This window comes from Herbaspirillum robiniae, assembly GCF_002213415.1.
GTDB classification, from domain to species: Bacteria; Pseudomonadota; Gammaproteobacteria; order Burkholderiales; family Burkholderiaceae_D; genus Herbaspirillum; species Herbaspirillum robiniae.
Window position 1 is genome coordinate 115344 of record NZ_NJGU01000001.1, and the last position, 115343, is coordinate 230686.

At 63.5% G+C, this 115343-nt stretch carries 94 protein-coding genes and 1 pseudogene (2 of these 95 cut by a window edge); 56 read left to right on the forward strand and 39 right to left on the reverse strand.

Going from position 1 to position 115343, the window contains the following annotated elements; genetic code table 11:
• A protein-coding gene (locus CEJ42_RS00460; RefSeq protein ID WP_088749733.1) for a Tn3 family transposase crosses the window boundary here: on the reverse strand, nt 1-1835 show its 5' portion. The gene continues 1180 nt to the left of window position 1, outside the view; 1835 of the gene's 3015 nt are visible here — the first part of the coding sequence; its start codon is at nt 1833-1835; its stop codon lies beyond the left edge, outside the window.
• Between the two features lie 259 nt (nt 1836-2094).
• Between CEJ42_RS00460 and CEJ42_RS24355 the strand changes: the two genes are divergently transcribed.
• The 3 genes from CEJ42_RS24355 to CEJ42_RS00470 all read left to right on the forward strand — a co-directional run bounded on the left by CEJ42_RS24355 (nt 2095) and on the right by CEJ42_RS00470 (nt 3533).
• A complete protein-coding gene (locus CEJ42_RS24355; RefSeq protein WP_129587654.1) occupies nt 2095-2313 on the forward strand; it encodes a hypothetical protein in 219 nt (72 codons plus the stop codon).
• A gap of 132 nt (nt 2314-2445) precedes the next feature.
• Nucleotides 2446-3030, forward strand: a complete 585-nt coding sequence (locus CEJ42_RS00465) for a 3'-5' exonuclease (protein ID WP_061286760.1) — start codon at nt 2446-2448, stop codon at nt 3028-3030.
• Between the two features lie 11 nt (nt 3031-3041).
• Nucleotides 3042-3533 carry a 3'-5' exonuclease family protein gene (locus CEJ42_RS00470; RefSeq protein WP_088750179.1) on the forward strand — a complete coding sequence of 164 codons (492 nt, stop codon included), beginning with the start codon at nt 3042-3044 and terminating at the stop codon, nt 3531-3533.
• A 27-nt stretch (nt 3534-3560) separates the two neighbouring features.
• Here the strand turns inward: CEJ42_RS00470 and CEJ42_RS00475 are convergent, their stop codons facing one another.
• Both CEJ42_RS00475 and CEJ42_RS00480 read right to left on the reverse strand, forming a co-directional pair.
• On the reverse strand, nt 3561-4940 hold the full coding sequence (locus CEJ42_RS00475) for a heavy metal sensor histidine kinase (RefSeq protein ID WP_088749734.1): 1380 nt from the start codon (nt 4938-4940) through the stop codon (nt 3561-3563).
• Nucleotides 4937-5632 (reverse strand): heavy metal response regulator transcription factor, encoded by a 696-nt coding sequence (locus CEJ42_RS00480; RefSeq protein WP_088750180.1) that lies wholly within the window; start codon nt 5630-5632, stop codon nt 4937-4939. The genes CEJ42_RS00475 and CEJ42_RS00480 overlap by 4 nt, the downstream gene beginning before the upstream one ends.
• A 150-nt stretch (nt 5633-5782) precedes the next feature.
• Here CEJ42_RS00480 and CEJ42_RS00485 point away from each other — a divergent pair, with 150 nt between their 5' ends.
• The 6 genes from CEJ42_RS00485 (at nt 5783) to CEJ42_RS00510 (ending at nt 13015) form a co-directional block, all read left to right on the forward strand.
• Nucleotides 5783-7666, forward strand: coding sequence for a copper resistance system multicopper oxidase (locus CEJ42_RS00485; protein ID WP_061286755.1), 1884 nt, complete (start codon nt 5783-5785; stop codon nt 7664-7666).
• A 30-nt stretch (nt 7667-7696) separates the two neighbouring features.
• Nucleotides 7697-8704 carry a copper resistance protein B gene (locus tag CEJ42_RS00490; RefSeq protein WP_088749735.1) on the forward strand — a complete coding sequence of 336 codons (1008 nt, stop codon included), beginning with the start codon at nt 7697-7699 and terminating at the stop codon, nt 8702-8704.
• A 46-nt stretch (nt 8705-8750) separates the two neighbouring features.
• A complete protein-coding gene (gene copC, locus CEJ42_RS00495; protein ID WP_061286753.1) occupies nt 8751-9137 on the forward strand; it encodes a copper homeostasis periplasmic binding protein CopC in 387 nt (128 codons plus the stop codon).
• Between the two features lie 7 nt (nt 9138-9144).
• Nucleotides 9145-10068, forward strand: coding sequence for a copper homeostasis membrane protein CopD (gene copD / locus CEJ42_RS00500; RefSeq protein ID WP_061286752.1), 924 nt, complete (start codon nt 9145-9147; stop codon nt 10066-10068).
• Nucleotides 10069-10139: 71 nt separating this feature from the next.
• Nucleotides 10140-10556, forward strand: a complete 417-nt coding sequence (locus tag CEJ42_RS00505; RefSeq protein WP_050470630.1) for a DUF411 domain-containing protein — start codon at nt 10140-10142, stop codon at nt 10554-10556.
• A 116-nt stretch (nt 10557-10672) separates the two neighbouring features.
• Entirely contained in the window at nt 10673-13015 is a 2343-nt protein-coding gene (locus CEJ42_RS00510) for a heavy metal translocating P-type ATPase (RefSeq protein ID WP_165774361.1), read from the forward strand.
• Nucleotides 13016-13036: 21 nt separating this feature from the next.
• Here CEJ42_RS00510 and CEJ42_RS00515 read toward each other — a convergent pair whose 3' ends face one another.
• On the reverse strand, nt 13037-14083 hold the full coding sequence (locus CEJ42_RS00515; RefSeq protein ID WP_088749737.1) for a DNA-binding protein: 1047 nt from the start codon (nt 14081-14083) through the stop codon (nt 13037-13039).
• Between the two features lie 186 nt (nt 14084-14269).
• Here CEJ42_RS00515 and CEJ42_RS00520 point away from each other — a divergent pair, with 186 nt between their 5' ends.
• The 11 genes from CEJ42_RS00520 (at nt 14270) to CEJ42_RS00575 (ending at nt 26654) form a co-directional block, all read left to right on the forward strand.
• A complete protein-coding gene (locus CEJ42_RS00520) occupies nt 14270-15232 on the forward strand; it encodes a site-specific integrase (RefSeq protein ID WP_050470696.1) in 963 nt (320 codons plus the stop codon).
• A gap of 119 nt (nt 15233-15351) precedes the next feature.
• Nucleotides 15352-15687: an ArsR/SmtB family transcription factor gene (locus CEJ42_RS00525; RefSeq protein WP_050470697.1), complete on the forward strand. Its 336-nt coding sequence runs from the start codon at nt 15352-15354 to the stop codon at nt 15685-15687.
• 42 nt (nt 15688-15729) lie between these two features.
• On the forward strand, nt 15730-16239 hold the full coding sequence (locus tag CEJ42_RS00530; protein ID WP_008328786.1) for an arsenate reductase ArsC: 510 nt from the start codon (nt 15730-15732) through the stop codon (nt 16237-16239).
• Between the two features lie 65 nt (nt 16240-16304).
• Nucleotides 16305-17588 (forward strand): arsenic transporter, encoded by a 1284-nt coding sequence (locus CEJ42_RS00535; protein ID WP_050470660.1) that lies wholly within the window; start codon nt 16305-16307, stop codon nt 17586-17588.
• A 1-nt stretch (nt 17589) separates the two neighbouring features.
• The gene (locus CEJ42_RS00540) at nt 17590-18789 is read left to right on the forward strand and encodes an MFS transporter (protein ID WP_088749738.1); all 1200 of its coding nucleotides are present in this window, start codon (nt 17590-17592) and stop codon (nt 18787-18789) included.
• A 9-nt stretch (nt 18790-18798) separates the two neighbouring features.
• Complete coding sequence (gene arsC / locus CEJ42_RS00545) at nt 18799-19227, forward strand: arsenate reductase (glutaredoxin) (RefSeq protein WP_050470556.1); 429 nt, start codon at nt 18799-18801, stop codon at nt 19225-19227.
• Nucleotides 19193-19930 carry an arsenical resistance protein ArsH gene (gene arsH, locus CEJ42_RS00550; protein WP_154134776.1) on the forward strand — a complete coding sequence of 246 codons (738 nt, stop codon included), beginning with the start codon at nt 19193-19195 and terminating at the stop codon, nt 19928-19930. Before arsC ends, arsH begins: the two co-directional genes overlap by 35 nt.
• 494 nt (nt 19931-20424) lie before the next feature.
• Nucleotides 20425-21669 (forward strand): TolC family protein, encoded by a 1245-nt coding sequence (locus CEJ42_RS00560; RefSeq protein ID WP_050470557.1) that lies wholly within the window; start codon nt 20425-20427, stop codon nt 21667-21669.
• Nucleotides 21666-23150: an efflux RND transporter periplasmic adaptor subunit gene (locus CEJ42_RS00565; protein WP_050470558.1), complete on the forward strand. Its 1485-nt coding sequence runs from the start codon at nt 21666-21668 to the stop codon at nt 23148-23150. Before CEJ42_RS00560 ends, CEJ42_RS00565 begins: the two co-directional genes overlap by 4 nt.
• Nucleotides 23147-26287, forward strand: a complete 3141-nt coding sequence (locus CEJ42_RS00570) for an efflux RND transporter permease subunit (protein WP_050470559.1) — start codon at nt 23147-23149, stop codon at nt 26285-26287. Before CEJ42_RS00565 ends, CEJ42_RS00570 begins: the two co-directional genes overlap by 4 nt.
• A gap of 28 nt (nt 26288-26315) precedes the next feature.
• Complete coding sequence (locus CEJ42_RS00575; protein WP_008328976.1) at nt 26316-26654, forward strand: copper-binding protein; 339 nt, start codon at nt 26316-26318, stop codon at nt 26652-26654.
• Nucleotides 26655-26958: 304 nt separating this feature from the next.
• On the opposite strand, the gene CEJ42_RS00580 is transcribed toward CEJ42_RS00575, so the two are convergent.
• The 4 genes from CEJ42_RS00580 to CEJ42_RS00595 all read right to left on the reverse strand — a co-directional run bounded on the left by CEJ42_RS00580 (nt 26959) and on the right by CEJ42_RS00595 (nt 29618).
• Nucleotides 26959-27723 carry an anti-sigma factor family protein gene (locus CEJ42_RS00580; protein ID WP_088749739.1) on the reverse strand — a complete coding sequence of 255 codons (765 nt, stop codon included), beginning with the start codon at nt 27721-27723 and terminating at the stop codon, nt 26959-26961.
• Entirely contained in the window at nt 27720-28232 is a 513-nt protein-coding gene (locus CEJ42_RS00585; protein ID WP_088750182.1) for a sigma-70 family RNA polymerase sigma factor, read from the reverse strand. The genes CEJ42_RS00580 and CEJ42_RS00585 overlap by 4 nt, the downstream gene beginning before the upstream one ends.
• 177 nt (nt 28233-28409) lie before the next feature.
• Complete coding sequence (locus tag CEJ42_RS00590) at nt 28410-28616, reverse strand: hypothetical protein (protein ID WP_079214926.1); 207 nt, start codon at nt 28614-28616, stop codon at nt 28410-28412.
• A gap of 156 nt (nt 28617-28772) precedes the next feature.
• The gene (locus CEJ42_RS00595) at nt 28773-29618 is read right to left on the reverse strand and encodes a lysozyme inhibitor LprI family protein (protein ID WP_088749740.1); all 846 of its coding nucleotides are present in this window, start codon (nt 29616-29618) and stop codon (nt 28773-28775) included.
• A gap of 288 nt (nt 29619-29906) precedes the next feature.
• Here CEJ42_RS00595 and CEJ42_RS00600 point away from each other — a divergent pair, with 288 nt between their 5' ends.
• Nucleotides 29907-32318: a DNA polymerase II gene (locus CEJ42_RS00600; RefSeq protein WP_243397779.1), complete on the forward strand. Its 2412-nt coding sequence runs from the start codon at nt 29907-29909 to the stop codon at nt 32316-32318.
• A gap of 64 nt (nt 32319-32382) precedes the next feature.
• Nucleotides 32383-33072: an MBL fold metallo-hydrolase gene (locus CEJ42_RS00605; protein ID WP_088749742.1), complete on the forward strand. Its 690-nt coding sequence runs from the start codon at nt 32383-32385 to the stop codon at nt 33070-33072.
• A gap of 225 nt (nt 33073-33297) precedes the next feature.
• On the opposite strand, the gene CEJ42_RS00610 is transcribed toward CEJ42_RS00605, so the two are convergent.
• From CEJ42_RS00610 to CEJ42_RS00620, 3 genes are all read right to left on the reverse strand, one after another.
• Nucleotides 33298-33480, reverse strand: a complete 183-nt coding sequence (locus tag CEJ42_RS00610) for a hypothetical protein (protein ID WP_079214930.1) — start codon at nt 33478-33480, stop codon at nt 33298-33300.
• Nucleotides 33481-33811: 331 nt separating this feature from the next.
• The gene (locus CEJ42_RS00615) at nt 33812-35062 is read right to left on the reverse strand and encodes a multidrug effflux MFS transporter (RefSeq protein ID WP_079214931.1); all 1251 of its coding nucleotides are present in this window, start codon (nt 35060-35062) and stop codon (nt 33812-33814) included.
• A gap of 95 nt (nt 35063-35157) precedes the next feature.
• Nucleotides 35158-36150, reverse strand: coding sequence for an AraC family transcriptional regulator (locus tag CEJ42_RS00620; protein ID WP_202818602.1), 993 nt, complete (start codon nt 36148-36150; stop codon nt 35158-35160).
• Nucleotides 36151-36306: 156 nt separating this feature from the next.
• Between CEJ42_RS00620 and CEJ42_RS00625 the strand changes: the two genes are divergently transcribed.
• The 4 genes from CEJ42_RS00625 (at nt 36307) to CEJ42_RS00640 (ending at nt 41171) form a co-directional block, all read left to right on the forward strand.
• Nucleotides 36307-37524: an MFS transporter gene (locus tag CEJ42_RS00625; protein WP_088749743.1), complete on the forward strand. Its 1218-nt coding sequence runs from the start codon at nt 36307-36309 to the stop codon at nt 37522-37524.
• 26 nt (nt 37525-37550) lie between these two features.
• The gene (locus CEJ42_RS00630; protein ID WP_088749744.1) at nt 37551-38570 is read left to right on the forward strand and encodes an NADP-dependent oxidoreductase; all 1020 of its coding nucleotides are present in this window, start codon (nt 37551-37553) and stop codon (nt 38568-38570) included.
• 193 nt (nt 38571-38763) lie between these two features.
• Nucleotides 38764-40749: an AsmA family protein gene (locus CEJ42_RS00635; RefSeq protein WP_243397746.1), complete on the forward strand. Its 1986-nt coding sequence runs from the start codon at nt 38764-38766 to the stop codon at nt 40747-40749.
• Between the two features lie 107 nt (nt 40750-40856).
• Nucleotides 40857-41171 carry a hypothetical protein gene (locus CEJ42_RS00640; protein ID WP_088749745.1) on the forward strand — a complete coding sequence of 105 codons (315 nt, stop codon included), beginning with the start codon at nt 40857-40859 and terminating at the stop codon, nt 41169-41171.
• 33 nt (nt 41172-41204) lie between these two features.
• Here CEJ42_RS00640 and CEJ42_RS00645 read toward each other — a convergent pair whose 3' ends face one another.
• Nucleotides 41205-42962, reverse strand: a complete 1758-nt coding sequence (locus tag CEJ42_RS00645; protein ID WP_088749746.1) for a diguanylate cyclase domain-containing protein — start codon at nt 42960-42962, stop codon at nt 41205-41207.
• Between the two features lie 194 nt (nt 42963-43156).
• On the opposite strand from CEJ42_RS00645, the gene CEJ42_RS00650 reads away from it, so the two are divergent.
• On the forward strand, nt 43157-44194 hold the full coding sequence (locus CEJ42_RS00650) for a PQQ-dependent sugar dehydrogenase (RefSeq protein ID WP_207760371.1): 1038 nt from the start codon (nt 43157-43159) through the stop codon (nt 44192-44194).
• Nucleotides 44195-44200: 6 nt separating this feature from the next.
• On the opposite strand, the gene CEJ42_RS00655 is transcribed toward CEJ42_RS00650, so the two are convergent.
• From CEJ42_RS00655 to CEJ42_RS00665, 3 genes are all read right to left on the reverse strand, one after another.
• Entirely contained in the window at nt 44201-44962 is a 762-nt protein-coding gene (locus CEJ42_RS00655) for an amino acid ABC transporter permease (protein ID WP_165774362.1), read from the reverse strand.
• Nucleotides 44962-45708, reverse strand: a complete 747-nt coding sequence (locus CEJ42_RS00660) for an amino acid ABC transporter permease (RefSeq protein WP_088750186.1) — start codon at nt 45706-45708, stop codon at nt 44962-44964. Before CEJ42_RS00660 ends, CEJ42_RS00655 begins: the two co-directional genes overlap by 1 nt.
• 81 nt (nt 45709-45789) lie before the next feature.
• The gene (locus tag CEJ42_RS00665; protein WP_088749747.1) at nt 45790-46614 is read right to left on the reverse strand and encodes an ABC transporter substrate-binding protein; all 825 of its coding nucleotides are present in this window, start codon (nt 46612-46614) and stop codon (nt 45790-45792) included.
• A gap of 282 nt (nt 46615-46896) precedes the next feature.
• Between CEJ42_RS00665 and CEJ42_RS00670 the strand changes: the two genes are divergently transcribed.
• The gene (locus tag CEJ42_RS00670) at nt 46897-47511 is read left to right on the forward strand and encodes a pyridoxamine 5'-phosphate oxidase family protein (protein WP_079214937.1); all 615 of its coding nucleotides are present in this window, start codon (nt 46897-46899) and stop codon (nt 47509-47511) included.
• A gap of 16 nt (nt 47512-47527) precedes the next feature.
• Here CEJ42_RS00670 and CEJ42_RS00675 read toward each other — a convergent pair whose 3' ends face one another.
• Both CEJ42_RS00675 and CEJ42_RS00680 read right to left on the reverse strand, forming a co-directional pair.
• Nucleotides 47528-48868 carry an LLM class flavin-dependent oxidoreductase gene (locus CEJ42_RS00675; RefSeq protein WP_088749748.1) on the reverse strand — a complete coding sequence of 447 codons (1341 nt, stop codon included), beginning with the start codon at nt 48866-48868 and terminating at the stop codon, nt 47528-47530.
• A 49-nt stretch (nt 48869-48917) separates the two neighbouring features.
• The gene (locus CEJ42_RS00680) at nt 48918-50360 is read right to left on the reverse strand and encodes an FAD/NAD(P)-binding protein (protein ID WP_165774363.1); all 1443 of its coding nucleotides are present in this window, start codon (nt 50358-50360) and stop codon (nt 48918-48920) included.
• Nucleotides 50361-50571: 211 nt separating this feature from the next.
• On the opposite strand from CEJ42_RS00680, the gene CEJ42_RS00685 reads away from it, so the two are divergent.
• Nucleotides 50572-51138, forward strand: coding sequence for a DUF4865 family protein (locus CEJ42_RS00685; protein ID WP_088749750.1), 567 nt, complete (start codon nt 50572-50574; stop codon nt 51136-51138).
• A 63-nt stretch (nt 51139-51201) separates the two neighbouring features.
• Here CEJ42_RS00685 and CEJ42_RS00690 read toward each other — a convergent pair whose 3' ends face one another.
• The 9 genes from CEJ42_RS00690 to tssJ form a co-directional block, all read right to left on the reverse strand.
• On the reverse strand, nt 51202-52245 hold the full coding sequence (locus tag CEJ42_RS00690; protein WP_088749751.1) for an ABC transporter substrate-binding protein: 1044 nt from the start codon (nt 52243-52245) through the stop codon (nt 51202-51204).
• Nucleotides 52246-52434: 189 nt separating this feature from the next.
• The gene (locus CEJ42_RS00695; RefSeq protein WP_088749752.1) at nt 52435-53544 is read right to left on the reverse strand and encodes an S-(hydroxymethyl)glutathione dehydrogenase/class III alcohol dehydrogenase; all 1110 of its coding nucleotides are present in this window, start codon (nt 53542-53544) and stop codon (nt 52435-52437) included.
• Nucleotides 53545-53608: 64 nt separating this feature from the next.
• The gene (gene frmR, locus CEJ42_RS00700) at nt 53609-53884 is read right to left on the reverse strand and encodes a formaldehyde-responsive transcriptional repressor FrmR (protein ID WP_079214943.1); all 276 of its coding nucleotides are present in this window, start codon (nt 53882-53884) and stop codon (nt 53609-53611) included.
• Nucleotides 53885-54306: 422 nt separating this feature from the next.
• The gene (locus tag CEJ42_RS00705; RefSeq protein ID WP_088749753.1) at nt 54307-55197 is read right to left on the reverse strand and encodes a hypothetical protein; all 891 of its coding nucleotides are present in this window, start codon (nt 55195-55197) and stop codon (nt 54307-54309) included.
• A 21-nt stretch (nt 55198-55218) separates the two neighbouring features.
• A complete protein-coding gene (locus tag CEJ42_RS00710; RefSeq protein WP_088749754.1) occupies nt 55219-56220 on the reverse strand; it encodes a DUF2515 family protein in 1002 nt (333 codons plus the stop codon).
• Nucleotides 56221-56252: 32 nt separating this feature from the next.
• Nucleotides 56253-59147: a type VI secretion system Vgr family protein gene (locus CEJ42_RS00715; RefSeq protein ID WP_088749755.1), complete on the reverse strand. Its 2895-nt coding sequence runs from the start codon at nt 59145-59147 to the stop codon at nt 56253-56255.
• Nucleotides 59148-59183: 36 nt separating this feature from the next.
• A complete protein-coding gene (gene icmH, locus CEJ42_RS00720; protein WP_207760384.1) occupies nt 59184-59957 on the reverse strand; it encodes a type IVB secretion system protein IcmH/DotU in 774 nt (257 codons plus the stop codon).
• Nucleotides 59958-59959: 2 nt separating this feature from the next.
• Nucleotides 59960-61309 carry a type VI secretion system baseplate subunit TssK gene (gene tssK, locus CEJ42_RS00725; protein WP_079214948.1) on the reverse strand — a complete coding sequence of 450 codons (1350 nt, stop codon included), beginning with the start codon at nt 61307-61309 and terminating at the stop codon, nt 59960-59962.
• A 60-nt stretch (nt 61310-61369) separates the two neighbouring features.
• The gene (tssJ, locus tag CEJ42_RS00730) at nt 61370-61999 is read right to left on the reverse strand and encodes a type VI secretion system lipoprotein TssJ (RefSeq protein WP_079214949.1); all 630 of its coding nucleotides are present in this window, start codon (nt 61997-61999) and stop codon (nt 61370-61372) included.
• A 369-nt stretch (nt 62000-62368) separates the two neighbouring features.
• Here tssJ and CEJ42_RS00735 point away from each other — a divergent pair, with 369 nt between their 5' ends.
• The 15 genes and pseudogenes from CEJ42_RS00735 to tssA all read left to right on the forward strand — a co-directional run bounded on the left by CEJ42_RS00735 (nt 62369) and on the right by tssA (nt 82522).
• On the forward strand, nt 62369-62989 hold the full coding sequence (locus tag CEJ42_RS00735) for an outer membrane protein assembly factor BamD (protein ID WP_088749757.1): 621 nt from the start codon (nt 62369-62371) through the stop codon (nt 62987-62989).
• Between the two features lie 116 nt (nt 62990-63105).
• Complete coding sequence (gene tssB / locus CEJ42_RS00740; protein WP_079214951.1) at nt 63106-63606, forward strand: type VI secretion system contractile sheath small subunit; 501 nt, start codon at nt 63106-63108, stop codon at nt 63604-63606.
• An 11-nt stretch (nt 63607-63617) separates the two neighbouring features.
• Nucleotides 63618-65105 (forward strand): type VI secretion system contractile sheath large subunit, encoded by a 1488-nt coding sequence (gene tssC, locus CEJ42_RS00745; protein ID WP_088749758.1) that lies wholly within the window; start codon nt 63618-63620, stop codon nt 65103-65105.
• A 35-nt stretch (nt 65106-65140) separates the two neighbouring features.
• Nucleotides 65141-65632, forward strand: coding sequence for an Hcp family type VI secretion system effector (locus CEJ42_RS00750; protein ID WP_079214953.1), 492 nt, complete (start codon nt 65141-65143; stop codon nt 65630-65632).
• Nucleotides 65633-65753: 121 nt separating this feature from the next.
• The gene (gene tssE, locus CEJ42_RS00755; protein WP_079214954.1) at nt 65754-66242 is read left to right on the forward strand and encodes a type VI secretion system baseplate subunit TssE; all 489 of its coding nucleotides are present in this window, start codon (nt 65754-65756) and stop codon (nt 66240-66242) included.
• Nucleotides 66243-68087 carry a type VI secretion system baseplate subunit TssF gene (gene tssF / locus CEJ42_RS00760; RefSeq protein ID WP_088749759.1) on the forward strand — a complete coding sequence of 615 codons (1845 nt, stop codon included), beginning with the start codon at nt 66243-66245 and terminating at the stop codon, nt 68085-68087.
• Nucleotides 68051-69148, forward strand: coding sequence for a type VI secretion system baseplate subunit TssG (tssG, locus tag CEJ42_RS00765; RefSeq protein ID WP_088749760.1), 1098 nt, complete (start codon nt 68051-68053; stop codon nt 69146-69148). The genes tssF and tssG overlap by 37 nt, the downstream gene beginning before the upstream one ends.
• 68 nt (nt 69149-69216) lie before the next feature.
• Nucleotides 69217-71877 (forward strand): type VI secretion system ATPase TssH, encoded by a 2661-nt coding sequence (tssH, locus tag CEJ42_RS00770; protein ID WP_088749761.1) that lies wholly within the window; start codon nt 69217-69219, stop codon nt 71875-71877.
• Nucleotides 71878-71961: 84 nt separating this feature from the next.
• Nucleotides 71962-74790: a type VI secretion system Vgr family protein gene (locus CEJ42_RS00775; RefSeq protein ID WP_088749762.1), complete on the forward strand. Its 2829-nt coding sequence runs from the start codon at nt 71962-71964 to the stop codon at nt 74788-74790.
• 39 nt (nt 74791-74829) lie between these two features.
• Entirely contained in the window at nt 74830-75765 is a 936-nt protein-coding gene (locus CEJ42_RS00780) for a hypothetical protein (RefSeq protein ID WP_088749763.1), read from the forward strand.
• Between the two features lie 19 nt (nt 75766-75784).
• Entirely contained in the window at nt 75785-79012 is a 3228-nt protein-coding gene (locus CEJ42_RS00785) for a T6SS effector BTH_I2691 family protein (RefSeq protein ID WP_088749764.1), read from the forward strand.
• On the forward strand, nt 79012-79953 hold the full coding sequence (locus CEJ42_RS24920) for a DUF6708 domain-containing protein (protein WP_165774364.1): 942 nt from the start codon (nt 79012-79014) through the stop codon (nt 79951-79953). Before CEJ42_RS00785 ends, CEJ42_RS24920 begins: the two co-directional genes overlap by 1 nt.
• Nucleotides 79954-79996: 43 nt before the next feature.
• Nucleotides 79997-80209: pseudogene (locus CEJ42_RS25345) on the forward strand (type VI secretion system ImpA family N-terminal domain-containing protein); the annotation flags it as partial.
• Nucleotides 80210-80360: 151 nt separating this feature from the next.
• Nucleotides 80361-81179, forward strand: coding sequence for a DUF6708 domain-containing protein (locus CEJ42_RS25195; RefSeq protein ID WP_243397747.1), 819 nt, complete (start codon nt 80361-80363; stop codon nt 81177-81179).
• A 191-nt stretch (nt 81180-81370) separates the two neighbouring features.
• Entirely contained in the window at nt 81371-82522 is a 1152-nt protein-coding gene (gene tssA / locus CEJ42_RS00805) for a type VI secretion system protein TssA (RefSeq protein WP_088749765.1), read from the forward strand.
• A 237-nt stretch (nt 82523-82759) separates the two neighbouring features.
• Here the strand turns inward: tssA and CEJ42_RS00810 are convergent, their stop codons facing one another.
• From CEJ42_RS00810 to CEJ42_RS00835, 6 genes are all read right to left on the reverse strand, one after another.
• A complete protein-coding gene (locus CEJ42_RS00810; protein WP_165774383.1) occupies nt 82760-83545 on the reverse strand; it encodes an OmpA family protein in 786 nt (261 codons plus the stop codon).
• Between the two features lie 27 nt (nt 83546-83572).
• Nucleotides 83573-84559, reverse strand: coding sequence for a type VI secretion system-associated protein TagF (gene tagF / locus CEJ42_RS00815; protein ID WP_088749767.1), 987 nt, complete (start codon nt 84557-84559; stop codon nt 83573-83575).
• A complete protein-coding gene (tssM, locus tag CEJ42_RS00820) occupies nt 84556-88467 on the reverse strand; it encodes a type VI secretion system membrane subunit TssM (protein WP_088749768.1) in 3912 nt (1303 codons plus the stop codon). The genes tagF and tssM overlap by 4 nt, the downstream gene beginning before the upstream one ends.
• Before the next feature lie 30 nt (nt 88468-88497).
• Nucleotides 88498-90030: a hypothetical protein gene (locus tag CEJ42_RS00825; protein ID WP_088750189.1), complete on the reverse strand. Its 1533-nt coding sequence runs from the start codon at nt 90028-90030 to the stop codon at nt 88498-88500.
• A gap of 66 nt (nt 90031-90096) precedes the next feature.
• The gene (locus CEJ42_RS00830; RefSeq protein ID WP_079214966.1) at nt 90097-90354 is read right to left on the reverse strand and encodes a PAAR domain-containing protein; all 258 of its coding nucleotides are present in this window, start codon (nt 90352-90354) and stop codon (nt 90097-90099) included.
• Between the two features lie 82 nt (nt 90355-90436).
• The gene (locus CEJ42_RS00835) at nt 90437-91276 is read right to left on the reverse strand and encodes a M15 family metallopeptidase (RefSeq protein WP_088749769.1); all 840 of its coding nucleotides are present in this window, start codon (nt 91274-91276) and stop codon (nt 90437-90439) included.
• A 196-nt stretch (nt 91277-91472) separates the two neighbouring features.
• Between CEJ42_RS00835 and CEJ42_RS00840 the strand changes: the two genes are divergently transcribed.
• From CEJ42_RS00840 to CEJ42_RS00880, 9 genes are all read left to right on the forward strand, one after another.
• Nucleotides 91473-92315, forward strand: coding sequence for a hypothetical protein (locus CEJ42_RS00840; RefSeq protein WP_088749770.1), 843 nt, complete (start codon nt 91473-91475; stop codon nt 92313-92315).
• Nucleotides 92316-92379: 64 nt separating this feature from the next.
• Nucleotides 92380-95328, forward strand: a complete 2949-nt coding sequence (locus tag CEJ42_RS00845) for a type VI secretion system Vgr family protein (protein ID WP_088749771.1) — start codon at nt 92380-92382, stop codon at nt 95326-95328.
• Nucleotides 95325-96308, forward strand: a complete 984-nt coding sequence (locus CEJ42_RS00850) for a DUF4123 domain-containing protein (protein ID WP_165774366.1) — start codon at nt 95325-95327, stop codon at nt 96306-96308. The genes CEJ42_RS00845 and CEJ42_RS00850 overlap by 4 nt, the downstream gene beginning before the upstream one ends.
• A gap of 128 nt (nt 96309-96436) precedes the next feature.
• Nucleotides 96437-96817: a DUF3304 domain-containing protein gene (locus CEJ42_RS00855; protein ID WP_165774367.1), complete on the forward strand. Its 381-nt coding sequence runs from the start codon at nt 96437-96439 to the stop codon at nt 96815-96817.
• A 17-nt stretch (nt 96818-96834) separates the two neighbouring features.
• Nucleotides 96835-98991 (forward strand): T6SS phospholipase effector Tle1-like catalytic domain-containing protein, encoded by a 2157-nt coding sequence (locus CEJ42_RS00860; protein WP_088749773.1) that lies wholly within the window; start codon nt 96835-96837, stop codon nt 98989-98991.
• Between the two features lie 544 nt (nt 98992-99535).
• Entirely contained in the window at nt 99536-99994 is a 459-nt protein-coding gene (locus CEJ42_RS00865; protein WP_165774368.1) for a DUF3304 domain-containing protein, read from the forward strand.
• Nucleotides 99995-100010: 16 nt separating this feature from the next.
• Complete coding sequence (locus CEJ42_RS00870; protein WP_088749775.1) at nt 100011-100586, forward strand: hypothetical protein; 576 nt, start codon at nt 100011-100013, stop codon at nt 100584-100586.
• A 356-nt stretch (nt 100587-100942) separates the two neighbouring features.
• Nucleotides 100943-102031 carry a branched-chain amino acid aminotransferase gene (locus CEJ42_RS00875; RefSeq protein ID WP_079214987.1) on the forward strand — a complete coding sequence of 363 codons (1089 nt, stop codon included), beginning with the start codon at nt 100943-100945 and terminating at the stop codon, nt 102029-102031.
• Between the two features lie 300 nt (nt 102032-102331).
• The gene (locus CEJ42_RS00880) at nt 102332-103783 is read left to right on the forward strand and encodes an aminotransferase class V-fold PLP-dependent enzyme (RefSeq protein ID WP_088749776.1); all 1452 of its coding nucleotides are present in this window, start codon (nt 102332-102334) and stop codon (nt 103781-103783) included.
• Between the two features lie 77 nt (nt 103784-103860).
• Here the strand turns inward: CEJ42_RS00880 and CEJ42_RS00885 are convergent, their stop codons facing one another.
• A complete protein-coding gene (locus tag CEJ42_RS00885; RefSeq protein WP_088749777.1) occupies nt 103861-105933 on the reverse strand; it encodes a hybrid sensor histidine kinase/response regulator in 2073 nt (690 codons plus the stop codon).
• A gap of 232 nt (nt 105934-106165) precedes the next feature.
• Here CEJ42_RS00885 and CEJ42_RS00890 point away from each other — a divergent pair, with 232 nt between their 5' ends.
• Together CEJ42_RS00890 and CEJ42_RS00895 are read left to right on the forward strand one after the other, a co-directional pair.
• Nucleotides 106166-106972, forward strand: a complete 807-nt coding sequence (locus CEJ42_RS00890; RefSeq protein ID WP_088749778.1) for a VOC family protein — start codon at nt 106166-106168, stop codon at nt 106970-106972.
• Nucleotides 106973-107063: 91 nt separating this feature from the next.
• Nucleotides 107064-108542 carry an MDR family MFS transporter gene (locus tag CEJ42_RS00895; RefSeq protein WP_243397748.1) on the forward strand — a complete coding sequence of 493 codons (1479 nt, stop codon included), beginning with the start codon at nt 107064-107066 and terminating at the stop codon, nt 108540-108542.
• Between the two features lie 78 nt (nt 108543-108620).
• On the opposite strand, the gene CEJ42_RS00900 is transcribed toward CEJ42_RS00895, so the two are convergent.
• Nucleotides 108621-110315 (reverse strand): methyl-accepting chemotaxis protein, encoded by a 1695-nt coding sequence (locus tag CEJ42_RS00900; RefSeq protein WP_088749779.1) that lies wholly within the window; start codon nt 110313-110315, stop codon nt 108621-108623.
• Here CEJ42_RS00900 and CEJ42_RS24360 point away from each other — a divergent pair.
• On the forward strand, nt 110299-110559 hold the full coding sequence (locus CEJ42_RS24360; protein ID WP_129587655.1) for a hypothetical protein: 261 nt from the start codon (nt 110299-110301) through the stop codon (nt 110557-110559). The two genes, CEJ42_RS00900 and CEJ42_RS24360, sit on opposite strands and share 17 nt — an antisense overlap.
• 1 nt (nt 110560) lies before the next feature.
• On the opposite strand, the gene rbsD is transcribed toward CEJ42_RS24360, so the two are convergent.
• The 5 genes in view from rbsD to CEJ42_RS00925 are tightly spaced (at most 39 nt apart) and all read right to left on the reverse strand, a layout consistent with a single transcriptional unit that may run on beyond the window.
• Complete coding sequence (rbsD, locus tag CEJ42_RS00905; protein WP_088749780.1) at nt 110561-110953, reverse strand: D-ribose pyranase; 393 nt, start codon at nt 110951-110953, stop codon at nt 110561-110563.
• Nucleotides 110954-110966: 13 nt separating this feature from the next.
• Entirely contained in the window at nt 110967-111866 is a 900-nt protein-coding gene (rbsK, locus tag CEJ42_RS00910; RefSeq protein ID WP_079214993.1) for a ribokinase, read from the reverse strand.
• Nucleotide 111867: 1 nt separating this feature from the next.
• Nucleotides 111868-112875: a LacI family DNA-binding transcriptional regulator gene (locus tag CEJ42_RS00915; RefSeq protein ID WP_088749781.1), complete on the reverse strand. Its 1008-nt coding sequence runs from the start codon at nt 112873-112875 to the stop codon at nt 111868-111870.
• A 22-nt stretch (nt 112876-112897) separates the two neighbouring features.
• Nucleotides 112898-113872 (reverse strand): ABC transporter permease, encoded by a 975-nt coding sequence (locus CEJ42_RS00920; protein ID WP_088749782.1) that lies wholly within the window; start codon nt 113870-113872, stop codon nt 112898-112900.
• A 39-nt stretch (nt 113873-113911) separates the two neighbouring features.
• Nucleotides 113912-115343, reverse strand: the 3' portion of a protein-coding gene (locus CEJ42_RS00925) for a sugar ABC transporter ATP-binding protein (RefSeq protein ID WP_088749783.1). It continues 137 nt past the right edge of the window; 1432 of the gene's 1569 nt are visible here — the last part of the coding sequence; its start codon lies off the right edge, out of view; its stop codon occupies nt 113912-113914.

The following is a 115343-nucleotide window of genomic DNA, read 5'->3' on the forward strand; positions in this document are numbered from 1 at the left end:
TCGCGAGCATTGCGTAATTTGGGATCGTCACCGGACTGCGGCCCGAAATTACGCGTGAACCCTGTCCAATGCTCAATGTTGGCGAGGATGTCGAGCAGATTGCGAGGCACGAGTCGGCTGTCTATCGCAGCTTGCAGCGCAATGGCTGAGGCAGGAATCTCGCGGGCGGTGACGCGCCTCAAAGTCGGTTCCCCATTGGCACCGATCGATACGTCGCCGGCGTGCTGAGGAAATTCGCTATCCACCTGCGCAGCCGTGTCCGCCAACATGCTTTTGAGGTTTTCGACGAAGGCTTGAGGATTGGCCGAGATACCAATCCGGTCGCAATAATCTGGGAGTAGTGCCTCGCACTCCTTCCAGGAAAGAAGCTGGCCACGGTAATCTGCAAATGTACCAGCACCTTCGATACACACATCGCCACTACGCAGATCACTGGCCAGATGGGAGAAGACGCAGACTTCTAAGTAACGGCGATTAGTTGGGTTTCCAAGGCCGTGAGAACGGCGGACAAGTTTATGCCATCGTTCTGAAGCAAACGATAGATCCACCTCATCGGCGATCCATTCTGCTTTCCGGTGTTCGTTCTCCATTACGATATCCAAAGCTTTGAGAAGAGCCTTGTCCTGCGTTGCGGGATGAAAAGCCAGCACCTTCGCCATCTGGAACATGGCAGCGCGCCAAGATTTGAAAGGCTTCCATAGCAACGGAAGATGATTTCCTCCGCTCCAGACTCGGATTGCCTCACAATCGCCCTGTAGCCGTTCCAAGCTGCCATGTGGGGCCAAGAGGTCGCGGATACGCCTTCCTGTCGGAGCATCTTCCATACCTTCGGCGAGAATCTCCACAACCTGTTCTAAGGTTGCGACAAGCTCTTCACTGAGCTCCCGCTGCCGCGCCTGCAGAATCTGCAATTCTTCTCGCGCGCTTTTATGAATGGCGCTGATGCGTCGAATGAACATCTCGGCAATGTCATCTCGGGCACCGATCCGCATGTGATGAATGAGGGCAAGAATAAGCGTTTGTCTTTTCCCTGGGTTGTAATCTTTCATTTCGGCCGCATCGAGGACGGCTGCACGGTCGGAGAGATGTCGCAATTTGTTGGCCGGAACATCTTCCAACAGCGTTCCGGGATCAGGCAATGACTCCAGCCAATTTAGCTGGTCCAACACTAAATCGAGATGCTTTCGAGAAGCCTTCTTAGCAGAGCGTTTGATCTGGTGATAAAGGGATCGGCGCTGTGGTAGTTCCGTATCTAGAAGACCATCAAGCCATTGCCTTTGGGCAGAGGACAATCGTTGGGAGATCTTTTTGTAGAGAGCAGATTCCACTGCTGCGTGAGCCTTTTCGGCAATAGTGTCCAGGGTGCTGAACGCAGGAAGTTCGTACCCTAACCGTACCAATTCCTCTACCGTGATATTGATGATGTCTACGCGAGTATCAACGATGGCGGCGGCGCGTTGCGAGATCTCGACAGTGATGGGCCTGGTCTTAACATGCTCATATGGCGTTACCCCAAGTAGCGTGCGAATTGCCTTGTGATGGCGATAAGGGGATATGTTCGAGTCGGGGTATGAAATTGCGTGGACAGGCTGCATACCGAGACTCGCAGAAATATGCTCCACGACTTCCTGGGGAATAGCATCAATGGCAGGAAAGTAGCGCAAAAACTGGAAGCATTTCAGATTCACCAGTAATGCCAGGCGCCGAGGCGCGGAGCGGGCGAAACCGGCTGCCCATTCCATTTCTTCAGGCCGCGGTGTGAAGGTTGCATGAAGATCTTTAAGTGTCAGCGTACGTGGAAATCTAGGATACGCAGTCCGTTCGATACTGGCCATGGTAAGGGGGATCCTTGGCAGGGTCGTTCAAAGGCGAAATCGTTGATAATTCGAGGTGACATCAACTGGCTTCCCGGACATTGCATCAGCCGCAGCTTCGTTGTCAATGGCAAGTTTTCACACTCTCAGATATCCTTTGCTGGTTGAGCAGACTCAAGTCACGACATGAATAAATTGTGACCACGAGATGCTATAAACTGTGGGACGAAATGCCCCAAAACATGATCGTTTCTGATCAAAACTGCACAATCGAGCTTGTATGAAAAAACGTCAAACCTACTCGACCATCCTCGAACGCGGCGGCAAAGTCTCGTGGCCGAAGGCATTGACGGACTGGAAGATAGGTCAACGTGTTTTCCTATCCATTAAGGACGGTGCCATTGCAGTGACTACCCGGCCGACGCGCTCAATGGACGGCCGAATATTTTCCACTCGCGTCAGCCGCAAATACAGCAGCAAACATTTCTCAGCTAGCTGATAGCTACCAGCTAGTTCAAAATTGAGCCGGCTCAAGTTGCGAAAGCAACTACCCCTTTAGTCACTAAAGGCGGGAAATTTCGCATGCGAAATTGTTCTCCACGCCGGACCATAGCCATCATCAGAGGATAACGTGGCAAGAATTCTCGTAGTCGACCTGGAAGCGACCTGTTCGGACGACGGCAGCATCCCGCCGGAAGAGATGGAAATCATTGAAATCGGTGCCTGCTGGGCCACCGAAGGTGGCTTGGTGCTTGAGCGGTTTCAGCACTTGGTCAGGCCGCTGGCGCAACCGATACTCACACCATTTTGCAAGCAGTTGATCGGCATCACGCAAGAAGAAGTGGATCAGGCGCCACTGTTTCCTGTTGCCGCGCAGGCGCTTCGGGCCTTCGTCAACGACGTGGTGTCGACCGATACTGTCTGGATGAGCTGGGGAAACTACGATTGCAAGCAACTGACCAGGGACGCCCAGCGCCACGGGATCGCGATGCCTTTGGTCATGCCCCACCAGAATGCTAAGCGACTGTTTGCGAAGGCTCAACGCATTGGCAAGGAAGTTGGCATGGTTCGAGCATGCGCGCTGACCGGGATCAGCCTAGAGGGGCAGCATCATCGCGGGTTGGATGATGCAATCAATATCGCCAAGCTGATGCCATGGGTATTGGGACATGCCACGCTTGCGGACCAGCATCAAGCCAGTGCGGTTGTTTCGTAAGGGACCAGATGATGCCATTCAACGTATTCATCGACACCGAGTTCACCGATTTTCTCGATCCGCAGTTGATCAGCATCGGTCTGGTCGCACAAAGCGGCGAGGAGTTTTACGCCGAGCTCCCCTACGAGGTTCGGGAATGCAGCGAGTTCGTCAAGGCTGCGGTCCTTCCGCTCTTGGGATACGCACCACATGCGGAAATGACCAAAGATGAGCTTCGCCTTCAGATGACCAATTGGCTCAGGCTGGTACGGCCGAAGGACCAAGAAGTCTTCATTTGCTACGACTACCAGACGGATTGGGATCTCTTCTACGATGTATTGGATGGACGGGTGCCGCCATGGTGTCGCCGCCGGCTTGTTGCTGACCGTATCAATGAGCTATTGCGGTACGAGTTCCACAAGCAGAATGAGCTGCCCGAGCACCACGCCCTCAATGACGCCAGGGCAAATTGCTACGCTTTTCGTGAACTGCCTCCGGCCTCTGCAGGCGAAACCATCGCTTAGATCGTCGGGACAGCACTGGAGACGCTGCTAGAACGTCATATTAGGGAATCGCAGAGTGAAGCGCGTTTTTCCCTGTGACGAGTGTACGGTGACGTCCCCTTGGTGGGCCCGCATAATAGCCTGCGTGATGGATAAGCCTAATCCAGCGGAATCGGTATCAAGCTTGGTGCGGGACTTGTCTGCTCGGTAGAACCGATCAAACAAGTGAGGAAGATGCTCCGCCGGGATCTCCGGGCCGTCATTCTCGACGGCTACCAGCACGTCGCCGTCAGACCTCGCTATCGACACTGCGATGCTTCCGGCCGCTGGCGTGTAGCGCATGGCATTGGAGATCAGGTTGCTCAACGCGCGGCGGACCATCAGACGATCTCCCCTGACGATGGCATCGCCCGTCAACTGCAGATTCACGCCTTTTTCCTCTGCCAAGGCATCATAGAAGTCTAAAAGCTCGGTAATTTCCTCCTGGAGCTTGAGCGGCTCATGGCTCGGCAGGCTGATACCGTTTTCCGTCTGGGCCAGGAACAGCATGTCGGAAATGGTTCTGGCCAGCCGCTGCAGTTCCTCGGCGTTCGAGGAAAGTGTGTCCCGGTAGGCCTCATTGGTGCGCTGCTGGGTCAAGACCACATCCGTTTGCGTGAGCAAGTTGGTGATTGGCGTGCGCAGCTCGTGGGCGATATCGGTCGAAAAGTTGGTGATGCGATGGAAGTCTTGCTGGAGACGTTCCAGCATGGCATTCAGCTTGGCCGCCAGGTCGGCGATTTCAACCGGCAACGTCTCGATGGGCATGCGTTCGCCAAAGTTATGCGAAGAAACGGCTTGCACTTTATCCGACATCGCTCGTAGCGGGGCTAACCCACGCCGAGCGGCCCACCAGCTGAGCAAGACCACAATCACTGCGGATCCCGCCACATACAAAATCAACGTCGTCTGGAAATTGCGCATGAAGTGGTCATGGATTTCCGTATCGACCGCAACAATGACTTCCAGCTGCTCGCCGCTTTTGTCGTCCTTCAAGTAGGCTTTGATCGCCTGAAATTCCTGATTCTGGCCTGCATCGACGGAGAACGAATGACTGCTGGCTACACGTTTGGCTGCCGCCAGGATTGGCTGGGTCGCGTCGGCAAGGGTCGAATACATGGGCCGGCCATCGATCGAACTGATGTGAACGAAAAAGCCCGGGTGATTGTGCAATGCTTCGCCGAACGTGCTGGTAATGGCACCGGCACCGCGCTCGTTGACCACCATGCGGATGAGCTCAAGCTCCTTTTCAAGCAGCTGTTCGTCCTGATCGGTGAAGTGCTTGGCCACGGTGGACATGATGAGCAGCCCAAGCCCCACCAGCACAACCGTAGATGCCAGGGCAAACAGCGCAGTGAGGCGAACGGTCAGGGACCGTTGGCGAATCACGCGGCGCTCCCGGGCGTGTCAGCATCATCCAGAATGTATCCCACTCCACGTACTGTCAAAATCAGCTTGTGCTCGAAACCGTCATCTACCTTGGCTCGCAGGCGTCGGATGGCCACATCGATGACGTTGGAGTCACTATTGAAATTGATGTCCCAGATCTGGGATGCGATCAGTGAACGAGGCAGCACCTCACCACGGCGCCGTGCCAAGAATTCCAGTAACGCGAACTCCTTGCTCGTGAGTACCAACTTTCGGCCACCTCTGCTGGCGGAGCGTCGCGGGAGATCGAGCACCAGGTCAGCGACCGTCAAACGATCTTGCAGCACCACGTTGCTACCCCGGCGCAGCAAGGTGCGTACCCTGGCAAGCAGCTCAGAGAAGGCAAATGGTTTGACGAGATAGTCGTCTGCGCCCATTTCTAGGCCCTTGACTCTGTCGGAGACACTATCCCGCGCCGTCAGGAACAAGACCGGCACAGTCTTTTTGGCGTCACGAAGCGACTGGACGATACGCCAGCCATCCACATCGGGCAGCATGACGTCCAGGACGATCAAATCATAAGCTTCTGTCATGGCCAGGTGGTAGCCGTCCAGGCCATTCTTTGCCAAATCGACAACAAATCCAGCTTCGCTAAGTCCGCGCTGAATGTATTCGCCCGTTTTGGGCTCATCTTCGACCACAAGAAGTTTCATTTTGAGAACACATAAGAAGATAGACACATGGTACGTCCAGTTCGCAAAGATGACGCGATCATTACAGGAATGTAATGCGCGGGTAATCCGACTGATCGCCAACTCTACTTATCATCAGCGCCATATCCCCATTTCGGAGAGATTCATCCTATGTCGAACTCATCGTCCCCTTTGAACTCCCGCCGCCGTTTTGTCAAAGGGTTGGCCGCTGGAGGTGTCCTTTTGGGACTGTCGTCGCGCGCCATGCAATCGATGGCGCAGGTGGCTGAAAACCCAGCGAGCCCTTCGGCGGCGCCCATTCTCACAGGTAATGTATTTGACCTGGTGATCGCAGAATCGCCAGTCAATTTCACGGGCAAACAGACCGTCGCTACGACGATCAACGGCTCCCTGCCGGGACCTACGTTGCGCTGGAAAGAAGGCGAAATGGTCACCATCAACGTCACCAATAAGCTGCGGGAACACACCTCCATCCACTGGCACGGCATTATTTTGCCGTTCCAGATGGATGGCGTGCCAGGCATCAGCTTTGCTGGCATCGCTCCTGGCGAGACCTTCACGTACAAATTCAAGGTCAAGCAAAGCGGCACCTACTGGTATCACTCCCACTCGGGGATGCAAGAACAAACCGGGATGTACGGCGCTATCGTCATCGATCCGGCGGATGCCGGTAAGAAGCTGGCAGATCGGGAGCATGTGATTCTGTTCTCTGACTGGATGGATGAAAATCCGATGTCGGTGCTCTCCAAGCTCAAGAAGCAAGGCGATTTCTACAATCTAAATCGCCTGACGGCCGGCGATTTTGTCCGCGACGCCCGCAAAGCTGGCGTGAAGGCAGCTATGGACAATCGTGCGATGTGGAATGAGATGCGCATGAACCCCACTGACCTGGGCGATTTGTCTGCGGCTGCCTTGACCTACCTAGCTAATGGCGTCACGCCGGCAGGCAACTGGACCGCATTGTTCAAGCCCGGTGAGAAAGTCCGCCTGCGCTGTATCAATGGATCTGGCAACACCTTCTATGACGTACGAATTCCCGGATTGAAGTTGAAGGTGGTTCAGGTCGACGGCGTGGATATCGAGCCGGTGAGCGTGGACGAATTCCGCTTCGGCCCGGGCGAAACCTGTGACGTGGTAGTCGAGCCCAAGGACGACGCATACACCGTGTTTGCCCAGTCCATGGAGCGTACTGGCTACGCTCGTGGCACGCTGGCAACTCGCGCCGGACTGACGGCACCGGTGCCCGCAGTCGACAAGCCGGAGTGGCTCAGCATGGGCGACATGATGGGCGACATGTCCTCGATGTCCGGTATGGATCATGGGGCTATGGGCCACATGAATCACGGTGCGATGGCGGGGATGTCCTCCATGAGCGGCATGGACTCGATGTCGAGCATGGATAGCATGGACAGTATGGAGTCCATGGACGGCAAAACTGGGGTGCAACCGATGCAGGGGATGGATCATAGCCAGCACCAGATGGCTCCGGCCAATCCTCTGAAGGTGCCCAGCAAGAAAGCTCGCCATGCCAAGACAGAATATGGTCCCAGCACCGACGCCCGGGTCGATAGTGCTCGTACCAATCTGGATGATCCAGGGGTTGGCTTACGTAACAATGGCCGCCGCGTACTGACCTTGGCCGACATGCACACGATTGGCGGCCCGCTCGACAACCGTGGCGCCGAGCGTGAAGTCGAACTGCATCTGACCGGCAATATGGAGCGTTACGCCTGGTCGCTTGATGGCTTGGAGTTCGGCAAGTCCACGCCCATTCATTTCCGCTATGGCGAACGCCTGCGTGTCATCCTGCATAACGACTCCATGATGACGCACCCTATGCACTTGCACGGGCTGTGGAGCGAGCTGGAGACGCCCAACGGGGATTTCCTCGCTCGACGTCACACCATTCCGGTACAGCCTGCCCAGCGTATCAGTTTCCTGGTCACAGCGGATGCTCTAGGCCGTTGGGCCTGGCATTGCCACCTCATGTACCACATGGATATGGGCATGTTCCGTGAAGTCGTCGTCAGCTAACCAGGACCTGCACCGAAAGGCATATTTAGAATGACTCTTACCCGCTATTCAACTCAGATTCTCCTACTGGCCCTTGCATCCGCGAGCATGAACGCAGCATTGGCCCAGTCTCACGAAGGCCATGCCGCGCCTGCGGCTGGCTCTACCTCCCAGCCGGCAGTTACTACTATGGATAGCATGGACTCCATGGACGGCGCCACTGCCAAAACGGCGGGATCAGTGGATCATGGGGCGATGAACCATGCCGGCATGAACCATGGTGGTATGGACATGGGTGGCATGGATATGGGCTCCAGCTCGACAGCGCCCGCGGATGCCCGTGATCCACATGGCTATTCCAATGGCTACACTCTCAATACGGGTCCCTATGCCCAGAAGGACACCAGCGCATTGATGATGTCGGACATGCATTCCTTCGGTTCCTTCCTGGTCGACCGCCTGGAGCGTGTTCATACTCGCAATGGGAACTCTGTGGCCTACGATACACAAGGCTGGGTCGGTAATTCGTACGACAAGTTCTACGTCAAAGCCGAAGGTGATATCGAACAAGGCCGCGTGGGCGATTCCCGTACCGAGTTGCTGTGGAGTCATGCGATTACGCCGTATTGGGACAGCCAGCTAGGACTGCGCGTCGACGTCGGCAGCAATAGACCAGGCCGCAATTGGCTCGCTTTCGGCGTTCACGGATTGGCCCCGTACTGGTTTGAAGTGGAAGCAACTGGCTACGTTGGAGAACAAGGGCGTACCGCCTTGCGCCTGGCCGCCGAATATGAAGTATTGCTGAACCAGCGCTGGGTACTTCAACCCCGCATCGAAGCCAACTTGTACGGAAAAGAAGATCCAGAGCTTGGCATCGGGCGTGGCCTGTCCAGTGCCGCCTTTGGTGTTCGACTGCGGTATGAACTTTCGCGTCAGTTCGCCCCTTACGTCGGCATCGAACGTACCCAGAGTTTTGGCCGTACAGCCAGTTTCGTACGTGGTGCCGGCGGCTATGTCGGTGAAACCAGGCTTGTGGCCGGCGTACGCATTTTGTTCTGAGTCTCCACTTTTATAACTCTCCACAACATCTCCAAGGAGTATCGCCATGTCTTACCAGTCTCTCTTCGCCAAAACAGCCGTCACAATCGCTGCATTCGCTTTCGCTACCGCTGCTTTCGCTCACCCGAAGCTGCTCGGCTCGACTCCCGAAGACAACTCGACAGTGAGTGCGCCGGAAAAGATCGAGCTGCACTTCTCGGAAAATCTCTCCAAGCAGTTCTCCGGCGCCAGCCTCTTGATGACCAGCATGCCCGGGATGAACCATGGATCGCCAATGAAGATGGCGTCCAAAGTGTCGGGTTCGGATGATCCCAAGACCATGGTAATCACACCGAACCAACCACTGATGCCGGGCGTGTACAGCATCGAATGGCGCGCGGTCTCGTCGGACACCCATCCGATCACCGGCAAGATCACTTTCACGGTGAAGTGAGCAGATAATGGACGGGATGACCGTTTTGGTGCGCTTTGCGCTGTATTTGGACTTAATGCTTGTTTTTGGCCTGCCGCTGTTTCAGCTGCATGCACTGCGCCAGCCTGAGCGTTCATCCCCCTTGGGTAAGAAGTTCTCCATATTGACGGCCAGCGCGGCCGTCATCGGCTTAGCGCTGTCGGTGGTGAGCATGCTTCTCATGACCAAGGCCATGACCGGCGCTGCCGACATCAGCTCGATTGAACAGCACATGTTCGAGATGATGTTGACGGACACTTCCTTTGGCATGGCGTGGTGCCTTCGGATGGCGATGTTGCTCGTGGTCATCATGGCTGCGCTAATGTCGAGTGCACGGCCGACCGCGAGCGCAGTTCTGATGAGCGCAGCGGGGGGGACGGCCTTGGCCACACTGTCCTGGGCTGGTCACGGCGCCATGGACGAAGGTGTCCGCGGACAGGTTCACCTGATTGCCGACATCATCCATCTGCTCGCCGCTGGCGGCTGGGTAGGTGCGCTGGCAGCGTTCATCCTGATGTTGGTTCTGCGTTATGGCAACGACCCGGCAGATGTTTCCCTGCTCAGCCGAACGCTCAATGGCTTTGCACTGATGGGTACACTGATCGTTGGATCTTTAGTGATCACAGGTGCGCTCAACTACTGGCTGATTGTCGGCCCCACCGTTACAGGGCTTCTCTCTTCTCCCTACGGGCAACTATTGATCGCCAAGCTCGTCCTGTTCGGCATGATGCTGGCTCTGGCTGCCGCAAATCGCTACCGCTTGAGTCCGTTGCTGGAACGAGTCCATGTTTCGGGAGAACACGCCACGGCGATTGCGGCTCTACGCAGAAGCCTTTTCGTCGAAACCTGCTGCGCTTTCCTGATTCTGGCGCTGGTCGCCTGGCTCGGCACCTTGGGGCCGATGACTGAATAAGTTCACCCCTAGGGCGAGACAGAGTTGCATGATGGGGGAAGATTGAGGCCCCATATCGTAAAAGGAAAAAGATGAAAAAGTTCGTCCTAGCGAGCCTGCTCGCTCTGACCTCTGTTGCTGCGCACGCGGCTGGGGAGGCTATCACGGTGTATAAAGACCCGGATTGCGGCTGCTGCACGGCTTGGGTAGAACACATGAACCAGGCCGGCTACAAGCTCAATGTCATTGACCGCAAAGAGATGCCGGCGATCAAAAAGCGCCTGGGCGTACCTGAATCACTTCAGTCCTGCCATACCGCCGTTGTTGAAGCAACGGGCCAGGTGATCGAAGGCCATGTTCCGGCCCCAGCGGTGGCCAAACTCATCGCATCCCGATCGACAAAAGGTGTCGCGGTACCAGGTATGCCCCTCAACTCACCCGGGATGGGAAAGATGGATGGGAAGTTGGTCACGGTCGACCTTGCCGGCAATGAATTCTCACGAAATTAATCGTTAACCGTACTCTGGGATCCGTTTCGTCTGGAGCAGGCTGGCCAGTGTTTTCATATAGCCTTGACTTGCATCACTGGACCTCAAAGGTATGTCTGACCCGGGAGAGCATTACTATGGATGAACACCATCATCACACCGCAACAACTCCAGGCGTTGAAGCGGGCTCGCCGCCGGGAAAAAGCCAGACTGATCCGGTTTGCCACATGAAGGTGGCTCCCGACCCATACAGGAGGATTGAATACGGTGGAATAAAATTTTACTTCTGCAGTGACAAATGCATGGGGCAATTCCGTGCCAATCCGGCCGCATTTGTCGGAGAGTCAACAAAGCCAGAGGCAAGCACTCAGCCGCCTGATGGAACTATCTATACCTGCCCCATGCACCCGCAAGTCAGGCAGGCCTCTCCGGGAAATTGCCCCATCTGTGGGATGAGCCTGGAGCCGCTGCTACCGTCGGAGCAAGAAGAGGAGAACCCTGAACTGAGGGACTTCCAAAGGCGATTCTGGCTCACGTTACCCTTGACGGTGCTTGTCACGTTGCTGGCCATGGCTGGCGGCCGCATATTTCCACATGGCCTGACCGGTCAAAGCTGGATCGAGCTCGCGCTCGGTACGCCCGTGGTCCTGTATGCTGGCTGGCCGTTCTTGACCCGCGGTGTCGACTCGATCGTTCGCCGCAGTCCCAATATGTGGACCCTGATCAGCACCGGTGTGGTAGCCGCCTACGGCTATAGTGTTGTCGCAACCGTCTTCCCCGAACTATTCCCCAAGGCCTTCATAGAGCACGGGCGGATTGGTGTCTACTTCGAAGCCGCAGCCGTCATCATCTCACTGACCCTGCTGGGACAGATCCTGGAACTGCGGGCGCGCTCGCAGACCTCTGCCGCCATTAAATCACTGCTCGGCTTGGCACCTAAAACAGCTAGACGGATCGCTGCAGATGGTACGGAAGAAGATATTCCCTTGAGCAACGTTCATATTGGCGACCTGCTACGGGTCCGGCCAGGCGAAAAAGTCGCTACTGACGGGGTGGTCGTTGAGGGCGAGAGTGCCATTGACGAGTCGATGTTGACTGGCGAGCCGGTACCCGTTACCAAGCGGCCAGGTGACAAGGTTATCGGAGCAACGATCAATGCCAGCGGAAGCCTGATCATCCGCTCCGAGAAGGTCGGGTCGCAGACCATGCTCTCGCAGATCGTTCAGATGGTTGCCCAAGCTCAGCGCTCGCGCGCCCCCATGCAACGGTTGGCGGACGTCGTCGCCGGCTACTTTGTCGTGATCGTGGTGGGCATTGCTGTTCTGACGCTGCTAGGCTGGGGATTCTTGGGGCCACAACCCAGCTGGGTCTATGGCTTTGTCAATGCTGTAGCGGTCCTGATTATCGCTTGTCCGTGTGCTCTAGGACTGGCCACCCCCATGTCCATCATGGCCGCCACTGGCCGGGCCGCAACCCAGGGCATCCTGTTCCGAGACGCAGCGGCCATCGAAAGCATGAAAAAGCTCGATACGCTCATCGTCGACAAGACTGGCACCCTGACGGAAGGAAAACCTGCTTTCGATCGAATAATCGCCGCACCGGATATCCAGGAGGCTGAGGTGTTGCAGCTGGCTGCAAGCCTCGATCAAGGAAGTGAGCACCCACTAGCGCACGCTATCGTTGCCGAGGCACGTCGGCGCCAGCTTCCCTTATCGACGCCCAGCAGCTTTGAATCTTCCAGTGGGATAGGTGTTCGAGGGGTAGTCCATGGCGAGCGGCTAGCGTTGGGCAATACCAATCTGATGGACTCGGAAGGCGTCTCCTCGGAATCTCTGCTGTCGGCAGCAGAAGCTTTGCGTGTTGAAGGTGCCAGCGTGATGTATTTGGCGAGGAACGGCGTGCTTTTAGGGCTGCTGGCGGTCTCTGATCCCGTGAAGGAAACAACAAGAGAGGCGCTGGCCAGTCTAAAGGAAGCCGGGCTCATGGTGGTCATGGCCACGGGTGATGGCACAACCACGGCGAGAGCTGTTGCCGGCAAGCTCGGCATTGCCGAAATCTACGGTGAGGTTAAGCCTCAAGACAAGCTTGCACTCGTGGAACGTTTCCAAGCAGAAGGCAAGATCGTCGGGATGGCGGGCGATGGGATCAACGACGCTCCGGCGCTGGCCAAGGCAGATGTTGGGATCGCCATGGGAACCGGCACCGACGTAGCGATCAATAGCGCACATGTCACCTTAGTGAAGGGCGACTTGCGAGCCATCGCGCGTGCGAGAGGATTGTCGGTGGAAACCGTGCGAAACATGCGTCAGAACTTGGGCTTTGCTTTTCTCTACAACGCCCTGGGCATCCCCTTGGCCGCTGGCGTGCTTTACCCGCTTACCGGACAACTGCTCTCACCCATGTTGGCGGCGCTGGCAATGAGCCTGAGCTCGGTATCGGTGATCGCGAATGCGCTGCGCCTGCGCGGAACGCGAGGCTAAACGTTAGCTGGAGAAGACTTGTTAAGACTCGGATTGCCTATTTTTTCGAGGCGAGGGCTCGGTGTCCCGCAGATGAGCGCGCAATTCGGCACTGATGCTTTCATGGGCCTCCAGCTTTGCCTGTAGTGCTGCACGTTCGATCTCTACTTTCTGCAGCATCTGGGCTGCGGTCGCATTTTCTTGTTCCGCACGGGCTAAGCTGGCCTGCAGCTGCTCGTTGACAGCGCTCCTGTCAACCAACTGGGACTCAAGCATCTGATTTCGATTGGCCAGCTCCTGTAACGTGTCCAGCTTTTGCTGGAGTCGCGCTGCCACACTGCGTTGTTCGTAGAGAGCCTGCTGTGAATGCGACAACTCCGCGACTAGTCGCACGCCTTCTTGGTTAACGCGAGTCACTTCCTCTTGTTTGACGATGGCCTCCTGCCTGAGCTGGCGCAACTCGGCCTGCAAAGTCTGAATCTGCTGCTCATGGCGTCGCAGATCCTGTTCTCTCTGTTCCTTGGTTGCCGTTCGGTAGTGCTCAAGGGCCTCCCGGGCATGTTGATGCTTTTCTTCCAAAGAATTGCGGTGCTGCTCATTTTCCGCAAGGCGCTCGTTAAGGGCGCGTACTTGCAACTCAAGCGCGCGACTTGCGGCCGTCTGCTCCTGCAACTGAGTACGAGTTTGCTCGTGAGCTTGGGCCTCATGCAGTCTGGCACCGTCAGTCTTTGCCAATCGGGCTGACAAGTCGGCCGCCGTCATACGCAAGGCCTCCATTTCGGTCTGTAGGCGGCTAGTGGTCGAATCGGCCTCAGATCTTGCCGAGAGCACCTGCGCGTCCGCTTCGGCCTGGAGCTGCGCTGCAAGCCGTTCCACGAGGTCCTGCAAGGCCTCGCTGAGGGTACGCGACGGCACCGCCGCTCCTCCGTCTTCTTCCTCCAATTCCTTGAGATACTTGTGAATCGTGGTCTTGGATCCGGTATTGCCCAACTCGATGCGAACAGCATCCACAGAGGGGCGTCGCCCCATGGCCAGCAAGGTGTCACGTGCCTTCTTTACCTCGGATTTGTATAAGCCTGTGCGCGCCATAGTAATCCCTGTTTTTGATAATGCATTACATAATACGTATTTACATACTAAATTAGAAGGGACTTGTAGGTTAAAGTGGCATCAATTACAGACTAAATATTGACTAGTTATCTCTCCTGATGGGCTAAAATCAACCTCACTCAGCCCCGGCCACCTGTAATGCCGCCTTTTTGAACTTCAAGCACCATGATCCAGATTGACGACTACTTGCGCGCCGCCACCCGGGATAACACCCGCAAAAGCTACCGCGCCGCAGTGAACCATTTCGAGATCGAATGGGGTGGCTTCTTGCCGGCCACCGCCGATAGCATTGTGCGGTACCTGGCCGCCTATGCTGGCGTGCTGGCGCACAACACCCTGAAGCAGCGTATCTCTGCCCTGGGTCAATGGCATGTCGACCAAGGCTTCCCGGATCCGACCAAAATGCCCGTGGTGCGCAAGATGCTGCGCGGCATCCAGGAGCTGCACCCAGCACAAGAAAAGCGGGCCAAACCACTACAGCTTGAGGCGCTTGAGCAGACTTGCGCCTGGCTGGAACAGCAGCGCGAACAGGCCCGGCAACAGGGGCGTTTTGGCGATCTGCTTCGCCATACCCGCGACAAGGCGCTACTGCTCATTGGATTCTGGCGTGGATTTCGCAGCGACGAGCTTGCCAGGCTGGAGATTGATCGCATTGAGGCGGTCGCCGGCGAAGGCATGACCATTTACTTGCCGCGCACAAAGACCGACCGAAGCCTCAAGGGCACCACCTACAAAACGCCGGCGTTATCGAAGCTGTGCCCGGTGGCAGCCTACCTAGACTGGCTGGCTGTCAGCGGCCTGAAATCGGGCGCCGTCATCAGGGGCATTGACCGCTGGGGCACGATTAGCGAAGGTGCCGTCAATGCGGCCAGCATTATTCCGTTGTTTCGCCGGATCTTAAAATCTGCCGGAGTCACGGACGTCCACCTTTATAGTTCGCACTCATTACGCCGAGGCTTTGCCAGCTGGGCCAGTGCTAATGGATGGGAGATGCAGGCGCTGATGGAATACGTGGGGTGGAAGAACATCAGCTCTGCTTCGCGCTATGTGGATTCGCCTGATCCTTACCACCGTGAAATGCTGGAGCGTCTTGTGTCAAAGATGCCGCCAACTCTTGAGCAACCCTAAGTGACGCTTTTTCGCTGCACGTCCGAAATCTTGCGTCATCTCAGCTGGCTCTCACTTGTTTTTTCGCATTATTTCAATAATAATTGAATTATTGATATATTGAATTGAGGGCTGCGAATATGGAAACGAAATCCGTAATTACTGCATTAGCAGCGCTGGCTCAAGAGTCGCGCCTAGCCATCTTCCGCTTTCTGGTTCAGGTCGGACCAGAGGGCAGCGCTGCCAGCAAGATCGGAGACGCCCTAGGCATCGCTCCATCCTCTCTGTCGTTTCACATGAAAGAGCTGTCGCATGCCGGTCTGGTGACTTCGCACCAGGAGGGGCGCTTCGTCATCTATGCCGCCAATTACACCGCCATGAACGATGTTCTAGGGTTCCTCACCGAGAACTGCTGCGGTGGCAACGTGTGCTCGCCGGTGAATGCATGCTGCGAGCCAACCGCTACTGCCGAATGATCAATGCCTGGAACCGCCAGGCCTTCACACCAAGGAGTCACCATGTCCACTAGCCAACAGAAGACCTACAACGTTCTTTTCCTCTGCACCGGTAACTCGGCCCGTAGCATCATGGCCGAAGCATTGCTCAACACCATGGGGAAAGGTCGCTTCAATGCCTACAGTGCAGGCAGCCATCCGGCCGGCGCCGTCAACCCACTGGCGCTGGAGCAGATCCACGCCACTGGTTATCCGCTGAATGACCTGCGCAGCAAGAGCTGGGACGAGTTTGCGGCACCGGATGCCCCCAAGATGGATTTCATCATCACGGTTTGCGACAACGCTGCCGGCGAAGTATGTCCGATCTGGCCTGGACAACCGATCTCGGCCCACTGGGGATTCGAAGATCCTGCTGCTGCTACCGGCACCGACGAGCAAAAGCGCGCCGTATTCTCGAAGGTTGCGCGTCAGATCATGACCCGCGTGAACATCTTTGCCAGCCTGCCGTTCCACACGCTTGAGAAGACCTCGATCAAGCGCGAGATGGACGCTATCGGCGCCACCCCGGTTTAAACCTTACGGCAGGAGCCATTGGGCTCCTGCCTCCCTGACTCCTCTTCTCTGACCAAGGAAAGAAAGTGCTGGCCGCTTTTGTCATCTTCCTGCTCACCCTGATTTTTGTCATTTGGCAGCCCAAGGGGCTCGGCATTGGCTGGAGCGCGTGCGCTGGCGCGGCCGTGGCTTTGGCTGCCGGCGTCATTCATCTTTCGGACATCCCGGTTGTCTGGCACATCGTCTGGAACGCCACGGGTACCTTCATCGCCATCATTATCATCAGCCTGCTACTGGACAAGGCAGGCTTCTTCGAGTGGGCAGCTTTGCACGTAGCCCGGTGGGGTGGTGGTCGCGGCCGCATGCTGTTCGTACTGCTGATCCTGTTGGGCGCAGCCGTATCCGCCCTGTTCGCCAACGATGGCGCCGCGCTGATCCTGACGCCGATCGTCATCGCCATGCTGCTGGCGCTGCGATTCTCGCCCCAGGCGACGCTGGCCTTTGTCATGGCAGCCGGCTTCATCGCCGACACAGCCAGCCTGCCGCTGGTGGTGTCCAACCTGGTGAATATTGTCTCGGCGGACTTCTTCAAGATCGGCTTTGCGGAATATGCCTCGGTCATGATCCCCGTCGACATCGTGTCAGTCGTGGCGACGCTCATTGTGCTCCTCCTATACTTCCGTCGCGATATCCCCGCAAACTATGACCTGACCCAGCTTCCGGATCCCGTCTCTGCCGTCCATGATCGAGCAACGTTCGTTGCCGGCTGGTGGGTGCTTGCGCTGCTGCTGGTGGGCTTCTTCTGGCTGGAAGGCCTCGGTGTGCCCATCAGCGCCGTGGCGGCGGTCGGCGCACTGATCCTTCTGGCAGTTGCAGGCAAAGGCCGTGTCATTTCCACACGCGAGGTCATCAAGGGCGCGCCCTGGCAGGTCGTGTTCTTCTCGCTGGGGATGTACCTGGTGGTGTATGGGCTGCGCAATGCGGGCCTGACGGACTACCTGACAAGCGTGCTGAACGGCTTTGCAGAGCACGGCGTCTGGGGCGCTGCCCTCGGTACCGGCTTCTTGACGGCTTTCCTGTCGTCGATCATGAACAACATGCCGACGGTACTGGTGGGCGCACTGTCGATTGACGCCACCACAGCCCAAGGCGTGGTGAAGGAAGCAATGGTCTACGCCAATGTCATTGGCAGCGACCTTGGCCCCAAGATCACCCCCATCGGTAGCCTGGCGACCTTGCTCTGGCTGCATGTGCTGGACAAGAAGAGCATCCACATCTCATGGGGCTATTACTTCCGGGTGGGCGCGATGCTGACGCTGCCCGTCCTGCTGGTGACGCTGTCCGCCTTGGCACTGAGGTTGGGGAGCTGAAGTGGAGGCCCGCAAATCGACCTGGCTGATCCCTTCGCTTGGGCTGACCCAGATTGTCGGCTGGGGCTCGATGTTCTATGCCTACGGGATCTTGATGCAGCCGATGCAGACGGAGCTGCAGCTCTCCAAGCCGGTCGTGGTCGGAGCTTATTCCCTTGCGCTGCTCATTTCGGGGCTGATGTCGACGCTGGCCGGCAGCATCATTGACCGCATCGGTGGCCGATTGCTGATGGGCGCCGGAACCGTATTGGCCGCCTTGATGCTGGCGGCCATGTCGTTCGTTCACGATGCGCTGGGGCTTTACCTCATCTGGGCGGTAATCGGACTGGCCATGAGCGCGACGCTATACCAGCCGGCGTTCGCCGTGTTGACCCAGGTCTTCCAGGCAGATTTCCGCCGCGCCATCACGATGTTGACGCTGTTCGGCGGCTTTGCCAGTACCGTCGCCTGGCCGCTGACCCAATGGTTGCTGGAGCAGTACGGCTGGCGGACGACGTGGCAGATTTACGCGGTGGCCAACCTGGTGATCTGCCTGCCGGTTCATATGCTGCTTCCAGCAGCCAGGTCTATTCAGAAGACTAAGGCCGCCGCCAATAAGGATTGGGACCTGAAGGCGGTGCTACGGCAACCGAGTTTTTATGCAGTGACGACGGCCGTGACCTTGAACGCCCTGGTGTTCTCGGCAATGTCGTTGCACTTGATGTCGATTTTGCATGATCGCGGAATGACACCGTACTATGCTGCCGCAATCGGAGCGATGATTGGCCCCATGCAGGTGTTGGGCCGAATCCTGGAGACCACGATCGGGAAGAAGGCCAGCACCAGGCAGACGGGCCAGTTTGCCATTTCCTTGCTGCCAGTCGCTTTGCTTCTGCTCTATGCCCCAGCTGACTGGCTGGTGCTCTACGGACTGTTTGCCATCCTGTACGGCATGGGCAACGGCGTCATGACCATCGTTCGCGGGACGCTGCCAGCCGAGTTGTATGGCCGTGAGGCCTACGGCGCCATCAGCGGCGCGATGGCAACTCCGGTCACGATCGCTTTCGCAGCCGGTCCGTTCGTTGCATCGCTCCTCTATAGCGTCGGAGGCGGCTATCCCGGTGCCATAGCTGCCCTGGTTGCCATAGCGGCGACGGGAGCAATTCTCTTCTTTTTCGCTACGGCGGCGATTCGCCCGCAATCAGAGCCGATTTCACAATAGGACCTCACCATGACGATCATCTATCACAACCCCGCATGCGGGACCTCCCGCAACACCCTGGCCATGATCCGCAACAGCGGCGAAGAGCCGACCGTGATTGAATACCTGCAGCATCCGCCCAGCCGCGAGCAGCTGGTCAAGATGATTCAGGATGCCGGCCTGACGGTTCGTGAAGCCATCCGCCAGAAAGGCACGCCTTATGCTGAGCTGGGTCTGGATGACATTACCTTGACCGACGATCAACTACTGGATGCAATGCTGGCCAATCCCATCCTGATCAACAGGCCATTCGTCGTGACGACCAAGGGGACCAGGCTGTGCCGTCCGTCCGAGTTGGTATTGGACATCCTCCCGAACCCGCAGCAAGGCGCTTTCACCAAGGAAGATGGCGAAGTCGTGATCAATGCGGAGGGCCAACGTGTCGCACCAGGTAACTGATCTGCCTAACGTCGATCCCGGCCAGTTCAAGGTGCCGGCGATCGGTGACTTCTCGAAAATTGGCGCATCGACCCACCGTCCGCGCTTTCTCCTGCTGTACGGATCTGTTCGTGAACGTTCTTACAGCAGGTTATTGACCATGGAAGCGGCACGGCTGCTGGAAGCGATGGGCGGCGAGGTCAAAATCTTTGATCCCCGCGGCTTGCCGCTGCCGGATAGCGAACCGGAGACACATCCTAAGGTCGCGGAACTACGCGAGCTGGCGAACTGGTCCGAAGGTATGGTTTGGTGTTCGCCAGAGCGCCACGGCGCTATGACCGGCATCATGAAGGCCCAGATTGACTGGATTCCGTTGACACAGGGGGCTATCCGTCCTTCACAAGGCAAGACCTTGGCCGTCATGGAAGTGTCCGGTGGATCGCAGTCCTTCAATGCTGTGAATCAAATGCGGATTTTGGGGCGCTGGATGCGGATGCTGACCATTCCCAATCAATCCTCGGTGGCCAAAGCGTACCTAGAATTTGACGACGCTGGCAGGATGAAGCCATCGCCTTACTACGAGCGGGTGGTCGATGTGATGGAAGAACTGTTCAAATTCACGCTGCTAACGCGTGATGTCTCGCCGTTCCTGACCGACCGATACAGCGAACGCCGAGAAAGCGCATTAGAACTGAGCAAGCGAATGAACCAGAAATCTATTTAAACCCAGCTCATCGAGACATGATCTATAATTTGTGCGATGAAAATGCTTCGTACATTTCTGATAGTGTTGCTAGCCATTGCCATTCCCCTTGAGGGATTGGCGGCTGTGCGCATGGTCGAAATGATGCGTAGTGTCACTCCTGCCATGGAGATGTCGGTCTCCGCAAACAGCTCGGACGAAACTTGCGTCATGAGCATGTCAAGTGGGGACAAGTCATCAAAATCGACGGCGCCATGCAAGATGGGAGACGCCTGCAAGATTTGCCAAGTGTTTCCGTCGACCACACCTTCAGCGGACGTTAATCTGCACGTTCTTCCCTTGATCGCAACGGTCTCCCTGTTGCCCGAATCGTTTCTTCCTTCCCACGATCCGTCCGGATTGTGGCGTCCCCCTCGTTCACTCTGATCGTTGCTGATTTCTTGACACGCTTGGCTTGAGCGCCAAGTGGTCTTTCGCGCGCTTTTTCGCGCAGTCACGCTATGGAGTGAACAATCATGTCCTTTCACAGGATATCCGGGGCCCTGCTTGCTTTGCTAGCGGGGATGTCCGGCCTTGCCCACGCGGCTCCCTTATCTTTTAACGCTGCGCTCGATATCGCCGAGCGCCAGTCTCCCAACCTGGCCTCCAACAGGGCCCAAATTGCGGCAGCCCAATCATCGGCGATACCTGCAGGTGCTTTACCTGACCCCAAGATCTTTGCCGGTATCGACAACTATCCCGTCTCCGGGCCGGATCGAGGCCGACTCAATGCCGACTCTATGACGATGCAGAAAATCGGCGTCATGCAGGATTTTCCCAATGCGGCCAAGCGCCAGGCCCGCGTTGCCGTAGCCGAAGCTTCGATCGAAACTGCGCAAGCACAGCGGCAAGTGGAGCGCCTCAAGCTGCGCAGAGCCACGGCCTTGGCTTGGCTCAACCGCTATTTCCTGGAACGCAAGATCTCGCTGTTCGATGATTTGGACAAAGAGAATTTGCTTTTGGCAGATGCCGTGCGCGCACAGATCGCGTCTGGCCGTACTCAGGTAGCCGATAGTGTGATGCCGAAGCAGGAAGCGGCTCAATTGGCTGACCGTCGTGATGAACTGATCCGCGACCTCGTCAAGGCCAAGTCCGGCCTCCGCCGCTATGTGGGTGGTGAAGCCGATGAGCCACTGGTCGATGCTTTGCCTGAGCTGCGCATCGATGCTGACCATTTACGCGATCACTTGCACAAGCATCCGGAACTGGAAGCCTATTCTGCGGAGAGCCACAAGGCGGAAGCAGAATTGCGCCAAGCGCAGGCGATGAAGAAATCCGATTGGGGTGTCGAGCTAGCCTATCAGCGACGTGACCCGCGCTTTGGCAACATGGTGTCGGTCCAGTTCACGTTCGAGATTCCAGTTTCCCCCGCGACAAGGCAGGATCCCCTCATCGCGGCTAAACAGCAAGAGCTATATCGCATCGATGCAGACCGCGAGGCCATGCTGCGCGATCACACCAACGAGCTCGAAAGCGATCTGGCCGACTACCAGTCCTTGACCCGCCAGCTTGAGCGCGCCAACCAGACGGTCTTGCCCTTGGCACAGCAAAAGACCGAACTCCAATACGCCAGCTATCGCGCAGGCAAAAGTGACTTGACGACGGTCCTGGCGGCACGCCGAGAAGTCGTCGACCAGCGCCTGAAAATCATCGATTTGGAGGCGCAAAAATCCGCAGTCGCCGCCCGGCTCTATTTCGCCTATGGGGGAGATCAACAATGAAAAAAAGCACTTATCTGATCGCCATGCTGATCGTGGCTGTCGGCGCCGGGAGCGGTATGGCCGGCTATTGGATGGCGCATCGTGCTGCCGGAGCTCAAGCCATGCAGACGGAGCCAGCAAATGCAGCTACGCAAGTCGAGCGTAAGGTTTTGTATTGGTACGACCCGATGATGCCGAATCAGCGTTTCGACAAGCCGGGAAAGTCGCCGTTCATGGACATGCAACTGGTAGCGAAATACGCGGATGAGCAAGATGAAGGCGCCGCCGTTAGGATCAACCCTGGAATTAGCCAGAACCTGGGCATGCGCACCGCCAAGGTCGAGCGTGGCAGTATTTCGAGCACCGTGCGCGCTGTCGCCAACGTGCAGCTCAATGATCGCCAAGTGGCAATCGTGCAGTCCCGAAGCAACGGCTTTGTTGAGCGGGTCTACGCACGTGCTCCTGGCGACGTCATTGCACGTGGTGCGCCCCTGGTGGACTTACTCATTCCGGAATGGACCGGCGCCCAAGCAGAATTTTTGGCGGTGCTCGGCACGAAGGACGTGGCGCTGATCCAGGCTGCCCGCACACGTCTGCAGTTGCTCGGGATGCCGGGTGATCTGATTGGCCATGTGGAGAAGAGTGGCCGACCTCAGACGATAGTGACCATCGCTGCACCTATTGCGGGCTTGATTCAGACCTTGGATATCAGGAGTGGAATGACGGTATCGGCGGGGGCGCCTTTGGCCAGGATCAACGGGCTCGATACCGTGTGGCTAGAAGCGGCAATTCCTGAGGCGCAAGCCGCACAGGTCAACGTCGGCGACAAGCTGGAAGCGGATTTTGCGGCGTATCCCGGCGAAAAATTCACAGGCAAGATCCTTGCCGTTCTGCCGGAGAGCAACGCCGACAGCCGTACCCTCCGGGTTCGCGCCGAGTTGCCCAATCGCGATGGCAAATTGAGGCCGGGCATGTATGCGCAAATCACCTTGGGGGGCGGCAAGGCAACACCAAGCCTACTGGTGCCGTCTGAAGCGGTCATCCGTACCGGCGCGCGCAATATTCTTCTGGTCACAACCGGCGATGGGCGCTACCAGCCGGTCGAAGTGAAGCTTGGCCAAGAATCCGATGGAAAGAGCGTCATCCTGGATGGCGTCACTGACGGTCAACAAGTTGTCACGTCCGGTCAATTCCTCATCGATTCCGAGGCCAGCCTGAAAGGCATGCTCACGCGGCTGAACACTTCACCAGCTGCTGACGCCAAAAGCGCCCAGATGCCACTCAATGAGGCCACCGGGAAAATTGAATTGCTGCAGGGCCCTGACATCACGCTCTCGCATGGTCCGGTCCCAACGCTGGGCTGGGGAGCCATGACAATGTCATTCAAACTGGCGCGGCCTGAGATGGCAGCTGGACTCAAGACCGGAGATAGCGTGCATTTCGGTTTCCAAGAGAGAAATGGCGATTATGTGATCGAAAAGCTGGATCGGAGCACGCCATGATCGAAAAACTCATCAAATGGTCGCTTCGCAGCCGCTTCCTGGTCTTGTGTGGTGTGCTTTTTCTGGGGGCCTGGGGGGTATGGGCGCTCAAGACCACCCCAGTGGACGCGTTGCCCGATCTTTCGGATGTTCAGGTCATCATTCGGACTACCTATGCTGGCCAGGCACCGCAAATCGTCGAGAACCAGGTAACGTATCCGCTGGCAACCACCATGCTGTCGGTGCCGGGGGCAAAGACCGTGCGGGGCTACTCGTTCTTCGGCGACTCCTTCGTTTATGTCTTGTTTGAGGACGGCACCGACATGTATTGGGCGCGTTCCCGGGTACTGGAATATCTCAACCAGGTACAGGGGCGCCTCCCGGCTTCGGCCAAGGCATCACTGGGGCCGGACGCTACCGGCGTCGGCTGGATCTATGAGTACGCGCTGGTCGACAGGACCGGGCAACACGACCTGGCCCAGTTACGTAGCCTGCAAGACTGGTTCCTGAAATATGAGCTCAAGAGCCTGCCCAATGTCGCCGAAGTCGCAACGGTAGGCGGCATGGTCAAGCAATATCAGGTGGTGCTCGACCCGGTGAAACTGGCGGCCTACAACATCGCGCAAGACAAGGTCGTCGAAGCGATCAAGAAGGCCAACCAAGAAACCGGTGGCTCAGTGCTGGAGATGGCGGAAACCGAGTACATGGTGCGGGCTTCCGGCTATTTGAAGGCGCTGGCGGACTTCCGCAACATTCCCTTGGCGACGGGGAAAAACGGCGTACCCGTCAAACTGGGTGATGTGGCGACCATCCAATTCGGACCGGAGATGCGCCGCGGTATTGCGGAACTCAATGGCGAAGGTGAGTCGGTGGGAGGCGTCATCATCCTGCGCTCAGGCAAGAACGCGCAGGACACCATTGCGGCCGTCAAGAGCCGACTGGAAGAGCTCAAAAAAAGCCTGCCCGCTGGTGTTGAGGTCGTACCCGTCTATGACCGGAGCCAGTTGATCGATCGTGCCATCGACAACCTGTCGCACAAGCTGCTTGAGGAGTTCATTGTCGTTGCGGTCGTTTGCGGCCTGTTCCTCTGGCATCTGCGTTCTGCCCTGGTTGCCATCGTCTCTCTGCCGCTGGGCATCATGATTGCCTTCATCGTGATGCGGTATCAGGGCGTCAATGCCAACATCATGTCCCTAGGGGGGATCGCCATTGCAATTGGTGCCATGGTCGATGCCGCCGTTGTCATGATCGAGAATGCGCACAAGCATATTGAAGAGTGGACGCATCGACATCCAGGGCAACCTTTGCAGGGGGAAACCCATTGGAGAGTCATTGGTGAGGCGGCCGCAGAGGTCGGACCAACGCTGTTTTTCTGCTTGCTGATCATTACCCTGTCGTTTATCCCGGTATTCACGCTGGAGGCGCAGGAGGGACGCTTATTCGGGCCATTGGCATTTACCAAGACCTATGCAATGGCTGGTGCCGCCGGATTATCCGTCACGCTGATTCCGATCCTGATGGGCTACATGATCCACGGGAAGATCCCTTCGGAGAACAGCAATCCGCTCAATCGCTGGCTGATTCGTTGCTATCGGCCGTTACTGGAAGCCGTCTTGCGACGGCCTAGGGCGACACTGGCAATTGCGGCGCTTGCGCTGTTGACGACCTTATGGCCGATCAGCCGTTTGGGCGGCGAGTTCTTGCCGCAGATGGATGAGGGGGATCTACTCTATATGCCGTCTGCCTTGCCAGGCTTGTCCGCATCCAAAGCTGCCGAACTGCTGCAACAGACCGATCGCCTGATCAAGACGGTTCCGGAAGTCGCCAGTGTTTTCGGCAAAGCCGGCCGTGCCGAGAGTGCGACCGATCCCGCCCCCTTGGAGATGTTCGAGACGACCATTCAATTCAAGCCGCGTGATCAATGGCGCCCCGGCATGACGCCGGCGAAGTTGGTGAATGAACTTGACCGGGTCGTCAAAGTGCCTGGCCTGTCAAATATCTGGGTGCCGCCCATTCGTAACCGGCTAGACATGCTGGCTACCGGGATAAAAAGCCCGATTGGCGTCAAAGTGTCAGGCACCAGCCTGGCCGATATCGACAAGACGGCGCAAGAAATTGAACAGGTTGCCAAAGCAGTACCGGGCGTCAGCTCCGCGCTCGCCGAACGTCTCAGTGGCGGACGTTACGTGGATGTCGATATCGACCGGCTGACCGCCGCCAACTACGGTCTCAACATCGCTGATGTCCAGAGCATCGTCTCGTCGGCCATCGGTGGGGAGAACGTCGGTGAGACGATTGAGGGACTGGCGCGTTATCCGATCAGCGTTCGTTACCCGAGAGAGACTCGGGACTCGCTAGAGCGCCTGCGCGATCTACCGATTCTGACCGGCGGCGGCCAGCAGATCACCTTGGGAACTGTTGCCACGCTGAAGATCAGCGATGGTCCACCCATGCTCAAAAGTGAGAATGCGCGGCCCAGCGGCTGGATCTATGTCGATGTCCGGGAGCGGGATCTGTCATCTGTGGTCGCCGACTTGCGCACTGCGGTCAGTTCCAAGGTAAAGCTGATGCCCGGGTTGAGCATTGCCTACTCGGGACAATTCGAATACCTGGAGCGAGCAAATGCACGTTTGAAGCTGGTGGTGCCGGCAACGCTAATGATCATCTTCGTGCTGCTCTATTTGACGTTCCGGCGCTTCGATGAGGCAGCATTGATCATGGCCTCACTGCCATTTGCCTTGGTCGGCGGCATCTGGTTCCTCTATGTTCAAGGCTACAACCTCTCGGTTGCCACCGGTGTCGGGTTCATCGCTCTGGCTGGCGTGTCCGCTGAATTCGGCGTAGTCATGCTGTTGTACCTGAAACAGGCGGTCTCTGTCCGTGAACAACAGGTAGGTGCTATCTCAGTCCCCGTACTGGAGGATGCAATCCGCGAAGGTGCCGTGCTCAGGGTCCGCCCAAAGGCGATGACCGTGGCCGTCATCCTGGCGGGCCTGATCCCAATTCTGTGGGGAAGCGGCGCCGGCTCCGAAGTCATGAGCCGGATTGCAGCGCCGATGGTCGGCGGCATGATTACCGCTCCATTGCTTTCGATGTTCGTCATTCCGGCCGCGTATCGTTTGATGCGTGGTCGTCAACCCAAAGCCAATCCGGCTTAATTTATCCTCAATGTGAAAGGAAGTTGATATGAAGAACTTGATGTACGCCATGCTTTTTACCGCATCGCTGGGCAGCAGCGCGCCCGTATTTTCCGCAGACATGCAAGGCATGAAGATGGGCCAAGCCGATGCTGGCGAAATGATTTCTCATGGGACCGGTGTCATCAAGAGCCTCGACCAGAAGCAAAAAACCGTTACCTTGGCACATCAACCCATCAAAGAACTAAACTGGCCGGCAATGACCATGGGCTTCAAAGTATCGGATGAGAAAATGCTACAAGGCCTCAAAGTCGGAGACCAGGTGACATTCGAATTGAAGGGGAGTGGAGCCGCGCCCGTCGTGACGGGAATTCGTCCTGCCAAATAAGCCTGGCACCGTCCGTGCTTACACGTTCCTAATGCGACACGGACGGTAGGACGTGAGCAAGGCATCCATAAGGTCGAAAAGGTAACCAATCATCTATGAAATATGAATGATGGATGATTTCTTAATTACTTTTTCGCTTATGTATGAACATTTGCTTTATCTCGGCTGGCTCCCTAGTCGGATTGGGTTGGATGACAGGGTGGCGATCGGTCGTTTCAGGCAGGCGCCGCCGCGTTCGGACGAGCGCCGCCCTCCGCCCCGATCAGGGCGGGAGAGGCTTCATGCATTCGTGTGGGAGAGGCGGCTAGGAGAGCGGCCGTCCGGGTTCGACCGCCCGCTGCAGCGGCAGGGTCTGGGGTGAGTCGGGACTGACCACCGCGTAGAAGTAGCGGCCGGCGCGCCAGTACTGCGTCAGCAGCTGGCCCTCGCGCCGGTTGCCGCTGCCGAAGTTGAACAGCTCGCCCGGCGGGCGCAGGTAATAGACGATGGCCTGGCCGTCGCCGTTCTGGTACACCACCATCGCCGCCGGGCCCTTGTCGCTGGCCATCAGGCGGCCGCCCACCGGCCTGAAGCCGTAGGCGCTGAAGTCGGGCAGGGGCGCGGCCTGGACGAAATGGCGGTCCAGCCAATGCTGCAACTGCTGCGGGTCGTCGTCGCGCACATCGACCATCGAAGCCTGTTCATCGGAGGCGAACATGCGGTAAGCCTGGGTGGCATCGGCCATCGGCAGGTAGGTCTTGCGCATGTCGATGTCGCGCCACTGCCAGCCGCCCAGCGCGCCCAGCGACAGCGTCAGCAGCAGCGAGGCGGCGATGCCCCACTGGCGGCGGCTGCGCGATCGGATCTCGCGGCGGATGCGGAACGGGTCGAGCCGGGCCGGCGAGGCCGAGACGGGAACATGCTCCAGCGCCGCGCGCAGGCGCTGCGCCTCGGCCTTGAGCATCTCGACATGGCGGGCGGCTTCCGGATGCGAGGCCAGATGGCGCTCCACGCTGTCGCGCAGCGACGGCTCCAGCTGGCCGTCGGCATAGGCGTGCAGGTCGTGCTCGGTGGGCAGGTAACTGTTCATTTCATGATCCGCAGGTTGGGCGCGGCCGGCGCGCCTTCATTCAGTTCACGCAGGGCGCGGCGCGCGCGCGACAGGCGCGACATCACGGTGCCGATGGGAATGTCCAGAGTGGCGGCGGCCTCCTGGTAGCTCAGGCCTTCGACCGAGACCAGCACCAGCAAGGCGCGCTGCTCGGGCTGCAGGCGCGCGAAGTCGGCCAGCGCGGCGCGCGAGAGTGCGATGTCTTCCGGCGACGGCGCCAGCTCCTCCTCGCGCGACGAAAACAGCGACAGCAATCCCGCATAGCGCTTGGCGCGCCGCTCGCCGTCGATGAAGCGGCGATACATGATCTGGAACATCCAGGCGCGCAGGTCGCCTTCGCCGCGCCGTTCGCGCCTGGACAGCGCGCGCTCCAGGCAGGACTGCACCAGGTCGTCGGCGCTGTTCTCGTTGCGCGTGAGCGAGCAGGCGAAACGCCGCAGCCGTGGCAGCAGTTCGCGCAGGTCGTCATCGGTGAAATCTTGGCTCATGGCAATCGTCATCAGGCGCCGCAGCGGCGCGTCGTGTTGCGTTCTGCCAGTAAAACGAACGGCGGCGGGGTTTATTCCCGCCGGTTTGAATATTTATTCGGGGATTGTAGTCCTGCGCCCGGAAACGGGGCAGGGGGCGAAGCAGGGCGGGCGAAGGGAGGAATGCGTGCCGGCGCTTCAGGCCGCCAGGCGGGGCCCGGTACAGCGGCGCGCCGCCGCCAGGATCTCGGCCTGTACGGCTTCTTCCGAGCCAGCCGACAGCGGCAGCGAGCCGCGGGTGATTTCGGTGCGTCCCTTGAGGACGGCGAAGGAGCCTTTCCAGAGGCCGCCGATGTTGTCGGCCAGATAAACCAGCAGGTAACCGTCGAATTCGATCTTCTTCATGTTGTTCTCTCGCCAGCGCAGTGGGGGTCCGGATGCATTGACAGCTGTGCGGAGTATGCGGCGGCGGCGCATGAAAAGATGTCGTCCGCCGCCGCAAGCTCATGTAGGACAACGCGGCGTGGCGGACCAACCCGGGCGGCTGACCCGATGAACGGATCAGCGCACGCGCGACTGCGCCAGCAGGCCGTTGACGGCGTCGTTGACGATGATGGAGGGCAGCGAGTTGCGGTCGTTCCTGACGATGACCATGTCCTTCTCGACGTCGCCGGGCAGCGCCAGCTGGCCGATATAGGCGCAGTCGGCGCTGCAGGTGTAGCGCAGCACGTCGCTGCCGCGATTGACTTCGATGATGTACTGGCCGTTCTCGATGCCGTAGTAGCGCGCCGCGACCAGCTTGCCCCTGGCGCCGCCCTGCGGGTCTTCGTAGAAATATTCGCCCTGGTCGACGCGCACATAGTGCGGCCAGGGAGCCGCGCCGGCCGGCGCGATGCCGGCCACCTGGGAGGCGCTCAGGTTCAGTCGCAGCGGCACGGCGCCGTTGGCCGGCGTGGCCAGCGCGGGGATCACGGCTGCCAGCGCAGGTGCGGGTGCTGGCGTCGGCGCCGCGGACGGCATGACTGCCGCCGCCGGCAGGCTCGCCCTGGTGGCGCGGGCGGGCAGGCTTGCGGCCTGGTCGATCGAGCCCTGCGCCAGCGCCTGGAGTTCGCCTTCCCGGCGTCGGTACCAGTCCAGCAGGCAGGCGCGGTCATGGCAGTTCTGTTCGCGCCAGCGCCATTGCTTGTCCGAGTCGGCGCTGAACGCGCGGCGGTCGGCGGCGCGCAGGCGGGCCTGGCGATAGGCCTTGCCCAGCCTGTCGTCCAGCGCAGAGAGCTCGGGGTCGGCACAGATGGTCTTCTCGTTGGCCGAGCCCGCCCGGGCGCAATCGAAGCTGGCGGCGAACAGGGGCGCGGACGCGATCAGGCATTGCGCAGCCAGTGCTGCGCGCAGGAATGAAGTCTTCATGGCGACGGTCGGGAAAGTTGTACGGGAAGGCCGGATCAGGAAAGGGAGGCGACCGGCGGATGTCGATGGATGGCTGCTGACATGGTCTCCTCCTGTGGTGCGATGATGCGATGGGCTCAAGCATCGCACCGGGCGCGACAACGTAAAACGACAAGAAGAGAGGTCTTTTTGAAAAAATCTTTGCAGGTGAAAAAGCGTGTTCGGAACTCTTTACAATCACGGTCGGCGCGGCGTTCGCCGTCCAAGTAAAATCGCGTCTCTGCGCGGCGATGCGCGCGGATGAGCGAAATGGAAGAGGGTATGCAAGGCGGCGGAAAAGAAGATCAATTGCGCGAAGGCGAGCGACGGGGTTTCATCCTCAGCCGCCACTGGCGCGACACGCCCGCCGGCGTCGAGATCGAGATCTGGCTGGCCACCGACGACGGGCCGCAATGCCTGCGCCTGCCGCCGCAGCAGGCGGTGGCCTTCATCCCGCAGGCCGAACGCGAACGCGCGGCGGCGCTGCTAGGCAACGATGCTTCCTTCGAATTGCGCCCGCTCGACAATCTGAAGGACTTCAGCCAGCGCCCGGTGATGGGCCTGTATGCCTGGCAGTACCGTAAGCTGCTCAAGAAAGAGAAACAGCTGCTGGAGGCCGGCATTCCGGTGTTCGAGGCCGATGTGCGTCCGCCCGAGCGCTACCTGATGGAGCGGTTCATCAACGCCCCGCTGGCGTTCCACGGCACCCCCGGCGCCGACGGTGTGCTCGAAGAGGCGCGCATCCGCCCGATCGAAGGCTACCGGCCGGCGCTGCGGCTGGCTTCGCTGGACATCGAGACCAGCTGGCACGGCGAGCTCTATTCCATCGCCATCGAAGGCTGCGGCCAGCGCACCGTCTACGCGCTGGCGCCGGCCAGCGGCGCGGTCGATGCGGTCGATTTCGCGCTGCATTTCTGCGCCGACCGCAAGGCCCTGATCGAGGCGCTCAACGACTGGATGGCGCGCCACGACCCCGATGCCATCATCGGCTGGAACCTGATCCAGTTCGACCTCAACGTACTGCAAAAACAGGCCGACAAATACAAGACGCCGCTGCGCCTGGGCCGCGCCGGCAAGCCGCTGGAGTGGCGCGAGCACGGCTTCCGGGCCAACCACCTGCTGGTGAGCGCGCCGGGGCGGCTGGTGATCGACGGCATCGAGAGCCTGCGTCAGGCGTTCTGGAATTTCCCGTCCTTCAGCCTGGAAAACGTCGCGCAGTCGCTGCTGGGCGAGGGCAAGGCGATCGCCACGCCTTACCAGCGCATGGACGAGATCGACCGCATGTTCGCCGAGGACCGCGCGGCGCTGGCCACCTACAACCTCAAGGACTGTGAACTGGTCACGCGCATCTTCGCCAGGACCGAGATTCTCGAGTTCCTGCTCGAGCGCGCCGCGGTGACCGGGCTGGCGGCCGACCGCAGCGGCGGTTCGGTGGCCGCCTTCACCCATCTCTACATGCCGCAGATGCACCGCAAGGGCTATGTGGCGCCCAACCTCGGCGACGCCGAGGCGATCGCCAGCCCGGGCGGTTTCGTGATGGATTCGCGCTCGGGGCTGTACGACTCGGTGATCGTGCTGGACTACAAGAGCCTGTATCCGAGCATCATCCGCAGCTTCCTGATCGATCCGGTCGGGCTGGTGGACGGCACGCAGAACGAGCCCGAGCAGGACACCGTCCCCGGCTTCAACGGCGCGCGCTTCTCGCGCCGCAGCCACAGCCTGCCGTCCATCATCGAACAGATCTGGCAGGAGCGGGAGGCCGCCAAGCGGCGCGGCAACAAGCCGCTGCAGCAGGCGCTGAAGATCATCATGAACTCCTTCTACGGGGTGCTGGGCTCGACCGTCTGCCGCTTCTTCGACTCGCGCCTGGCCTCGTCGATCACCCGGCGCGGGCACGAGATCATGCACCGCACCCGCGAGCTGATCGAGGAGCAGGGCTATGAAGTCATCTACGGCGACACCGACTCGACCTTCGTCTGGCTCAAGCGCGCGCACGACGATGAGCAGGCGCGCGCCATCGGCCTGGCGCTGGTGCAGCGGATCAATGCCTGGTGGCGTGACCACCTGCGCGAGCAGTACCGGCTCGACAGCGCCCTGGAGCTGCAGTTCGAGGTGCATTACCAGCGCTTCCTGATGCCCAGCGTGCGCGGCGCCGACGTCGGCAGCAAGAAGCGTTACGCCGGCTACGTGCGCACGCCCGAAGGCGAGGACAAGGTCACCTACAAGGGGCTGGAAACGGTGCGCACCGACTGGACGCCGCTGGCCCAGCAGTTCCAGCAGGAGCTCTACCTGCGCATCTTCCGCAAGGAACCCTACCGCGACTACATCGCCGGCTATGTGGCCGACCTCCTGGGCGGCAAGCTGGACGACCAGCTGGTCTACCGCAAGCGCCTGCGGCGCCAGCTCGATCACTATGAAAAGAACGTGCCGCCGCACGTGCGCGCGGCGCGCGTGGCCGACGAGGTCAACCGCGAAGACGGCCGGCCACTGCAATACCAGCAGGGCGGCTGGATCAACTACGTGATGACCACCGCCGGCCCCGAGCCGCTGGAAAAGCGCAGCGCCGCCATCGATTACGCGCATTACCTGGAGCGCCAGCTGGCGCCGGTGGCCGACGCCATCCTGGCCTTCGTGGGCGACAGCTTCGCTGCCGTCACCTCACCTCAGCAGGAGCTGTTCTGACGGGCCGGAAAGCGTTATGCTGGGCGCTTCCCCAGTCTGTCTCACCGGCGCGCCCGGAGGTCCTATGAATTTCCTGCCCATCCAGCTCTTCGATTCCGAGTCGAGCACCTATACCTACATCCTCGCCGCCGACGGCGAAGCGGTGCTGATCGACCCGGTCGACAAGCATTGCGAGCGCGACCTGGCGCACCTGGAGCGCCTGGGCCTGCGCCTGGCCTATGTGCTGGAGACCCATAATCACGCCGACCACGTCACCTCGGCCGGCCGCCTGCGCCAGCTGACCGGCGCCAAGACCGCCGCGCCCAGCGGCTGCGGCATCGCGCCGGCGGAGGTGCAGCTGAACCACGGCGACGTGCTGCGTTTCGACGCCTCCGAGGAGATCCATGTGATCCACACGCCCGGCCATACCGCCGGCAGCGTCTGCTACCTGTGGCGCGGCAACCTGTTTTCGGGCGACACGCTGCTCATCGACGGCTGCGGCCGCACCGATTTCCAGAGCGGCAGCGCCGAAGCCCTGTACCACAGCGTCACCGAGCGCCTGTTCACGCTGCCGGAGCCGACCATGCTGTGGCCGGCGCACGACTACAAGGGCCGTTCGGTGTCGACCATCGGTTGGGAAAAGCGCAACAACAGCCGCCTGTCGAACCGTTCGCTGGAAGATTTCGTGCAGCTGATGAACAACCTGAACCTGCCGCCGCCGCGCCTGATGGATGTGGCGGTGCCGGCCAACCGCAACCTGGGCCTGCCGCATTGAGGCCGGCAGCGCCGCAGGCAAACAAAAAGGGCCGGACTCGCAAGAATCCGGCCCTTTCAATTGGGCGCCATGTCACGGGGACAGGACTTTCAATGTTTCATTTCATTCAAGATTTTTTGATCGTGAATAAAAGACATGAAACCACGGCGGCCAATTGTCGGTAGAGCAGGCGCCCGAACCGGCCGTGGCCGTCGGCGGTACAGGTCGGGGCGCTGGGATTGCCGCTTAGCCGGCGTGCGAATCGGAGTCGCGCAGGTCGCGCGAGATCGAGACGGTCTTGCTTGCCGAGCCGCTGTAGACGCGGCGCCAGATGTAGTAACCGAATGCCAGCGAACCTGCGACGACGTACAGCGCGTAGAAAGCCAGAGCGTAGGAACCGTAGTGCATCAAAGACTGAAAGACGTTCATTTTTCCCTCGTGTAGGATGGCCAACGTTGATGTGATGGCGCCATCCTATTCCCCACACAGTTGACCGGATATCAGGATTTTTCTGATGTGCCGGTCTGACAACATTCTTCCGGGGTATTTTCCCTCAAAAATATTTCCCGAAAGCGCAAATTTCCAGGCGGTAATTGTGCCCGCTTTGGCCCCTGAAAGCCACCCGTAAACGCCCCGCAAGCCCCGTATTTACGCCATTTATCATGGCGCGGGAGCATTATGTATCGCGCCGGCAACGCCCGGCGAACGCATGCAAAAAAGGCCGCAGAAGCGGCCTTTCCGGGCGCACGCAAGCGGCGCTTCAGCGACGTTCCGCAGCCGCTTCGGCAACCACCGGATGCGCCGCCGGCGCCGGCGTCTTCAGGTGATGCAGCAGCTTGCCGACCATCACGATCACGGTCACGCCGACGATGCAGAAAAACGCCGCCAGCGGCGTCAGGCTGTGGATGGAGACGAAGCCGGCCAGGCCCATCATCGCCGCCGACACCAGCAGCAGCGCAAAACCCAGGATGGCGCTGGTCAGCCCGGCGATATGCGGGAAGATGGAGTTGCCCTTGGCCATCAGCGTCGGGTACATGGCGCCGGCGCAGAACGCCATCACCAGCACCGGCGCGGTCAGCGTCCAGACCGTCAGGCCGATGGCCAGGGCCAGCCCCAGCATGGCGAAGGCGGCGGCGGTCATCACGCGCGCGCCGATGCGCAGGCGCTGCTCGGCCGTGGGCAGGCGCGGATGGTGGATGCGGTTGGAGATCCCGCCCAGGAAATACATCATGCCGATGGCCAGCGCCAGGTAGCCGAAGAAGGTCGGCGGCTGGTGCAGCGTGTTCTGCACCATGAACGGCGCCACGATGTTGAACACCAGGAGGATGCTGTAGCACAGGCCCTGCGCCAGGAAACAGCTCTGGAACACCGGGCTGGAAAGCACCATGCGCGCGTTCTTGAGCAGGGTCTTGGGATGCAGGTGCACCGGCTGCGCCAGCGTCTCGCGGTAGCGCCACAGCACCGCCCACATGCCGAACGAATACACCAGCAGGAACACCAGGCAGGAGCGCCAGCCGAAGGCTTCCTGCAGGTGCGCGCCGATCACCGGCGCGATGATCGGGGCCAGGCCCCAGGCGATGGCCATGTAGGTATAGGCGTGCACCAGCACCATGCCGGTGAAGGAGTCGGTGATGATGGCCTTGGCCAGCAGGTTGGTGGCGGCAATGCCGAAGCCCTGCAGCACCCGCGCGGCGACGAAGGTCTCCAGGTTGGTGGCCGCCAGCGACAGCACGCAGCCGACGGTGAACATGCCCAGTCCCAGCTGCAGGATGCGCTTGCGGCCGTAGGCGTCGGCCAGCGGACCGAACACCAGCTGGCCGAAGGCATAGGCGATCAGGTAGCCGGTCACGCTGGACTGGATGGCCTGCGGCGAGGTCTGGTAGAAGTGCGCCATGGTCGGCAGCGCGGGGACGTAGATGTCGATCGCGAGCTGGCCGGCCGAGGCAAAGGCGCAGATCAGGAACAGCAGGAACCGTGGATGGTTGGGCGGATGCTTGGGGGTGGGGCTCATGGAAAGGGGGACGGCAGGAGCGCAAAGGTGGCTATTGTGCCGATTTGCGGGGATTCCTGCTGGCGACGCCTCAAAACGGCGTCGCCTGCGTACGCTCAGGCCGCACGCGCCTCGCTGGGCGGATGGCCGATGATGCGTTTGAAGGCGCGGCTGAAGGAGGCCTCCGAATCGTAGCCCAGCCGGTTGGCCACCACCGCCACGCGCATGCCTTCGCGCGCGATCCAGTGGCGCGCCTGGAACATCTTCACGCGCGCCACATACTTGGCCGGCGTCTCGCCGACCGTATTGGAGAACTTCTCGATGAAGCTGGAGCGCGAGGCGCCCATCACCTCGGCCAGCTCGGCCACCGACCATTCGCGCTCGGGCTGGTTGTGCACGGCGGCCAGCACCCGGCCGATCTGCGGGCAGCGCACCGCGGCGATCCAGCCGGTGGCGTCGGCGCAGGCGCATTCGACCCAGGCGCGGATGATGCTCGCCGCCAGCACGTCGGCCAGGCGCGCCAGGATGCCGCAGGCGCCGATGCGGTTGAGCGCGATCTCGCGCTCCATCGCCTCCAGCATGGCCAGCACCGCCGGGTCGCGCTGGCCGAGGTCGCAGGCGCGCATGACGTCGGGCATCATCGCCAGCAACGGATGCAGCGGGTCGAGGTTAAAGCGCATCGAGCCGCAGAACAGCACCTGCGACGGCGGCGCGGCCTCGTCGCCGAGCAGGCTGTCGGCGCCGGTGCCGTTGACCAGGTAAAGGTTTTCCGAGACCGGCTTCTTCGCCAGCGCCTCGATATCCACGCAGGGCACATCCGGCGAGCTGGCCAGCACATGGAAGGTGCTGCGCGGCAGCAGCAGGGCGTCGCCCGGATTGAGCTGGATCCAGTCGGTCGATTGCGTGCGCATCCAGCAGCCGCCCTGGGCGACGAAATGGAAGCTGGCCTCCGGCTTGGGATGGAAGGCGATCGCCCACGGCTCGCGCATCACGCAGCGGCCATACTCCACGCCGTCCAGGCGCAGGCCGAGCAGGATTTCGGTGAGGGTGTCGGGCATGTCCGGCACCTTGGGGATATTAGGGATGTTGCGAAAGTCGTTGGCGGTCATGGCCGGCTCCGGTGGCTCACATTCAGGGCGTCGCCCGCAGATTTGGACGAATAGTCATGAGAATAAGCGTTACAGGCATGGAAAGTCCAGGCCTGTCATCCTACACTGCCACAACTCCCCAATTTCGATCATTTTTGATCCTCACAGAGAAACCTCATGCTTGAAGCTTCCACCGCCGGCCCGGCCGGCTCGCAAACCATTTCCCCGGCCGGCGCCCAGCCTGTCCACGCCAACTGGGGCGGCATCGCCAGCCTGGCGCTGGGCGTGTTCGGCCTGGTCACGGCCGAGTTCCTGCCGGCCAGCCTGCTGACCGCCATGTCCACCGACCTCGGCGTGACCGACGGCGCGGCCGGGCAGGCGGTGACGGCCACCGCCATCGTCGGCGCCATCGCCGCGCCGACCATTCCGGTGATCACCCGCAACTTCGACCGCAAGCGCGTGATCATCGCGCTCACGCTGTTGCTGATCGTCTCCAACGCGCTGGCGGTGGCCGCCACCAGCCTGCCGGTGCTGCTGGTGTCGCGCGTCATGCTGGGCGTGGCGCTGGGCGGCTTCTGGTCGATGGCGGCGGCGCTGGCCATGCGCATGGTGCCGGAAAACGTGTTCGCCCGCGCCATGTCGGTGATCCTGGCCGGGGTGTCGATCGCCACCGTGTGCGCGGCGCCCATCGGCGCCTACATGGGCAACCTGTGGGGTTGGCGCAGCGCCTTCGTGGCGGCCGGCGTGGTCAGCGTGATCACGCTGGTCACGCAGGTGTTCGCCATCCCCAAATTGCCGCCCAAGGACAACCCCAGCCTGGCCGTGCTGTTCCATCTGCTGGGCCGCGGCGACGTGCGCGTAGCGCTGCTGGCGGTGCTGCTGGTGATTTCCGGGCACTTCGCGGGCTTCACCTATATCCGTCCGCTGATGGAGCACGTCACGCACTTGTCGGTCTCGGCCATCTCGGCGGTGCTGCTGGGCTACGGCGTGGGCGGCTTCTTCGGCAACTTCGCCGGCGGCTTCATCGCCGAACGCAGCGAGCGCTGGGCCATCGTGGCCGGCGGCGCGCTGATCGCGCTGCTGGCGGCCACGCTGTGGGCCGCGGGCTCCTCGGCCACGGTGGCGGCGGTATCGATTGCGCTGTGGGGCTTCGCCTTCGGCGCCTTCCCGGTCGGTTTCCAGACCTGGATCGTGCGCGCCGCGCCGGACCACGCCGAGGGCGCGGGCGGCCTGCTGGTGGCGGCGTTCCAAGTCGCCATCGCCAGCGGCGCCATCGGCGGCGGCCTGCTGGTGGACCAGGTGGGCGCGCTGGGCGGCACCGTCTTCGCCACCGTCACGCTCACGCTGGGCACCTTGCTGACCCTGCGTTACGGCCCGCGCACGGCCAAGGCCTGAGCGCATCGCATCCGCACGGAGACATCATGACCATCAACCGCAAGATCGTCCTCGCCGCACGTCCGCGCGGCCTGCCGCAGACCAGCGACTTCCGGCTGGAACAAGCGCCGCTCCCGGCCCCGGGACCGGGTGAGCTGCTGCTGCGCACAGAATGGCTCTCGCTCGATCCCTACATGCGCAACCTGATGGAAGAGGTCGGCCCCGGCTATGCCGATCCGGTGGCGCTGGGCGCCGTCATGGTCGGCGGCACCGTCAGCCGCGTGCTGCAGTCGCGCCATGCGCAATACAAGGAGGGCGATCTGGTGGTGGCCGGCGCCGGCTGGCAGGACTACGCGCTGTCCGACGGCAGCGGCCTGCTGCCGGCCGGCGACCTCGCGCAGCCCTCGCTGGCGCTGGGCGGGCTGGGCATGCCGGGTTTCACCGCCTATGTTGGGCTGCTCGACATCGGCGCGCCCCGCACCGGTGAAACGGTCGTGGTGGGCGCCGCCACCGGCGCGGTCGGCGCAGTGGTCGGGCAGATCGCAAGACTGAAGGGCGCGCGCGTGGTCGGCATCGCCGGCGGCCCCGACAAATGCCGCTATGCGGTCGAGCAATTGGGATTCGACGCCTGTCTCGACCACCGTGACCCGCAACTGGCCGACAAGCTGGCCGCCGCCTGCCCGGACGGTATCGACGTCTACTTTGAGAGCGTGGGCGGAGCGGTCTTCGACGCCGTCCATCCGCTGCTCAACCTCAACGCCCGCGTGCCGGTATGCGGCTTCATCGCCCATTACAACGACAAGGCCGCGCCCGGTCCTGACCGGCTGCCGGGCTGGATGGCGACGGTGCTGTCCAGGCGCATCCGCATGCAGGGCTTCATCATCCTCGACCACTACGCCACGCGCTTCGACGCCTTCCGGCGCGACATGGCCGCCTGGGTCGCCGACGGCAGCATCAGGCTGCCCGAAGACGTGGTCCCCGGCCTGGAGAACGCCCCGCAAGCCTTCATCGGTCTGTTGCAGGGCAAGAACCTAGGCAAGCTGGTGGTGCGCGTGAATGCCCCCTGAGTACGTCCTGGGCACCCGCTGAACCCGGCCGGCCGTTAGTCGTTTCCGCAAGGCTTACAGGCGAATTGCCGCTGCGCCTATAGGCGCAGTCGCGCCGCGCCCCGATACTCTTCATGTTGAGCTTGAAGCGTCCGCGCCCCATGCAAATAAATCGCGGACAATGACAACAAGGAGAACCAATACGGAGGCGTGGATGCGAGGTCGGCTGCGGTTGCCGCTGATGGTGCTGGGATGGATGCTGGCCGCGTTGGCGGCGCTGGTGCTGGTTGCGGCCGCGGCCGTGGCCTGGTTCGACTGGAACCTGGCCAAGCCCTGGATCGTGGCGCGGCTGTCGGCGGTGCTGGAACGCCCGGTATGGGTGGAAGGCGATATCGCGCTGGGCTGGAGCCGCGGCCCCGACAGCGAATCCCGCGCTACGCGCCTGCTGCCGCGCCTGCGCCTGACCGCGGGCAAGGTGGCCGTGGGCAACGCCGCCTGGGCCCGCAGCGGCCCCTTGCTGGCCAGCGTCGATGCAATCGACGTCAGCTTTTCGCCGCTGCCGCTGCTGCGCAAGCACTGGCTGATCACCGACCTGCGTCTGAGCGGCGCCGTGGTGGTAATGGAGCGCGACTCCGACCGGCGCAAGAACTGGCGCTTCTCGCAAAGCGAAGAGCCGGCCTGGAGCTACGACATCCACCGCCTTGAGTTCGACCGCGCCCGGCTGCGCTATGTGGACCTGCCGCTGGACATGGACCTGGCCTTCGACATTTCCCCGCTGCCCGGCACCCCGCAAGGCGTACTCAAGAACGACACCCCGGACCTGGCCATCTCGGCTCGGCTGTCCGGCCGTTACAAGGAGGCCGAGGTAAAGGCGGCCGGGCAGGGCGGCGCCTTGCTGGATCTGCTCAACGACGGCGCGCTGTATCCGCTGCGCGCCGAAGGGCAGGTCGGCCGCGTGCATGCGGCCATCGACGGCACCCTGAGCAATCCGCACCGGCTGGCGCGCGCCGATCTCAAGCTGAGCCTGGACGGCGCCACGCTGGCCGACCTCTATCCCGCCACCGGCGTGCTGCTGCCGCAATCCCAACCGTTCAGGACGCAAGGCCAGCTCGCCATCATCCGTGAAGGCGGCAAGCCGGCGCTGTGGGACTGGCGCTACCAGCGCTTCACCGGAACGGTGGGGCAAAGCGATTTCGCCGGCGACGCGCAGTACCTGCTGGGCCAGGGCCAGCCGCGGCTGCGCACCACGGTGCGCTCGCGGCTGATGCGCATGGCCGATATCGTCCCCGCCAACGACAGCGCGAAGGGCGAACGCAAGCGTGCCGACAAGCTGCTGCCCGCGCACGCCTTCGAGCCCGGTCGCTGGGGCGCGCTGGACGCGGAGATCAGTTTTTCCGGCGAGCAGTTCGCGCTGCTGCCCAAGCTGGTCTGGCAAGACCCCGCCGCCGAGATCCGGCTCAAGGACAAGGTGCTCAGCTTCGATCCCCTGCGCTTCTCGATGGCCGGCGGCAAGGCGGAGGGATCGCTGGTGCTGGACGGCCGGCAGGACAAGATCCGCTCCCGGCTGCGGCTCGATGCCCAGGGCCTGCAGGTGAAACGGCTGTTCCCGGAGCTGGCCGCGATGCAAGCCAGCTTTGGCCGCATCAACGGCAGCGCCGAGCTCAGCGGCGCCGGCAACTCGATCGCCGACATGCTCGGCACGGCCGACGGCAAGCTGCAGGCCGAAGTCAGCGAAGGTTCGATCAGCCAGTTCATCCTGGAGGCGGCCGGCCTGAACCTGGCCGATGCCGTGTTCGCCCGTTTCTACAAGGACAAGCAGGTGCGCCTGCATTGCGCCGTCGCCGACGTGCGGATCGCGGGCGGCCAGGCCGACATGAAACGGTTTGCGGTCAATACCGAAGACGCGCTGATCGAGGTCGGCGGCCGCGTCGACCTGGCGCGCGAGGCGCTGGACCTGGTCATCCGCCCGCACACCAAGCGGCTGCGCGTGCTGTCGCTGCGTTCGCCGCTGACGGTCAAGGGCAGCTTCAGCCATCCGCTGATCGGCGCCGAAAGCGGCCCGCTGGCGGCCAGGGCAGGCGCCGCCGCCGCGCTGGCGCTGGTCGCGCCGCTGGCGGCGGTGGTGCCGCTGATCACACCCGGCGAAGACATCCCCGACGATTGCCGGCCACCCGCGGCTGTGGGAACGCCGGCCCGCTGACAAGGCTGACAGCGGATCCCCACGCGGTCGCAGGCGTCCCGCCGATATGGCTCTGCACTGGGGCGGCGTAGGCTCAAGGCATCGCAACCAGACAGAGGAGCACATCCATGGCCAAGCACAACGAACACGGCGGCCAAGGCCCGCGCGCCGGCCATTTGCCCGAGGCCGAGGTGGACCGGCTGCTGCAGGAGGATCCCGCCTCCGCCGACGACGTCGATGCGCTCGACGAAGTGACCCAGCTGCGCCGGCGCGAGGAGCGCAACGCCCCGGAGTCGCTCGATGAGGAAAGCATCGGCCTGGAGCACATCAGCGGCATCGATGAGGAGGAGGTTGCCAGGGAGCTCAACCTCGACGGCGGGGAAGACGCCGATGAGGACACCTACGGCAATACCGTGAAGCCGGACAAGGACCTGACGCCGTGATGCCGTCATGCCGTGCGCATGCGGGGCTGCACGTCAGCGCCTTTCCCCGGTGCGCCCGGCCGCCTTGTCCTCATACATCCCCTGGTCGGCCAGCTTGATCAGCGTCTCGACATCCTTGCCGTCCCGCGGATAGAAGGCCACGCCCAGCGAGGCGCCGACCGTCATCGCCTGCGCGCCGTCGACCTCCTGCAGGCACCGCAGCGGCGGCGCCAGGACCTGGTCGATCTTCTTTCGCACCTTGTCGGCGAACTCCCGCGTGGCGATGCCCCAGAACACCAGCACGAACTCGTCGCCGCCAAAGCGCGCCACCACGTCGTCCTCACGCACGATGCTGCGCAGGCGCTGGCCGACCTCGATCAGCGTCAGGTCGCCGTATTCATGCCCCAGCGTGTCGTTGATGGCCTTGAAACGGTTGAGGTCGATGAACATGACGGTGAACTGCGAAAACAGTTCGTCCGAGCGGCGGCCGCGCTTGTTGACGGCGGCGTCCAGATAGCGCAGCAGCGCCGCGCGGCTGGTGACGCCGGTGAGCTTGTCGGTATTGAGCTCGCTTTGCATCTGCATGAAGCTGCGCGCCAGCTGGCCGATCTCGTCGCGCCGTTCTATCTTCAGGCCCACGTTCATGTGACCCCGGCCGATCTGCGCTGCCGCGCGCGACAGGCGGCGCACGTCGCGCACCACCCAGCGCACCACACTCAACCCCAGCAGCAGCGCCAGCACGACGGTGACGACCACGATCACCACGGTCCAGCGCACGTTGCGGTCCAGGGTGTCGAGGAAGTCTCCGCGCGGCACCGCCACCACCGTGATCCAGGACAGCCCGGCGCTGTCGCGCACCCATGAATAGGCGGCGTAGACCATCTCGTCTTCCGGGCCCCGGAAGGTGAAGGTGCGGCGCGTGCCGCCCATCACTTCCTCTTCGGCCAGTTGTTTCTGCAGCCTGGCGTAGGTGCTGCGCACGATGGGATTGTCGCTGTCGGCGGCGCGCAGGCGGCCAAGCTGGCCGGCCTGGTCGACGTGCGTGCTGCTGCCGTCGGAGGACGCGATCAGGTTGCCGTTGGCCTCCATGATGAAGGCGATGCCGCGCGGGCTCACGTGCAGCCCGCCGACGAAATCGTTGAGGGCCTTGAGCGAGACGTCGACCGCCACCACGCCGTCGAACTCGCCGTTGGTCGCGTAGACGCGACGCGAACGGGTGGCGACCAGGTCCTTGTCCCAGTAGTTGATGTAGATGTCGCTCCAGGCCTCATGGTCCACACTCACGCCGGCGATATACCAGGGGCGCACGCGCGGGTCGAAGTCGGCCTCGTCGTTCTTCGCCATGCCCAGCGGGCCGCGTATGCTTTCGATGCGGTAGGCGCTGCGGTAATTGTGGGTCGCCAGCTTGACGCGCAGCTCGCCGTCGTCGCGGCCGTGGCGGAACAGCCCGACGAAGTCGCCGTGGCGGTTGCCGTAGAAGACGTAGTTGCTCAGGTCCGGATGCATCGAGGTGGCGCTCCAGAAGCGCGAGCGGATGGCGTCGAGGTCGGTGTTGAGGTCCATCGCCGCCGGCAGGTCGTGCGGGAAGGCCGATTCCAGCACCTCCGAGGCGCCGTCGATATGCCGCTGCACGGTCAGCGCGACGCGGTCGGCGGTCTGGTTCAGCATCTGCTCGGCCACCGAGATCACCGCCTGGCGACCGGCGAAATAGGAGAGAAAGCCGATCAGCAGCGACAGCGCGATGATCAGCACCACGAAAGGCAGCACCAGCACCTTCGCCAGCGAGGAGGATGAACGGATAATCGGGATCATGGCGCGTTTCGCTTGTATCTTTTGAATGTTGTTTTGGCAAGACGGGAGGGCGCGATGGCGGCGGCGCTCCTGCGGATGTTATCGGCAGCATCGGGCGCAAAATGAAATGCCGCCAGAACAAATCGGCGCGATGGCGCTCGAATCCGCTGCGCCGGCCGGCTGCCGGCCAAGGTCGTCCTGAAAGGAGATTGCACATGTTGAAGAAGCTGGCCTTAATGGCCTTAACGGGCCTCTGCGCTGCGGCATTGGGCGGCGCGTTCGTCCAGGCCGCGCAGGCGGCCGATCCGGCGCCGCAGGTCGTGGCCAGCGGGCTCAAGGCGCCCTGGTCGATCGCCTTCTCGGGAGACACGCCGCTGGTCAGCGAACGGGGCACGGCGCGCATCCTGGCGCTGCGGCCCGACGGCAGCGCCGCGCCGGTTGCCACGATCGCCGGCGTCGACGGCAGGGGCGAGGGCGGCTTGCTGGGGATTGCGGTGCACGGGGGCTATCTCTACGCCTATTTCACCGCCGGCGATGAAAACCGCATCGAGCGCTTCAGGGTCGAGGGGCGGGGCAGTGACCTCAGGCTCGGCCCGCCGCAGAAGATCTTCGGCGGCATCCCCTCGGCCAGCTATCACAACGGCGGCAGGATCGCCTTCGGCCCGGACGACATGCTCTACGCGAGCACCGGCGACGCCGGCCAGCGCAGCCGCGCGCAGGACCTCAATTCGCTGGGCGGAAAGATCCTGCGCATGACGCCGGAGGGCAAGCCGCCCAGGGACAATCCCTTTGCCGGCTCCTATGTCTACAGCTACGGCCACCGCAATGTCCAGGGGCTGGCCTGGGCCGCCGACGGCAAGCTGTACGCGTCCGAATTCGGCGAGAACACCTGGGACGAACTGAACCTGATCCGCCCCGGCGGCAACTATGGCTGGCCGGAGGTGGAGGGCAAGGGCGGCGGCGACAAGTTCATCGATCCGCTGCAGCAGTGGCCGACCGCGCAAGCCAGCCCCAGCGGCATCGCCATCCATGGCGGCAGCATCTATATCGCCAGCCTGCGCGGCCAGCGCCTGCGCAAGGTGGCGTTGTCGGCGCCGGCCACGGCGACCGAACTCTACGTCGGGCAATACGGACGCCTGCGCGACGTGGCGCTGGCGCCTGACGGCAGGCTCTGGATCCTCACCAACAACACCGACGGCCGCGGCCAGCCCAGACCGGGCGACGACCGCATCCTGGCCGTGTCGGCCCCGTAGCGCCTGCTATTCGGCAAAGCGGCCGGCGGCGCGGCTTACGTCATGGCGCGCCGCCGGCTGTTCCCGCAGCGCGCCGCGCGCGGTGATGCGGGCCGGCTCGAAATATCGCCCCACCCACAGGGCCAGTTGCTCCAGCCCCGAACACATCAGGAAATACAGCACGCCCACGAACAGGAAGACTTCCGCCGGATGCACCATCAGCCGGCTGTTGACCTGGGCCGCGACGAAGGAGAGTTCGCCCACGCCGACGATGTAGGCCAGCGAACTGTCCTTGACCAGCGTGACCCACTGGTTGACGAAGGACGGCAGCATGATCTGCAGCGCCTGCGGCAGGATGAGGTGGCGCAGCACCGCCGACGCCGGCAGGCCCAGCGACAGGCCGGCCTCCCATTGACCGCGACCGATCCCGGCGATGCCGGCGGCCACCGAATGGGCCAGGTAGGCGCCGCTGATCAGCGACAGCGCCGCCATCACCGACAGCACGCCCGGCACGTCGACGCCGAAGGCGATCGGCAGCAGGAAGTAGGTCCAGAAGATCAGCATCAGCACCGGTATGGCGCGCAGAAAACCCAGCGCCAGCCACAGCAGCCGGTGCCAGGCGCCGCTGCCCACGGCCAGCAGGATGCCCAGCCCCAGTCCCAGGATCGCCGAGAGCACCGCCGAGCCCGCGCTCAGCGCCAGCGTGAGCGCGGCGCCGCCGAGCGGTCCGTCGGGGTAGTTGCCCCACAACAGGTAGGGCAGGTTGTCCATCAGCACGGAGAGATCCATCAGGCTCTCCCCTGGCGTCGCTTGCGCGCGTTCAGGTGCAGGTGGCCGGCGCTTTCGATCGCCGCGATGGCGGCGATGTAGAGCAGCGTGGCCACGCCGAAGGCCTGGAAGGCGAGGAAGGTCTCCGACTCCACCTGGCGCGAGGTATAGGACAGCTCGGCCAGGCCGATGCCCATGGTCAGCGAGGTGTTCTTGAGGATGTTCATGTATTGGCCCAGCAGCGAGGGCAGCGCCAGGCGGATCGCCTGCGGCAGCACCACATGCCGCAGCACCTGCCGGCGCGTCATGCCGATGGCCGCGCCGGCCAGCGCCTGGCCGGCCGCCACGCCGCGGATGCCGGAGCGGATCTCTTCGCTCACGTAGGCGGTGGAATAGAACACCAGCCCGCACAGCGCGGCCAGGAACTCGAACGAGGGCCAGTTCAGCGCCAGCGGGCCGAACAGGCGCAGGCTGTGGTCGGCATTGAGCCAGTCCATGGTCCCTTCGGGGAAGAAGCTGGGCAGGCCGAAATACCAGAACAGCAGCTGCACCAGCAGCGGCGTGTTGCGAAACAGCGAGGTGTAGGCGATGGCGGGCGCGCGCAGCAGCCGGATTTCACTGGAGCGGGCGGCGGCCAGCAGCATGCCCAGCAGCGTGGCAAGGAGGGCCGCGGTCGCGGCCAGCCACAGCGTGGTCAGGAAACCCTGCCACATCCAGTGCAGGTACTTGGGCGCCAGCACGGGGCCGGCAAGAAGAGGGGAAAACATGGCGATGAAGGCGAAGGGCAAAACGCCGGCGGCCGACAGCCGACAAGATGCCGGCCGCCGGATCCGTCCGTTGGGAAACGCTTATTTCTGGCTCAGCCTGGTGTCGCCGATCTTGAACAGGCGCGGCAGCGGCTGGGCGCTCTGCGGGCCGAACCACTTGTCGTAGATCTGCTGGGCGGTGCCGTTCTTCTCCAGCTCGCGCAACCAGTCGTTGAGGTAGCCCACCAGGCGGGTCTCGCCCTTGGGCACGCCCACGCCTTCATATTCTTCGGAGATGGCGAACGGCGGGATCTCGTATTTGTCCTTGTCCGGCAGCGTGGCCAGGATCGCGGTCAGCTTGGTGCCGTCCTGGCTGAAGGCCTGGATATTGCCGTTGCGCAGGGCGGCCAGGCCCAGCGGCGTGTCGTCGTACAGCACCACCTTGGTGTCGGGATACTTGTCGCGCAGCGTGGTCTCCATGGTGGTGCCCTTGTCGGTGCCTACGCGCACCTTCCGGATGTCGTCGGCGCCCTTGAGCACGCCTTTCTTGGCCAGGAACTGCTGGCCGGAGGCGATGTAGGGGATGCTGAAGTCGATCACCTTGGCGCGGTCTTCGGTGATGGTGAAGTTGGCGAACACCAGGTCGACCTTGTTGGCGGTCAGCAGCGGGATGCGGTTGGCCGGATTGGTCGGCACGATCTCGACCTTCACGCCCAGTTTCTTGCCCAGCTCGTTGGCGTAGTCGATGTCCAGGCCGACGATCTTCTTGCTGGCGCCGTCGACATAGCCGAACGGCGGGTTGCCGTCGAAGGCGGCCACGCGCAGTACGCCGGCCTTTTTGATGTCGTCCAGCTTGTCGGCGTGGGCGGCGCCGGATACCAGCGCCAGCGCCAGGAACAGCGGGGTGAATGAAGCATGCAGTTTCATGGGATTTTTCCTTGTTGTTGTGAAGTTCGGCACGCGGCGAGCGCATCGCACCCGGGTCTCGTGGCGGCCCGGGGCGCTGCGTCTGCGCTGCGATCTGGCGCATGGCATGCACCAAATGGGAGCGAGTATAGGAATCGCGGCGAAGATGCGGAACGACTATTTCCGGCTTTGAATATGCAGAAATCGGCGAAGGGAAAGCCCGGCGCGACGGCTATACTTTGCGCTTCATCCAAGGCGCAATCCGCACCGCGACCGCCAGGCAAGAGAAGGGAGAGAAGCGACATGAGCCACGACATCACCACGCTGGAACAGCTCGAAGCCTTGTACGGCCAGCCCACCGAACGCGCGCTGCGCAAGGAGATCGACCATCTCAACGAGGACTACCAGGCCTTCGTGCGGGCCTCGCCCTTCGTGGTGCTGGCCTCGGCCGGCGCCCAGGGGCTGGACTGCTCGCCCAAGGGCGACCCGGCCGGGTTCGTGCAGATCCTCGACCAGCGGACCCTGGCCGTGCCCGACCGGCCCGGCAACAACCGCGTCGACAACCTGCGCAACATCATCGGTGATCCGCGCGTGTCGCTGCTGTTCATCATTCCCGGGGTGGGCGAGACGCTGCGCGTGAACGGCAGGGCGGTCATCTCCGCCGATCCGGCCCTGCTGGCGCGCTTCGAGACGCGCGGCAAGCTGCCGCGCAGCGTGATCGTGGTGACGGTGGAGGCCGCGTACTTCCACTGCTCGAAATCCATCGTGCGCTCCGCGCTGTGGGACCCGGCCGCCCAGGTCGAGCGCGCCAGCCTGCCCACGCCGGGCGCCATGCATCATCGCCTGAGCGGCGGCAGCTTCGACGGCGAAGCCTACGACCGCGAGCTGCCGCAGCGCACGCAGGCCACGTTGTACTGAACGATTTTTTGCCGCTTCACCGGGCGGCCGGGTGGGACGGGCGGCGCAGGCCGAGGTGCTCGCGCAGCGTGCTGCCCTGATATTCGCTGCGGAACAGGCCGCGCCGGCGCAACTCCGGCAGCACCAGTTCGATGAAGTCGCGCAGCCCGGCCGGGTGGGCCGGCGACATGATGTTGAATCCATCGGCGCCGCCGTCGCGGAACCAGCTCTCCAGCAGGTCGGCGATGTCGGCGGGCGCGCCCACCACCTGCTGGTGGCCGCGCGCGCCGGCGATGCGCAGGTAGGTCTCGCGGATCGACAGGCCTTCGCGCCGGGCCAGGTCCACCATCAGCTGCTGGCGGCTCTTGGCGCCGTTGGTGGGCGGCAGTTCCGGCAGCGGGCCGTCGACCGGGAAGGGCGAGAGGTCGAAACTGACCATCTGCGACAGCAGGCCGACGCCGACCACCGTGGGAATGAGCTCCTGCAGGGCGCGGAACTTCTCCTGCGCCTCGGCCCGGGTGGGCGCCACCACCGGGAAGATGCCGGGCATGATCCGTATCTCGTCCGGTGCGCGGCCATAGGCGGCGGCGCGATGCTTGATGTCGGCGTAGAAGCTGCGCGCCTCGTCGAAGGTCTGGTGCGCCACGAACACCACCTCGGCGGTGCGGGCGGCCAGGTCGCGCCCGGCGTCGGATGCGCCGGCCTGCACGATCACCGGCCGGCCCTGCGGCGAACGCGCGACGTTGAGCGGGCCGCGCACCGCAAAGTGCTTGCCCTTGTGGTTCAGCACATGCAGCTTCTCCGGCTGGAAGTACTGGCCGCTCTCCTTGTCGCGCACGAAAGCATCGTCCTCCCAGCTGTCCCACAGGCCGGTCACGACCTGGTGGAATTCGGCCGCGCGCTCATAACGCAGCGCGTGGTCGAGGTGTTTGACCAGGTTGAAGTTCTCGGCCTCGCCGTCACCGCTGGAGGTCACCAGGTTCCAGCCGGCGCGCCCGCCGCTGATCTGGTCCAGCGAGGCGAACTTGCGGGCGATGTTGTAAGGCTCGTTGAAGGACGTGGAGGCGGTGGCGATCAGGCCGATCTTGGCGGTCACCGCCGCCAGCGCCGAGAGCAGGGTCAGCGGCTCGAACTGGTCCGAGCGCGCGGTGCGCGAGAGCGAGGCGATGTCGCGGTTGCGCACGCCGACCGAGTCGGAGATGAAGATGGCGTCAAACTTGGCGGCCTCGGCCTGGCGCGCGAGCTCGACGTAATGCGCGAAATTGCTGCCGGCGTCGGCCTGGGCGCCGGGATGGCGCCAGCCGGCGATGTGGTGGCCGGTCTGCATCAGGAATGCGCCCAGCGCAAGCTGCTTGCCAGGGGAGTGGGGTACGGTCATGGATACGGCCTTCTGTCGCAGGAATTGCAGAAATTGCAGGTTGACGGGGCTACAGGGTCTCGACGGCTTGCAGCGTGACCGCCAGCGCCAGCGCGGTATTGCCGGCGCCGGCGACCTGCTCGGCGATGGAGTTGGACTCCCACACCGCGCCGCGCAAGGGATGGCCGACGGCGAACAGGCTGCCGGGCTGGCTGACACCTGGGGCCAGCACCGCGCCGGTGGCCGGGTCGGCGTCGATGCCGAAACCGGTCGCATGCGGGCGCACCAGCTTGCGCGCGAGCAGGTTGCGCACCAGCGGATCGTCGATGCGCAGCCAGTCGAACTCGTAACCGGCGGCGTTGGCCACCCGGTCCACCAGCAGGGTGCGCACGCCATCCTCGCCGCGCGGGCTCCAGTCCACCGCGACCTTGTCGCCGGCCGGACGCAGCGCGCGGATGCGGCCGGCCAGCCGGTTCAGCCGGCCTTCGGCGAGGAGCCGGTCGAGCTGCTTGCCCGACTCCGGGCCGGCGCGGTGCAGCGAGATTTCCCAGAACGGGCGGATGTGACGCAGGAATCGCTTGCGGTCGGCGTTGCTGGCCTTGTCCCACAGCGCCGGCACATGCGGACGGATGGCCGGCGGCAGCTGCTGCCAGTCGGCGCCGGCCGCCTTCACCGCGCGGCGCGCCGCGCGCGTGGCCTGCAGCAGGCCGCGCAGCGTATCGGGCAGGCGCTTGCCGTCCAGCACGTCCGGCCACGGCGCGAGCTGGCGACGCGGCTGTACCAGCAATCCGCGCCGCGACAGCGCATGGAAGCGTCCGCCAAAGCCGGCGCGCTGGGCGTTGAAGGCGGCGTCCAGCGCGGTCAGGCTGGAGCCGATGATGAGGATGTCCTGCTCGTGGCGCACGTCCTTCCAGGCATGCGCGTTCCAGACATCGTCGATATAGCGCCGGCCCAGCGCGGCGCGCTGCGCGGGGGACAGGAAGCTCTCGCCGGCGTTGCGAAACAGGCCCAGCGCCAGCACCACGCGGCTCGCCGCCAGCCGGCGACCATCTTCCAGCGTGATGTCGTAACCGTGGCCGGCGGTATGCAGGTCGAGCGCGCGCCCGTGGACGTACTCGACGCTGGCGGCGGGGCCGGCGTCGCGCAGCGCTTGCGCCAGTTCTTCCTGCACGTAGCTGCCATACACCCGGCGCGGTGGAAAGGCTTCGGCGAAATCCACGCCCGGCGGCGGCGTCCAGCCGTGGCGCGCCGCGTTGGCGGCCAGCCATTCGGTGAGATGCGCGGGCCGCTCGGGATACAGTCCGAACAGTTGCGCCGGTCCGTTGACGATGTGTTCGTCGTTGTCGGTGCTGTAGGCGATGCCGCGGCCGACTTCGGCGCGGCTCTCGATGATGCGGATGGACAGCGGCGCCTGGCCGCCCTCGGCGGCGACGGCGCGCAACAGCTTGATGGCGGTCACCGCGCCGGCGAAGCCGCCGCCAATGATGGCAAGGTCTGAGATCTGTTCTGGCATGTGAGTAGGGAAGTGCGCAAATGATGGGGGCATGTCCGAGCATAAGACAGGCCGGGCGCGCGTGTTGCGTTGTTTTCTTCTGTGCTTATGCGCTTTTCAACCATGAGAAAAACTGATCGCAGAAATATGGATTCGCGCCTGTGCGGCTTGGCGCGCAAGCGCTAACTTGGTCTTCCCGACTACCACGAAATACCAGGAAAGAGCCGCCGCCATGCTGATCGCCCATTACGAACATCGCCTTCCCGCCGACTACGACCTCGGCATCATCCGCAATCGCGCCGCGCAACGCGGCAAGCTCTGGGACGACACGCCCGGGCTCTTTTTCAAGGCTTTCCTGCTGCGCGAGCCGGGGCGCTTCGGCGCCGCTGCCGGCAGCTACTCGTCGCTTTACCTGTGGCAAAGCCAGCAGGCGTTTGTCGGGTTCGTCTCGACGCGCTTTCGCTCCGTTACCGACAGCTTCGGCCGGCCGCAGATCCAGACCCACTTCGCGCTGGATGCGCGCCGCGGGCAAGGCAGCGTAGCGCGGCTCGCCTATCGTCAGGATATCGACATTCCGCGCGACGCCGACCTGGCCGACGTCCTGGCCTCCGAGGCTGCGCACAACGAGCGCGCAGCAGGACAGCCCGCCGTCGTCGCCGCGGCGGTCGGGGTCGACGTCGAGCGGTGGCGGCTGACGCGCGTGCTGTTGTCGGAGGGGGAACTGGCGGCCGGGCCCGGCGCCGTGGCCTATCAGGTGCTGTACCTGGCGCAGCCGCTGCTGGGTGAGCTGCCGCGCTGAGCGGGCTGCAACGGACATGGCCCGGTTGCCCGGGCCATGACGGCAAACACAGTGGCCACGGGCTCAGCTGCCGCCGGCGCCTTGCGCTTCGTCGAAGAAGTAGTCTTTCCACGAGGCCGGACGATGCTTGATCGCACCCACGTCGGCCAGGAAAGAGGCCAGCTTGAAGGTATTCTGCGGCTGCAGCGTGTACTGCACGTCCGGCAGCGAGATGATCTCCTGCACGAAGGACACCGGCAACTTGGAGTTCTCCAGCCTGACGTAGATCGCGGCGGCCTCGCCCTTGTTGCCCTGGACGAAGCGCAATGCCTCCGCCAGCGCGCGGCGCAGCGCGGTGAAGGTCTTGGGGTTCTCCTTCTGCCAGCGCTCGGGCGCCCAGAGGATGTTCAGCGTGGCCGGCCCGCCCAGGATTTCATAGGAGCTGGTGATCTTGCGGATGGCCGGATCCTTCAGCTCCTGGAACTGGAACGGCGGACTGGCGAAGTGGGCATTGACCTCGGTCTTGCCCGACAGCAGCGCGGCCGCGGCTTCGCTGTGCGGGAGGCTGACGGTGAGCTCGTCGAAGTGGGTGAACTTGTCCTTGCCGTCTTTGCCGGCGGCCGCGATCTGCAGCAGGCGCGCATGCAGCGAAATGGTGGTGGCCGGCAGCGCGATGCGGTCGCCCGGGCCGAAGTCGCCCAGTGTCTTGATCGCCGGATTGCGCGTGAGCAGATAGGTCGGCAGCGAACCCAGCGCGGCGATGGCCTTGATGTTCTGCTTGCCGTAGGTGCGGTCCCACACGGTCAGCAGTGGCGGCAGGCCGGTCGAGGCCACGTCCAGCGTGTTGGAGAGGATGGCGTCGTTGATGGCCGCCCCGCCCGACAACTGCTTCCATTCGACGTTGGCCTGCACACCCTCCTGGGCGGCATACTTCTCGATCAGCTTCTGCTCGCGCACCACGTGCAGCAGGATGTCGCCGACGTCATATTGATAGGCGATGCGGATCTGGCCCTCGGCATGGGCCGCGCCCCCGGCCAGCAAGCCTGCGGAGGCGGCCAGGGCGGCCAGCCGCGCGCGCCAGCGCCCGGATTTCGGTGGCGATTGATGGAAGCGGACTTGCGCCTGCATGGATAACCCTCCCTTGGTGGTGGTCCGCATCGTGCGTGCGGATGAATAAGCGAGGCGCTATCGTAGGTGGGCGGGGAGGGAATGCAAAAGAATGATTCCGCAGATGCTTAGTCGGTTTGGGCGCGGACGAAAAAAACCGCGCGACCCTGGCGGGGCGCGCGGCGGTGATGCGGTGATCTGGTGCAGCGATCAGTAATGGATCACGGTGCGGATCGACTTGCCTTCGTGCATCAGGTCGAAGGCTTCGTTGATGGCGTCCAGGTTGCGGGTGTGGGTGACGAAGGGCTTGAGGGCGATGTCGCCCTTCATCGCGTCTTCCACCATGCCCGGCAGCTGCGAACGGCCCTTGACGCCGCCAAAGGCGGTGCCCATCCACTTGCGTCCGGTGACCAGCTGGAACGGACGGGTCGAGATCTCCTGGCCGGCGCCGGCCACGCCGATGATCACCGACTGGCCCCAGCCGCGGTGGGCCGATTCCAGCGCGGCGCGCATCACGTTGACGTTGCCGATGCACTCGAAGGAGTGGTCCACGCCCCAGCCGGTCATCTCGACGATCACCTGCTGGATCGGCTTTTCATGATCCTTGGGGTTGATGCAGTCGGTGGCGCCGAACTCGCGCGCCAGGTCGAACTTGGACGGGTTGGTGTCGACCGCGATGATGCGCCCGGCCTTGGCCTGGCGCGCGCCCTGGATCACCGCCAGGCCGATGCCGCCCAGCCCGAACACGGCGACCGAGTCGCCTTCCTGCACCTTGGCGGTGTTGTGCACGGCGCCGATGCCGGTGGTCACGCCGCAACCCAGCAGGCAGACGTGCTCGTGGTTGGCCTCCGGGTTGATCTTGGCCAGCGAAACCTCGGCCACCACGGTGTATTCGCTGAAGGTGGAACAGCCCATGTAGTGATAGATCGGCTGGCCGTTGTACGAGAAGCGGCTGGTGCCGTCCGGCATCACGCCCTTGCCTTGGGTGGCGCGCACCGAAGTGCACAGGTTGGTCTTGCCGGACTTGCAGAACAGGCATTCGCCGCACTCGGCGGTGTACAGCGGAATGACGTGGTCGCCCGGGACGACGCTGGTCACGCCTTCGCCGACTTCCACCACAACGCCGGCGCCTTCATGGCCCAGCACCACCGGGAACAGGCCTTCCGGATCGTCGCCGGAGAGGGTGAAGGCATCGGTATGGCACACGCCGGTATGGGTGATCTTGACCAGCACTTCGCCCTTTTTTGGCGGTGCGACGTCGATCTCGACGATCTGGAGGGGTTGGCCGGCGGCGAAGGCTACGGCTGCGCGAGATTTCATGGGAGCTCCTTGAAGTGATGTCAACGGCACCGCCCGGACGGTGCGGGGCAGGCGGGGTGTTTGGTTACTTGAGATATGAACGCACCAGCGTCAGCAGGTCCTGCACGCGCGCATCGTGCTGCGCCTCGGAATCGGCCGGCTGGCTGAAATCCTCGCGGATGTGCGACTCCAGCACTTCCGACATCAGGCCGTTGATGGCGCCCCGGATGGCGGCGATCTGCTGCAGCACCGGCGCGCAATCGGCGCCGGCCTCCAGCGCGCGCTCCAGCGCATCGCACTGGCCGCGGACGCGGCGCACGCGGGCGAGGACGCGCTTCTTTTCTTCGGGGGAATGCGGCATCGGCTTTGTTCCGGTGACAAAACCTGAAATATACTAGGTGGGAGTATATTAGTAAAGAGTCGCGCCTGCTTCCTTACCTAGGGAAGACCTGCGTCCACGGCTGCCAGCCTCGGTCATGAACAGCTTCCATCCGCGTCTCCTGCGCTGGATGCTTGTCGCGGCGCATCCGGCGGCGTTCAAGGTCGCCGGGCAACTTTGCCGGGGATGGACTTGGAGAAGCACTCAAGGGCTCTCTTTAAGCCCGTTCCCTTCCTGTTGCAAGGCCACTGTGGAGTCATCAAAGCCAACCGGTCAGGAGCGGTAACGTCATCGCTGCCTCAGTCAATCAGTTTGGGCGCCCCATAGAAACGAAAGGCAGATACTGACGCCAGCTTAAGCGGTTTGTCATGCCGATCGTTTGACCAGGGGCTCCTCACGCTGTGCTACTTCGATGTCAACTGCTCCGGAACAGGCGGATCCTGGTAAGTTTCTTCGATCTTTATTCCCTGCGCTCGCAACACATCCTCGGCGCTTTGGCGATCTTGTGCCAACAGCTTCAATTCTTCGGGAAGAGCATCCTTCCATTGAGCACGTCTGGCAGGCCCGACCATTTTGCGGAACTGTTCGTTTTCACCCAGCAGGACCACTTCGATGAAGTAGGCACCGGGTTGATTGACATCGACGCGATTTGGATCGCGTGATAAAGCGAGGCTCAGATAACCTTGGTTGCTCCAGAACTTCCAGAGAGCCCTGCCAGGCAATTTCATCCACTCATCGAGCGTGGGCTGGTAGTCCGGGTCCAGTCCATAGACTGGCGAAGTCAAACTTGCATAACGGATGGCATCCGTTCCGGCGAGGCGAGGGAAGCCCTGATCCACGTAACGCTTCCATCCTGCCTTTCGAATGTCCTGCAGTAGGGCCATGAACCTGCGTCGCGCCTCGTCGTGACCAATAACGCTGCTACTGTCCATCCCGGTGTTGACGTCCCATTCGATGATGTTTTCTCCGGGGAAGGCCGAAGAATAGTTGCCTGTAGCACTCAGGGCATAGCGTAGCGTGAAAGCCTGGCCTTGCCGGCCGACTTCGATGGTGCCTCGATCGTCAGACGGCCATTGCGCTGCGTAAAATCTTGCGCCGGAAGGGTGGTCGCTGAGTGTGAAACGGTCGGGGTATTTCTTTTGCAGTTCATCTCCCGGTTGATTTGCCGAGATGCTGACCTTTTCAGTCATTTTTCCGTTCTCTCCGATCGGCTGCCTGGAGCAGCCCGTTATAAAAGCGGCAGCCAGCATGATTGCCGGTAGCCCCAAAAACACTTGCTTGAAAAAGGCGCGCAAAATATCGATCCAGAAGAAAGTTCACAAAGGCTGCATCATCGGATAGCGAGGAATGTCTTCCGACTGGTCCTGGTTGACCCATCCGGCCATGGCGCGGAGTTCGCCCTCCATGTAAGCGGTTTCGGTCTGCATGAGGAAATGAAAGCGCTTCGCGGCAGCGGTGATCCAATCCATCCGGCTGTCAAAATCCTCCAGTTTCGTCGAATCGGGAGCGATCGATTTCTTCTGAGCGACCTTAGTATCGCATGCACTGGTGAACGCCAGCCGTAATTCCGGGGACACGAGGTTTACCACCGGCCAGCGCTGCATTTTCACGAAGGAGGAAAACCAGCCATCCTCATAGATGAGGGGTTGCAAGATCACCTTCTGTTCATGATTTGCAATGGCCAGCAGGTGCGCAAACTTCTGATCTTCCTGGATCGAACCCGGCCGGGTAGCCTCGATCTGCTTGACGATCTTGAAACCCTCAACGATGAAACCGCACTGGCTCATGTTCTTGATCTTCGAAAGTGCTTCATCCTTCCACGGATAGTTGGCCACCTGCTCCTTGACCGGCTTGATGTAGGCAGAGGCATCGCGACAGTGGACACATTCGTCGAAACTATCGTTGAACCGTGTGTAATACCAATGCCATCCGCTGATATCGTAGAAGAGCCAGAGATTTCCCTTGGCCAATCCCTTGAACACGGGGTCGACGATTGGCACACGAAGATCGTCCAGAGAGCATCCGACGGTCTTGCTGGCGAAAGCACCCAACGCCATCCAGTAGAAACGGCCCTTCTTGGACGGATCGCCATGGTCTTCGGTCTCCAGATAAAAGCGGGCGTATGTCGCAGCGATGCGCCGCGCCCTGTCGCTGTAGACGGGTATGATCGAGCCCTCGTTGCGTCCGTGAAGCTTGCACAGTCGTTTCGTACTCATCTGCTGGACCATTGACCACATCAGGTTGCAGTCGCAATGGACATCCTTGCAAGACTTTTCGTCGCTATTGGTCTGTGACTGGACCTTGTCGGAAGCACCCATCAATTATTTCCTTGTCCTTTGTTCGTTCTCGTTCAAGTCTTGGCCGGCACGACCTTGAACCACTCCATCGCGAATTCCACGTTCTCGCTGGCAGCCGTGGAAACACGTTCGCTCATGCCGTCCTTGGCGGTGGCGGCGAGGTAGTCTCCGGCGGAACTCTTGATCCGGTAGGGAATGTCGGACAGCGGATTGCCGTTCGGATCCTTCACCACGAACGCCTCGTCGTAGAGCTTGTACTTGGTGTCGGGCAGCGCCAGCAGGTCCGGCGAGGCGCTCGCGCCGCCGGAGAACGCATGCGTGGCGCCCTTCACCGAAAACGTCCCCGGACAGGCGAACGTGATGTTGCCGCCTTCCAGCGTCACCGAGGATTGCCCGGCCTGCAGCACGATCTTGCCGCTGGCCTTGATCTCGATGCCGTCGTTGACGCTTTTGACGATCACATCCTGGTCGGCCAGGATTTCCAGCGCGTCGGTGTGTGCCTGCAGCGAGACCGGGCCATTGCCGGCGTAGGCCTGGATGCCGCCATCGTGGGCATACAGGCTGGCAGCCTTGCCGGCGGCGGCGCTGATGGTGTCGCCGGCGCTCCAGTGGGTGTCGCCCTGGCTGGTCCACTGGAGGCTTTCGCCGGCGTAGAGCACCGTCGAGGCGGTGCTGGCCCAGTTGATGCTGCTGGGCGACTCCATCAGCACCGCGGCTTTGGCGAACTTCTCCACCGGCTGCGAGGCATCGGTCTGACGCGAGCTGCCGTCGGTCTTCAGCGCATCCTGGCCGTTCACGCTGGCTGGATGCTTCCCCTGGTCGGCCGGGTCGATGGCGGAGATGAAATCGGCCTTGGCCTGCAGTGCGTCGGCGCTGTGCAGCGCCTGCTGCTGCGCGGCCGATTCGCCCACGGTCTTGGCTAGCTGCTGCGCGCCTTTGAGCTGGGCGATGGCTTCGGCGGCGTCCATCTGGGTGCCGGTCACGCCGCTGCCGCTGGCCGCGCGCGCGGTGGAGGAGATCAGCAGGCCCTCGGCGCCGCGCACCACGCCCCAGGCGTCGCTGCGCAACTCGAATCCCTGGCCGCGATAGCTGCCGCGCTCGGCGCCGGTGTCCGCCTGTTCCACCAGGTGGCCGAGGTTGAGCTGCGACTTGGCCTGACTCGAAGCCAGGCGCATGCGCAGCTGAGACTGGCTGTCGTCGACCACCCACTGGTTGAAGCCGCTGCCGTCATGGGCGGTGCTGTGCCAGCCGGAGATGGTGCCGGCGTGGTTCACGCCCGAATCGGCGCCGGCCGGGAAGGGCGGGGCGTCATTGCCGTTGTAGAGCTGGGCCACCACCACCGGGCGGTCGATGTCGCCTTCGATGAAGTCGACCAGCACTTCGCTGCCCACGCGCGGTGCGAACTGGCTGCCCCAGTTGGCGCCCGATTGCGCCTCGGCCACGCGCACCCAGGTGCCGGAGGCGTCGCTGCCGGGGGCGTTGCCGTCCTTGTCGTCCAGGTTGCCGGTCTCGCGCAGGCCGCCCGGGTTGGGCGACTTGCCGCGCTGCCAGTGGAACTGCACTTTCACGCGATGGTTGCGGTCGGTGGTCACGGCCGCTTCCTGCAAGCCGGTCACCAGCGCGCTCTGGGCGCCGCGCGCGGTGGGCTTGAGGCGTTGCGCAATGGCCGCCGGAACGATAGGCACGCTGTCGCGCACGGCCGTAAAGCTGTTGCGATAGGCGCCGGGCTTCAGTTCTTCGTCCTGTCCGGCATCGGGCGTTTGCGGGCCGCCGAACAGGCTGCCGGCGACCTTGCCCATCATGTCGCCGAGGATCTGCGTGATGTTGCTGTTGAAGTTGTTGCGCGCCTCGTGGCGGACCGACAACACCTTGAAGCTGTTCTCGCCGTCGCCGTAGCGCTCGTGCTGGGTCAGCGCAAAGTGCGCGCCGGCGGCCAGCTGGCGTACCGACCCGGCGCCCTCGAAACGCTTGTTTTCCATCTCGATGGCTTGCAGCATCAGCTGTGCGTGGCTCGCCGCGGCGTCCTGGTCGGCGAAGTCCTGCTGGCCGGTGCCGTCGTACACCTGCAGGGCAGGCAGCTCGCCCGCGTCCAGGCCGGAGCTTTCCTCGGCGGAAGGGGCCGATATCTTTTCCGGGTGCCAGCTGGCCAGCGCCACGCCGTTGGCGCGCACGCTGCGCACGGCGGCGAAATCGGTAATGGCGTCGCTTGCCTCCATCGCCGCCGCGCGGTGAAAGCGGATGCTGTCGTAACCGCCCGGCATGGGCGGCGCCTTCGCATCGCGGTCGAAGATCACCAGCTTGTGGCGCGCATGCGGCTGGCCCTGGTCCTGGTTACCCTGTCCTTGCCCGGCGCCGTCGTCCTGCTCGTGCTCGAAACGGAAGCTCAGGCCCTCGGACGCCAGGATGCGGCGCAGGAAGGCGCAATCGGTCTCGCGGTACTGCGTGCAGATCTCTCTCTTGTTGAGTTGCCGGGTGACTTCGAGCGAGAAGTTAGCCTGCGGGTATTCCTTCAGCAGCGCGCCGGCGATGTCGGTCACCGTCATGTCCTGGAACAGGAAGCTGTCGCGGCGCCGGTCGAGGAAGGCCAGGAAGGACTCCAGCCGCAGCCTGTAGCGCGCCATGCCGCCGTCCGCGCCCAGCCACGAGGCCTGGGTGCAGTAGCCGTGCCAGGCGCGCAGGGAGCCGTCGGCCTGCAGCAGGCGCAGGCTGATTTCGGCGCCGATGAATTGCTTCAGGTCGAGGTCGGTGGAGACGGAGAGCGCGTCGATGTCGAAACGGAAGTTGTCGTTGACGCTTTCTTCGCCGTGAAAACGCTCCACCGCCAGCGACTCCGGCAGGCCGGACTGTTGCGCCGTGCTCATCGTGATGAGGCGGGCGTTCTGCGACAGGCCGGTGCCGAACAATTCGGAGACGACGGCGGAGAGGGAATCGGGAAGCGGCAGGTTCATCGGATTCGCCTTGAGCAGGTTGGCATCCTGCCGGGGTCAGGGCAGGGTAATGGTCAGGTTGGCCGTGCGCGGCGCCAGCTTGACGATGTCGGTATAGCCGGCCAGGCCGTTCTCGGTGCGGCCGGTCAGCATCCAGTTCAGGCCCAGGTAGGCGAACATGGCTATCATCGCGAACAGCGAGGCTACCGCCCACAGCGGCACGTCGTTGCGCAGCTTGTTGACGATCGCATCCGGGCGCGCCCAATGCGGCGCGAAGCCGGCGCTCTTGCCTTTCATGTGGGCGATTTCGTCGCCCAGGCGCGCGGTGAGGTAATTCAGCTTCTCCGGCCCCTCCAGCGCGTACTTGCCCTGGAATCCCAGCAGCAGGCACATGTGGAACACCTCCAGCGCCTGCACGTGGGCGTTGCCGCGCACGCGCAGATCTTCCAGCTGCTTGAAGAAGTTCTCGCCGGCCAGCTGGTCGCCGAACATGGTCAGCTGCAGCGGTCGGCGCTCCCAGGCGTCGCGGATGCCGAAGCTGGAGCGCAGGATGATCTCGTCCACCGACGCGCAGAACGCGTACTTGGCGGCGTAGACGTCTTCCGGCGACACGTCGAGCTTCTTGGCGTTGCGCTCGACGTCGCCCAGGAATTTCTGCATCTTGATCGCGAAGGACGCTTCGTCCAGCGGGGCGCTGCCGTTCTTGAGCATGAACAGCGCGTAGAAGCCGTCATACATCAGGTCCAGCAGCGAATGCGCATTGACGGGCGCGCTGGCGGCGGGGGACGGGGTGAAGTGTTCCTGGTCGAGCAGGGAAGGGGCCGAGGTCATGTTCATTGCGTCACCGCCAGAAGTTCGAGTTTGAGGTCACGGATGCCGGCCGGGATGTAGATGCAGATGGATTGCGCCTGCAGCATGCGTTCGTACATGGCGCCCTTGTTTTCGAGCGCGAAGTAATAGGTGTCGGGGCGCACCGGCAGCGCCGCCGGCACCTGCGGCGAATGCACCAGCTTCACGCCGGGCAGCGCGGCCAGCACGAACTTCTCGACGTCCTCGGGGGCGCCGATCTTGAAACGCAGGGGCACCACATCCACCAGTTCGATGGCCGGCAGGTCGGCATTGACCGCCAGGTAGAAGTTGGTCTTGTCGTCGATCTTGCCGGAGTCCAGCATGCCCAGATGGTAGGAAGGCTTGCTCTCGTTCAGGGCGATGGCGAAATAGCGCGAGGAGATCACGGTATCGAGCAGTTCGCGGATGATGCCGTCGAGCCGGGCGAAGGCAGGGCCCGGATCGTGGTGGTCGTAGGCCGGCAGGTCGGCCAGCGACAAGCTGCGCGAGAAGGTCATCAGCGAGCCGCCCAGCGCCAGCAGCTGTTCATACAGGCGTTCGGGATGCAGCAGCGGGTTGTTCAGGTAGTGCGAGAGGCTGGCGTAGGAAGTGCTGGCCGTGTGCAGCAGCCAGAAGGAGGTGATGTCGCCGGAGCGGAACTCCACCACGCTCTTGCTCGGCTCGCGATGGTGGCCGTAGAGCGCGCTGACCTTGGCCTGCAGCGCATCCATCAGGCGGCGCAGGCGCTGGAACAGCAGCGGCGCCGCATGCACCGACAGGCTGGGCGGCACGAAATTGGGATCGAGTTCGAAACCTGATGAGCTGGCGCGACGCAGCCGCACGACGGGGATGCACACCAGCGAGTCGCGCGGCTCATTCTCGGAGACCAGGCGCACGGCCTTCTTCAGGTAGCTCATTTCAGCCTTGGCGGCTTCGGTGAAGAGGTCGGACGTTTCGATGTTGTCCTGGATATAACGGCTGGACTGGCTGTTGCTCGCCGCGCCGTGGGCGAAGTTGCTGCCGAAGCTCTTCAGTGCCGGCAGCGCCGCGTAGAAGGTCACCGACTGCTGCGCCAGCGGGATTTCGGTGAGCTCGATAGGATCCGGCAAGTCGTCGCCGTCCGGCGCCTTGTAGATTTCGCCGTCCTGGAAGATCACCGACAGCTCCAGGATGCGCAGCGTGTTGTTGTTCAGCGCGTCGCGGTCGACCTGCAGCGCCGACACGCCCCAGCAGTAGGGATTGAGCGCGGCCGCGGTCTGGTGCAGGCGGGTTTCATGATAGTGGTCCTGGCGCTGGAAGTGCTGCGGTCGCAGGAACAGGCCTTCGCCCCAAAGGACTTTGTTGGAGTGGTTCACTTGTGTTGCCCCATTATTATCGTCGTCATTCGCGATGTACTGCGGTTTGTTGTTTGAATTTCAATGACACTGAACCGGCGCCAGCATCAGGTTCTTCTCCAGTGGCTTGCCCTGGGTATCCACCGCCGCCGCGCCCGCACCCACGGTCAGCGAACAGGACTGCAGGCCGACCGTAATGCCGTTCTTCTCCGATTCGTCGGCCTTGAAGGCGACGCGCCAGCGCTGCTGGGCAGGATTGACGAAGAGGGCGACGACACCGATGTAACCCGCTTCATAACTGACCTTCTCGGAGATCTCATAGCGCTGGCCCGGCACCAGCGTGACCTCCTTCACTTCCAGCAGGTCCGCTCCCAGGGCTTCCTTTTCCTTTTGTGCGCTAAGGAACGTGTCGTATGACGCCTGCTGGAAAGTAATGTTCTGCTTCAGCTTATAAATTTTTGCGACCAGCGCCAGCGGCCGCTGCTGGGCATCCTGGTTGAGCGCCCTGGAGGCGTGCAGCTTGATCGATACGGTACGCGGCTGCTTCATGGCGTCGGGCACTTCCGGCGCATCCGGCTTCTTCAGCCCCAACGCCTCCAGCGTCGACTTGGCCACCTGTCCCACGGTGGAGGCTGCGCCGACTGCGGCGCAACCGGATATAGAAGAAACAACAAGCCCCAATAAAAAAATATCAATTAATTGTTTTTTCAACTCAGCCCCGTACGTTCTATTCGATTTATTCGTGATGCGATGGGCACCGTCTTTTTATGAATTAGGAAGTTTTTACATATTGCGGAACTGGAATTACAGATCCATGTCTATGCGATACGTTTGAGCAAGATTACGTTCGAATTACCTAAAACTATTAAGTCGGGCAACAACCTGATAGTCGCGATTGGAGCGCGTCCCGTTAAAAAAGTGCATTTTTCCAATGCATTAATTTCATTCGGAGACGGTTCAGGGGTTTCACACATTGCCTAAAGATCAAGCGTCGCGTAACTGACGCGGCGCTTCATGAATTGCTTGTGCGGATCCCGTGCAAGCGTTTTGCCATATCAAAAATACAAGGAGCAATTCCGTATGCGCGTGAACAAAATAAAAACAGGTCTGGTCATTCCTGCACTGCTGTTGGCGATGTTGAGCGGATGCGCAAGCCAGCAACCGCAGCCAAAGCCCGAGGAAGAAGCCAAGAACACGCTGGAAAGCGGAGTGGCCCAGGCCAATGCGGCGCAGGCCGACGGCAAGAGCGATGAGGCGGTGTCGGTGCTGAAGGTGGTGGCGTCGCGCTTCCCCGCGGACAAGACGCCCTGGGTGCGCATCGCCCAGATCCGCTTTGACGCCGGCGACTACAGCGATGCCATCGTGAACGCCCAGGAAGCGCTCAAGCGCGATCCGGCCGATAAGGTCGCCAACAGTATCGTCACCGTTGCCAGCCTGCGCCTGGCGACCAAGTCCCTGGGCGACCTGCGCACCCAGAACGCGCTGAACGGCTCGGTGAAGACCGAAGCCCAGGACCTGACCAAGATCCTGCGCGAGAGCCTGGGCGAAACCGCCCTGGTGCCGCCGCCGGCCAAGCCGGCCCCGGCTGCGCGCGCACGCAAGGCGCCGCCGCGCAAGGCAGCCGCGCAACCGGCAGCCGGCGACGCCGACAGCGGTGGCGGTGGGGGCAGCGGTCCCAATCCATTCGGCAACCTGAAGTAAGGCACGCCCGCGGGAGCACGCAAATGCTCCCGCGTCTTTTCGCTGGCGCTCGCAGCCGGCGCGTTCGTGCAGCCTCACGCGGTGGGGCGCATTACCCAAACAGCAGTGGAGCAATCATGGCAAAACGAGAAAGCATCCAGAAGAAACTCCAGAAAGTCCGCCCCCCGCGTGTGCAGATGACCTATGACGTCGAGATCGGCGACGCCATCGAGAAGAAGGAGCTGGCCTTCGTCACCGGCGTGGTCGGCGACTTCGGCGGCAATTCCGAGGTGCCGCAGCCGCGCCTGAAGGAGCGCAAGTTCGTCAACATCGATCCGGACAACTTCGACGAAGTGATGAAGGGCATCGAGCCGCGCGCGGTCTACCGCGTGCCCAACGAGCTCTCGGACAAGGGCGGCGAATTCGCCGTGGAACTGAAGTTCCGCTCGATGGAGGACTTCCGTCCGGAGTCCGTGGTGCAACAGGTCGAGCCGCTGCGCAAGCTGCTCGAGGCCCGCACCAAGCTGGCCGACCTGCGCAACAAGATCGCCGGCAACGACAAGCTCGAAGACATCCTCAGCGATGTGCTCAACAGCACCGAGAAGCTTGCCGAACTCAGCAAGCAAACCAACAAATAAACGGGATCGCCATGTCCGCTCAACTGAACCCCGAAGTCGCCGCAGCCCCGGCCGCAGCCGGCGCCAGCCTGCTGGACGACATTGTCGAACAAAGCAAGGTCGCCAAATCCTCCTCCGAACATGACCGCGCCAAGGACCTGATCGCCGAACTGGTGAGCCAGGTGATGGAAGGCACGGTGGTGGTCTCCGACAACCTGTCGGCCACGCTCGACGCCCGCATCGCCGAACTGGACCGGCTCATCTCCGGCCAGGTCAGCGCCATCATGCACGCGCCCGAATTCCAGAAGCTGGAAGGCAGCTGGACCGGCCTGAACTACCTGGTGCGCAACACCACGGTGGGCGAGAACCAGAAGATCAAGATTCTGAACGCGACCAAGAAGGAACTGGTCAAGGACTTCAACTCGGCCCTGGAATTCGACCAGAGCGCGATGTTCAAGAAAGTCTATGAAGAGGAATTCGGCACCTTCGGCGGCGCGCCCTTCGGCGCCTTGCTGGGCGACTTCGAGATCACCCGCCAGCCGGAAGACATGTACTTCATCGAGCAGATGTCGCGCATCGCCGCGGCTTCGCACGCGCCGTTCATCAGCGCCGCCTCGCCCGAGCTGTTCGGTCTGGAGTCGTATTCCGACCTGGGCAAGCCGCGCGACCTGTCCAAGGTGTTCGATACCGTCGAATATGCCAAGTGGAAGTCGTTCCGCGAGTCCGAGGATTCGCGCTACGTCGGCCTGACGCTGCCGCGTTTCCTGGGCCGCCTGCCGTTCAATCCCAAGGACGGCACCACCGTCGAGGGCTTCAACTTCGTCGAGGACGTCGACGGCAGCGACCACTCCAGGTACCTCTGGTGCAACGCCGCCTACGCCTTCGGCACCAAGCTGACCAAGGCCTTCGAGGACTTCGGCTGGTGCGCGGCGATTCGCGGCGTGGAAGGCGGCGGCCTGGTGGAAGACCTGCCGACCCACACCTTCAAGACCGACGAGGGCGAAGTCGCCCTCAAGTGCCCGACCGAAATCGCCATTACCGACCGCCGCGAGAAGGAGCTCTCCGACCTCGGCTTCATCTCGCTGGTCCATTGCAAGAACACCGACTACGCCGCGTTCTTCGGTGCCCAGTCCGCGCAAAAACCCAAAAAATACAACACGGATGCAGCCAACGCCAACGCGGTCTTGTCTTCCCAGCTGCAGTACATCTTCGCCGTGTCGCGCATCGCTCATTACATGAAGTCGATGATGCGCGACAAGATCGGCAGCTTCGCCGCCGCCTCGAACGTGGAAGATTTCCTCAATCGCTGGATTGCCCAATACGTGCTGTTGGATGACAACGCCACGCAGGAGGCCAAGGCGCAGTTCCCGCTGCGTGAAGCTTCGGTACAGGTGTCGGAAGTGCCAGGACGGCCAGGCGTTTATCGCGCCGTGTCGTTCTTGCGTCCGCATTTTCAGCTGGATGAACTGTCTGTGTCGCTGCGCCTGGTGGCGGAGCTGCCGCAGGCCGGGAAATCCTGATTTTTCCCTCCCTCACTAAACTAACAGGATAAGTTATGGCAATCGACGTCTATCTTCAAATCGACGGTATCAAGGGCGAATCGACCGACGACCTGCACAAGGACTGGATCGAGTGCAAGACCGTGGACTGGGAAGTCCTGCAGCCCAAGTCGGCTACCGCCTCCACCGGCGGCGGCCACACCGCCGAGCGTTGCGAGCACAAGGACATCGTGTTCACCAAGGTGGCCGACCTGGCATCGCCGCTGCTGCTGCAGAACTCGTCCTCGGGCAAGACCATCCCCAAGGCCAAGTTCGAATTCATGCGCGCCGACGGCAAGGGTGAACGCGTGCGTTACTTCGAGATCGAACTGGGCAACGTGATGATCAGCAGCGTCGCCCCAACCATCGAATCGGGCGAAATCCTGAACGAGACCGTCGGCCTGAAGTACTCCACCGTCAAGTGGAAGTACACCCAGCAGAAGAAGGACGGCGGCACCGCCGGCAATACTTCGGGCGGCTGGGATCTGTCGACCAACAAGGTCATCTGATCCGGTTGTTCCCGGACGGCGGCATGCCCGTCGTCCGGCCGCATGAGGTCCGCCGGCCCGCCGGCGGACTGCCATCGCCCCCGGCGACATAAATCAAAAACCCACAAGTCGGATAAGGCATATGAAAGGCTTTGCTCCCAGCCTGTTCGACAAGCTGATGAACGACGGTCCCAGGTCTTCCGTCAGTCCCGTCGTCAGCCGCCTGTCGATAGAAGAACTCAAGGATGCCGTGGCCCGCGACCTGGAGGCCATGCTCAATACGCGCGCCGTGATCCCCGAGGAGCTGCTGCGCCATTTCCCGGAATGCGGCAAGTCCATCATCGCCTACGGCCTCAACGATTTCGCCGGCATGAGCCTGGCCAGCATCGACGACCGCGCCGCCATCTGCCGCTCCCTGGAAGAGGCGATCGCTCGCCACGAGCCGCGCCTGCGCAACGTGCGCGCCATGCTGGAGGTGCAGGAAGGCTCCATCAACCGCCTCAATTTCGCCATCAGCGCCTTGCTGGTGGTCAACGCCGCCCGTGAAACCGTCAATTTCGACGCCGTGCTGCAGCCGTCGTCCTTGCAGTATTCGATCAGCAAGGCGCGCGCGACCCGGATAGGAGTCTAAGTGCAAGAGCTGCTTCCCTACTATGAGCGCGAGCTGAGTTTCCTGCGGCGCTATTCGCGCGAGTTCTCCGAGCGCTATCCCAAGATCGCCGGCAGCCTCCTGATGGCCGGGGAGGTGTGCGAGGATCCGCACATCGAACGCATGATCCAGTCCTACGCGCTGCTCAACGCGCGCGTCTCCAAGCGGCTGGACGACGACTATCCCGAATTCACCGAGGCCCTGTTCGAGGTGCTGTACCCGCACTACCTGCGGCCGTTTCCCTCGTGTTCGATCGCGCGCATGGACTACTCGGCCTCGGCCGCGCAACTGACCACGGCCAGCCAGATCGCGCGCGGCACCACGCTCTCCACCCGCCAGGTCAAGGGCGTGGTGTGCAAGTTCCAAACCGTCTACGACGTGCCGGTGGCGCCGATCCGCCTGCCGCAGGCCAGCTTCGCGCCCATCATCGAGGCGCCCGAGGCGGTGACGCTGCCGACCTCGGTCACGTCCTCGTTGTCGATCACCATCGAGACCACTTCCGAGCAGGTGGCGCTGGCGCAGCTGGGCCTGGCCTCGCTGCGCGTGTTCATCGACGGCGAGGCCTCGTTTTGCGCCGCCTTGCGCGACAGCCTGTTCATGCGCACCGTCGCAGCCTGGGTAGAATTGCCGCGCAGCGGCCGCTGGACCGCGCTGCGCAAGCCGCCGCTGGCCGAAGTCGGCTTCGCCGATGAAGACGCGCTGATCGACTTCCCGGCGCAATCGCATCCGGCCTACCGGCTGCTGACCGAATATTTCTCCTTCCCGGAGAAATTCAACTTCTTCGACATCGACCTGGCCGCCATACTGGCCGTGCTGCCGACCGGCTCCAAGGGTTTCACGCTGTACCTGGGCCTGTCGGGCCTGCGCGCCGATTCGCACATCGCGCGCCAGTTGGGCACCACCAGCGCAGCCAACCTGCTGCTGGGCTGCACCCCGGTGATCAACCTGTTCCGCCAGCGCGGCGATCCGATCCGCCTGACCCATGCCGGCGCCTACTATCCGGTGGTGGCCGACGCCCGCCGCGCCTTCGGCTACGAGGTGTATTCGATCGACTCGGTACAACTGGTACGGCAGACGCCGCAGGGCGAGTCGATCACCCGCTTCCGGCCGTTTTATTCGCTGCGCCACGGCCAGTCGCCCGAGCGCTCCGGCCACTACTGGGCGATGCGCCGCGACGAGCTGGTGGCGCTGAAGAGCCCCGGCTACGAGACCGAAATTTCCATCGTCGACATCGACTTCGACCCGGCCAAGGTCGAGACCGATACGCTGTCCATCGAGCTGACCTGCACCAACCGCGATTTGCCGGCCTTGCTGACCTACGGCCTGCCCGGCGGCGACCTGCAGATGGAAGGCGGCGGGGTAGTGCGCTCGGTGGCGCTGCTGCGCAAGCCGACCCTGCCGTCGCGCTTCGAGCGCGGGCGCGGCGCGCACTGGCGCCTGATCTCGCATCTCTCGCTGAACCACCTGTCGCTGATGCGCGGCGGCCTGGAAGCCTTCCAGGAGATGCTCACGCTCTACGACCAGTCCAATTCACCCATCTCGCAGCGCCAGATCGGCGCCATCGCCGCCGTCGACCACAAGGCCGCCACCGCGTGGCTGCCGGGCAACCCTTTCGCCAGCCTGGTGCGCGGCATCGAGGTCAAGCTGACCGTGGATGAGGAGGGCTTCGTGGGCAGCGGCCTGCATGCCTTCGCCGGCGTGATCGACCGCTTCATGGGCCTGTACGTGCATGCCAACAGCTTCGCGCAGTTGAGCGTGCTATCCAAACGAACCGGGGAGGAGCTGCTGAAATGCAGGCCACGCAGCGGAGATTTGAGCCTAGCGTGATCGAGCGGCTGTTCGCCGCTCCCCATCGCTTCCAGTTTTTCCAGGCAGTGCGCATGATCGAACTCTGGTTCCGGCGCAACGGCGTGCCGCACGAACGCGCGGTGAGCGACTTCCTGCGCTTCGCCAACCGCACCGCGCTGGGTTTCCCGGCCAGCGAGATCGAACGGATCGAGGCTTTTCCGGCCGACCAGGCGGACCAGGCCGACGGCACCACCGTGGCCGGCATGGAGCGGGCGCTGAGCAGCGGCCGGATGAAGTACGTATGCCTGACGCCGACCTTCATGGGTTTTCTCGGCGGCAGCGGCGCCTTGCCGGCGCATTACACCGAGCGCATCGCGCGCCACCAGCTCGAGCAGCGCGACGACGGGCCGCGCGCCTTCCTGGACGCCTTTTCCACCCGCTCGCTGGCGCTGTTCTACCAGGCCTGGAGCAAGTACCGGCTGGCCTTCCAGTACGAGGCCGGGCGCCGCGACAAATTCCTGCCGCTGCTGCTGTCGCTCTCCGGCCTGGGCTTTCGCTCGCTGCGCGAACGGCTGCAGGAGGTCGACGGCCGCGGCGTGCGCGACGAGTCGCTCGGGCATTTCGCCGGCGCCTTGCGCCACCGGCCGGCCTCGGCCTTTTACATGCAGAGGGTGCTGGGCGAATACTTTTCCGTGCCCCTGCAGATCGAACAGTTCGTCGGCAGCTGGTACAACGTGCCGCCCGAGCACCAGACCATGCTGGGCTCGACCAACTCGGCGCTGGGCACCGCCATGGCCGGCGCGCGCGTATGGCAGCGCGATCTGCGCATGCGCCTGCGCATCGGGCCGCTGCCGATGCGCGACTTCGAGCAGTTCCTGCCCGGGGCCAAGGCCTCGCAGGCGCTTTCGCGCATGCTGGGCATGTTTACCGGCTCGGCGCTGGAGTATGAGATCCAGCTGGTGCTGCGCGCCGAGGACGTGCGCGGCCTGGGACTGGCCGCGGACCGCGACGGCGGACGGCTGGGCTGGGACAGCTTCATTTCCACCGCGCCCGAGACGCGGGACCGCGCCGATATCTGCTACGAGATTTCGGTGCACTGAGCCAACAAACGGCACGACGACGAACGCAGGCACCGACCACACTGAACCGGACAAGAGAAGACAAGAAGATGGGCATCAACCTGAAATCGCTGATCAGCAAGCTCAACGACACCACCCGCCTCGCTACCGAGCGCGCGGCCAGCCTGTGCATGGGGCGCGGCCAGTACGAGGTGGACCTGGAACACCTGTTCCTGGCGCTGCTGGAAAACCCGCAATCCGACTTCAGCCTGATCGCACGCCGCAGCGGCATCAGCGCCGACAGCCTGCAGGCCGACCTCGAGCGCGAGATCGGCAATTTCAAGAACGGCAATACCCGCACCCCGGTACTCTCGCCGCACCTGCAGACCCTGTTCGAGCACGGCTGGCTGATCGCCTCGCTGGAGGGCGGCAATCCGGCCATCCGCAGCGGCCACCTGCTATTGGCGCTGCTGACCCAGGGCGAACTGTCGCAGCTGGCTTATCGCGGCTCCAAGCTGTTCGCCAAGTTCAAGGTCGATGAACTCAAGCACGACCTGGGCAAGCTGGCCGAAGGCTCGGTGGAGGCGGTCCTCGTGCAGCAGGGCGACGAAGACCAGGGCGGCGGCGACCCGGTCGGCGAGATGGCCGCGCGCCCGGCCGGCAAGACCCCGGCGCTGGACCAGTACACCACCAACCTGACCCAGCGCGCGCGCGACGGCAAGATCGACCCGGTGGTCGGGCGCGACGGCGAGATCCGCCAGGCGGTCGACATCCTGCTGCGGCGCCGCCAGAACAACCCCATCCTCACCGGCGAGGCCGGCGTAGGCAAGACCGCCGTAGTCGAAGGCCTGGCGCTGCGCATCGCCCAGGGCGATGTGCCGCAGGCGCTGCAGGGCGTGGAAATCCACACGCTGGACATGGGCCTGCTGCAGGCCGGCGCCAGCGTCAAGGGCGAGTTCGAGAACCGACTGAAGAACGTGATCGACGAGGTCAAGAAGAGCCCGCACCCGATCATCCTCTTTATTGACGAGGCCCACACCATGATCGGCGCCGGCGGCCAGGCCGGCCAGAACGACGCCGCCAACCTGCTGAAACCGGCGCTGGCGCGCGGCGAGCTGCGCACCATCGCCGCCACCACCTGGAGCGAGTACAAGAAGTACTTCGAAAAGGACGCCGCGCTGGCGCGCCGTTTCCAGGTGATCAAGGTCGAGGAGCCCAGCGAGGAGGTCGCCTGCGCCATGCTGCGCGCGATGGCGCCGCTGATGGAAAAGCACTTCGGCGTGCGCGTCTACGACGAGGCCATCACCGAGGCGGTGCGCCTGTCGCATCGCTACATCAGCGGTCGCCAGCTGCCCGACAAGGCCATCAGCGTGCTCGACACCGCCTGCGCCAAGGTGGCGCTGGGCCAGAACGCCACGCCGGCGCTGCTGGAAGGCGTGACGCGCCGGCTGGAACGTCTCGATGCCGAGATCGCCGCCCTCAAGCGCGAAGCCGCCAGCGGTTCCGCACACGAGGCGCGCCTGGCCGGGCTGCAGGCGCAGCACGAAGCCGCGCTGGCCGAGCAGGCCGATCTGAAGACGCGCTGGGAGCAGGAGCGCGGCCTGAACGAGAAGATTCAGCAGGCCCGCGCCGCGCTGGAAGACGCCAACCAGAAAGGCAATGCGGGCAGTGAGGCCGACGCCGCCCGCGCCGGGCTGAAGCAGTTGCTGGACGAATTGAAGGCCCACCAGGGCGAAACCCCGATGGTGCCGGTGCAGGTCGACGGCCACGTGGTGGCCGAGATCGTGGCCGGCTGGACCGGCATCCCGCTGGGCAAGATGGTCAAGGACGAGATCAAGACCGTGCTGGGCCTGGATGCGCTGTTGAAGGAGCGCGTGCTGGGCCAGCCGCAGGCCACCGCCGCGGTGGCGCAGCGGGTGCGCACCTCGCGCGCCAACCTGGACGATCCGGGCAAGCCCAAGGGCGTGTTCCTGTTCGTCGGCCCGTCCGGCGTGGGCAAGACCGAGACCGCGCTGGCCCTGGCCGACGTGCTCTATGGCGGCGAGCGCAAGCTGATCACCATCAACATGAGCGAATACCAGGAGGCGCACACCGTCTCGGGCCTGAAGGGCTCGCCGCCGGGTTACGTGGGCTATGGCGAGGGCGGCGTGCTGACCGAGGCGGTGCGCCGCAATCCCTACAGCGTGGTGCTGCTGGACGAGGTCGAGAAGGCCCATCCGGACGTGCTGGAGCTGTTCTTCCAGGTCTTCGACAAGGGCCTGATGGACGACGGTGAAGGGCGCGAGATCGATTTCCGCAACACCATCATCATCCTGACCAGCAACGTCGCCTCCTCGCAGATGATGCAGGCCTGCCTGAACAAGAGCGCCAGGGAGCTGCCGTCGCCCGACGAGCTCGACGCGCTGATCCGCCCGCAACTGGTGAAGGCCTTCAAGCCGGCTTTCCTCGGCCGCCTGAAAGTCATCCCGTATTACCCGATCGCCGATGAGGTGCTGGAGCAGATCATCAAACTGAAGCTCTCGCGCATCGCCAGGCGCATCGCCGAGAACCACAAGGCCGAGTTCAGTTACGACAAGGCCCTGGTGGAGGCGGTGCTGGCGCGCTGCACCGAGGTCGACTCGGGCGCGCGCAACGTCGACAACATCCTCAACGGCAGCCTCTTGCCGGAGATCGCCGAGAGCGTGCTGGCGCGCATGGCCGAGGGCCAGGGCATCAGCCGCATCAAGGTGTCGGCCGGCAAGAAGGGCGACTTCAAATACACCATCCAGTGAGCAAGCGAGTGAAGCCATGACGCGCGCAGACGCCATCTCCAGATCGATCAAACTCCGGCTCACGGCCGCGGGGAAGGGCGCGCCATGATCGCCTCGGCCATCGCCGCGCTGTTTGGCGCGTGGAACCAGTCGACCCGCGTGATGCGCCTTTACACCACGCTGGACAAGGACTACGGCCCCGACGCCCTGATCGCCGAAAAACTGCAGGCGGTCGAAGGCGTGAGCCCGGCGCAGGAGGGCGGCGCCATCGACCAGGCCATCGCCGGCTACCGCGTGCAACTGTCGTGCCTGAGCCTGAATGCCGACATCTCGCTGCGCAAGCTGCTGGGCCAGCCGGTGCTGCTGGAACTGGACACCGACGGCGCCGCGCGCGCCTTCCACGGCTACGTCACCGGCTGCCGCATGGAAGGCGCCAACGGCGGCATGGCGCGCTACCAGCTGACCATCGAACCCTGGCTGTCCTTCCTGCGCCACCGCCGCGACAGCGCGGTGTACCAGGACATGACGGCGCCGGCCATCGTCGAGGCGGTGTTTCGCGACTACCAGGGCCAAGGCAAGCTGCAGCCGGCCTGGCGCCTGGACCTGCAGGACGCCTCGCTCTACGCCAAGCGCAGCCTGGCCACGCAATACCAGGAGAGCGACCTGGCCTTCGTCACCCGCCTCCTGGCCGAGGAGGGATTGTTCTACTACGTCGAGCACAGCGGCGACAGCGCCAGCGAAAGCCTGGGCGCGCACACGGTGGTGATCGCCGACCACAACGGCAGCTTCAAGCCCAACGCGCGCGCCAGCGTGGCTTTCTCGCAGGTCGGCGCGATGATCGCGCAGGACAACATCGACCGCTGGCGCAGCGTGCGCCGCTGGCAGACCAACGCGGTCGAGATCCTGACATGGGATTACCGCCAGGCCGCCGTGCGTGAGGCCGCCAGCGCCAGCGCCAGCGCCAGCGCCGGCGAACATGGCAGTGACCGGCTGGTGCTGGCCAGCCGCGACGCCCCCGGCGTCTACGCCAACGAGAACCGCGCCCAGGCCGAGCGCCAGGCGGCCAACCAGATGCAGGCCATCGAGGCGCGCAACAAGGTTTTCACCGGCGCCGGCACGGTGCGCAGCTTCGTGCCCGGCACCACCTTCACGCTGACCGGCCACAGCGACCACATCGGCGGCGAGGACGACAACTTCGTCCTGCTGCGCGTGGTGCACCAGGCCCACAACAACCTGAATGCCTACCTCAAGGCCGAAGCCGGCAAGTTGCTGGGCGAAGCCGCGCTGGACGACGACGGCTGGAAGGGCAGCCTGGTCGACGCCGCGTTGCAACCGGCGCGCGGCGATGCGCGCCCGGTCTATCGCAATCGTTTCGAGGCGATCCGCAGCAAGGTTCCCTATCGCGCGCTGCTGGTGGACGAGGAGGGCGGCAGGCTTTATCCCAAGCCGGCCGCCAGCGGCCAGCAGAGCGCCGTGGTGGTGGGCGCGAACGGCCAGCCGGTGCACACCGACCGCGACAACCGTATTCGCGTGCAATTCCACTGGCAGCGCGGTGAGCGCAGCCACAGCGGTTTGAGCGCGCCCAGCCCGGACGGCCACGCCGGCGCGCCCGCCAACGAGCAGGCCGGCACCTGGGTGCGGGTACTGGCCGGCATGGCGCCCACCGCCGGCGCCAACTGGGGCGGCCAGGCGGTGCCGCGGGTGGGGCAGGAGGTGCTGGTCGATTTTATCGAGGGCGACATCGACCGCCCGGTGGTGATCGGCACGCTCTACAACGGCAAAGGTCAAGACAACGCGCAAGGCAACCAGGCCGGCCAGGGCGCGGGTGCTGCCACCGGCAACGCGCCGGCGTGGTTCCCGGGCGACGCCGGCGCGCATAACCATGCCGCCGTGCTCTCGGGCATCAAGACCCAGGCCATGGGCGCCAGCCAGAGCGGCGGCGGCGCCTACAACCAGCTGGTGTTCGACGACACGCCGGGGCAATCGCGCGCCTCGCTGCACCAGCACGCCGACGCCCACGACGGCGCCAGCGAACTGAACCTGGGCGTGCTGCGCCAGCAGACCGACAACCAGCGCCTGGCCGCCACCGGCCAGGGCTTTGAGCTGAAGACCCAATACAGCGCCGCGCTGCGCGCCGGCCAGGGCCTGCTGGTGTCGACCGAGAAGGATGCCGGCGCCCAGCTGGCGATGAACCAGGGCCTGACGCAATTGTCCGACAGCGCCGGGAAGCAGCAGCAGCTGGCCGAGACCGCGCAGAAGCACAACGCGAAATTTGACGGCGAAGTCGATGCCGCCAAGCTGCCCGCGGTGGAAGCCATGGCCGACTCCATCGAAGTGCTCAAGGCTACCGGCAGCGCCTCGGCCGGCAACGGCGCCGAAGGCGGTTCTTCCACTACGGCCTTCAGCGCGCCGCAGCTGCAGCTCTCCAGCCCGGCCGGCATCGCCGCCGCCACCCCGGCCAGCGCCATCGTCGCCGCCGGTGTGAGCAGCAGCGTGACGGCGGGCAAGGACATCAACCAGATCGCCCAGGGCAACCTGCACTACCTTGCCAAGTCCGGCATCAGCCTGTTCACCTATGGCAAAGCCGGCAACGCCGGCAAGCCCAACCAGGAAACCGGCATGGCCCTGCACGCGGCAGCCGGCAAGGTGAGCCTGCAAAGCCAGGCCGGCCAGACCTTGCTGACGGCAGCCAAGCTGCTGACCGTGGCCAGCGTGGGCAAGGACGTGAACATCGCCGGCAAGCAGCACGTGCAGCTCACCGCGCAGGGCGCGTGGATCAAGCTCGAAGGCGGCAACATCGAGGTGCACGGGCCGGGGGCGATGGAGTTCAAGGCCAGCGCCAAGGAGCTGACCGGGCCACAGAGTTCAAGCACCAGCGCCAGCTTGCCGCAACCCGGCCCGTTGGCCGATTGCGAATACAAGACCAGCGCCTGAGCGGCGCGACCCCTTTGACGACGGAAGCAGGATCGCATCATGAGCCAATTGCAACTCAATGAACAACTGCGCGCAGCCTTGTTCCAGCTGCGCGAAGTCAATCCGCGCAGCTACGTCTACCTGCTGCTGGACGGCAACCACCCCTGCGCCGAGGACGATGCGCTGCACACCACGCGCCTGCCGGCGCGCGAGATCCCGGCCAGGCCGGTCACGGTGCCGCGCGCCGACTTCGCCCATGATCCGGCGATCTGCCCGGCGCTGGTCACGCTCTATTCACCGGGCGATCGCGGTTATCCGGACGAACTGTTGCTGGATCTGAGCATCGCCCACGCATGGCGGCGCCACGCCAGCGTCAACGGCAGCTATGTATGCGGCTGGCTGGTCTCGGAAAGCCCGATCGACCAGATCGCCGCCCACCTGGCCAAGGCCAGCGAGCTGTTCGACGTGCTGGGCGGTCGCCGGCGCGTGCTGGCGCTGTTCGAACCGCACCGGTTGTCGCTGGCGGCCGACGCCGGCCGTGACGGTTTCCTGCGTCGCTGGCTGGGCCCGGTCAGCCACTGGCTGTGGCTGGACCTGCACGGCCAGTTGCGCAGCCTGGCCACGCACGACCTGGCCGAACCCGCGCCCGGCAACGAGCACCTGGGCCAGCGCGAGTGGCAGGCGCAGCAGCGCGTGGCCGACGCCAGGATCGTGGCCATGGCCATGGCCGACACCCGACACATGCTGCCGGTGAAGCCGGAGACGGCCATCGACGCCGCCTTGCAGCGCGCCACGGCGCGTGGCCTGCGGCGCACCGAAGACCTGGTCTTCTGCGCGCTCAACGACTTCTCGATCGCGCCCGGCTGGGCCGCGCATCCGGCCGCCGCCCGCGCCATCGCGCAGGCACTGGAAGGCGAGCAGACCTTGAGCGAACTGATGTGCGGGCTGTCCGACGACACCCTGGAAGAAATCGCCGCGCAACGCGACGCCGGCTAAACAGCATTCGGAGAATCAGATGGGCACCGACGCCACCAAAGTCAAGCCGACCACCGGCGCCGCCACCCTGCGGGCCAACGCCGACAGCGCGCAGAAGTGCGCGCTCGGCGCCAACGGCCAATGCAGCTTCTGCCAGCGCACCGGCTATCCCATCCTGCCGCTGCGCTACGCGGTCAAGCCGGCCTACGTCACCGCATTGGGCACCGATCCGCGCTCGTTGCCGCAGATGGAGAAGTTCGCCGCCCAGCAGCTCAAGGGCAACCGCTACACCCTGCGCGTGCTGCGCAAGGGTTACGTGCATGTCTATATGGGCGTGAAGGGGCACTGGCAGACCTACGCCGTGACCGAAGACGGTTACCTGCGCCTGCTGAAGAACCCCGACGATCCTGACGCCAAGGGCGATCGCCCGCTGACCGAGGCCTGCAAGCGCGACGGCCACAACATCCCGGCCAGCTTCATCAATATTCCCGAGAAGTACAAAAAGGTGTGGATCGGTTTTTCCGACATCGCCTGGCGCAAGGAAGTGCGTGACGCCTTCGAGGCCAAGCCTGACGGCCGCATGCAGCAGGTGGATTGCACCGCGCTGGCGGCCGCGCCGGCGCAGCAGAAGAATGCGCTGGAGCTCAGCGCCAACTGCGCCGAGCTGCACAACCTCACCGAGGAATACGCCACCGACGATGGCGAATACAAGCAGCGCCTGACCTACACGGCCAAGGTGCTGTCGGCCGAGAAGACGGTGGAAGAGCGATTCCTGTGGGAGAGCCTGCACGGCAACTTCCCACGCGCCGGCCAGCTGGCCGCGCTGGGCAGCCATGCCAAGGCCTACGGCGACAAGACCGCCAAGCAGTTCGGCGCCGCGCGCAAGGTGGCTGCGCTGGCCCTGTTGGATCCGGTGGGCATGGTGCAGGAGCTCAACGCCTCGCGCCTGCACTTCATCCAGGCGCGCCAGAACTACACCGACAAGGTGCTGCGCCCGCTGGTGATCTCCAAGTCCATTCTCGGCCTGAAGGACTATTTCGAGAAGACCGCGCTAGCCGTGCGCACCATGGACGAGAAGAAGAAAAACCTGCCGGACGAGCAGACCGAGACGATCGGCTATTCGGATCCGATGCTGGGCGTGGGCGGCACCAGCACGGTGACCACCACCCGCAAGGAACGCGCAAAGCAGGACGCTGACGCGGCCTGGGCCAAGATCGCGGAGCGCTACAGCGAAACCAAGCGCAGCGCCTTCGACAAACGCTACCAGGACGCCATGAAGCTGTTCTACGAACAGATCGAGATGCAGGCGCAGGACTGGTCGCTATGGGCCAAGGACAGCGCCTGGATCAAGCATTTCAAGGATTACCGCACCAGCTTCGGCAGCGACTACGCGGCGCTGGTGCAGGTGTTCGCGCCGACGCTGGCCGGCGGCGCCGGCGAGGACAAGTATTCCCAGGCCGTGTGGCAGACCTGGCTCAACGCCAAGGTGGACGATCCGAATGCGCCGGTCTGGCCGGCCCTGTTCGGCAACCGCAAGGAGATCATCGCCTACCTGGTACCGGCCGACGGCGAACTCAACAAGGGCGACAAACTTTACGATACCGCCAAGAACATGGTGGCGTCGAAAGAGGGGGAGAAAGTAGAGGAGAAGATCAAGGAACTCATCGGCGAGGCCAAGAGTTCTCTGAACCAGGTGATGCTGGCCATTTCCGGATCGGCCGGCCGCCTGGAAACCAGGATCAGCGCGCAGGCGGCGCTGATCGTGCATCGCGCTACCCAGGCCGCGCTGACGCTGTACAACGACGTCGAGCCGATCTTCATCAAGGTGCAGATGACGGTGCGGGAGTACCAGCGTCTGCTCTCCGAGCTGGCATTCCAGGCAGCCGGCAAGGCCAGGAAGGAAGTCGGCTCGCTGGTGCTGGCCGGCGTGATGAGCATCAACAATCCCAAGGTACGCGATGCCGTGATCGAGGTCACCCTGTGGACCTTCGAGAAGGCGTCCACCGTCAAGGCGATGCTGGAGAAGTCGATGAAGGACGGGGCCGCCGCCGTGCGCGGCGCCATGCGCTCGGTGGCGGTATCGAGCGTCATCATCAGCCATACCGTGGTCCAGGAACTGGGCGGCCTGGGACGCCGGATGGAAATGAGCATGAAGCAGGCCACCGATTTCACCCGTGACATCCTGGGCAAGGGGATGCGCATCGGCGGCCAGATGCAGGAGCCCTTGCTGGCCGGCGGCGCCATCATCTTCCAGGCGTGGGCCTTCAAGAGTTCGCTCAAGGATGTGAAGGAGAAGCTGGGCGCGGATGGAGACGAGGCGCAGTTGTCGCTGATCTCGGCAGGCGTTGGCGTGCTGGCGGCCACCACCGAGTTGACGGGCGCGGTGTTCAAGATAGCCGGCCAGAAGATAGTCGGTGAGCGCCTGCTGTTGGGGGCGGGCTTGCTGGGGGCGATATCGGGGATCATCGATGCCGTGCAGGCTTACTACTCCTCCAAGCGGGCCGGATCGCATGGCGACAAGACCGCCAGCGATTATTATTTCGTGGCCTCCATGTTGTTTGTCGGCTCGGCCCTGGCCAGCGGTACGGCTGCGATCATCGGCACCAGCGCCTTGTTCGGCCCGCTGGGCGTCGCGCTGGTGTTGGTGGGGCTGGGGATAGCCGCCATGTGGTACGCCATGAATGCGGAATCGTCCCAGGCCGAGATGTGGGCCGACCGCTGCTATTTCGGCGTGAACCGCAACGCAAAGGGCATCTGGACCGATGCGCAGATGGCCGATGAAATGGCGGAACTGAACTCCATCATCGCCGGGCTCAGGATCGAACTCGGCACGCGCAGCCTTGCCACGCGGGTAGCGGGCGCGGGTCTGGACTTTGACGGGCATCTCTCCGACAATGTGCGCCTCAAGATAAGCTTTGGCATGTTCGACAAGGAGAACTCCGCCTACGAATGGGAGTGGTATGCGAAGCACAAGAAGAACGGCAACGTTCTGCTTTACAAGGGCAACTACGGAAAAGCCCCATGGTCGCTTGCGCCCACCGCCACCAAGGCATTGAGGAAATCCGACATCGCCGAATGGCCGACCGTCGATCCGTATACGCCGACCTTCGTCTTCGATGAAAAGGGCAACACGGCGGCGGCGGTCCAGCAGGCGTACGCGAACATCGATTCGAGCGAATTCGAGGAGACCAGCCTGAAGGTCAACTACTGGCCGGACAGCAGCGATACATCGTGCCTCACTGGTACGGTGGTCAATGAGGAGCTTTGATGGGCAGCAGCGGTTCACGTTTCAATGCACCAACCCCGTACTGGTTTGAAGACCTCCCGGTTCGCACCGCCAGGCTCGAGGAAAACCCGGATGCCGACCTTGTGCAGGATGTCATCGAGGTCGGCGAGAGCCATCTCGATATCTCCCGGACTTCGACCGTTTTGCGTGGCGGCCTGCTGTTTCTGGGCCTGCTGGTCTTGCTGATGCTTTGCTGGTTCGCGCCGCATACCCTGAACATCTTCCTGACGCCGCCCCGGTCGGCGGTTGTCATCGGCATCCTGACCGTCCTCAACGTCTCGCTGGTTGGCTACAGCCTGTTCGTGATCTGGCTGGATTGCCATATCCCGCGCGACTTGCCGGTGCGGTTTGACCGTGGCGCCGGGAAATTGCATGTCTACGATTACAGCCTCAGCCTGAATCCCTTCGCCCGCCGCCGGGTCGAGGTGAAGCAATTCGATTGGTCCGATGTCGAGGCCGAGCTGACCAAGCAGGCGGGCTACAACGGCAAGGCCTACATGATCCGGTATGCGCTGGTGCTGGTGATCTGCAAGCCGGGAAGCAACGAGGTGCTCGATCGGGTTACGCTCAAGGGCAACGACATCACGATCAAGGGCTTGCAGGCAATGTGGTCCTATGTGCGTCGCTACATGGCCGAAGGCCCGGCAAACCTGCCGCCCGTCCAGGCGCTCGCGCACGGCATCTCGCTGCGGCGCAGCCTGTTCACCTACATGCCTTATTTCGATCCGTCGGAGGAAGGCAGCCGCTATCGCAGCCGCATGCAGGCGATCGACGTCGTGCTGGTCTTCTTCATGATGTGGTTCTTCTGGTTGTGGCTGCCGATGGGGCTGTGCCATTACATCGCCATGCGCCTGGCGCCTGAACCGCGTTGGCCTGACGCGATGGCCGAGCGCGCCACCGTATCGCCCAGCGCCGCAAAATAAAACAGCCAGGGCAGAACATGCCTTGCACGGGCTTGTCCAACGCATCGAAAGAGCCCCGCCCTGGGGCTTCGGATCTGGATCACAAGACAATAAAACAGACCGCAACGACAACGCGCCCTGCGGCGAAGACCTGTCCTTCACGGCCGACCTCGACGCCATCGCCGAGGCGCGCCGCTTCGACGATCCCACGCTGGACCAGGGCGAGTGGGTGACCGACATCAAGGAGGCCGACTGGCCCTTCGTCGAACAAAATTGCAAGAAATGCAAATACATGATTGATATCGACGATGACAAACTACATCAGCCGACCTCAACCCGAAGGGCTATTTCTAAATTGGTATAAGAATTTGCCTGACCGTGACGCTCAGCCTTCCCCGGCTGATCCTGATCCCGCAATAGGCGAGGACTTGAACTTCATTGACGAAGAGATGATGGAGGTTTCCAGATCTTCAAGCGTCATGCGAGGCGCTTTCTTGTTTTTTGGCCTGATTGGCCTGCTTGTCATGGTATGGGTGGGAAACATCATGATTCGGGCGCTGAGCAGTCCGCTAGTGTCGGACTGGCTGGCAATCCTGGCGATGCTGATTCTGGTTGGCGGCATCACTATCGTCCTGCGAGCGATCGAGCTCGATTTTCGCATGCCTCGCGACATGCCGATTCGTTTCAACCGACGCACACGTGAAATCATTGTCTATGACTATCCTCTCAGCCTGAATCCGTTCGCGCGGCGGCGGGCTGATATCCGACGGTTTAGTTGGGACGACGTGCAGGCGGAAATAAGCAAGATGGCTGGCTACAATGGCAAAGCATATCTTGTGCGCTATTCGCTCGTACTGGTGATTTGCACTCCGGGGACGGGCAATGTGATCGAGCGCGTCAATTTGAAGGGAAATGAGGTGAGCGATGCTGCGTTGCCCGGAATCTGGGCGTATATCCGCAGCTACATGGCTGATGGTATTGCTAACTTGCCGGTAGCGATTGTTCGTCGCCGGGAAATTTCATTTCGGCGCAGTCTGTTCGCTTATATGCCGTATTTCGATCCATCGAAAGAAGGCTCCGAGATTCGAGCGCGCATGGGAGGCCTTGAATGGTCGCTTGCTTTGGTGTTGATTTGGTTTTTTTGGCTTCTTTTGCCGATCGGCGCGTTCAGTTATATCGCCTTGAGGTGCGCTCCGGAGCCGAAATGGCCGACGCCCGTGAACGAAGAGTGTCACCGTGGGAAATAGACAGTGCTTTCTTGAGTTTTTCGCGCCATTGGGTTGACGCGTTTAATAGGTTTAATAAACGAACCCATCCGGCGAACATGTAGCTGCGCGCCTTGTCCAATCTCGTCAAGAGCGCGCTATTCCCATAGCGATACCAAGAAATGCTCTGGATCTCCATGACAAGAAAATAACGGATCAGGAACGAGTCAACCATGAAACTGCCTACGCTGAAATCCTTACTGGGGGCCAAGCCTGCCATGTCCGCCATCGATCATCTGCTCAATCCCATCAACGACAACGCGCCCTGCGGCGAGGATCTGTCCTTCACGGCCGACCTCGACGCCATCGCCGAGGCGCGCCGCTTCGACGATCCGACGCTGGACCAGGGCGAGTGGGTGACCGACATCAAGGAGGCCGACTGGCCCTTCGTCGAGCAGCATTGCGCACGCCTGATCGAAACGCGCAGCAAGGACCTGCGGCTGGCGGTGTGGTACTCGGAGGCCGCCTGCAAGACGCGCGGCCTGCGCGGCCTGGGCGACGGCCTGCTGCTGGTGGCGGGGCTGTTCGACCGCTACTGGGACGGCATGTACCCGCAGTCGGAAGAGGGCGACCACGACCAGCGCGTAGGCAACCTGACCTGGCTGCTCGCGCGCGCGGTGACGATGTCGCGCGAGATCGCATTGACCGAGGGGCGCGGCACGGCCTTTTCGCTGATCGATTTCGACGGCGCGCGCGCCCGCGCGGCCAATGCCGAACGCGTCGCCAACGAAGGCGGGCAACCGGAAGAGGGCGTCAAGCTGGCAGTGATGGAGTCGGCCCGCAAGCGCAGCTCGCATGCCTTCTATGAGGCCATGCTGGCCGATTCGCACTACTGCGCGCAGGCGCTGGCGCAGCTGGAGGCGTCGGTGGATGTGCGCCTGGGTGTGGACGGCCCGGGTTTCTCGGCCGCGCGCGATGCGCTGGGCGTGGTGCGCGACACCGTGGCGCGCTTCGCCGCCGATACCGGCCTGCGCACGACGCCGCCGGCGGACATGGGCGCCGCCGACGAGAACAGCGCCGCCGACGCGGCCCATCTGTCCGCGCAGTTGTCCGCGCAGTTGTCCGATGCAGCGCAGCCGGCCGGCGTGCCCACGGTGCAGAACGGCCCCATCCGCACCCGCGCCGAGGCGATCGCCCAGCTGCGCGCGGTGGCCGAGTTCTTCCGCCGCACCGAGCCGCACAGCCCGGTGGCGCACCTGGCCGACAAGGCCGCGCACTGGGGCGAGCTGCCGCTGCACGCCTGGCTGAAGACGGTGATCAAGGACAATGCCGCGCTGTCGCATGTGGAGGAGTTGCTGGGCTTGCAGCCGCCGCCGCAAGAGTAAGCGGGCTTCTGATAAAAACAGCAAAGAAAAAAGCGGAACCGGTGCAAGCCGGTTCCGCTTTTTTATTGTTCGCTGCTCATGACGAACGACGCTGGGTCCAGGCTTTCGCCGGGACGACAAGGGGAGGCCACTTGAGCCGCTGGCTGATCGAGTACCTGTCTGCCTGTCACCCTGGCGCAGGCCGGGACCGAGCGACGTCAAACGGACGCGGAAACAGGAAAACGAAAGTCCCCCGGATTACTTCGCGATCCGGAACTCAATGCGCCGGTTCTTGGCGCGCCCCTCGGCCGTGGCATTGGACGCCACCGGCCGATCCGGCCCCTGGCCCGAGGTGGTCAGCAGGCTGTCGTCCACGCCCTTGGCGCCGAGGTAGGCCTTGACCGAATCGGCGCGGGCCAGCGACAGCGAGACGTTACTGGCGCGCAGGCCCTCGTTGTCGGTGTTGCCGATGATCTCCACGTGGCGGCCCTTGAGCTTCAACATGGTGGCGGCGATCTCGTCGAGGATGCGCTTGCCTTCCGGCGTCAGCGTGGCCTGGCCGCTTTCGAAGGAGACCACGCGGTTGGCCAGCGCATTGTCCAGCAGCCCCTGCTCGGAGGCGGAGACGCGCAGGCCGTTGTTGACCGTATAGGACGAGTTCAGGCTGCTGGCCATGTCGCTGGCGATCTGCTGGCGCTGCGCCTCGTTGGCGACTTCGCCGCTGATGCTGATGGCGGTGCCGTCGATCTTCAGCTGGCCGCGGCTGACCGCCTTCAGGTTGGGCGAGATCAGCTTTTGCACGTGGTTGTTCCAGTTGGCCGGCAGCACCACCTGGCCGACCGCGATCTGGTCGACCACGCGCTCGGCGCCGTAGACCTCGCGCAGGCGCGCCAGCGCGGCGGCCTTGCTGGCCTCGTCGGGCACGGTGCCGGTGACCAGCACCTGGCCCGGCGCTGGCGTGGCCACCGGCGGCGCGACGTTTTGCGCCGAGGCGGCGCCGGCGTTGGCGAACAGGGCCGCGACCACGAAGGCGGCCCGGCTCAGGGAGAAGAGGGAGGACGTGTTCAAGGTTCAGGCTCCGATGAAGGCTTCGCGGAATGAGTCGAGGGCGGATTTGAGCGACAGGTCGGGATGGGCCAGGTAGCTGGAGAGCTTCTGGATGCCGTAGTCGCCGCTGACGTGTTCCTCGATCCAGTCGGCCTCGTCGAAGGCGATGTTGTGCTCGGCTCCGGCCTGGGCGTCGATCACCGAATGCAGCGTGCGCGGCGAGGCGCCGGAGAAGCCCAGGAACAGGCAGGGCTGCTGGCCCAGGCGCGTCATGAACAGCGCCAGCTCGAAATCGGCGCGCGAGAGGAAGGGCGTGATCAGGTGCATCCAGAAGCTGGCCACCATGCTGCGATACATCGGGTCGCGCGGCAGCGGCAGGATCAGGTTCTTGTCCAGGCGGCTGGAGGTGCTGGCCATCACCGGCTGTAGCAGCAGGCCCAGCGCCAGCAGCAACTGGCGCGGCGTGCCGGCGAAGCCGGCCTGGCCCAGCATCTGCTGTAGCGAGCCCAGCGTCTGCATGTCCATGAAGTCGGCGAAGGCGGCGCTGTAGCCGGCGCTGTTGATGTCCAGCTCCAGCGTGGTCGAGGCCAGCGTCTGCAGCGGCGTGCCGGGGTCGGGGGCGGTGAGCACGCTGGTGGTCAGCGCCTCCAGGCGCGTCCACAGGCGCGCGAGGATCAGCGGGCTGTTGCTGACGAAGGCCACCGGGTCGTCGACCTCGATGGCGCTCATCGAGATGAACGGGAAGCGGCGCTGCGACTGGTCGCCGCTGGCGCGCAGGTGGCCGGCGATGGCGCGGCGGCTCTTCGGGCCCATGACCGCGAAGTGGAGCGGCTCGATGCCGTCGTAGATGATCTTCCAGCGCGGATCGCGCGAGAGCATCTCCATGGTTTGCGCCAGCCAGTTGTCTAGCAGCGTGATCAGGGCGGCGTTGTCGGTAGCCTTGATGAAGTCCCCGCGGGTGGGGATCTTGCCGAAGTACCCTACCTTGATCGGGGTGCCGGTTGCGCTCATTGCGTAGCCCCTGTGGTGGTTTGTTGGTTTTGTGATGGTGAAGCCGGCGGCGCCTGCGGTGCGGGTGCGCCCGCCGGGCTCGGGTTCGCCGGGGCGGATGGCGCCGGCTGGCCGGGCGCGGCCGGGGTTGTGGACGGGGCCGCTGCGGCCATCGGCGCGCCGCCGGCGATCGTCTCCGGCAGCTTCAGGCCGCGCAGGGCGGCGGTGCCGCGAGCGGCGCCGTTGCCGTTGCCCGAGACCTCGGCGCTGCTGATGATCTTCAGGTTGACCACCACGGTGACGCCCTCATTGGTCCACGACAGCTCGAAGGCGCCATTGTCGCGACGCTTGCGCTGGGCCGTGTTGATCAGGCGCTCCAGGCCGAAGCGGCCGGGCTGGTTGGCCACTTCCACGGTGCGCCCGTCATAGGTGACGGCGGTCACGCGCGCACCGGGCGAACCCTGCGGATTGGGCCAGATGAAGTTGGTCCACTGCGCCTGGGTATTGCGGTAGCGCAGCTGCTGGCCGTCGATCTCGATGGTGTATTCCAGCGCGCCGGGGGCCGGCTGCGGCTGGATCTGGAACACCGTCTGCGCATCGCCCGCGCCACCGCCCGCCGCGCCGCCGTTGGCGGCGCCCGGGGTGCTGATCCAGTCGGCGAAGCTGGTGGTGATGGCCGGCGACAGCGTGATGCCCATGTCGGCCCACTTGCGCGGCGAGAGCGCGTCGCCGCGGCGCACCACCAGCGGTCCCATGGAGCTGGTGACGAACTTGGAGATGGCGCCATTTTCGCCGAAGACCGTGCCGATCTCGCCGCCGTTGGCCTCGATCTTGGAGTTGGGCGAGAACGGGTACTTGGCCGCCAGGTTGCTCTGGAACGGTTCATACACCTGGGCGCGCCAGATCTTGTTGACCTCGCCCTCGGTGGGACGGATCAAGGCGTTGAAGCCCTGCACCAGCGGACGCACCAGCAGCGGGCGCAGCACGGTCTTTTGCTGGTCGTTCAGGCCGGGCAGCATTTCCTCGTCGACGAACTTGAGCGAATCGGACAGTTCCGAGCCGTTGCCTTCCAGCGTCTGCTGCATCAGCTGCTTGGCGCCGGGGCCGGTGTCGCCCTGGTTCTTGATGGTGTTCAAGCGGGTGCGCAGCTTGGAGAGATTCTCCATGTAGCCGCGCAACAGCGAAGTGTTGTCCTTGTTGACCACCAGGCGCGCCACGCCGGCGAACTCGCGGCCCACCGGCCCCATCGGGATGGCGCTGGTGCCGTCGGCGTTGAGCTGGGTGGGCACCGGCGCCGGCGAGCGGCGCAGGATGGTTTCCTTGAACCAGCCCATGAAGCCGCGGCGCGCGTTGGCCAGGCCCGCGTCCACCAGCGAGGGGTTGTCCCAGGAGGTTTCGTCGTAGACGGTGTTGATCACCTTGTTCAGCGGCGAGGTGATCGGGTCGCCCAGGCGATTCATGGCGTTGGTGGCGTCATCCAAGTTGCGCAGCTCGATGATGCTCACGCCCTGCAGGAATTTCTGCCATTCGCGGGCGTACTCGGTCTTGTACTGCGTCACCAGCGCCTTCTGGATCTGCTCGGGGCTGCCTTCCAGCGTCAGGTCGTCCTTGGCGGAGGTCTTGAGCACCCAGTCGGCGCTTTGCAGTTCCTTGTTGGCGGCTTCCTTGAAGGCGTCCTGCACGAACTTTTCCCAGGCGTCGCGGGTGAAGGTGCCGGGGATGGCGTAGCTGCCCATGACCAGTTCCTTGTCCTTGTCGCCGACGATGCGCGCCACCGTCATGGAGGCGAAGCGGGTCGCGGCGCGCGCCTTGACGTCGGCGTACACGCGCTCGCGCGCCGGCATGCCGCGCACCACGCGGCGCAGGTTCTCGCGGGTCTGGTCGACCAGCGTCAGCTTGTTGTCGACGGTGGGCCAGGAGGGGTCATTGATCTGTTCCAGCGAGAAGCTGATCAGGCGCTCTGCGCTGCGGATCATCTGCTCGCGCGGCATGGTGCCGCGGTTGGTTTCCAGCCAGCCGCGCCAGAAGCGGGTGATCTGGTCGTTCAGGTGGCTGGACTCGGCGCGCGACTTGTCGGACAGCATCAGGTAGGTCTTGAGCGCGTTGTAGGCGTCCTCCACGCTGGTGGCGGAGCTGTCCTTGTAAGTGCGCAGGGCATTGGCGGCCTGCGCCGCCTGGGCCGCGCTGTCGGCCACCGGGGTGATGGCGCCGGCCTGCGGCGGGCGCGACATCGGCTCCAGGCGGCCCGAGTTGGCGTTCACTTCCAGCAGGTAGCTCTCGATGCTGCCGGCCACCGGCTTCAACATGATTTCCTTGATGCCGGCGAAGTATTCCTCGCGCAGCTTGCGTTCCAGCAGGTCGCCCTGGTACAGCCCCAGGCCCACCGACACCGGCCGGCTGGCGCGGTAGCGGTCGAGCTGCTCGATGCGGTCCTGCAGGATCTCCAGCGCCTCGAAGCGCGATTGCAGGTCCAGGCGTTTTTCCTGCAGCTTGACGGCCTTGTCCATGTCGGCCTGGACATTGGCCACCAGCTGGCGGTTGCCCATGTAGGACCAGCTCCAGCCACCCAACAGCGCGCCCAGCACGGCGATGGCGCCGAAGAAGGTGGCGTAGCGCACGCGGATCTTGTTGCGGCTGGTGTACTGCGCCACCAGCTGCTTGTCGGCGAAGATCACCTGCTTGAACAGGTTGTGCAGGAAGAAGCCGTGCTGCGAGAAGATCTCGCGCTGCGGCTTGTGCTCCAGCGCCAGGCCGAAACGGTCGGCGATGCGCTGCGAGGAGGCGCTCACGGTGGCGCCTTCCTGCAGCGCGCTGGTGAAGTAGAAGCCGCGGAACACCGGCTTGAACTGGAACGGGTTCTCCTCGAACAGCGTGGCCACGAAGGAGCGCAGCACGCCCTTGATGGAAGAGAATTCCAGCGGGAAGGTCAGCACGCCCGGCGCCATGCTCTCGCCGCGCTTGACCGACATATTGGCCAGGCTCATTTCCTTGAGCCCGTTGTAGAGCTCGTCGAAGCGCTCGTCGAAGAAGCCGGCGACCTCCTGGCCGCTGCGCTTGCGGTCGTAGGCCAGGGTGGCGCCCCAGACGCGGTCGCGTTCGCCGCGCTCGGTGTCGAGGAAGAATTCGTTGAAGCCGGTGATCAGGTCGGCCTTGGTGAAGACCACGTAGACCGGCGCGAACACTTCCAGCTTCTCGGTCAGCTCCTGGACGCGCTGGCGCAGGTTCTTGGCCAGGTTGATGGCGAATTCGGGACGGTTGCCGGTCAGCTCGGCGATGCTCACCGCGATGATGATGCCGTTGATCGGCGCCTGCTTGCGGTAGCGCTTGAGCAGGCCGAGGAAGCTGAACCACTCGTTGCGGTCTTCCTCGTAGACCGAATAACGGCCGGCGGTGTCGAGCAGGATGCCGTCGGTGGTGAAGAACCAGTCGCAGTTGCGGGTGCCGCCCACGCCGTGCACGATCTTGCCGCCCTTGTCGGCGAACGGGAACTGCAGGCCGGAGTTGGCGATGGCGGTGCTCTTGCCGGCCGCCGGGTTGCCGATCACCATGTACCAGGGCAGCTCATAGAGCGCCGCCGAACCGGACTTCTGGCCCAGCTTGGAGGTCTTGATGGTGTTGATGGCCTCCAGCATGCGGGTGCGCAGCGCGGCGACATCCTCGCGCTGGGCGCTGTCGCTGGTGGCGGCCACCGACTGGCTGGCCTGCTGCTCGAGCACGGCGCCCAGCTTGCCGGCGGCGCGCCTGGCCTTCCAGCGCTTGTAAAGCCAGAAGGCCAGCCAGGCCAGCAGGGCGATGCCGAGGATCGCAGCGGCCCAGACCAGGGCCACCTCCAGGGTATCGGCGCCGATGAACAGGATCGCCGCCAGCGCGGCGAAGCCGAGGATGACGAGGGTGCGTGTATCGCTGAGGAAATGCCAGATTCGATGCATGATGTAGGCGATTCTTGATAGGAGTTATTTTTATGCGGTCGCAGCTTGGGCCGCCGTCGCTTCCGGAGAGTGCTCTGCAGTCGTCGTGATGGGATGGGGGTGGGAATTCTTGCGGGTCAGCACGATGGCCGCGCGTTCGTGGGCATCGTCGTTGCTCACGCACAGCGCCGGCTCGCCCGCGCGGTCGGCGGCGGCATGCGCCAGCGCCAGCGCCGCCAGCACCGTGGCCGCACCGGCCGAACCACATTCGGCGCCGACCTTCAGGCATTGGCTGCCCAGGTCGATCTCGGGCAGGGCGGCGTAGCCCAGTTTCATGATTTCTTCGGTACGGCCGGCGCGATGATCGCCATCGGTAACCAGCAGGGCCACCGCGTCGGCCGGCACCGCGGCGTCGCGCAGGGCGGCTTGCGCCAGCGCGGTGAGCAGGTCGCCGTCGACGCGGCCGGCCTCGTCGGCCGACTTGTTCTTGCGGCCCAGCGTGGCGCGGTGCAGCAGCACCGGGTCTTCGGCGCCCAGCGCAATGGCCTGGGTGGCGTCGGCCAGGATGAAACCGGCCGCGGCTTCGCCGGGGGACTTCCCGCTGGGCGAGGAGCCGCTCAGCAATTGCTTGCTGCGCTCCCAGTCCTGCACGATATCGGCGCCCAGATTGGATTGCGCGGCGATGACGATGGCCAGATAGGGCGTCGCCAGGTAAGGGGAGGGCTGCTGCGTGTTGGCGTCACGGCTGGTGGCGATCAGGCGGTCCAGGTGCAGCAGCGGATGGGCGGGCTCACCGGCGATGGCCGGCAGCACGGTGATCTTTTCGGCCGGCCAGCCCTGCAGCGTCACCAGTTGCGCCAGCCATTGCGCCGCCTGCATGCGCGCCTCGCCGCTCCACGCCGCCGGCAGAAGCGCCAGCAGGTGCAGCTGCGGCAAGCCGACGGCATCCTTCTGATGCCGCTGGGCCTGCAGATATTCGTCGAGGAAGGGGTGCGACATCAGACGGTCGCCCAGCTCGCGCGCGACGTCGGCCGCCAGGGCCAGGGTGCGCTGCTGCTCGTCGGGGAGATAGGCGTCGTCCTGTTCGGCGCTCGCATGCCGGCCACGCCATGCCATGAATTCGGCCGCCGCCGTTTGCGTGTCGACATCGGCGATGCGGCCGGTGAGCACCGGGAAGCCCTGGCCGTCGGTCAGTTCGGGATCCAGCTCCAGCTTTGCTTCGTGCGCCTGCAGCTTCTCCAGCAGGGCTGCGGCATCGGCGCCGTGGGGCGAGCGCAATGCGCCGGCGGCCACCGCCAGCGTCCACAGCCGTTCGGGATGATGGGAAGGCTCGGCAGGCGTGGCGGCGGCAGGTTGCGCCGCGGCTGCCGCGGCCTTGGCGGCGGCGGCTGACGCCATCGAGAGCTTGGCCTTGCGAATACCCCACACGGCCAGCAGGAAGCAGGCCGGCAGCACCAGCAGATAGAGGAGGACGTCACCGCCGTCCGGCATGTGGTTGGAGCCGGACCAGTAGGCGATGAACATCACCCAGGTAATCGCGAAAACCGCGCAGACGAAAAAGCTGCGCTTTATCCATGTGCCCATCTGCATCCGCCTTTTATTCTTTTATTCTTTTGCTGTTCTTTGACCCCGGCCCATTCACCATGTCGTTCAGACGGTGGTGGTAGCCTGGCCCGCAATCAGGACCGCGCCGCAGGAAGTCTTGTCGCCGTCGCGCGCCACCGGGGAACCGTCCACCTGCAGGGTGGCGTCGCCGCTGACGATGCTGTTGGTGCCGCACCGCGGGCAGCTGACCTTGTCGCCGACGCGGGCCACGCGCTTGTTGCTGATCATGGTCTGGCCGGTGGCTTCGATGACGGCGCCGCCGTGCGAGGTTTTGTCTCCGAGGACGATGACGGGCTTACTCATTGCTGCTCCCCTTGTCGTTCTTGCATCGTGTGCATGCTTGGTCGTTGCCGCAGGCGTCCCGTCGCAGGGCGCCGCGGCCATCTTATTTTTTCATCACGCCGGCCAGGCGGTACTCGGTGTGGCCGAAGTCCATCAGCTTCCAGCGGCCGCCCCAGGTGAGGCCCACGGATTCGGCCACTTCGCCGTAGAGGCGGTAGCCTTCCATGGCCCACGGGTCTTTTTCGCTGATCACCAGCTTGCCGTTGCGCACGAAGGCGCAGTCGCCCGCCAGTCCGTATTGGTGGTAGCTCTGGAAGGCGGCGGCGTTGGTCACGTTGCCTCCCATGCGGGCCAGCATGTCTTGCCGTTCGGGGCTGCGGTAGCCCTCGATCAGCGCCATGTCGTAGCCGTGCTTCTCTTTCATGATCTTGAACACCAGGAGCAGGCGCTGCGCGTATTCAGGATTGAGCAATTGCCAGTTCCGGCTGGCGTCGACCAGCATGGGGCGAACCTGAACGACTTCCGCGGTGGTAAACATGTCCGGCGGCAACGGAGGCGGTGGTACGAGTTGCTCGCCCCGCAAAAGTTCCGCGACCTGGGTGTTGGCGACCCGTTCGGAGTCGTCAAATCCCTGCAGCATGTTCTTCCCGCTTAACAAATAGGCAATCATCGCCGGGCCGACCAGCAAGAGCAGAATGGCCGAGGTGATTACGTAATTCTTGCGGAGGTAGGCGATGCTTGCGGAAAGGGAACTCCTGACTCCTGAAGCTGTCCCTGCAATCACTTCATCTCCTGTTTTATTCCATCGATCCCAGCGGTCGCGCAGGACGGAAATGCGGGAGGCGAGGAACTGCAGGGTGAGCTCCCTGCCGGATGGAAAAAGCAGCAGCCACATGGCAAAGCCGGTGACCAACAAGTAGAAGACGATAACGAGGAACAGCACAACATCCCCTTTTTATTCTGGTCGTCGCATCGCAGGAGAGCAGGTTGCGGATGTCGACGCGTTTCTGGAATTGAGCCGGTCTGGCAGTGACGGCAAATTAATAAAAATCAAACAACTCTTACGAGTTGAATAACACAGGAGTACGGCCTTGCAGCCCCCGAAACAAGAGAAACCGACAACAACAAGACCGAGCCTGATGTCTGCTTCGGACACGCCGGGGTCAGACGAAGTTCGCATCCTCAATTCGATTTCGGATGGAAAAACCGGCGCACGCGCATCCGCCACCGGCGGCAAAGCGAAATCGGGACGCAAGACCGCGATCGTGGCGGCCTTGCTGCTGCTGATCGGCGCCGCTGCGGTGGCGGTGTTTTATGCAAGCGGGCCGTCAGGCCAGCCTGCATCTGCTGCGATGCAGGACAAGCCGGCCGCGCAACTGGCCGCGGCCGATCCGTCGCCACCGGCCACAACGCCATCGGCCGTTGCGGCGCCCGTGCTGGCGGCCGATGCTCCCAAGACGGATGCCGCGGTGATCACCGACACCGCGCCGGCCCCGGCGGCCGAAGCGCCCGCGCGCAGCCAGGACCAGCTGACCAGCGCCCTGGAGGAGGGCGTCAAGCCGCCTCCGGCCGCACTGAAGAACGCGCTGGAGGCCAAGCCGGAAAAGCCGGCCAAACACGCGGCGGCGCATGACGACAAAAAGAAGAAACCCGCCAAGGCCGACCCCAAGAACGACAGCGACGTCGACCTGATCAAGGCGCTGGTGGCCCGCTCGGCCGAAGTCGACAAAAAACGCGCAGCGCGCGAATCTGCCGCAGGCGCCACCTCACAGAAGCTGGCACAGAGCGATGCCGGCCAGGCGTCCAAGCCGGCCGCCGGGCGCAACGTCGACGTGGTCGAACGCAACGGCAGCGAAAGCACCGAATCGCTGCTGCAACGCTGCCGCGCGCTGGGCCTGGTCGAGGGGGAGTTCTGCCGCTGGCGCATCTGCTCCGGCCGCTGGGATAGCGACCCGGCCTGCAAGATCCCCAATTCCAATTGATATGCCGATGCCTGGCCTTGGCCGGGCGCGCCCGACGGCGCCCAACATGTAGAGCACGCTATCGATGTCTGACCTGCTGAACCAGCTGGTGCAATTCACCAGCGCGACCCGCTTGTACAGCCTCTCCCTCGGCGGCGGTACGTCCTCCGGCGAGATGCTGGTGGAGGCCTTCGCCGCGTCGGAAGGATTGCACGCCGTCGGCGCGCGCGAGGTGATCGCCTTGAGCATGGACGCCGGCGTGCCGCTGAAGTCCCTGATCGGGCAGAAGGCCACGTTGCGGGCCACCTTGTCGGACGGCTCGTCGTCCGATTTCTCCGGCCTCGTCAACGAGGCCGCCAAGCTCGGCAGCGAGGGCGGTTTTGCCCGCTATCGCTTGCGCATCGTTCCCTGGATCTGGCTGTTGAGCCAGTCGCGCAACAGCCGCGTGTGGCAGGACAAGACGGTGATGGAGATTGTCGAGGACGTGTTCGCCGAGTATTCGCCGCACGCGGCCTGGACGTGGTCGGAGGAAGTGGCGCCGTTCATGCAGTCGGTCCAGGCGCGCAGCTATACCATCCAGTATCGGGAAAGCAATCTCGAATTCGTCAGCCGCCTCCTGGCCGGCGAGGGCCTGTCATGGCGCGTGGAGGAATCCGCCGACGCGCCGGCGGCGCATCGCCTGGTGCTGTTTGCCGACTCTTCCGTGAGCAAGGCCTTCGCCGAGGACGCGACCAGCGCCAGCGGCCTGGGCGGCGCCGGCATCCGCTTCCATGCCGGCGCCGCGCGCGAGGAGCAGGACAGCATCCAGGCACTGGCCGCGCGCCGTTCGTTGCAGCCGGCCTCGTTCACCTTGCTCTCCTACGACTACAAGAGCAAACAGGCCGTCTCCACCAGCCTGCCGACCCGGCACGAGTTCGGCAGCAAGGACGCGCCGCGCCTGGAAAGCTACGACAGCCCCGGGCTCTATGCCTACAGCAACGCCGGCGAAGCCGACCACTACGCGCAGCTTCACCTGGAAGCCAGCGAAGCGCGCAACAAGCTGTGGCAGGCGCGCAGCACAGTGCGCACCCTGCGCCCGGGCACGCGCTTCTCGCTGGCCGGCGGCCCGCTCGGCACGTCCGGCGGGCAGGAGGGCAAGCCCACCGAATATGCCGTGCTGTCGGTGCTGAGCGTGGGCGTGAATAACCTCCCCAAGGACGCGCAAGAAGGCCTGGCCGAGCTGTTCGGCCCGGTGCCGCCGCTGCTTGAGGAGTGCATCGCCGCCTGCGAAGGCGATCAACAGGCCTTTCATGGCCAAGTGCGCCCCGACTCGCTGCCAATGACGGGCGACGCCGACCTCGCCGGGGTGATCGCGCAGGCAAGAAAACTGGGCTACGCCAACGCCTTCGAGGCGATCCGCGCCGACGTGGTGTGGCGCCCGGTACTGGCCGACGGCACCGGCCTGCGCCTGCATGCGCGCGCCACCGCCCACGGCAGCCAGAGCGCGATCGTGGTCGGCCCCAACGGCGAACATAGCGCCGGCGGCGCCGACGAGCTCCACTGCGACCGCCTGGGCCGCGTTCGTATCCGTTTCCACTGGCAAGGACGCAACAACGACGCGGCGGCCACCTGCTGGGTGCGCGTGGCGCAGCGCTCGGCCGGCGGCGGCAATGGCATGCAGTTCCTGCCGCGCATCGGCCAGGAAGTGCTGGTGCAGTTCCTGGAAGACGACATTGACCGGCCGATCATCATCGGCGCGCTGTACAACGGGCGCGGCGAGGGCGCCGCGGCATCGACGCCGGGCGGCGACACCTCGCAATCCGACGGCGGGGAGACTTCAAAGACGTTCGGCAGCGCCAGCGACCTGCAGGCCAGCGGCCAGGGCAACCTCGCCGGCGGCAACGGCCCGACCTGGCATGGCGGCAGCCAAGACAGCAGCGGCCACGGCAACGCGGCCGCGCAATGGGGCATCCGTTCCAAGGAATTCGGCGGCGCCGGCTACAACCAGATGCTGTTCGACGACACCGATTCGCAGGGACGCGTGCAGCTCAAGACCAGCCAGGCGGGCACCGAACTCAATCTCGGCCACCTGATCCACACCGCCGACAATTACCGCGGCAGCTTCCGCGGCACCGGCGCCGAGCTGCGCACCGACGCCTATGGCGCGGTGCGGGCCGGCAGCGGGATTCTGTTTTCCAGCTACAAGGTCGAACAAAACCCGGGTAGCCGGGATCCGGCCGGCGACAATGCCGGCGGCATGGCCATGCTCAAACAGGCCGCCTTGCTGGGCAAGACCTTCAACGACGCCGCCGTGACCCACAAGACGGTCGGCATGGCCAGCCATCTCGGGCCCTCGCAAGCCAACGCCAGCAGCATCAGCGACAGCGCCGCGCCGCTGGAGGCCATGCGCGCCGCTTCGGCCGGCATGGTGGACGCCGATCCCGACAAGTCCGGCGCAGACGTCGCCGCGGCCAACACGCAGGCCGGCGAAGGCAAGGTCCCGCACAGCACCGCCGCCCTGATCGGCATCGCGGCAAAAGAGGGTTTTGGCGCCGTGGCCGGCCAGCACATGCAGCTGGCCAACGGCGAAACGGTGAGCCTGCTGTCGGGCAACGACGGCCAGCAGGTCAGCGGCAACCAGTTCCGCCTGCGCAGCGGCCAGGCGCTGGGCGTGCTGGCCGGCGCCATGGCGGCGGGCGAGGGCGGCGCCGGCTTGCAGGCGATCGCCGCGCAAAAGAACATCGACGTCCAGGCCCAGGCCGACACCATGACGCTGCAGGCGCGCGACCAGGTCAGCGTGATGAGCGCCAACGCCGGCATCGACTGGGCGGCCGCCAAGAAGATCACGCTGTCCACCGCCGGCGGCGCCAACATCACCATCGACGGCGGCAACATCACCGTACAGTGCCCGGGCAAGCTGACCATCCATGCGGCGCAGAAATTGTTTGCCGGGCCGGTGAAGCAGGACGTGCCGATGCCCCAGATGCCCAATAGCGTCTGCAAGGATTGCATCCTCAACGCCATGAAGCAGGGTGCGCCGGGAGTGCTGGTATGACGAACGACACGATGGATATGGATGCAATCGCTCTGTTGCCCTGGGCGGATGCTTGCGCCGCAAGAAGTCATTGCGCCTACCTGCTGCTTGACGGCGCCCAGGCGGAAGGCAGCCATCTCAGGCTGGGAGCCATGCGCGTACCTTACGCCTCGCTGTTCGAAGGCAAACGCGAAGAGGCGCTGCCGGAAATCGCGCCACTGCTCATCGACCTGACAGCGCTGGATGCGTCGCGTCGCTCACGCGTGGTGTCGTGGGCATCGCAACTGGGTTTTGGCGCGCCTTGCCTGAGCTGGTATGAAAGTCCACTGGCTTTGCCAGCGTTCGCCGCCCACTTGCGCAACTTCCATCAGGTCGGCCTGAGCGACGGCCAGACCATGATGCTACGCTGGTATGACACGCGTATCCTGCCGATCTGGCTGCAGGCGTTGACTGAACAGCAGTTTGCCCTATTCACCGGCGGCATGCTGAGCATCGCCTATGTCGATCGCTTCGGTGAAAGCAAGACCATTCATCGCACAGACGAGGCCGGTCCGCCCAGCCAGCAGCTACCACTGGATCGTCCTGTGATGGAGCTGGATGACCGGCAGTTCAGCTTGCTGGTCGATGCCGGCGATCTGGATGCACTGATCAATCATCTGAAATTCGTTATTCCCGACGAGACGCGTAAACTGTGGCCGCGTACATTGATTGAGTTTGCCGCGAAGTACCAGCAGCAGGCGATGGCGGCAGGCTTGAGCGACATCGATCGCCAGACTCAATATGTATTGCTGGCGCTCTATACTTCCGGCCGCGGCACCGAGCATCCGGCGATGCAGGCCTTGATGGCAAATCCACCAAATTCTTTGGATGGTTATTATGCGGCTATGCAGGCCATGCCCGCTGACGTATGGGAAGCCGGGGAACCACTTTGGAACCGTGGTCAGGCACGGTGTACGGAGCCGGGCGAGCATATGGGAACAGCCTGGCGCAAGAACATGTGATGAAGATTTAGAGAGAAAGAAAAATGATAGCTTTTTCAGCGCGAGTTCGTTTCCCTATATTCGTATTGCTGCTGTTGTCGACGTTGATCGGTTGCAAGGATGCCGAATCACGCGGAGAGGGATTTGCAATGGATTTCACCGCCTATAACCATACCGACCACAGTATCGATGATTTCGAATTCGAACTAAAAGGGGGTAAGCGTTCCGCAGGAGGTTTCGTCGGGAAAGGAGAAGGGGGCGGTGACATCTGCTGCGTTTCCGTGCCGGAGCAATGGACGCCAGCCTTGACGGTGCAGGTACGAGCTAGCTGGGAGGACAATGCTGGCACCGTACACCGAATTTCCAAGCAGGTTCCCGTGCCTCAATATTCCACCAAGGATACGGGACATTTCAATATCCATTTTCTTCGCAATGGCGAAGTGAAGGTATTCGTCACTTCGCTGGCAACTTGGCATCCCGATTACCCCCTGAAGGGTAAAGATGTCGAACTGAAGTCGATTCTTCACTGAGCGAAAGGCGGGCAGAAATGAGTATGCTGTATACCGGCCGTCCTGTTCCTCTCGACGGAAACAGGAAGTTCTCCGCTCAGGAAGCTGCTCAACGCGCCAAAGCGATGGCATGCCTACGTTCTCGCGGCAATACCGAATGCAAGGGGCAGGTATTCGTAGGCATCTTCTTCGATGGTACCGGAAACAATTCCAAATGGGTGGAAAAGGGCGAGACGCAGGACCAGCAGGCGCTGAATCGGCACAGCAATGTCGCCCGCCTGTTTGACTCCTATATTTCTGACGAACAGAACGGCTTTTATAGGGAATATATTCCTGGCGTAGGCACGCCTTTTCCCGAGGTCGGCGATACCTTTGCTCTGGCCACCGACAAGGGCGGTGGCGGCTTCGGCTATATGGGTGCGGACCGCATCAACTGGGGGATCACCTACATATTCGACATCCTTCATCTGTATGCAACCGGCACCCGGTTGTTTGCCGGAAAAGAGCGGCGTGACCTGGTCAACCTGATGAGCATGTTCATGCTCCAGAACGGTAGTTCGTACGCTGCGCCACAAGACTGGAAGGTCGGAAATTGGGAGGTGCCGGGGTATTTGACTTCGGCGCCTGAAAACCTGCGTCGTCAAACCCTCTACAAGAACTTCGAAGAAAAGCTGAAGGCCGCCGTCAAGACCAGTCAGCGCAAGATCGTTCAAATCAACGTCTCGGTTTTCGGCTTTTCACGCGGAGCAGCCGAAGCGAGGGCTTTCACCCATTGGCTCCATGAATTGCTCAAACCGGTCAACGGCGCTTTCCAGATTGCGGATATTCCTATACGGATGGGTTTTCTCGGCGTGTTCGACACGGTGGCCGCGGTCGGGGTAGGGGATGTTACTCCAGTCACTTTCGGACACATGGCATGGGCCTACAAGACACAGACCATCTTGCCAGCGGTGGAAGAGTGCGCACATTTCGTGGCTCTGCACGAGCAGCGCGCGAGTTTTCCAATGGAATCCTCCACCGGCTGGAAGAACATCGGCTACCCTGGTATGCACTCCGATGTGGGCGGCGGCTACAAGCCTGGAGAGCAGGGAAAGTCGATGCCGGCCTGGGGGCAATCGCCGCAGCTGTCGCAAATTCCCCTGATCGACATGCATTACGCCGCATTGAAAGCGGGCGTGCCGCTGCGGACCATGGAAGAGATTGCCGGAGAAGTGAAACTTAAGCGCGACTTTGCCTCCGATCCGCGCTTGCTGCAAGCCTACAACGACTGGCTGGCAAACAACGGCATCAAGGCTGCTACGGTGCGCGAATTTACGGAAGCGCACACGCGCCAATACCTACGTTGGCGCGGCTCCCTGCATGCCGGAAAAGGAAGTTTGCTGCTGCAGGAGCGCTTCTACAAAGATGCCTCCGTCTCCGACAAAAAGGATCTGCTGGAGGCTGATGTGGAACTAGGGAAGATGCTCCGAGACTGGCGCGGACGCGCCTCCCTGACTGAAGGACAGCGCGCTGCGCGCGTGCTGCCGAAATACGGCTGGCGCTACTCGCCCTTGTCCGGAGGTGTGAATTCCTTGGTGCTGGACAACCCGTTTGAAAATCAGCTGAGCGCGGAGCAGAAAAAATTCCTCGGAATAATGACGGATGGCCCGATGCCGCCTGCGGCGTGCGTCAAGTTGTTCGAAGACTATGTGCATGATTCACGAGCTGGTTTCCGCGTCGTGGGCAAGCATGAGCCTGTTTTCCTGACCGGCGGCTATGCCCGTTTCCGGCACGTCTTTATGCAAGGCGAAGCCGACGCGCCGTTGAACAGGCTGGCCAGTGCAGTGGCGAAAAGGGGTACGGATCAAGCAGAAGAAATGGCCGAAGATGCCCAGGCGATTCGGGATTACACCGTCCATACCTATCAGGATGCACGCGATCGGGTTGTTCGTGGATACCATCGTGTCGAGAAAGCCGCGACTGAAACTGCGCATCGGGTGGAACAGGCTGCAAACGATGCTGCTGACCGAGCAAAGCGGGAGATCCAGGCAAAGGCTGATGCGGCCAAGCGCAAGGCCGTTGAACTGAAAAACAAAACGATGGCGGAAATCAGGCGCGACGCTGACGAGGCGCATCGCATCTACGATGCGGCTCAGAAGCATCTGATCAGAAAATATGAGCAAATGGAAACGCTCTGGCACAAATACGTCGATTGACGAGGATGAGTCATCCGGAGCAATTGATCGATTCGCCAATTGGCTGAGTGATAGACGGCAGATCAGATATAAAGAAAAAAATGAACGACTCTCTTGTGCGTTGTGCCGGCCGTGACGTGCGCCAAAATCGACACTTCATCGCATCATGGCGCAGTTGGTGGGGAAAAAATATTGATGCTGATGATTTCCCTCATCAGCCTAAGCGTGTGTGACGCGGGTGCCGAGTCCTCTTCTGGAGAAATCCGGTCAGGCCGGCCTGGCCAGAGCAAACGAGTCATGCTATCCATTCATAGCTACAGCTATACCGATCGCAATATTGATCAATTTACAGTCAATGGCACGGGTGGAGGCAATGTTCTGGTCAGTTCGCCTACCGCCGGAGGCGGGAAGACGACTGTGACCAGACATGACTGGATTGAGAAAACGAGAGAAATGATCGGATGAAAAGCACGAAACTGTCATTTCCTCGATTCGATCGGAAACGACAAGAGCGCCGACCGCATCAACTAAAGATGAAATGAGTGCTTTGCCGACAAAGATTCGCGTGACGCTGCTGGCAGCCACCCTGTTATCGCCGCTGGTCGGCTGCCACGATGCACAGTTCCTCGAGGAGGGATACGCCATGGATTTCACCGCCTATAACCATACCGATCACAGTATTGATGATTTCGAATTCAAGCTGACGGGCGGCAAGCGTGCCGCCGGTGGCTTTGTCGGAAGGGGAGAAGGTAGCGGTGACATCTGCTGCACATCGGTGCCCAAGCAATGGAAGCCTTTCCTGACCGCGCAGGTGCACGCCACTTGGCAAGACGGCTCCGGCACCGCGCAACAGATATCAAAGGAGGTTCCGGTGCCGCAATATAATCGCGAGGACACCGGGCACGTGAATATCCATTTCCTGCGCAACGGCGAGGTGAGGGTATTGGTTACTTCGCTGGAGACATGGCATCCCGACTATCCCTTGCAGGGTAAGGATGTCGAACTGAAATCGGTTCTTCACTGAACGGAGGCAGGCAGACATGAGCATGCGGTATACCGGCCAGCCGGTTCCCATTGACGGCAAAAGAAAGTTCTCCGCCAAGGAAGCCTCGCAAGGCGCCCAGTCGATGGCTTTTCTGCGTTCCCGCGAAGGGAAGTCGATTCAGGAACGGGGACAATCGCCCCAGCAAGCAATCAGACGTTTTGTAGTAATGTTCGCTGTCAGCCTGGCACTGGGCGCGTCGCCAATGGCGCAGGCCCAGTATCAGGCTGCGCCTGCGGCCCCAACCAGCGCAGAGCGCGATGCACTGCTCGAGCATTTGCGCCTTGTAATACCTGATGAGACCCGCAAAGTCGCGCCCAAGGTCTTGTCCGACTTCGTGAACCGCTACCTACAACGGGCAAAACGGTCTGGCCTGGACGACGTCAACCGTCAGACCTACTATCTGCTGCTGGCACTGTACACCTCGGGCAAAGGCATCGAGCGGCCAGAGGTCAAAGCCTTGATGGCACATCCGCCGGTGTCGGACGATGCATTCAACGATGCATTGACCAATCTCCCACAGGCCGTATGGGAGAGTGGCAAGCCATTGTGGGACACTGCCGCTGCGCCGTAGATGCGGCATCTCATGAAGATACGGATTTTTCTGACAACGACATGGATGCTGTTGACGGTGGCCGATTACGGCAATGCCGCTTAGTCTGCTCGGCTACAACCATTTGGTTGACGGCATCGCCAACTAAGAGGCGGCATTTCTCGGATTTGCTGTGCTGCCGTTTTGCCCAATATTTCGCATAATTTGTATTATGTAAAATAACATAAGCTATTCGACCAAGCCATTAATCCCGCTTCCCCCCCAAGACTCAGACACGCATCAGCACTCTCCACTCTCAACGGCTAAAATAGCGGATTGGCGCATCACGAAGTTTGCTTTCCGATGCTTTGTTCAACCTGTTTCCCGGGTGATTTGCAATGAGTACCCCCAATTTCTTTTCCACGCAGAACTCCGTTCAAGCCGCCGCCGATGTGCGTGAAGCGGCGATGAAGAACCCCGGATTCGGCAGCGTCTTCTCCTCGAACATGGCGTCGGCCCGTTATACCGCCGCCGACGGCTGGCATGACGGCAAGATCGTTCCCTACGCGCCGCTGACCATTCCGCCCAGCGCCCTGGTGTTCCATTACGCCCAGGAAATCTTCGAAGGCCTGAAGGTCTACAGTCGCGAAGACGGCGGCATTTCCCTGTTCCGCCCGGATGCCAATGCGCGCCGCTTCGTGAAGTCGGCCGAGCGCCTGGCGATGGCGCCGCTGCCCGAGGAGGTGTTCCTGGAGTCGGTCGAGAAGCTGGCCCTGATCGACAAGGACTGGATTCCGAAGGAGCGCGGCTCGTCCCTGTACCTGCGCCCGGTGATGTTTGCCAGCCAGTCGGTACTGGGCGTGAAGCCGTCGACCGAATACTCCTATTACGTGCTGGCTTGCCCGGTCGGCAATTACTTCAAGGATGGCGATTCCGGCATTTCGCTGTGGGTCTCGGAAAACTACTCCCGCGCCGGCATCGGCGGTACCGGCGAAGCCAAGTGCGGCGGCAACTATGCGGCCAGCCTGGCGGCGCAGGCTGAAGCCCAGCGCCAGGGCTGCGACCAGGTGGTGTTCCTGGACAGCCGCGAAAAGACCTGGGTCGAAGAACTGGGCGGCATGAACATCTTCTTCGTCTTCAAGGATGGCTCGATCCAGACCCCGCCGCTGGGCGGCACGATCCTGCCGGGCGTGACCCGCGACTCCGTGCTGAAACTGGCCGCGAAACTGGGCATCGAAGCCCGCGAGGAACTGTATTCCATCGAGCAGTGGGAGGCCGATGCCAAGAGCGGCAAGCTGGTCGAGGCCTTCGCCTGCGGCACCGCCGCCGTGATCACCTCGATTCGCCACGTTAAGCGCGCCAACTCCGAATTCACCATCGGCAGCGGCAAGGCCGGCGACACCACGCTGAAACTGAAGAACGCCCTGCTGGATATCCAGAGCGGCAAGGCTGAAGACCCGTTCGGCTGGGTCAAGCGCCTGGCTTGATCCCGATACCGGCGCCCTGCCGGTTCGATGCGCATGAATACGGCCCTCGGAAACGAGGGCCGTATTTTTTTGTGCTGCCGCCGAATTACTGTCAGCAGCCCACGATAAAAATCCGCATTTCTGCCCTGCCCCAAACGCCTTTCCGCAATTCCTACGAACTTTTCCACCATTGATGAGCATCTGCCCGGCCGCAGCCCGGAAGTCCGACAGAATCACCGGCTCCCGGCTTGACGGACGGCGCGGCATGGACGATCCGCCTGATGTGAAGCCTCTTAACCATCTTCTGTCTGGAGCTTCAATATGTCGGATAACAATATCCTGGCAAGCGCACGAATCGATGAAAACAAAACTGCGGCCAGCGCATCCTCCGCCAACGGATGGAGCGCCAGCCGCCGCGCCTTCCTGCATGTGCTGGGCTACGGCGCCGGCGTCGCGATGACGGGTTCGGCGATGGCGTCCGCCGCGGCGACGCCGTCGTCCGTGCTGCTGCAGGACGACGCATTCTGGGCGCGGGTACAGGACATGTTCGTGCTCAACCCGAACAAGACCTTCGTGAACATCGGCACCGGCGGCTCGATGCCCAGGGTGGCATTGGACGTCTTCAACCAGGAAAATCATCTCAAGGCCATGGAGTCCGCCAGCGGCTATGGCACGCTGGCCGAGCTGCGCGCCCGGGTCGCGCCCGGTTTTGGCGTGGATGCCGATGAACTGGCCTTTTCGGGAAATGCCTCGTCCGGGATGTGCCACGCCATTCTCGGCCTCGACTGGCAGGCCGGCGATGTCATCGTCACCACCAACCACGAGCACAGCGGCGGCAACATCCCGCTGGCCATCGCCGCCGATCGTTACGGCATCGAGATTTCGCGCGTGGAATTACCGGTCGGCAATGCGCAAAGCGCGGCGACCTATGTCGAGCTCTTCGACAGCCGGATCCGGCAGCTGCGCGCCCGCGGCAAGCGTGTGCGCGCGGTGATGTGGTCAGCGCCCTCGTACAAGACCGGCACCATGCTGCCGATCGCAGAGCTGATGGAAGTGGTGAAGAAACATGAACTGATCAGCATCGTGGACGGCGCGCATTTGCCGGGCATGATGGCGTACGACTACGCCGCGCTGGGCATGGACTTCATGGCCGGGGCCGGACACAAATGGCAATGCGGCCCAAGCTCGACCGGTATCCTGGTCATTCGCAACAAGCTGCGCGCGTCCAATCCGCTGCCGTTGCCCAAGTGGTATCCGATCCATACCAACGTCTATTCCCGCCAGGCCAGGGGCGGCAGTGGCGCGGCCAGCGTCGACATCGCCGCCAGCGCGACCAGCTGCGGCAGCTTGCATACGCCCATGTTCAAGTCACTGGTGCGCGCCTGCGAAATGTGGGACGGCATCGGCCGCAAGAAGATCGAGACCTATGACCTGGCGTTGTCGGCCTACCTGAAGGAGCGCATCGTGGAGCGCTGGGGCATCAGCGCTTTGTACTCGCCGAAGGACGACCCCAAGCTGGTCTCGGCGATGACGTCTTTCAATCCGTTCAGGACGCCCTCTGACATCATGGACGGACGCAAGGCCGAACAGTTCGTCGGCCGCATGCAGAGCGACTTCGCGCCGGGATTCGTCCTGCGCAAGGTGGATTTTGCGGTAGTCGGCGCCCCGGCGAACCATCACGGCATACGCATTTCCACCCATGTGTGGCATGACGCTAGCGATATCGATCGCCTGGTGGAATCGATGTGGGCGTTGTCGGAGAAGATGGCCTAGGCGACCGGTTACCGGCGAATTGCGTCGGCCCGGCCGGGAATGCCGTTGCGGCGCTGGCGCATGTATCAGGCCTGCCGCTAGCGCTCCCCGCCGACCAGTTCGCCCACCCGCCGTCCCAGCGCCTCGGCCGCAAACGGCTTGGTCAGCACCTGCATGCCGCGCTCCAGGTGTCCGTGGTTGAGCACCGCATTCTCGGCGTAGCCGGTGATGAACAGCACCGGCAGCTCCGGCCTCTGCACACGCACCGCGTCGGCCAGTTGCCGGCCGTTCATTCCGTTGGGCAGGCCGACGTCGGTGATCAGCAGGTCGATTTCCGGATGGGCGCCCATCACCTTGACGGCCGAGGCGCCGTCTTCCGCCTCGAGCACGTGATAGCCCAGATCCTGCAATACCTCCACCGCCACCATGCGCACCAGCGGCTCGTCGTCCACGACCAGGATGGTCTTGAGTCCCGAGGCGGTCGGCGACGGGTCCTCCCGCTGCAGCGGCTCCTCGGCGCCCTCTTCGCCGACATAGCGCGGCAGATAGATACACACCATGGTGCCGCGGCCGAGCTCCGAGTAAATGCGCGCCGTGCCGCCCGACTGCCCGGCAAAGCCATAAACCATCGACAAGCCCAGGCCGGTGCCCTGGCCGGTCGGCTTGGTGGTGAAGAACGGGTCGAAGGCGCGCGCCACCACGTCCGGCGACATGCCGGTGCCGGTGTCGCTCACGCAGAGCGACAGGTATTGGCCGGTCTGCAGGCCGCGCTGCATCGCGGCGCGGTCGTCCATCCAGCGATTGGCGGTCTCGATGGTGAGCTTGCCGCCGTCGGGCATGGCGTCGCGGGCGTTGATGCAGAGGTTCAGGAGGGAGTTTTCCAGCTGGCCGACGTCGACGAAGGCGCTCCACAGGCCGCCGGCGGCTACTGTTTCGACCGAGATGGCCGGACCGACGCTGCGTCCGATCAGGTCGTGCATGCCCGACACGATCTGGTTGAGGTTGGAAGGCCGGGGATCGAGCGTCTGCCGACGGGAGAACGCCAGCAGGCGCTGCGTCAGCGCGGCCGCGCGCTTCACCGCGGCCTGGGCGCCGTTGACGTGGCGGTCGATGTCGCCGATGCGGCCCTGGGCCAGGCGGATCTTCATCAGCTCCAGGCTGCCGCCGATGCCGGCCAGGATATTGTTGAAATCGTGGGCCAGGCCGCCGGTCAGTTGTCCGACCGCCTCCATTTTCTGCGACTGGCGCAGCGCCTCTTCGGCGTTGAGCAGCGCGGCGGTGCGTTCGTCCACGCGCTGCTCCAGCGTTTCGTTCAAGGCGCGCAGCTCGGCTATCGCACGGTCGCGCTCGGCTTCGACGGCGCGCCGGCCTTCCACGTCGATCAGCACGCCGGGGAACTGGCTGGGCGAACCATCCGCCGCCAGCTCGACCCGGCCGTTGGCCTCCAGCCAGTAATAAAGGCCGTCGCGCCGGCGCGTGCGGTACTGATGCGCATAGGCGCCGCCGCGGCCCAGCGCATCCTTGATGGCGGCGGCCAGTCCGGCGCGGTCGTCGGGGTGAACCGTCTCGATCACATCTTCCAGGCTCAGCCCGCTCCTGCCCTTTTCCGGATCGAAGCCGAAAGCGCTGGCAAAGCCTTCGTCGACGCTGAACTGGTCGGCCTTCACATCCCAGATCCAGGTGCCGATGATGGCGCCGGCGCCCATGGCCAGCTGCACGCGCTGCACGTTTTCGCGCAGGGCGATTTCGGTTTTCTTGCGCACCGTCACATCGCGAAACAGCACCGAAACCTGGCGCATCTCCTCCGGCCCGACCCGGGTGGCGGAAACCTCGATATACCGCCCAGCAGCGACGAACTCCTGCTCGAAGCGCACGGTCTGGCCGGTGCGCAGCACCTCGCCATAGACCTGCAGCCAGGTATCGGCATGATCGGGCTCGATTTCGCGCAGGCGCTTGCCGACGACGCCGCGAATGCCGGTGTGGCGTTCGTAGCCGGAATTGGCTTCGACGTGGACGTAGTCGCTCAACGGTCCGTGCGGGCCGTCGATGAACTCGATGATGCAGAAGCCGTCGTCGATCGCCTCGAAAAGCGCCTGACGCCGCACCCGGCTCAGTGCCACCTCTTCTTCGAGCGCCGCTCGGCTGAGCGTGACCGGTTCATTGTTCAACATAGCGCCTTTCGTGGCTGGCCCGGCCTCGCGGCGGCATGCCGGCGAGCGCCTCGGCGTAAGGAATATCTTAACCGGCGAGGATACCATCGTTGCGCGCTGCAATCAGGCCCTCTTCGCGCAATACCGGCTGCACGAATGTAGGCTAAGCTTGCGCCTTTGTCCGGCGTGGCCGACTTAGTCCGCCCTCGTCCGCCCTCGCCCGTCCCCGTACATTTCTCACCTGCAATTGGCCATGAACCACCGCGAATCGCCCGCCCAGCTCGACCATCTGGTCCTGAACACCCATTACGACATCGACGCCGCACAGCGCCTGCTGGAAGGCCTGGGCTTCATCGTGACGCCGCGCGGCTATCACACGCTGGGTTCGGTCAATCACCTGGTGGTGCTGGCGGGAGGCTATCTGGAGCTCATCGGCCAACCGCGCGACAGTGACAAGGTCCGCCAGGAAATCCTCGACAGCCCGGTCGGCATCGACGGCCTGGTCTACGCCGTCGACGACGTGCCGGCCTGCCGCGAACGCTGGGTTGCCATGGGATTGCAGGCGCAGCCGGTACAGCATTTTTCGCGCCCGGTGGACGTCGGCGGCGAGGCCGTCGATGCGCGCTTTTCCACGGTGCGCCTGCTGCCGGGGCAGTTCGCCGCCGGCCGCGTGTATGCATGCCGCCACCTGACGCCGGAGCTGGTATGGCGCGACGAGTGGATGGCGCATCCCAACGGCGTGAGCGCAATTTCAAGCCTGCTGGTGGCCGACGCCGATCCGGCGCGGGCGCAGGCCGACTACGCGCGGCTGGGCGCCTGGGACGCCGGTTTTGCGCTGGAATTCACCGGCAGCGAAGGCGAAGGCCTCGCCGCGCGCTTCGGCGAGCTGGCGGCGCATTTGCCGCAGCGCGACGCCTTCTTTGCCGCCATCCGCCTGCGCGGCGGCGATCGCGCCGACATTGCCGCCCGGGCACGCACGCTGGGCCTGCCCATGCGCGAGGAGGCCCAGCGCGTGACGCTCGCCCTGCCCGCCTTCCAGGCGCTGCTGGAATTCGCCTGATCCCCGCCGGCCGGGAAGGCCGCGCGCCCGCCGCCCGGTCCGGCGGTACAATTGCGTCCTTCGAATTTCAGGCATGGAAAGCAGCAAGGCAATGAGCACGACGACGGCCGGCGAGGCGGATCTCAAACACAAGGCGGTCATGAAGGTCTTAAGCGGCATCGTGATCTGCATCTTCCTGGCGGCGCTGGACCAGACCGTGGTCATCCCGGCCATCCCCGCCATCGCGCGCGACCTGCACGACAGCCGCAACCTCTCCTGGATCCTGACCGCCTACCTGCTGGCGTCCACCATCGTCGCGCCGATCTACGGCCGGCTGTCCGACACCTACGGCCGCCGCCGGCTTCTGGAAATCTGCCTGGTCATCTTCATCGCCGCCTCGGTGGCCTGCGGCCTGGCGCAGAGCATTACCCAGCTGATCTTCCTGCGCGCCTTGCAGGGCCTGGGCGGCGGCGGGCTGATGTCGCTCGCGCAGGCGGCCATCGCCGATGCAGTGACGCCGCGCGAACGCGGGCGCTACCAGGGCTACCTGGCCGGCGTCTGGGCCGTGGCCTCGATCGCGGGGCCGCTGGTGGGCGGCTTCCTGGCCGACCACGCCTCCTGGCAATGGCTGTTCTGGATCAACCTGCCGCTGGGCCTGCTGGCGTTGCGCCTGTGCCGCCGCGGCCTGCCCGCCTCCTTCACCGCGCGCGGCTACAAGACCCGCTTCGACACGGCCGGCAGCCTGCTGATGATCGCTACCGTGAGCTCGCTGCTGCTCATGCTCACGCTGGGCGGCAAGGCACTGCCCTGGGCCTCGGGCGAGATGCTGGGCATGGGCGCGCTCTTCGTCGCCGCGTTCGGCCTGCTGGTGCTCCAGCAGATCCGCAAGGCGGACGGCCTGTTTCCGCCCCGCCTGTTCACCGACCGCGCCCTGCTCACGGGCACGCTCTCGTCCACGCTGGCTGCGGGCGGCGTGTTCGCCTCGCTGTTCGTGCTGCCGATCTTCTACCAGAACATGTTTCGCAGCGGCGCCACCAATGCCGGGCTGCTGATGATTCCCTTCCTGGTCGCCAACGTCGCCGGCAACTTCGCCACTGGCCACCTGGCGCGCAAGATGGGGCGCATGAAGCCGGTCGTGGTCAGCGGCACGCTGATGTCGATTGCCGGCTTCCTGCTGCTGGCCACCGCCGCCGGCCATTTGCCGCTGGCGGCGACGATCGCCTTTTCAGCGCTGGCCGGGGTCGGCCTCGGCTGCGCCATGGTCGGCACCCTGATGTCGGTCCAGAATGCCGCCCGCCAGGGCGATATCGGCACCGCCACCGGCACTCTGCTGCTGTTGCGCTCGGTGGGCAGCATGCTGGGCGGCGCCGCCGTCGGCGCCTATCTCGAGTCGCAGCTGCACCTGCCCGGCGCTTCCGGCGCGATGGACATGCACGGCGCCGTCATGCCCGCCGTCAGCGTGGCGCCGGCGGCCTTCAGCGTGATGTTCCTGGGCATCGCGGCCGCCATGCTGGTGGCCTTGCTGATCAGCCTGAAGTCGCCCAATGTGCTGCTGCGCTCCGGCGAACATCCGGTGGTGGCGATGGACTGAGCGTCTACCCGGATACCGGTTTCAAGGCAAAAAAAGAGCAACCCGCGGGTTGCTCTTTTGCTTTCATGCGTTGGCGCTTCAGAAGGTTTCCCAGGCGTCCTCGTCCTGGGTCGCCGGCCTGGCCTGCTTCAGTTGCGGGCGCACCAGGCGCGATGGGGACGCAGCCGGCCTGACGGCGGCCGGACGCGCCGCCACCTCGATCACCGACGCGGTCGCGGCATGCGACAACTTGAAGATGCTGATCGCCTGCGTCAGGTTCTGGGCCTGCTCCTGCATCGCCTGCGCGGCGGCGGCGGCTTCTTCGACCAGTGCCGCGTTCTGCTGGGTGACTTCGTCCATCTGGGTGATGGCGCGGTTGATTTCTTCGATGCCGCTGCTCTGTTCGGAGCTGGCGGCAGTGATCTCGCCGACGATGTCGGTCACGCTCCTGACGCTGCTGACCACCTGGTCCATGGTCGCCCCGGCTTCGGCCACCAGCCTGCTGCCGCCGTCGACCTTGGCCACCGAGTCGTCGATCAGTTGCTTGATTTCCTTGGCGGCCGCCGCCGAGCGCTGGGCCAGCGAACGCACTTCGGTCGCCACCACGGCAAAGCCGCGGCCCTGCTCGCCGGCGCGCGCCGCTTCCACCGCGGCGTTCAATGCCAGGATGTTGGTCTGGAAGGCGATGCCATCGATCACGCCGATGATGTCGACGATCTTCTTCGACGACGAGTTGATCTCTTCCATCGTATCGACCACGCGGCCCACGATCTCGCCGCCCTGCAGCGCGATCTGCGAGGCCGACGCCGCCATCTGGTTGGCCTGGCGGGCGTTGTCGGCGTTCTGCTTGACGGTGGACGTCATCTCTTCCATGGCCGAGGCGGTCTCTTCCAGCGAACCGGCCTGCTGCTCGGTACGGGCCGACAGGTCGAGGTTGCCGCTGGCGATCTCGTTGGAGGCGGTGGTGATCGACTCGGTGCCGGTGCGCACGCCGGAGACGATGGAGACCAGGTTGTCGTTCATCTTCTTCAACGCATGCATCAGCTGGCCGGTTTCATCGCGGGCGCTGGCGTCGATGCGGGTGGTCAGGTCGCCCGCGGCGACATTCTCGGCCACGCGCACGGCTTCATTGAGCGGACGCACGATGGAACGGGTCAGCAGGTAGCCGAGGATGATGGCGGCCAGCACCGCGATGCCCGAGCATGCCAGCGTGACGTTGATGGCCAGCGCGCCGTCTTCGATGGCCTGCTTGCCTTCGGCTTGCAGCTGCTGGTCCTGCGAGTTCGCGAAGGCGGTGGCGATATCGAGGTAGGCGTTCTGGGTATTGGTGATCTTGCGCAGCGCGTATTCGCCCGCGGCGTCCACATTGCCGGCGCGGGCCAGCGCGATCAGCTCGGTCTTGCCCGACTCGAAGGCCTGGCGGGCGTCGTCCAGTTCCTTGATCTTCTTCTTGCCGACCGCGGTCACCTGGCGCGCGGCGATCTTGTCGATGGCTTCCTTTGTCTGCCTGACGGCCACTTCCATCTGGCCGTAGCGCTTGTCGTTCAGGCCGGGGCGGCCGGCGTCGATGACGATGCCGCGCAGGTACTTGATCTGGTCGTTGACGCCGTCGCGCACGTCGAAGGCCCAGCGCACCTTGAGATAGCGGTCGGAGACGATCTGGTTGATCGCCTTGTTGATGTTGTTGATCTTGATGAAGGCGGTGACGCTGACGACGGCCAGCAGCGCGACGATGAGGGCGAATACGGCGCCCAGGCGGACTCCGACGCCGAGATTCTTGAAATACGTGGACATGCTCTTCCCTTTGCTGTTCGTTTTGGTCGCTGTCTCTCCTTCTCTTTCGTCAAGACGATGCTTTTTTATCCGAACAGCCTTTGGCGGGCAGAACCGATGTTTTTATTTTTTTGAGGGAGCGATGATGCGCGAAAAAGTGATGCGTGGCAATCCCTTCGCGTCTGTACTCCCCGGAATTGACGTTATTTACATCCTGTTCGGCGCAATTGATTGCCATTCAAGCAATCAAGCGACCGACGGATGATTCAGAAGACCACGCCCGACGCCAGGATGATATTGGCGTAAGGCGTACATTCGCCGGTGCGGATGAAGGCCTTGGCCTGTCGCGTGCGCTGCTTGAACTCCTCATGCGGCAGTTCCTGCTTGCCGGGCACGCGCAGCGCGTAGATTTCGGCGGCCAGTTGCGGGCTGCGGGCGTCGAGCTCGGTGGCCAGCACATGGCTCTCGACCTGCAGCTCGGTCAGCACGGTCTTGAGCACGCTCATGAAATCGGGAATGCCGTGGGTCAGCGCCAGGTCGATCACCGGCACCCCCGGCGGCGCCGGCAGGCCGGCATCGCCGATGACGATGGTGTCGCCGTGGCCCATGGCGGCGATGGCCTGCGAGATGGCGGCGTTGAGCAGCGGGGTCTTTTTCATGGTTTTCCTGGTGTCAGAGGATGACTTCGTCGCGCGACGGAATCGAGGTCTGGGCGCCGGCGCGCGTCACGCTCAAGGCCGCCGCCGCCTGGCCGTAGGCAACGGCCTCGAACTCGCCGCGTCCTTGCGCCAGCGCGGCGATGAAGCCGCCGATGAATGTGTCGCCGGCGGCGGTGGTGTCGACCGCTTTCACCGGCCGGGCATCCTGGTGGCGCTTGCCGGCCACGGCGAACGATCCGTATACGCCCTTTTCACCCAGCGTCACCACCACGTTGCGGGCGCCCAGGGCGTGCAGCCTGTCGGCCAGCATGGGAATGTCGTCGGACTCCCGCTCGGCCAGCATGGCGGCTTCGATCTCGTTGAGGATCAGGTAGTCGATCTTTTGCAGCAGCGCCGGCGGCAATGCCTGGGCCGGCGCCGGATTGAGCACCACGGTCTTGCCCAGCGCGTGCGCCAGATCGATGGCGTGCAGCACGGTCGGGATCGGCACCTCCAGCTGCAACAGCACGATGGAGGCCGACTCAATCACCGCGCGGGCGCGTTCGATGTGTTCGATGTCCAGGCGGGCATTGGCGCCGGCGGCCAGCACGATGCTGTTCTGCCCCTGCCGGTCGACCATGATGGAAGCGATGCCGGTGGCTTCGCCGTCGATGCTGTCGATATAGGAGTCGTCGATGCCGCCGGCGACGATGGAGGCGCGCATCTGCCGGCCGAAGGCGTCGCCGCCGACGCAGGCCACCATGGCCACCGGCGTGCCGGGCGCGGATAGCCGCGCGCAGGCGACCGCCTGGTTGGCGCCCTTGCCGCCGGGGATGGTCATGAATTTTTCGCCTGCCAGGGTTTCGCCCGGCAAGGGCATGCGCGGCACGCGCAGAACCAGGTCCATGTTGACGCTGCCGATGATGACGATCATGTTATTTCCGTGAGTTCGGGAACGGGGCCGTGGAGCCCCGGATTTGCAATTGCGGCGCCATCGTCTCGCGCCGCGCGGGCAGCGCGGGATCGGCGATGCGCTCCAGCAGCAGCTGCGCGGTGAGGTTGCCCAGGCGCCGGGTGTTCTGCGCCACCGTGGTCAGCGGCGGATGGACGAACTGGGCCAGCTCGATATCGTCGAAGCCGACCACCGACAACTGGCCCGGCACCTCGATCTGCAGTTCGCCGGCCGCGCGCAGCACGCCGATGGCCATCATGTCGTTGCAGCAGAAGATGGCGTCCGGACGCCCCTCCCTCCGCAGCAGTTGCATCGCCGCCTGGTAGCCGCCGGTGCTGCTGAAGTCGGCGTGCAGCAGGTCGCCCTCTGCCAGGCTGGCACCGCCCTGCCTGAGCGTGCGGCTCAGGCCCTGCACCCGCTCGTCCGACAACGCCAGTCCGCTGGGCCCGGCGATACAGGCGATGCGGCGGCGTTGCAGCTCCAGCAGGTGGCGCGCGGCAAGCTCCCCGCCCAGCACGTTGTCGGTGCTGACCAGGTCGGTATCGAGCTCCTTGGGGGCGCGGTCCAGCAGCACCGTCGGCACATCCAGCCTGCTGCTGGGCTTCAGGTCGGTCTGGGTCAGCGTGGCGATGATCAGGCCGTCGCAGCGCTTGGTCATCAGCACCTGCAGGTAGTCGCGCTGCTTGTCGGGGTCGTCGTCGGAGTTGCACAGGATGACGCTGTAGCCGGCTTCATAGCAGCTGTCTTCGATGCCGCGCGCCAGTTCGGAGAAATAGGGGTTGGTGTTGTTGGGAATGATCAGCCCGATGCTGCCGGTCACCTTGCTCTTGAGCGAGCGCGCCAGCGCGCTGGGCACGTAGGCCAGATCCTCCACCGCGCGCAGCACGCGCTCGCGCGCCTCGGGGCTGACCGGCCGGGTTTCGTTGAGCACGTGCGAGACCGTGGTGTACGACACCCCGGCCAGTTTGGCGACATCCTTGATGGTTGACATATCGGTCTGGTGAGAGCCGCGATCAGCGCGCGTGGCGCTGGCCGCGTCGGCGGTAGGTATCCAGGATCACGGCCACGACGATGACCGCGCCCGTGATGATACGCTTCATCGGCTCGGAAACGCCGATCTGCGCCAGCCCCGCCTCCAGCACCGAGATGATCAGCACGCCGATGAAGGTGCTGATGATGGAGCCGCGCCCGCCCATCAGGCTGGTGCCGCCGATCACCACCGCCGCGATCACCTGCAGCTCCATGCCGACGCCGCCGTTGGGGTCGGCCGCCTCCAGGCGCGACACCTGGAACAGCGCCGCGATGCCGGCAAACGCACCCATCAGGGCGAAGGCCAGCACCTTGCTGGGATTGGGGTTTACGCCGGACAGCCGCACCGCTTCCTCGTTGGTGCCGATGCCGATCCAGTAACGGCCCAGCACCGTGCGGGTCAGCACCAGGTGCGCCGCGATGACGATGGCGATCGCCGCCAGGAAGGCCGGCGACATGCCCAGCAGCACCGGTGAGCTGACCACATCAACCGCGCTGCCGATGTATTCGGTGCGCGAATTGGTGACCTGGTACGCCAGGCCGCGCGCGATCTCCAGCACGCCCAGCGAGACGATGAAAGAAGGGATGCGCCAGTGCACCGAGACCAGCCCGGTCAGCGTGCCGCAGGCGGCCGCCACCACTACGCCCAGCGGCGCGGCCGCATACAGCGGCCAGCCCCAGCGCACCATCGCCATCGACAGCATGGAGGCCGCCAGCGCCATCACCGAGCCCACCGAGAGGTCGATGCCGCCGATGATCAGGATGAAGGTCATGCCCACCGACATCACCACCAGCGGCGGAATGTCGTTGGACAGCGTGATGAAGGTGGCCGCGCTGAGGAAGTTCTCGCTCAGGAAGGCGAACATGACGCACATCGCCAGCAGGGCCGCAACCAGCCCGAGATAGTTCTTGATGCCGGCGAGGTAGGCCGATTGCCGGCTGTTGGAAGAGGTAAGCATGTGTTTCGTAGTCCCGATATCCGATTGTTCTTGTGCCGCCTAGGCGGTGTTTCCGGCCACCTGGGCCGCGTGGACGGCCTCCTGGCGCCCGACGTAGCCGCTGAAGGCGGCGGCCAGGATGCGCTCCTGCGACCAGTCGTCGCGGCCGAAGACGCCGGCGATCCGGCCCGCGCTCATCACCGCGATGCGGTCGCAGATCTGCATCAGCTCGCGCAGGTCGCTGGACACCACCAGCAAGCCCTTGCCCTGCCCGGCCAGTTCGGCGAACAGGCGGTAGATGTCGGACTTGGCGCCGATGTCGATGCCGCGCGTGGGCTCGTCGAACAGCATGATCGGGCAGTCGCGGTAGAGCCAGCGCGCAATCACCACCTTCTGCTGGTTGCCGCCGGACAGCTCGCCCGCCGCCTGCGCCACGCTGCCGGAACGGATGCGCAGCTTCCTGACGTAGTCGGCGGCGACGTCGGCTTCCCTGGCGTGATCCAGCACGCCGTGGCGGCTCACCCGACCGAGATCGGCCAGCGAGGTGTTCACGCTGATGGCTTGCGGCAGCAGCAGGCCCTGTCCCTTGCGGTCTTCAGTGACCATGGCGATGCCGGCGCGCACCGCGTCGCGGGGACTGCGGATATGTGCCGGCGCCGGGCTGTCGCCGATGAAGACCTCCCCCGCATCGGCGCGGTCGGCGCCGAAGATCAGGCGCAGCAGTTCGGTGCGGCCCGAACCGATCAGGCCGGCGATGCCCAGCACCTCGCCTGCGTGCAGGTCCAGGCTGGCCGGCTCCACCACGCCGGCGCGCGCCAGTGCGCGCACGCGCAGGACCGGTGCGCCGATCTTTCTCTGGTCGGAATCAAGATCGACCTTCGCCAGCTCGCCGGCCATCAGCTGCACCAGTTGTTCGGTGCTGTGGCGGCTGATGTCTTCGTCGCATACCAGCTTGCCGTCGCGCAGCACCACGATGCGGTCGGCGATGCGCTTCAATTCTTCGAGCCGGTGCGAGATGTAGATGATCGCCACGCCCTCGTCGCGCAGCCGCTCGATGCGCGAGAACAGCAGTTCGACCTCGCGGCTGGTCAGCATGGCGGTGGGTTCGTCCAGCACCAGGCAACGACAGCTGCCGATCAGGTTGCGCGCGATCTCCACCATCTGCTGGTGGCCCAGGCCCAGTTCGCCCACCGGCGTCCACGGGTCGAGGTCGCCCAGGCCGACCACTTCCATCTGCTGCCGCGCATCCGCGCCGAGGCGCTTGCGGTCGATCCAGCCGAAGCGCTGCGGCAGCTTTTCCAGGAACAGGTTTTCGGCGATGGACAGCGTGGGAATCAGGTTCAGCTCCTGCATCACCATGCGGATGCCCAGCGCCTCGGCGGCGGTGCGCGAGGCCGGCTGGTAAGGCTGGCCGTCCAGCAGCATGCCGCCGGCGCTGGCCTCGACCAGGCCGCAGACGATCTTGGAGAGCGTGCTCTTGCCGGCGCCGTTT

Bases quoted from the DNA above. Each gene is read 5' to 3' on its own strand.
- CEJ42_RS00560 (WP_050470557.1), top strand. From the start codon at position 20,425: ATGTCCTTTCACAGGATATCCGGGGCCCTGCTTGCTTTGCTAGCGGGG.
- CEJ42_RS00660 (WP_088750186.1), bottom strand. From the start codon at position 45,708: ATGTTTTCCCCTCTTCTTGCCGGCCCCGTGCTGGCGCCCAAGTACCTG.
- CEJ42_RS00875 (WP_079214987.1), top strand. From the start codon at position 100,943: ATGAGTACCCCCAATTTCTTTTCCACGCAGAACTCCGTTCAAGCCGCC.
- CEJ42_RS00860 (WP_088749773.1), top strand. From the start codon at position 96,835: ATGAGTATGCTGTATACCGGCCGTCCTGTTCCTCTCGACGGAAACAGG.
- tssB (WP_079214951.1), top strand. From the start codon at position 63,106: ATGGCAAAACGAGAAAGCATCCAGAAGAAACTCCAGAAAGTCCGCCCC.
- CEJ42_RS00900 (WP_088749779.1), bottom strand. From the start codon at position 110,315: ATGTCCACGTATTTCAAGAATCTCGGCGTCGGAGTCCGCCTGGGCGCC.
- CEJ42_RS00635 (WP_243397746.1), top strand. From the start codon at position 38,764: ATGCGAGGTCGGCTGCGGTTGCCGCTGATGGTGCTGGGATGGATGCTG.
- CEJ42_RS00885 (WP_088749777.1), bottom strand. From the start codon at position 105,933: ATGTTGAACAATGAACCGGTCACGCTCAGCCGAGCGGCGCTCGAAGAA.
- CEJ42_RS00615 (WP_079214931.1), bottom strand. From the start codon at position 35,062: ATGAGCCCCACCCCCAAGCATCCGCCCAACCATCCACGGTTCCTGCTG.
- CEJ42_RS00685 (WP_088749750.1), top strand. From the start codon at position 50,572: ATGCTGATCGCCCATTACGAACATCGCCTTCCCGCCGACTACGACCTC.
- CEJ42_RS00480 (WP_088750180.1), bottom strand. From the start codon at position 5,632: ATGAAACTTCTTGTGGTCGAAGATGAGCCCAAAACGGGCGAATACATT.
- CEJ42_RS24920 (WP_165774364.1), top strand. From the start codon at position 79,012: ATGGGCAGCAGCGGTTCACGTTTCAATGCACCAACCCCGTACTGGTTT.
- CEJ42_RS00840 (WP_088749770.1), top strand. From the start codon at position 91,473: ATGTCTGCTTCGGACACGCCGGGGTCAGACGAAGTTCGCATCCTCAAT.
- CEJ42_RS24355 (WP_129587654.1), top strand. From the start codon at position 2,095: ATGAAAAAACGTCAAACCTACTCGACCATCCTCGAACGCGGCGGCAAA.
- tssC (WP_088749758.1), top strand. From the start codon at position 63,618: ATGTCCGCTCAACTGAACCCCGAAGTCGCCGCAGCCCCGGCCGCAGCC.
- CEJ42_RS00490 (WP_088749735.1), top strand. From the start codon at position 7,697: ATGACTCTTACCCGCTATTCAACTCAGATTCTCCTACTGGCCCTTGCA.
- CEJ42_RS00595 (WP_088749740.1), bottom strand. From the start codon at position 29,618: ATGAAGACTTCATTCCTGCGCGCAGCACTGGCTGCGCAATGCCTGATC.
- CEJ42_RS00680 (WP_165774363.1), bottom strand. From the start codon at position 50,360: ATGCCAGAACAGATCTCAGACCTTGCCATCATTGGCGGCGGCTTCGCC.
- CEJ42_RS00890 (WP_088749778.1), top strand. From the start codon at position 106,166: ATGAACCACCGCGAATCGCCCGCCCAGCTCGACCATCTGGTCCTGAAC.
- CEJ42_RS00630 (WP_088749744.1), top strand. From the start codon at position 37,551: ATGACCATCAACCGCAAGATCGTCCTCGCCGCACGTCCGCGCGGCCTG.
- CEJ42_RS00895 (WP_243397748.1), top strand. From the start codon at position 107,064: ATGAGCACGACGACGGCCGGCGAGGCGGATCTCAAACACAAGGCGGTC.
- copC (WP_061286753.1), top strand. From the start codon at position 8,751: ATGTCTTACCAGTCTCTCTTCGCCAAAACAGCCGTCACAATCGCTGCA.
- CEJ42_RS00830 (WP_079214966.1), bottom strand. From the start codon at position 90,354: ATGAGTAAGCCCGTCATCGTCCTCGGAGACAAAACCTCGCACGGCGGC.
- CEJ42_RS00605 (WP_088749742.1), top strand. From the start codon at position 32,383: ATGAATTTCCTGCCCATCCAGCTCTTCGATTCCGAGTCGAGCACCTAT.
- CEJ42_RS00590 (WP_079214926.1), bottom strand. From the start codon at position 28,616: ATGAAGAAGATCGAATTCGACGGTTACCTGCTGGTTTATCTGGCCGAC.
- CEJ42_RS00610 (WP_079214930.1), bottom strand. From the start codon at position 33,480: ATGAACGTCTTTCAGTCTTTGATGCACTACGGTTCCTACGCTCTGGCT.
- CEJ42_RS00520 (WP_050470696.1), top strand. From the start codon at position 14,270: ATGATCCAGATTGACGACTACTTGCGCGCCGCCACCCGGGATAACACC.
- CEJ42_RS00665 (WP_088749747.1), bottom strand. From the start codon at position 46,614: ATGAAACTGCATGCTTCATTCACCCCGCTGTTCCTGGCGCTGGCGCTG.
- CEJ42_RS00785 (WP_088749764.1), top strand. From the start codon at position 75,785: ATGGGCACCGACGCCACCAAAGTCAAGCCGACCACCGGCGCCGCCACC.
- CEJ42_RS00485 (WP_061286755.1), top strand. From the start codon at position 5,783: ATGTCGAACTCATCGTCCCCTTTGAACTCCCGCCGCCGTTTTGTCAAA.
- CEJ42_RS00690 (WP_088749751.1), bottom strand. From the start codon at position 52,245: ATGCAGGCGCAAGTCCGCTTCCATCAATCGCCACCGAAATCCGGGCGC.
- tagF (WP_088749767.1), bottom strand. From the start codon at position 84,559: ATGAGCGCAACCGGCACCCCGATCAAGGTAGGGTACTTCGGCAAGATC.
- CEJ42_RS00510 (WP_165774361.1), top strand. From the start codon at position 10,673: ATGGATGAACACCATCATCACACCGCAACAACTCCAGGCGTTGAAGCG.
- frmR (WP_079214943.1), bottom strand. From the start codon at position 53,884: ATGCCGCATTCCCCCGAAGAAAAGAAGCGCGTCCTCGCCCGCGTGCGC.
- CEJ42_RS00825 (WP_088750189.1), bottom strand. From the start codon at position 90,030: ATGGGCACATGGATAAAGCGCAGCTTTTTCGTCTGCGCGGTTTTCGCG.
- CEJ42_RS00625 (WP_088749743.1), top strand. From the start codon at position 36,307: ATGCTTGAAGCTTCCACCGCCGGCCCGGCCGGCTCGCAAACCATTTCC.
- CEJ42_RS00710 (WP_088749754.1), bottom strand. From the start codon at position 56,220: ATGGGTGCTTCCGACAAGGTCCAGTCACAGACCAATAGCGACGAAAAG.
- copD (WP_061286752.1), top strand. From the start codon at position 9,145: ATGGACGGGATGACCGTTTTGGTGCGCTTTGCGCTGTATTTGGACTTA.
- CEJ42_RS00695 (WP_088749752.1), bottom strand. From the start codon at position 53,544: ATGAAATCTCGCGCAGCCGTAGCCTTCGCCGCCGGCCAACCCCTCCAG.
- rbsD (WP_088749780.1), bottom strand. From the start codon at position 110,953: ATGAAAAAGACCCCGCTGCTCAACGCCGCCATCTCGCAGGCCATCGCC.
- tssH (WP_088749761.1), top strand. From the start codon at position 69,217: ATGGGCATCAACCTGAAATCGCTGATCAGCAAGCTCAACGACACCACC.
- CEJ42_RS00915 (WP_088749781.1), bottom strand. From the start codon at position 112,875: ATGTCAACCATCAAGGATGTCGCCAAACTGGCCGGGGTGTCGTACACC.
- CEJ42_RS00585 (WP_088750182.1), bottom strand. From the start codon at position 28,232: ATGAGCCAAGATTTCACCGATGACGACCTGCGCGAACTGCTGCCACGG.
- rbsK (WP_079214993.1), bottom strand. From the start codon at position 111,866: ATGATCGTCATCATCGGCAGCGTCAACATGGACCTGGTTCTGCGCGTG.
- CEJ42_RS00515 (WP_088749737.1), bottom strand. From the start codon at position 14,083: ATGGCGCGCACAGGCTTATACAAATCCGAGGTAAAGAAGGCACGTGAC.
- CEJ42_RS00600 (WP_243397779.1), top strand. From the start codon at position 29,907: ATGGAAGAGGGTATGCAAGGCGGCGGAAAAGAAGATCAATTGCGCGAA.
- arsH (WP_154134776.1), top strand. From the start codon at position 19,193: ATGCGGAGGGCCAACGTGTCGCACCAGGTAACTGATCTGCCTAACGTC.
- CEJ42_RS00845 (WP_088749771.1), top strand. From the start codon at position 92,380: ATGTCTGACCTGCTGAACCAGCTGGTGCAATTCACCAGCGCGACCCGC.
- arsC (WP_050470556.1), top strand. From the start codon at position 18,799: ATGACGATCATCTATCACAACCCCGCATGCGGGACCTCCCGCAACACC.
- tssG (WP_088749760.1), top strand. From the start codon at position 68,051: ATGCAGGCCACGCAGCGGAGATTTGAGCCTAGCGTGATCGAGCGGCTG.
- CEJ42_RS00575 (WP_008328976.1), top strand. From the start codon at position 26,316: ATGAAGAACTTGATGTACGCCATGCTTTTTACCGCATCGCTGGGCAGC.
- tssA (WP_088749765.1), top strand. From the start codon at position 81,371: ATGAAACTGCCTACGCTGAAATCCTTACTGGGGGCCAAGCCTGCCATG.
- CEJ42_RS00645 (WP_088749746.1), bottom strand. From the start codon at position 42,962: ATGATCCCGATTATCCGTTCATCCTCCTCGCTGGCGAAGGTGCTGGTG.
- CEJ42_RS00870 (WP_088749775.1), top strand. From the start codon at position 100,011: ATGAGCATGCGGTATACCGGCCAGCCGGTTCCCATTGACGGCAAAAGA.
- CEJ42_RS00880 (WP_088749776.1), top strand. From the start codon at position 102,332: ATGTCGGATAACAATATCCTGGCAAGCGCACGAATCGATGAAAACAAA.
- CEJ42_RS00650 (WP_207760371.1), top strand. From the start codon at position 43,157: ATGTTGAAGAAGCTGGCCTTAATGGCCTTAACGGGCCTCTGCGCTGCG.
- CEJ42_RS00920 (WP_088749782.1), bottom strand. From the start codon at position 113,872: ATGCTTACCTCTTCCAACAGCCGGCAATCGGCCTACCTCGCCGGCATC.
- CEJ42_RS00580 (WP_088749739.1), bottom strand. From the start codon at position 27,723: ATGAACAGTTACCTGCCCACCGAGCACGACCTGCACGCCTATGCCGAC.
- CEJ42_RS00855 (WP_165774367.1), top strand. From the start codon at position 96,437: ATGGATTTCACCGCCTATAACCATACCGACCACAGTATCGATGATTTC.
- CEJ42_RS00675 (WP_088749748.1), bottom strand. From the start codon at position 48,868: ATGACCGTACCCCACTCCCCTGGCAAGCAGCTTGCGCTGGGCGCATTC.
- tssE (WP_079214954.1), top strand. From the start codon at position 65,754: ATGAAAGGCTTTGCTCCCAGCCTGTTCGACAAGCTGATGAACGACGGT.
- CEJ42_RS00530 (WP_008328786.1), top strand. From the start codon at position 15,730: ATGTCCACTAGCCAACAGAAGACCTACAACGTTCTTTTCCTCTGCACC.
- CEJ42_RS00735 (WP_088749757.1), top strand. From the start codon at position 62,369: ATGCGCGTGAACAAAATAAAAACAGGTCTGGTCATTCCTGCACTGCTG.
- CEJ42_RS00505 (WP_050470630.1), top strand. From the start codon at position 10,140: ATGAAAAAGTTCGTCCTAGCGAGCCTGCTCGCTCTGACCTCTGTTGCT.
- CEJ42_RS00850 (WP_165774366.1), top strand. From the start codon at position 95,325: ATGACGAACGACACGATGGATATGGATGCAATCGCTCTGTTGCCCTGG.
- CEJ42_RS00715 (WP_088749755.1), bottom strand. From the start codon at position 59,147: ATGAACCTGCCGCTTCCCGATTCCCTCTCCGCCGTCGTCTCCGAATTG.
- CEJ42_RS00620 (WP_202818602.1), bottom strand. From the start codon at position 36,150: ATGACCGCCAACGACTTTCGCAACATCCCTAATATCCCCAAGGTGCCG.
- CEJ42_RS00780 (WP_088749763.1), top strand. From the start codon at position 74,830: ATGAGCCAATTGCAACTCAATGAACAACTGCGCGCAGCCTTGTTCCAG.
- CEJ42_RS00775 (WP_088749762.1), top strand. From the start codon at position 71,962: ATGATCGCCTCGGCCATCGCCGCGCTGTTTGGCGCGTGGAACCAGTCG.
- CEJ42_RS00565 (WP_050470558.1), top strand. From the start codon at position 21,666: ATGAAAAAAAGCACTTATCTGATCGCCATGCTGATCGTGGCTGTCGGC.
- CEJ42_RS00525 (WP_050470697.1), top strand. From the start codon at position 15,352: ATGGAAACGAAATCCGTAATTACTGCATTAGCAGCGCTGGCTCAAGAG.
- tssM (WP_088749768.1), bottom strand. From the start codon at position 88,467: ATGCATCGAATCTGGCATTTCCTCAGCGATACACGCACCCTCGTCATC.
- CEJ42_RS00570 (WP_050470559.1), top strand. From the start codon at position 23,147: ATGATCGAAAAACTCATCAAATGGTCGCTTCGCAGCCGCTTCCTGGTC.
- CEJ42_RS00655 (WP_165774362.1), bottom strand. From the start codon at position 44,962: ATGGATCTCTCCGTGCTGATGGACAACCTGCCCTACCTGTTGTGGGGC.
- CEJ42_RS00670 (WP_079214937.1), top strand. From the start codon at position 46,897: ATGAGCCACGACATCACCACGCTGGAACAGCTCGAAGCCTTGTACGGC.
- CEJ42_RS00750 (WP_079214953.1), top strand. From the start codon at position 65,141: ATGGCAATCGACGTCTATCTTCAAATCGACGGTATCAAGGGCGAATCG.
- icmH (WP_207760384.1), bottom strand. From the start codon at position 59,957: ATGACCTCGGCCCCTTCCCTGCTCGACCAGGAACACTTCACCCCGTCC.
- CEJ42_RS00470 (WP_088750179.1), top strand. From the start codon at position 3,042: ATGCCATTCAACGTATTCATCGACACCGAGTTCACCGATTTTCTCGAT.
- CEJ42_RS00640 (WP_088749745.1), top strand. From the start codon at position 40,857: ATGGCCAAGCACAACGAACACGGCGGCCAAGGCCCGCGCGCCGGCCAT.